Annotated in this window: 104 protein-coding genes and 4 pseudogenes (2 of these 108 running past the window's edge); 34 read left to right on the top strand and 74 right to left on the bottom strand. The window is 67.6% G+C overall.

Annotated features, from left to right (window positions below; genetic code table 11):
• From ACXI0U_RS04735 to ACXI0U_RS04720, 4 genes are all read left to right on the top strand, one after another.
• A protein-coding gene (locus ACXI0U_RS04735; protein ID WP_479549836.1) for an alpha/beta fold hydrolase crosses the window boundary here: on the top strand, nucleotides 1–514 show its 3' portion. The gene continues 287 nt to the left of window position 1, outside the view; only the last 514 of its 801 coding nucleotides appear in the window; the start codon falls outside the window, past its left edge; it ends in the stop codon at nucleotides 512–514.
• Between the two features lie 2 nt (nucleotides 515–516).
• On the top strand, nucleotides 517–1,071 hold the full coding sequence (locus tag ACXI0U_RS04730; RefSeq protein ID WP_043244407.1) for a peptidylprolyl isomerase: 555 nt from the start codon (nucleotides 517–519) through the stop codon (nucleotides 1,069–1,071).
• A 54-nt stretch (nucleotides 1,072–1,125) separates the two neighbouring features.
• The gene (locus ACXI0U_RS04725) at nucleotides 1,126–2,955 is read left to right on the top strand and encodes an ABC transporter ATP-binding protein (protein ID WP_479549835.1); all 1,830 of its coding nucleotides are present in this window, start codon (nucleotides 1,126–1,128) and stop codon (nucleotides 2,953–2,955) included.
• A 308-nt stretch (nucleotides 2,956–3,263) separates the two neighbouring features.
• Entirely contained in the window at nucleotides 3,264–3,527 is a 264-nt protein-coding gene (locus ACXI0U_RS04720; protein WP_271660351.1) for a DUF2790 domain-containing protein, read from the top strand.
• A gap of 21 nt (nucleotides 3,528–3,548) precedes the next feature.
• Here the strand turns inward: ACXI0U_RS04720 and ACXI0U_RS04715 are convergent, their stop codons facing one another.
• The 6 genes from ACXI0U_RS04715 to ACXI0U_RS04690 form a co-directional block, all read right to left on the bottom strand.
• Nucleotides 3,549–4,682, bottom strand: coding sequence for a GNAT family N-acetyltransferase (locus tag ACXI0U_RS04715; RefSeq protein ID WP_479549834.1), 1,134 nt, complete (start codon nucleotides 4,680–4,682; stop codon nucleotides 3,549–3,551).
• A gap of 329 nt (nucleotides 4,683–5,011) precedes the next feature.
• Entirely contained in the window at nucleotides 5,012–6,322 is a 1,311-nt protein-coding gene (locus ACXI0U_RS04710) for an OprO/OprP family phosphate-selective porin (RefSeq protein ID WP_184490768.1), read from the bottom strand.
• A gap of 270 nt (nucleotides 6,323–6,592) precedes the next feature.
• Nucleotides 6,593–6,826 carry an anti-sigma factor family protein gene (locus ACXI0U_RS04705; RefSeq protein WP_479549833.1) on the bottom strand — a complete coding sequence of 78 codons (234 nt, stop codon included), beginning with the start codon at nucleotides 6,824–6,826 and terminating at the stop codon, nucleotides 6,593–6,595.
• Nucleotides 6,820–7,431: an RNA polymerase sigma factor gene (locus tag ACXI0U_RS04700; RefSeq protein ID WP_043244411.1), complete on the bottom strand. Its 612-nt coding sequence runs from the start codon at nucleotides 7,429–7,431 to the stop codon at nucleotides 6,820–6,822. The genes ACXI0U_RS04705 and ACXI0U_RS04700 overlap by 7 nt, the downstream gene beginning before the upstream one ends.
• Nucleotides 7,431–8,552, bottom strand: coding sequence for a beta-ketoacyl-ACP synthase III (locus ACXI0U_RS04695; protein WP_021219273.1), 1,122 nt, complete (start codon nucleotides 8,550–8,552; stop codon nucleotides 7,431–7,433). Before ACXI0U_RS04695 ends, ACXI0U_RS04700 begins: the two co-directional genes overlap by 1 nt.
• 516 nt (nucleotides 8,553–9,068) lie before the next feature.
• Nucleotides 9,069–9,500: an HIT family protein gene (locus ACXI0U_RS04690; protein ID WP_184490771.1), complete on the bottom strand. Its 432-nt coding sequence runs from the start codon at nucleotides 9,498–9,500 to the stop codon at nucleotides 9,069–9,071.
• Between the two features lie 147 nt (nucleotides 9,501–9,647).
• Between ACXI0U_RS04690 and ACXI0U_RS04685 the strand changes: the two genes are divergently transcribed.
• Nucleotides 9,648–10,448 (top strand): class I SAM-dependent methyltransferase, encoded by an 801-nt coding sequence (locus tag ACXI0U_RS04685; protein ID WP_479549832.1) that lies wholly within the window; start codon nucleotides 9,648–9,650, stop codon nucleotides 10,446–10,448.
• A gap of 70 nt (nucleotides 10,449–10,518) precedes the next feature.
• Here the strand turns inward: ACXI0U_RS04685 and ACXI0U_RS04680 are convergent, their stop codons facing one another.
• The 13 genes from ACXI0U_RS04680 to fadD2 all read right to left on the bottom strand — a co-directional run bounded on the left by ACXI0U_RS04680 (nucleotide 10,519) and on the right by fadD2 (nucleotide 27,817).
• On the bottom strand, nucleotides 10,519–10,818 hold the full coding sequence (locus ACXI0U_RS04680; RefSeq protein ID WP_043244413.1) for a HigA family addiction module antitoxin: 300 nt from the start codon (nucleotides 10,816–10,818) through the stop codon (nucleotides 10,519–10,521).
• 9 nt (nucleotides 10,819–10,827) lie between these two features.
• Entirely contained in the window at nucleotides 10,828–11,106 is a 279-nt protein-coding gene (locus tag ACXI0U_RS04675) for a type II toxin-antitoxin system RelE/ParE family toxin (protein ID WP_043244414.1), read from the bottom strand.
• A gap of 266 nt (nucleotides 11,107–11,372) precedes the next feature.
• Nucleotides 11,373–12,413 carry an AAA family ATPase gene (locus tag ACXI0U_RS04670; RefSeq protein WP_265167887.1) on the bottom strand — a complete coding sequence of 347 codons (1,041 nt, stop codon included), beginning with the start codon at nucleotides 12,411–12,413 and terminating at the stop codon, nucleotides 11,373–11,375.
• A 1-nt stretch (nucleotide 12,414) separates the two neighbouring features.
• Complete coding sequence (pnuC, locus tag ACXI0U_RS04665; protein WP_479549831.1) at nucleotides 12,415–13,005, bottom strand: nicotinamide riboside transporter PnuC; 591 nt, start codon at nucleotides 13,003–13,005, stop codon at nucleotides 12,415–12,417.
• A gap of 30 nt (nucleotides 13,006–13,035) precedes the next feature.
• On the bottom strand, nucleotides 13,036–13,572 hold the full coding sequence (locus ACXI0U_RS04660) for a DUF3087 domain-containing protein (RefSeq protein ID WP_021219268.1): 537 nt from the start codon (nucleotides 13,570–13,572) through the stop codon (nucleotides 13,036–13,038).
• A 3-nt stretch (nucleotides 13,573–13,575) separates the two neighbouring features.
• Nucleotides 13,576–17,475: an ATP-dependent RNA helicase HrpA gene (hrpA, locus tag ACXI0U_RS04655; protein WP_479549830.1), complete on the bottom strand. Its 3,900-nt coding sequence runs from the start codon at nucleotides 17,473–17,475 to the stop codon at nucleotides 13,576–13,578.
• 109 nt (nucleotides 17,476–17,584) lie between these two features.
• Complete coding sequence (locus ACXI0U_RS04650) at nucleotides 17,585–18,415, bottom strand: SGNH/GDSL hydrolase family protein (RefSeq protein WP_350448045.1); 831 nt, start codon at nucleotides 18,413–18,415, stop codon at nucleotides 17,585–17,587.
• Nucleotides 18,416–18,774: 359 nt separating this feature from the next.
• Entirely contained in the window at nucleotides 18,775–20,223 is a 1,449-nt protein-coding gene (locus ACXI0U_RS04645) for an efflux transporter outer membrane subunit (RefSeq protein WP_374980182.1), read from the bottom strand.
• Nucleotide 20,224: 1 nt separating this feature from the next.
• Nucleotides 20,225–21,259 carry an HlyD family secretion protein gene (locus tag ACXI0U_RS04640; RefSeq protein WP_479550028.1) on the bottom strand — a complete coding sequence of 345 codons (1,035 nt, stop codon included), beginning with the start codon at nucleotides 21,257–21,259 and terminating at the stop codon, nucleotides 20,225–20,227.
• A 39-nt stretch (nucleotides 21,260–21,298) separates the two neighbouring features.
• Nucleotides 21,299–22,831, bottom strand: a complete 1,533-nt coding sequence (locus ACXI0U_RS04635) for an MFS transporter (RefSeq protein ID WP_021219263.1) — start codon at nucleotides 22,829–22,831, stop codon at nucleotides 21,299–21,301.
• Between the two features lie 186 nt (nucleotides 22,832–23,017).
• Nucleotides 23,018–23,923, bottom strand: a complete 906-nt coding sequence (locus ACXI0U_RS04630) for a LysR family transcriptional regulator (protein WP_479549829.1) — start codon at nucleotides 23,921–23,923, stop codon at nucleotides 23,018–23,020.
• Nucleotides 23,924–24,157: 234 nt separating this feature from the next.
• Entirely contained in the window at nucleotides 24,158–25,843 is a 1,686-nt protein-coding gene (fadD1, locus tag ACXI0U_RS04625) for a long-chain-fatty-acid--CoA ligase FadD1 (RefSeq protein WP_021219261.1), read from the bottom strand.
• A 285-nt stretch (nucleotides 25,844–26,128) separates the two neighbouring features.
• Nucleotides 26,129–27,817: a long-chain-fatty-acid--CoA ligase FadD2 gene (gene fadD2, locus ACXI0U_RS04620; RefSeq protein WP_021219260.1), complete on the bottom strand. Its 1,689-nt coding sequence runs from the start codon at nucleotides 27,815–27,817 to the stop codon at nucleotides 26,129–26,131.
• Between the two features lie 274 nt (nucleotides 27,818–28,091).
• Between fadD2 and ACXI0U_RS04615 the strand changes: the two genes are divergently transcribed.
• Nucleotides 28,092–29,048, top strand: a complete 957-nt coding sequence (locus ACXI0U_RS04615) for an alpha/beta hydrolase (protein ID WP_021219259.1) — start codon at nucleotides 28,092–28,094, stop codon at nucleotides 29,046–29,048.
• The gene (locus tag ACXI0U_RS04610) at nucleotides 29,045–29,515 is read left to right on the top strand and encodes a MaoC family dehydratase (protein WP_265167882.1); all 471 of its coding nucleotides are present in this window, start codon (nucleotides 29,045–29,047) and stop codon (nucleotides 29,513–29,515) included. The genes ACXI0U_RS04615 and ACXI0U_RS04610 overlap by 4 nt, the downstream gene beginning before the upstream one ends.
• A 62-nt stretch (nucleotides 29,516–29,577) precedes the next feature.
• Here ACXI0U_RS04610 and ACXI0U_RS04605 read toward each other — a convergent pair whose 3' ends face one another.
• The 3 genes and pseudogenes from ACXI0U_RS04605 to ACXI0U_RS04595 all read right to left on the bottom strand — a co-directional run bounded on the left by ACXI0U_RS04605 (nucleotide 29,578) and on the right by ACXI0U_RS04595 (nucleotide 32,642).
• Nucleotides 29,578–30,450: an efflux RND transporter periplasmic adaptor subunit gene (locus ACXI0U_RS04605; RefSeq protein WP_021219257.1), complete on the bottom strand. Its 873-nt coding sequence runs from the start codon at nucleotides 30,448–30,450 to the stop codon at nucleotides 29,578–29,580.
• Between the two features lie 11 nt (nucleotides 30,451–30,461).
• Nucleotides 30,462–30,668, bottom strand: a complete 207-nt coding sequence (locus tag ACXI0U_RS04600; RefSeq protein WP_043242766.1) for a DUF1656 domain-containing protein — start codon at nucleotides 30,666–30,668, stop codon at nucleotides 30,462–30,464.
• Nucleotides 30,655–32,642, bottom strand: a pseudogene (locus ACXI0U_RS04595) (FUSC family protein). Before ACXI0U_RS04595 ends, ACXI0U_RS04600 begins: the two are co-directional and overlap by 14 nt.
• Before the next feature lie 176 nt (nucleotides 32,643–32,818).
• On the opposite strand from ACXI0U_RS04595, the gene ACXI0U_RS04590 reads away from it, so the two are divergent.
• The 4 genes from ACXI0U_RS04590 to ACXI0U_RS04575 are packed head-to-tail and all read left to right on the top strand — an operon-like array spanning nucleotide 32,819 to nucleotide 36,435.
• A complete protein-coding gene (locus ACXI0U_RS04590) occupies nucleotides 32,819–33,454 on the top strand; it encodes a TetR/AcrR family transcriptional regulator (RefSeq protein ID WP_479549828.1) in 636 nt (211 codons plus the stop codon).
• Nucleotides 33,451–34,413, top strand: a complete 963-nt coding sequence (locus tag ACXI0U_RS04585) for an HlyD family secretion protein (protein ID WP_479549827.1) — start codon at nucleotides 33,451–33,453, stop codon at nucleotides 34,411–34,413. The genes ACXI0U_RS04590 and ACXI0U_RS04585 overlap by 4 nt, the downstream gene beginning before the upstream one ends.
• On the top strand, nucleotides 34,406–35,350 hold the full coding sequence (locus ACXI0U_RS04580; RefSeq protein WP_431483783.1) for an ABC transporter ATP-binding protein: 945 nt from the start codon (nucleotides 34,406–34,408) through the stop codon (nucleotides 35,348–35,350). Before ACXI0U_RS04585 ends, ACXI0U_RS04580 begins: the two co-directional genes overlap by 8 nt.
• A complete protein-coding gene (locus ACXI0U_RS04575) occupies nucleotides 35,350–36,435 on the top strand; it encodes an ABC transporter permease (RefSeq protein ID WP_265167878.1) in 1,086 nt (361 codons plus the stop codon). Before ACXI0U_RS04580 ends, ACXI0U_RS04575 begins: the two co-directional genes overlap by 1 nt.
• 241 nt (nucleotides 36,436–36,676) lie before the next feature.
• Here the strand turns inward: ACXI0U_RS04575 and ccoM are convergent, their stop codons facing one another.
• The 4 genes from ccoM to ACXI0U_RS04555 form a co-directional block, all read right to left on the bottom strand.
• Entirely contained in the window at nucleotides 36,677–36,796 is a 120-nt protein-coding gene (gene ccoM / locus ACXI0U_RS04570; RefSeq protein WP_021219250.1) for a cytochrome c oxidase subunit CcoM, read from the bottom strand.
• A gap of 164 nt (nucleotides 36,797–36,960) precedes the next feature.
• Nucleotides 36,961–37,116: a hypothetical protein gene (locus tag ACXI0U_RS04565; RefSeq protein WP_021219249.1), complete on the bottom strand. Its 156-nt coding sequence runs from the start codon at nucleotides 37,114–37,116 to the stop codon at nucleotides 36,961–36,963.
• Nucleotides 37,113–37,709 carry an alpha-ketoglutarate-dependent dioxygenase AlkB family protein gene (locus tag ACXI0U_RS04560; protein WP_043242776.1) on the bottom strand — a complete coding sequence of 199 codons (597 nt, stop codon included), beginning with the start codon at nucleotides 37,707–37,709 and terminating at the stop codon, nucleotides 37,113–37,115. The genes ACXI0U_RS04565 and ACXI0U_RS04560 overlap by 4 nt, the downstream gene beginning before the upstream one ends.
• Before the next feature lie 41 nt (nucleotides 37,710–37,750).
• On the bottom strand, nucleotides 37,751–38,047 hold the full coding sequence (locus tag ACXI0U_RS04555) for a hypothetical protein (protein ID WP_021219247.1): 297 nt from the start codon (nucleotides 38,045–38,047) through the stop codon (nucleotides 37,751–37,753).
• A 156-nt stretch (nucleotides 38,048–38,203) separates the two neighbouring features.
• On the opposite strand from ACXI0U_RS04555, the gene rapA reads away from it, so the two are divergent.
• Entirely contained in the window at nucleotides 38,204–41,053 is a 2,850-nt protein-coding gene (gene rapA / locus ACXI0U_RS04550; RefSeq protein WP_479549826.1) for an RNA polymerase-associated protein RapA, read from the top strand.
• A 232-nt stretch (nucleotides 41,054–41,285) separates the two neighbouring features.
• Here rapA and ACXI0U_RS04545 read toward each other — a convergent pair whose 3' ends face one another.
• The 4 genes from ACXI0U_RS04545 to ACXI0U_RS04530 form a co-directional block, all read right to left on the bottom strand.
• The gene (locus tag ACXI0U_RS04545; RefSeq protein ID WP_479550027.1) at nucleotides 41,286–42,626 is read right to left on the bottom strand and encodes a spinster family MFS transporter; all 1,341 of its coding nucleotides are present in this window, start codon (nucleotides 42,624–42,626) and stop codon (nucleotides 41,286–41,288) included.
• 210 nt (nucleotides 42,627–42,836) lie between these two features.
• Nucleotides 42,837–43,616, bottom strand: a complete 780-nt coding sequence (locus tag ACXI0U_RS04540) for a hydroxypyruvate isomerase family protein (RefSeq protein ID WP_479549825.1) — start codon at nucleotides 43,614–43,616, stop codon at nucleotides 42,837–42,839.
• Entirely contained in the window at nucleotides 43,613–44,497 is an 885-nt protein-coding gene (locus ACXI0U_RS04535) for an NAD(P)-dependent oxidoreductase (protein WP_043242781.1), read from the bottom strand. The genes ACXI0U_RS04540 and ACXI0U_RS04535 overlap by 4 nt, the downstream gene beginning before the upstream one ends.
• 330 nt (nucleotides 44,498–44,827) lie before the next feature.
• Nucleotides 44,828–45,145 carry a DUF2288 domain-containing protein gene (locus ACXI0U_RS04530; protein WP_479549824.1) on the bottom strand — a complete coding sequence of 106 codons (318 nt, stop codon included), beginning with the start codon at nucleotides 45,143–45,145 and terminating at the stop codon, nucleotides 44,828–44,830.
• Between the two features lie 299 nt (nucleotides 45,146–45,444).
• On the opposite strand from ACXI0U_RS04530, the gene ACXI0U_RS04525 reads away from it, so the two are divergent.
• From ACXI0U_RS04525 to ACXI0U_RS04505, 5 genes are all read left to right on the top strand, one after another.
• A complete protein-coding gene (locus ACXI0U_RS04525; protein ID WP_021219241.1) occupies nucleotides 45,445–46,566 on the top strand; it encodes a branched-chain amino acid ABC transporter substrate-binding protein in 1,122 nt (373 codons plus the stop codon).
• Between the two features lie 116 nt (nucleotides 46,567–46,682).
• Nucleotides 46,683–47,606, top strand: coding sequence for a high-affinity branched-chain amino acid ABC transporter permease LivH (gene livH, locus ACXI0U_RS04520; RefSeq protein WP_021219240.1), 924 nt, complete (start codon nucleotides 46,683–46,685; stop codon nucleotides 47,604–47,606).
• Entirely contained in the window at nucleotides 47,603–48,862 is a 1,260-nt protein-coding gene (locus ACXI0U_RS04515) for a high-affinity branched-chain amino acid ABC transporter permease LivM (RefSeq protein ID WP_021219239.1), read from the top strand. The genes livH and ACXI0U_RS04515 overlap by 4 nt, the downstream gene beginning before the upstream one ends.
• Nucleotides 48,862–49,629 (top strand): high-affinity branched-chain amino acid ABC transporter ATP-binding protein LivG, encoded by a 768-nt coding sequence (livG, locus tag ACXI0U_RS04510; protein ID WP_021219238.1) that lies wholly within the window; start codon nucleotides 48,862–48,864, stop codon nucleotides 49,627–49,629. Before ACXI0U_RS04515 ends, livG begins: the two co-directional genes overlap by 1 nt.
• A 3-nt stretch (nucleotides 49,630–49,632) precedes the next feature.
• Nucleotides 49,633–50,334, top strand: coding sequence for an ABC transporter ATP-binding protein (locus ACXI0U_RS04505; RefSeq protein ID WP_021219237.1), 702 nt, complete (start codon nucleotides 49,633–49,635; stop codon nucleotides 50,332–50,334).
• Nucleotides 50,335–50,542: 208 nt separating this feature from the next.
• Here ACXI0U_RS04505 and ACXI0U_RS04500 read toward each other — a convergent pair whose 3' ends face one another.
• Complete coding sequence (locus ACXI0U_RS04500) at nucleotides 50,543–51,457, bottom strand: LysR family transcriptional regulator (protein WP_479549823.1); 915 nt, start codon at nucleotides 51,455–51,457, stop codon at nucleotides 50,543–50,545.
• Nucleotides 51,458–51,572: 115 nt separating this feature from the next.
• Between ACXI0U_RS04500 and ACXI0U_RS04495 the strand changes: the two genes are divergently transcribed.
• Nucleotides 51,573–52,172 carry a short chain dehydrogenase gene (locus tag ACXI0U_RS04495; protein WP_043242784.1) on the top strand — a complete coding sequence of 200 codons (600 nt, stop codon included), beginning with the start codon at nucleotides 51,573–51,575 and terminating at the stop codon, nucleotides 52,170–52,172.
• A 3-nt stretch (nucleotides 52,173–52,175) separates the two neighbouring features.
• On the opposite strand, the gene ACXI0U_RS04490 is transcribed toward ACXI0U_RS04495, so the two are convergent.
• Nucleotides 52,176–52,571, bottom strand: a complete 396-nt coding sequence (locus tag ACXI0U_RS04490; protein WP_031287611.1) for a DUF488 domain-containing protein — start codon at nucleotides 52,569–52,571, stop codon at nucleotides 52,176–52,178.
• Nucleotides 52,572–52,641: 70 nt separating this feature from the next.
• Here ACXI0U_RS04490 and ACXI0U_RS04485 point away from each other — a divergent pair, with 70 nt between their 5' ends.
• Together ACXI0U_RS04485 and gap are read left to right on the top strand one after the other, a co-directional pair.
• Nucleotides 52,642–53,304: a COG3650 family protein gene (locus tag ACXI0U_RS04485; protein ID WP_021219233.1), complete on the top strand. Its 663-nt coding sequence runs from the start codon at nucleotides 52,642–52,644 to the stop codon at nucleotides 53,302–53,304.
• A gap of 130 nt (nucleotides 53,305–53,434) precedes the next feature.
• Nucleotides 53,435–54,433 carry a type I glyceraldehyde-3-phosphate dehydrogenase gene (gene gap / locus ACXI0U_RS04480; protein WP_423728857.1) on the top strand — a complete coding sequence of 333 codons (999 nt, stop codon included), beginning with the start codon at nucleotides 53,435–53,437 and terminating at the stop codon, nucleotides 54,431–54,433.
• Between the two features lie 3 nt (nucleotides 54,434–54,436).
• Here gap and ACXI0U_RS04475 read toward each other — a convergent pair whose 3' ends face one another.
• The 10 genes from ACXI0U_RS04475 to ACXI0U_RS04430 all read right to left on the bottom strand — a co-directional run bounded on the left by ACXI0U_RS04475 (nucleotide 54,437) and on the right by ACXI0U_RS04430 (nucleotide 63,461).
• Entirely contained in the window at nucleotides 54,437–54,949 is a 513-nt protein-coding gene (locus ACXI0U_RS04475) for a GNAT family N-acetyltransferase (RefSeq protein ID WP_374982001.1), read from the bottom strand.
• 2 nt (nucleotides 54,950–54,951) lie between these two features.
• Entirely contained in the window at nucleotides 54,952–56,046 is a 1,095-nt protein-coding gene (locus tag ACXI0U_RS04470) for a PLP-dependent cysteine synthase family protein (RefSeq protein ID WP_271660327.1), read from the bottom strand.
• 12 nt (nucleotides 56,047–56,058) lie between these two features.
• Entirely contained in the window at nucleotides 56,059–56,964 is a 906-nt protein-coding gene (locus ACXI0U_RS04465; RefSeq protein ID WP_479549822.1) for a DMT family transporter, read from the bottom strand.
• Nucleotides 56,965–57,039: 75 nt separating this feature from the next.
• Nucleotides 57,040–57,387: a Na+/H+ antiporter subunit G gene (locus ACXI0U_RS04460; protein WP_184491429.1), complete on the bottom strand. Its 348-nt coding sequence runs from the start codon at nucleotides 57,385–57,387 to the stop codon at nucleotides 57,040–57,042.
• Entirely contained in the window at nucleotides 57,384–57,653 is a 270-nt protein-coding gene (locus ACXI0U_RS04455) for a K+/H+ antiporter subunit F (RefSeq protein ID WP_021219227.1), read from the bottom strand. The genes ACXI0U_RS04460 and ACXI0U_RS04455 overlap by 4 nt, the downstream gene beginning before the upstream one ends.
• A complete protein-coding gene (locus ACXI0U_RS04450; protein ID WP_263401074.1) occupies nucleotides 57,638–58,138 on the bottom strand; it encodes a Na+/H+ antiporter subunit E in 501 nt (166 codons plus the stop codon). The genes ACXI0U_RS04455 and ACXI0U_RS04450 overlap by 16 nt, the downstream gene beginning before the upstream one ends.
• Nucleotides 58,135–59,637 carry a monovalent cation/H+ antiporter subunit D gene (locus ACXI0U_RS04445; RefSeq protein ID WP_479549821.1) on the bottom strand — a complete coding sequence of 501 codons (1,503 nt, stop codon included), beginning with the start codon at nucleotides 59,635–59,637 and terminating at the stop codon, nucleotides 58,135–58,137. The genes ACXI0U_RS04450 and ACXI0U_RS04445 overlap by 4 nt, the downstream gene beginning before the upstream one ends.
• Nucleotides 59,634–59,966: a Na+/H+ antiporter subunit C gene (locus ACXI0U_RS04440; protein ID WP_021219224.1), complete on the bottom strand. Its 333-nt coding sequence runs from the start codon at nucleotides 59,964–59,966 to the stop codon at nucleotides 59,634–59,636. The genes ACXI0U_RS04445 and ACXI0U_RS04440 overlap by 4 nt, the downstream gene beginning before the upstream one ends.
• A complete protein-coding gene (locus tag ACXI0U_RS04435) occupies nucleotides 59,966–62,761 on the bottom strand; it encodes a monovalent cation/H+ antiporter subunit A (RefSeq protein ID WP_479549820.1) in 2,796 nt (931 codons plus the stop codon). Before ACXI0U_RS04435 ends, ACXI0U_RS04440 begins: the two co-directional genes overlap by 1 nt.
• Nucleotides 62,762–62,996: 235 nt before the next feature.
• A complete protein-coding gene (locus ACXI0U_RS04430) occupies nucleotides 62,997–63,461 on the bottom strand; it encodes an outer membrane lipoprotein (protein ID WP_031287607.1) in 465 nt (154 codons plus the stop codon).
• A gap of 158 nt (nucleotides 63,462–63,619) precedes the next feature.
• Between ACXI0U_RS04430 and ACXI0U_RS04425 the strand changes: the two genes are divergently transcribed.
• The gene (locus ACXI0U_RS04425; protein WP_021219221.1) at nucleotides 63,620–63,856 is read left to right on the top strand and encodes a hypothetical protein; all 237 of its coding nucleotides are present in this window, start codon (nucleotides 63,620–63,622) and stop codon (nucleotides 63,854–63,856) included.
• Here ACXI0U_RS04425 and ACXI0U_RS04420 read toward each other — a convergent pair.
• The 8 genes and pseudogenes from ACXI0U_RS04420 to dinG all read right to left on the bottom strand — a co-directional run bounded on the left by ACXI0U_RS04420 (nucleotide 63,841) and on the right by dinG (nucleotide 75,246).
• Nucleotides 63,841–64,989 carry a glycerate kinase gene (locus ACXI0U_RS04420; protein WP_350448034.1) on the bottom strand — a complete coding sequence of 383 codons (1,149 nt, stop codon included), beginning with the start codon at nucleotides 64,987–64,989 and terminating at the stop codon, nucleotides 63,841–63,843. The genes ACXI0U_RS04425 and ACXI0U_RS04420 overlap by 16 nt on opposite strands.
• Before the next feature lie 51 nt (nucleotides 64,990–65,040).
• A pseudogene (locus ACXI0U_RS04415) lies at nucleotides 65,041–66,398 on the bottom strand (GntP family permease).
• Between the two features lie 86 nt (nucleotides 66,399–66,484).
• Nucleotides 66,485–67,639, bottom strand: a complete 1,155-nt coding sequence (locus tag ACXI0U_RS04410) for a sugar diacid recognition domain-containing protein (protein WP_350448033.1) — start codon at nucleotides 67,637–67,639, stop codon at nucleotides 66,485–66,487.
• 58 nt (nucleotides 67,640–67,697) lie between these two features.
• Nucleotides 67,698–68,345, bottom strand: coding sequence for a pyridoxamine 5'-phosphate oxidase (gene pdxH / locus ACXI0U_RS04405; protein ID WP_184491446.1), 648 nt, complete (start codon nucleotides 68,343–68,345; stop codon nucleotides 67,698–67,700).
• Between the two features lie 48 nt (nucleotides 68,346–68,393).
• Nucleotides 68,394–69,095, bottom strand: a pseudogene (locus ACXI0U_RS04400) (OmpA family protein); the annotation flags it as partial.
• 141 nt (nucleotides 69,096–69,236) lie between these two features.
• A complete protein-coding gene (locus tag ACXI0U_RS04395) occupies nucleotides 69,237–70,382 on the bottom strand; it encodes an EstA family serine hydrolase (RefSeq protein ID WP_021219215.1) in 1,146 nt (381 codons plus the stop codon).
• 310 nt (nucleotides 70,383–70,692) lie between these two features.
• Nucleotides 70,693–72,963 (bottom strand): annotated as a pseudogene (locus ACXI0U_RS04390) (beta-agarase); the annotation flags it as partial.
• Between the two features lie 138 nt (nucleotides 72,964–73,101).
• Nucleotides 73,102–75,246, bottom strand: coding sequence for an ATP-dependent DNA helicase DinG (gene dinG / locus ACXI0U_RS04385; protein WP_271660321.1), 2,145 nt, complete (start codon nucleotides 75,244–75,246; stop codon nucleotides 73,102–73,104).
• 93 nt (nucleotides 75,247–75,339) lie between these two features.
• Between dinG and ACXI0U_RS04380 the strand changes: the two genes are divergently transcribed.
• Nucleotides 75,340–75,804 carry a CopD family protein gene (locus ACXI0U_RS04380; RefSeq protein WP_021219212.1) on the top strand — a complete coding sequence of 155 codons (465 nt, stop codon included), beginning with the start codon at nucleotides 75,340–75,342 and terminating at the stop codon, nucleotides 75,802–75,804.
• A gap of 67 nt (nucleotides 75,805–75,871) precedes the next feature.
• Here the strand turns inward: ACXI0U_RS04380 and ACXI0U_RS04375 are convergent, their stop codons facing one another.
• The 4 genes from ACXI0U_RS04375 to ACXI0U_RS04360 all read right to left on the bottom strand — a co-directional run bounded on the left by ACXI0U_RS04375 (nucleotide 75,872) and on the right by ACXI0U_RS04360 (nucleotide 78,554).
• Nucleotides 75,872–76,636: a hypothetical protein gene (locus ACXI0U_RS04375; protein WP_043242797.1), complete on the bottom strand. Its 765-nt coding sequence runs from the start codon at nucleotides 76,634–76,636 to the stop codon at nucleotides 75,872–75,874.
• Complete coding sequence (locus ACXI0U_RS04370; RefSeq protein WP_043242798.1) at nucleotides 76,629–76,904, bottom strand: DUF1145 domain-containing protein; 276 nt, start codon at nucleotides 76,902–76,904, stop codon at nucleotides 76,629–76,631. The genes ACXI0U_RS04375 and ACXI0U_RS04370 overlap by 8 nt, the downstream gene beginning before the upstream one ends.
• A gap of 113 nt (nucleotides 76,905–77,017) precedes the next feature.
• Entirely contained in the window at nucleotides 77,018–77,755 is a 738-nt protein-coding gene (locus ACXI0U_RS04365) for a PA1041 family peptidoglycan-binding anchor lipoprotein (RefSeq protein ID WP_021219209.1), read from the bottom strand.
• A gap of 100 nt (nucleotides 77,756–77,855) precedes the next feature.
• On the bottom strand, nucleotides 77,856–78,554 hold the full coding sequence (locus tag ACXI0U_RS04360) for a PA1041 family peptidoglycan-binding anchor lipoprotein (RefSeq protein WP_031287601.1): 699 nt from the start codon (nucleotides 78,552–78,554) through the stop codon (nucleotides 77,856–77,858).
• Between the two features lie 134 nt (nucleotides 78,555–78,688).
• On the opposite strand from ACXI0U_RS04360, the gene ACXI0U_RS04355 reads away from it, so the two are divergent.
• From ACXI0U_RS04355 to ACXI0U_RS04345, 3 genes are read left to right on the top strand one after another with little or no spacing between them, the layout of a single operon-like run.
• Entirely contained in the window at nucleotides 78,689–79,186 is a 498-nt protein-coding gene (locus ACXI0U_RS04355) for a DUF6231 family protein (protein ID WP_265167870.1), read from the top strand.
• Between the two features lie 4 nt (nucleotides 79,187–79,190).
• Complete coding sequence (locus tag ACXI0U_RS04350; protein ID WP_043242799.1) at nucleotides 79,191–79,661, top strand: YchJ family protein; 471 nt, start codon at nucleotides 79,191–79,193, stop codon at nucleotides 79,659–79,661.
• Between the two features lie 51 nt (nucleotides 79,662–79,712).
• The gene (locus tag ACXI0U_RS04345; protein ID WP_479549819.1) at nucleotides 79,713–80,807 is read left to right on the top strand and encodes a hypothetical protein; all 1,095 of its coding nucleotides are present in this window, start codon (nucleotides 79,713–79,715) and stop codon (nucleotides 80,805–80,807) included.
• A gap of 64 nt (nucleotides 80,808–80,871) precedes the next feature.
• Here the strand turns inward: ACXI0U_RS04345 and ACXI0U_RS04340 are convergent, their stop codons facing one another.
• Nucleotides 80,872–81,444, bottom strand: coding sequence for a hypothetical protein (locus ACXI0U_RS04340; protein WP_184491469.1), 573 nt, complete (start codon nucleotides 81,442–81,444; stop codon nucleotides 80,872–80,874).
• 112 nt (nucleotides 81,445–81,556) lie between these two features.
• On the opposite strand from ACXI0U_RS04340, the gene ACXI0U_RS04335 reads away from it, so the two are divergent.
• From ACXI0U_RS04335 to ACXI0U_RS04320, 4 genes are all read left to right on the top strand, one after another.
• The gene (locus ACXI0U_RS04335; RefSeq protein ID WP_479550026.1) at nucleotides 81,557–82,057 is read left to right on the top strand and encodes an LEA/WHy family protein; all 501 of its coding nucleotides are present in this window, start codon (nucleotides 81,557–81,559) and stop codon (nucleotides 82,055–82,057) included.
• Nucleotides 82,058–82,063: 6 nt separating this feature from the next.
• Nucleotides 82,064–82,264 carry an SEC-C metal-binding domain-containing protein gene (locus ACXI0U_RS04330; protein ID WP_021219202.1) on the top strand — a complete coding sequence of 67 codons (201 nt, stop codon included), beginning with the start codon at nucleotides 82,064–82,066 and terminating at the stop codon, nucleotides 82,262–82,264.
• Nucleotides 82,265–82,360: 96 nt separating this feature from the next.
• On the top strand, nucleotides 82,361–83,011 hold the full coding sequence (locus ACXI0U_RS04325; protein WP_043242801.1) for a glutathione binding-like protein: 651 nt from the start codon (nucleotides 82,361–82,363) through the stop codon (nucleotides 83,009–83,011).
• A gap of 83 nt (nucleotides 83,012–83,094) precedes the next feature.
• Nucleotides 83,095–85,635: a penicillin acylase family protein gene (locus ACXI0U_RS04320; protein WP_479549818.1), complete on the top strand. Its 2,541-nt coding sequence runs from the start codon at nucleotides 83,095–83,097 to the stop codon at nucleotides 85,633–85,635.
• A 393-nt stretch (nucleotides 85,636–86,028) separates the two neighbouring features.
• On the opposite strand, the gene ACXI0U_RS04315 is transcribed toward ACXI0U_RS04320, so the two are convergent.
• Entirely contained in the window at nucleotides 86,029–87,186 is a 1,158-nt protein-coding gene (locus ACXI0U_RS04315) for a sterol desaturase family protein (protein WP_479549817.1), read from the bottom strand.
• Between the two features lie 191 nt (nucleotides 87,187–87,377).
• Between ACXI0U_RS04315 and ACXI0U_RS04310 the strand changes: the two genes are divergently transcribed.
• Genes ACXI0U_RS04310 through pdeM form a run of 4 tightly spaced genes read left to right on the top strand, consistent with a single transcriptional unit; the run spans nucleotide 87,378 to nucleotide 93,206 of the window.
• On the top strand, nucleotides 87,378–88,394 hold the full coding sequence (locus ACXI0U_RS04310; protein ID WP_479549816.1) for a ligase-associated DNA damage response exonuclease: 1,017 nt from the start codon (nucleotides 87,378–87,380) through the stop codon (nucleotides 88,392–88,394).
• On the top strand, nucleotides 88,391–90,055 hold the full coding sequence (locus ACXI0U_RS04305; protein WP_479549815.1) for an ATP-dependent DNA ligase: 1,665 nt from the start codon (nucleotides 88,391–88,393) through the stop codon (nucleotides 90,053–90,055). The genes ACXI0U_RS04310 and ACXI0U_RS04305 overlap by 4 nt, the downstream gene beginning before the upstream one ends.
• Nucleotides 90,052–92,547, top strand: coding sequence for a ligase-associated DNA damage response DEXH box helicase (locus ACXI0U_RS04300; RefSeq protein ID WP_479549814.1), 2,496 nt, complete (start codon nucleotides 90,052–90,054; stop codon nucleotides 92,545–92,547). The genes ACXI0U_RS04305 and ACXI0U_RS04300 overlap by 4 nt, the downstream gene beginning before the upstream one ends.
• Nucleotides 92,544–93,206 carry a ligase-associated DNA damage response endonuclease PdeM gene (gene pdeM / locus ACXI0U_RS04295; RefSeq protein WP_374980148.1) on the top strand — a complete coding sequence of 221 codons (663 nt, stop codon included), beginning with the start codon at nucleotides 92,544–92,546 and terminating at the stop codon, nucleotides 93,204–93,206. The genes ACXI0U_RS04300 and pdeM overlap by 4 nt, the downstream gene beginning before the upstream one ends.
• A 219-nt stretch (nucleotides 93,207–93,425) precedes the next feature.
• Here pdeM and ACXI0U_RS04290 read toward each other — a convergent pair whose 3' ends face one another.
• The 18 genes from ACXI0U_RS04290 to ACXI0U_RS04205 form a co-directional block, all read right to left on the bottom strand.
• Nucleotides 93,426–94,646, bottom strand: a complete 1,221-nt coding sequence (locus tag ACXI0U_RS04290; protein WP_236232963.1) for a hypothetical protein — start codon at nucleotides 94,644–94,646, stop codon at nucleotides 93,426–93,428.
• Between the two features lie 572 nt (nucleotides 94,647–95,218).
• Nucleotides 95,219–96,178 carry a PDR/VanB family oxidoreductase gene (locus tag ACXI0U_RS04285; protein ID WP_236232964.1) on the bottom strand — a complete coding sequence of 320 codons (960 nt, stop codon included), beginning with the start codon at nucleotides 96,176–96,178 and terminating at the stop codon, nucleotides 95,219–95,221.
• Between the two features lie 79 nt (nucleotides 96,179–96,257).
• Nucleotides 96,258–97,277 carry an aromatic ring-hydroxylating oxygenase subunit alpha gene (locus ACXI0U_RS04280; RefSeq protein WP_236232965.1) on the bottom strand — a complete coding sequence of 340 codons (1,020 nt, stop codon included), beginning with the start codon at nucleotides 97,275–97,277 and terminating at the stop codon, nucleotides 96,258–96,260.
• A 23-nt stretch (nucleotides 97,278–97,300) separates the two neighbouring features.
• A complete protein-coding gene (locus ACXI0U_RS04275) occupies nucleotides 97,301–97,519 on the bottom strand; it encodes a recombinase-like helix-turn-helix domain-containing protein (RefSeq protein ID WP_184491500.1) in 219 nt (72 codons plus the stop codon).
• A 74-nt stretch (nucleotides 97,520–97,593) separates the two neighbouring features.
• On the bottom strand, nucleotides 97,594–98,565 hold the full coding sequence (locus tag ACXI0U_RS04270) for a VOC family protein (protein ID WP_374980146.1): 972 nt from the start codon (nucleotides 98,563–98,565) through the stop codon (nucleotides 97,594–97,596).
• 10 nt (nucleotides 98,566–98,575) lie between these two features.
• A complete protein-coding gene (locus tag ACXI0U_RS04265) occupies nucleotides 98,576–100,063 on the bottom strand; it encodes an aldehyde dehydrogenase (protein ID WP_479549813.1) in 1,488 nt (495 codons plus the stop codon).
• A 10-nt stretch (nucleotides 100,064–100,073) separates the two neighbouring features.
• A complete protein-coding gene (locus tag ACXI0U_RS04260) occupies nucleotides 100,074–100,877 on the bottom strand; it encodes an aspartate dehydrogenase (RefSeq protein WP_431483761.1) in 804 nt (267 codons plus the stop codon).
• A gap of 10 nt (nucleotides 100,878–100,887) precedes the next feature.
• On the bottom strand, nucleotides 100,888–102,570 hold the full coding sequence (locus ACXI0U_RS04255; protein WP_479549812.1) for a thiamine pyrophosphate-binding protein: 1,683 nt from the start codon (nucleotides 102,568–102,570) through the stop codon (nucleotides 100,888–100,890).
• Entirely contained in the window at nucleotides 102,563–103,360 is a 798-nt protein-coding gene (locus tag ACXI0U_RS04250; protein WP_479549811.1) for an SDR family oxidoreductase, read from the bottom strand. Before ACXI0U_RS04250 ends, ACXI0U_RS04255 begins: the two co-directional genes overlap by 8 nt.
• The gene (locus ACXI0U_RS04245; RefSeq protein ID WP_069563433.1) at nucleotides 103,347–104,180 is read right to left on the bottom strand and encodes an IclR family transcriptional regulator; all 834 of its coding nucleotides are present in this window, start codon (nucleotides 104,178–104,180) and stop codon (nucleotides 103,347–103,349) included. Before ACXI0U_RS04245 ends, ACXI0U_RS04250 begins: the two co-directional genes overlap by 14 nt.
• Nucleotides 104,167–105,042, bottom strand: a complete 876-nt coding sequence (locus ACXI0U_RS04240) for an alpha/beta fold hydrolase (RefSeq protein WP_479549810.1) — start codon at nucleotides 105,040–105,042, stop codon at nucleotides 104,167–104,169. Before ACXI0U_RS04240 ends, ACXI0U_RS04245 begins: the two co-directional genes overlap by 14 nt.
• A 7-nt stretch (nucleotides 105,043–105,049) precedes the next feature.
• Entirely contained in the window at nucleotides 105,050–105,580 is a 531-nt protein-coding gene (locus ACXI0U_RS04235) for a cupin domain-containing protein (protein ID WP_069563431.1), read from the bottom strand.
• Nucleotides 105,581–105,593: 13 nt separating this feature from the next.
• Nucleotides 105,594–106,355 (bottom strand): SDR family oxidoreductase, encoded by a 762-nt coding sequence (locus ACXI0U_RS04230; protein WP_374980140.1) that lies wholly within the window; start codon nucleotides 106,353–106,355, stop codon nucleotides 105,594–105,596.
• A 5-nt stretch (nucleotides 106,356–106,360) separates the two neighbouring features.
• On the bottom strand, nucleotides 106,361–107,137 hold the full coding sequence (locus ACXI0U_RS04225; protein ID WP_374980139.1) for an ABC transporter permease: 777 nt from the start codon (nucleotides 107,135–107,137) through the stop codon (nucleotides 106,361–106,363).
• A 9-nt stretch (nucleotides 107,138–107,146) separates the two neighbouring features.
• Nucleotides 107,147–108,142, bottom strand: coding sequence for an ABC transporter substrate-binding protein (locus ACXI0U_RS04220; protein WP_374980138.1), 996 nt, complete (start codon nucleotides 108,140–108,142; stop codon nucleotides 107,147–107,149).
• Between the two features lie 31 nt (nucleotides 108,143–108,173).
• Nucleotides 108,174–109,025 carry an ABC transporter ATP-binding protein gene (locus ACXI0U_RS04215; protein WP_479549809.1) on the bottom strand — a complete coding sequence of 284 codons (852 nt, stop codon included), beginning with the start codon at nucleotides 109,023–109,025 and terminating at the stop codon, nucleotides 108,174–108,176.
• A gap of 540 nt (nucleotides 109,026–109,565) precedes the next feature.
• Nucleotides 109,566–110,246 (bottom strand): NUDIX domain-containing protein, encoded by a 681-nt coding sequence (locus tag ACXI0U_RS04210; protein ID WP_479549808.1) that lies wholly within the window; start codon nucleotides 110,244–110,246, stop codon nucleotides 109,566–109,568.
• Nucleotides 110,243–110,848, bottom strand: a complete 606-nt coding sequence (locus ACXI0U_RS04205) for an adenylyltransferase/cytidyltransferase family protein (RefSeq protein WP_479549807.1) — start codon at nucleotides 110,846–110,848, stop codon at nucleotides 110,243–110,245. The genes ACXI0U_RS04210 and ACXI0U_RS04205 overlap by 4 nt, the downstream gene beginning before the upstream one ends.
• A 47-nt stretch (nucleotides 110,849–110,895) precedes the next feature.
• Here ACXI0U_RS04205 and ACXI0U_RS04200 point away from each other — a divergent pair, with 47 nt between their 5' ends.
• A protein-coding gene (locus tag ACXI0U_RS04200) for a nicotinamidase (protein ID WP_411860980.1) crosses the window boundary here: on the top strand, nucleotides 110,896–111,057 show its beginning. 528 nt of this gene lie beyond the right edge of the window; the window shows 162 of its 690 coding nt (coding positions 1–162); it begins with the start codon at nucleotides 110,896–110,898; the stop codon falls past the right edge of the window.

Genomic DNA, 111,057 nt, shown 5'->3' with positions numbered 1-111,057 from the left:
GATGATCGGCTTCCAGCTCGGCGTCGACCGCCCCGACCTGCTGCGTAGCCTGACCATCGTCAACAGCGGGCCCGAGGTGAAGCCCCGCAGCCCGCGCGAATACTGGGAAGTGGCGCGGCGCTGGACGCTTTCGCGACTGATGAGCCTGGACACCATCGCCAAGGCCCTGGCGCGGCTGCTGTTCCCCCGCCCGGAACAGGCCGAGCTGCGGCGCAAGGTGGAGGAGCGCTGGCCACAGAACGACAAGCGCGCCTACCTCGCCTCCCTCGACGCCATCATCGGCTGGGGCGTGCGGGAACGCCTCGGCCGCATCACCTGTCCTACGCTGGTGATCACGGCCGATCGCGACTACACGCCGGTCGCGCAGAAGGAAGCCTACGTAAGGGAAATGCCCAACGCGCGCCTGGTGGTCATCGAAGACTCCCGCCACGCCACGCCCCTGGATCAACCACAACGCTTCAACGCCACCCTCCTCGGCTTCCTCGAAGAAGTCGCGGTCCACAAGGAACAATGACAATGCTGAAGAAAATCGCCCTCGCGGCCTGCGCCCTGATGTTCACTGCCAACCTCATGGCGGCCGACAAGCCCCATGTGCTGATCAACACCACGGCCGGCGAGATCGAGCTGGAGCTGGACGACGCCAAGGCGCCGATCACCGTGAAGAACTTCCTCGACTACGTGGACGCCGGCTTCTACGACGGCACTGTGTTCCACCGGGTGATCCCCGGCTTCATGATCCAGGGCGGCGGCATGGACGCCGCCATGGATGAGAAGAGCACCCGTCCCGCGATCAAGAACGAAGCCGACAACGGCCTGCACAACGTGCGCGGCACCATCGCCATGGCGCGCACCCAGGCCACCGACTCGGCCACCAGCCAGTTCTTCATCAACCACCGCGACAACCCGGCCCTGGACCACGGTGCCCGTGGCTTCGGCTACGCCGTGTTCGGCAAGGTGGTACGCGGCCTCGACGTGGTCGACCAGATCGCCAACGTGCCCACCGGCAACCGTGGCATGCACCAGAACGTACCGCTGAAACCGGTGGTGATCGTCTCCGCCAAGCGGCTCTGAACCAAGGCGGCCCACCACCCCGGCGGGCCGCTCCCCCCGACAAGGACCCGAAGGATGTTTCGCCGTTTCGAACACCTGATCGACACCTTCAAACCCGCTCCCGACACCACGCCACCACGCACCGTGGTGAAGTTCTACCTCCACTACCTGCGCCAGGTCTGGGGGGTGTTCGCGATCCTCCTGCTGGTGGGCCTGGTGGTCGCCCTGATCGACGTCGCCCTCTACAGCTTCCTCGGTCGCATCATCGACCTGGCCCAGCACAGCGCGGCCGACACCTTCTTCGCCGACCACGCCAACGAGCTGATCTGGATGCTGGTGGTGGCACTGATCCTGCGGCCGATCTTCAACGGCCTGCACGACCTGCTGGTGCACCAGAGCATCAACCCCAGCCTGACCAACCTGATCCGCTGGCAGAACCACCGCTACGTGCTCAAGCAGAGCCTGTCGTTCTACCAGAACGACTTCGCCGGGCGCATCGCCCAGCGCATCATGCAGACCAGCAACTCCCTGCGTGATTCGGCGGTGCAGGCGGTGGACGCCATCTGGCACGTGCTGATCTACGCCGTCAGCGCCCTGGTGCTGTTCGCCGAGGCCGACTGGCGCCTGATGATCCCGCTGCTGCTGTGGATCGCCGGCTACATCGCTGCACTCTGGTACTTCGTGCCCCGGGTCAAGCTGCGCTCGGTGGCCGCCTCGGACTCCCGCTCGCGGCTGATGGGGCGCATCGTCGACGGCTACACCAACATCACCACCCTCAAGCTGTTCGCCCACACCAGCCTGGAGGAACAGTACGCCCGCGAAGCCCTGAGCGAGCAGGTGCACCGCGTGCAGCAGACCAACCGCATGGTCACCGGCATGGACGTGGTCATCACCGCCCTCTCCAGCGTGCTGATCGTCGGCACCACCGGCTTCGCCCTGTGGCTGTGGACCCAGGACATCATCACCGTCGGCGCCATCGCCCTGGCCACCAGCCTGGTCATCCGCATCAACAACATGTCCGGCTGGATCATGTGGGTGGTCAGCGGCATCTTCGAGAACATCGGCCAGGTGCAGGACGGCATGCAGACCATCGCCCAGCCCCGCGACGTGCAGGACCACGACGACGCCAAGCCCCTGCAGGTGCCCCGTGGCGAGGTGCGTTTCGAGCACATCGGTTTCCACTACGGCAAGGGCCGCACGGTGTTCGAGGGGCTCGACCTGGAGGTACGCCCCGGCGAAAAGATCGGCCTGGTGGGCCCCTCCGGCGCCGGCAAATCCACCCTGGTCAACCTGCTGCTGCGCCTCTACGACCTGGACAGCGGGCGCATCCTGGTGGACGGCCAGGACATCGCCCGGATCACCCAGGAAAGCCTGCGCGAGCAGGTCGGCATGGTCACCCAGGACACCTCGCTGCTGCACCGCTCGATCCGCGACAACCTGCTCTACGGCAAGCCGGGCGCCAGCGACGAGGAGCTCTGGGAAGCGGTGCGCAAGGCCCGCGCGGCGGAGTTCATCCCCTACCTCTCCGACGCCCAGGGCCGCACCGGTTTCGACGCCCATGTCGGCGAGCGCGGCGTGAAGCTCTCCGGTGGCCAGCGCCAGCGCATCGCCATCGCCCGCGTGCTGCTCAAGGACGCGCCGATCCTGATCCTCGACGAAGCCACCTCGGCCCTCGACTCGGAAGTGGAAGCGGCGATCCAGGAAAGCCTGGAAACCCTCATGCAGGGCAAGACGGTGATCGCCATCGCCCACCGCCTCTCCACCATCGCCCGCATGGACCGCCTGGTGGTGCTCGACCAGGGCCGCGTGGTGGAAAGCGGCAGCCACACCGAGCTCCTCGCCCAGCGCGGCCTCTACGCCCGCCTCTGGCACCACCAGACCGGCGGCTTCGTTGGGGTCGACTGAACACGCTCTGGAGAGTCCGAGCGATGGACCTGATGGGTTTCGCACGGCTCTACCCATCCTACGAAAGCCGACCTCGTCACTTCGTAGGATGGGTAGAGCACAGCGAAACCCATGCGGTGCGATGCGGCCCGCCCCGCATCACTATCGATACCGATGATCTCGACTACAACAACCATCAATTTCCGCGATGAAACCGGCGGTGGTCATATAGGCCCCGTACAAAGCAGCAACCCAAACCCGTAGCAGGAAGCCATCGCGCACCGGGTTTCAGTTGAAGCTTTCCAACCGCCCATCGAGGAAAGATCAGCATGAAAATCGCAGCCGCCGTTACCGCCGTCCTCTCCAGCCTGGCCCCCGCCGTCTTCGCCGCCGAAAGCCGCGAGCCGGGCGCCGAACTGACCGCCGTCGACTACCACTACGGCATGAACGTGGACGTGCAGAAAGTCATCTACCGCACCGATAACACCAGCAAATCCGGCGTCGTGCCGGTGGTGCTGGTCTACGAAGACAGCAAGGGTGAAGTGCACAAGATGAAGTTCCTCGAGTGGGGCGGCAGCGTCAGCAACAGCTGATCCCCATCGACGACCGGGGGCTCACTCCCCCGACTTGCGATACGGCAGCATGCCCCGCGCCTCTTCGACATAACCGAGGATCGCGGGGCGCTCCTGCTCCAGGAAGCCCGCCACCGCCTCGCGCAGGCCGGGGTGCAGAAGGTAATGCCAGGAGCGGGTGATCACCGGCTCGAAGCCACGGATCAGCTTGTGCTCGCCCTGGGCGCCGGCGTCGAAGCGCGGCAACCCGGCGGCGATGGCCATGTCGATGCCCTGGTAGAAACAGGTCTCGAAATGCAGGCGGTCGAACTCCGCCAGGCAGCCCCAGTAACGCCCGTACAGCGACCCCGAATCCATCAATGAGAAGGCCATGGCCACCGGCCGCGCACCCTGTTTCGCCAGCACCACGCGAATGGCCTGGGGCATGCGTTCGGCCAGCAGGCTGAAGAACGCCCGCGTCAGGTACGGCGCCTGGCCGCGCACCTCATAGGTGTTGGCGTAGCAGGCGTAGACGAAATCCCATTCCGCCTCGCTCAGCTCGTTGCCTTCGCGCCACTCGAATTCGATCCCCTGCCCCGCCACCTGCTCGCGCTCCTTGCGCACCTGCTTGCGCTTGCGCGAAGAGAAGGCGTCGAGGAAATCCTGGAAGTCGCGATAACCGCGGTTGTGCCAGTGGTACTGGCAGCCCAGGCGCTCCAGCCACTGCTCACGCCCTTGCAGGCGGGCATCGGCGAAGGCGTCGGTGAAGTTGACGTGCAGCCCGGACAGCCCCGCCACCTCCAGCTCGGGCACCAGCGCGTCGATCAGCTGCGCCGCAGCCGCCTCGTCATGGGCCAGCAGGCGTGCACCCCGCACTGGCGAGAAGGGCACGGCGGCGAGCAGCTTGGGGTAGTACTTGATGCCGGCGCGCTGGCAGGCATCGGCCCAGCCCCAGTCGAACACATACTCGCCATAGGAATGCGCCTTCACATAGGCCGGCATGGCCGCGAGCAGTTCGCCGCCCGCACCGCGCAACAGGCGATGGGCCGGCCACCAGCCGCTGCGCCCACCGATGCTGCCGCTGTCCTCCAGGGTGGCGAGGAAGGCATGGCGCAGGAAGGGTTGGTCGTCCTTCAGCAGGGCATCCCAGCTGGCGGCATCGACTTCGGAAAGGCGGGAAAGGGTCTGGATCGGCATGGCGACAAGTCTGGCCTGCGGCGCCGGCGAAAAAAAGCCTGTCGCAGAGAATTCATCGACGATGTTCTTTCGCGGTTGCAACCGCTCCCACAAGAACATGCGCACCCACCGTGGGAGCGGATTCATCCGCGATGAGCCCAGAGGGTTCCGCCGTAGGTTGGCGCCGAGCGCAGCGAGGCCCAACGGAGCAGGGCTGGACCTCGCATCGTTGGGTTTCGTGCCTCTACCCAACCTACGACCCCTTACCCCTCCCGGACATCGCGAAAAACACGCCCATAAAAAAGCCCCGCCGAAGCGGGGCTCAAGAAGGAGCGGATGAACGGTATTGCTTAGAACGCGTACTGCGCACGGATGACGAAGCCGTCGCCGTCGTCGTCGCCCACGTTGTTGGTCACCTTGTCGGTGGCGGCACGAACATAGGTACCGCTGATCTTCACGGCTTCGTTGGCGTACCAGTTCACGCCCAGGTTGTGCACCTTGGCCTCGGCGTCGCCGACTTCGCGGGTAGCGGAAGCGGTGGTCACGTTACCGTCATCCACGCTGATGCTGTCGTAGCGGTAGAAGAGTTCCCAAGCGCCGATCTGCTTGTTGTTCGGCTTGATCTTGTCGAACTTGCCGAGCTTGTAGTCACGTGCCTCGCCGGTCAGGGTGTAGGCCGCCTGTACGTAGAAGCCGTCGGCCTTGATGTCCTGGAAGGCGGCGGAGTCGGCCTTCATCTTGCGCTTCATGTATTCGCCCTGCAGGGAGAACGGGCCGGTGGCCCAAGCCGCTTCCAGACCCCAGGCGGTGTCGTCGTCATAGGAACCGGCAGGCCGGGTGTTTGCACCACCGAAGACCACGCGGTTGCCGTTGGTGCCGGCATCGTTGCCACCCAGGGTCTCAACGCCACGCATGCCCAGGCGGCTGCGGAAGCGGGAGTCGATGGTGGAGTCGGAAACGTCGCGACGAGCGAAGTTGGCACCGAAGTGGAGGACGTTGCCGGCTTCAGCCATCGGAGCGAACACGCCACGCAGGTTCACTTGCTTATTGGCTTTGCCATCGGTGTCGTTGTTGTCCTTGGAGAACACACCACCGGACAGGTACGCGTAGTTGCTGATGGTGGTGGAGACCTGGGCGCCCATGCCGTTCTGGTGGCCGTTGGCCCAGTCGATGACGTCGTAGAAGGCGTTACGCTCAGGAGCGGTCACCCACTTGGAGCTGGTGGCTTTTTCCAGGCCGAATTCCGGGTCGAAACGACCAACCTTGATCACCACCGGGTTGAAGCCGGTGTAGGCGATGGAGGCCTCGTCGAAGTAACCGTCGTCGGAGCTGCCAGCGTTGTGGGAGAAGTCGTAGTTGATCTGGTAAGCCCAGTCGGTGTACGCCACGCCACCGATTTCCAGGAAGGCACGACGGAAGTAAGCCGCGTCGGCGGAATCGCCGTTCTTGGTGTAGATGCCGTCGAAGCTGCTGTAGTCAGCCTGCAGGCGGCCACCGATCTTGAAGCTGTACGCCTTGTCGGTGGTAGCGACTTCAAGGCCGCCCTTGGTCTTGATAACGATGTCGGTGCCGTCGGTGGTGACGGTACCAGCGAAAGCCTGGGCGGAAATGGCCAGAGCCATGGCGCTGGCGGCAAAACCGGCGAAGTGCTTACGGATCATCGAAGATTCCCCTGTTGGTCTTTAGTGCTGGAAAACACCCGAGCGTTGGGCTCGTTTGTGCTGGGGGGGAATGTTGGCGGGGGGTTATTTCAGCTCAGTTTCTTTTAGATAAATGTTTTATGACAAAGGAACTTTTTCATCGCCATCGGGAATATAGGAAAAACCGCTCTAGGACGGGCTTTGCGGGCAAGCGAAGCGGCAAGTTGTCGCAGAGGGGTGCGCCGCCGAATATGACAACACGACTGAAATGTTACGGCGCGATGACCTGGCTCAGGGGGCTTCCTGGCGTGCCCGGGCGAGCCGTTCGGCCAGTTTTTCATCACCTTCCGGGGTCGCTTCGGGCAGTTGCCTGAGCACTTCACGGGTGAGGTTCAACTGGGCGAGGAAGCGCCGGCAATGGGGGCAGATCAGCAGGTGCTGGCGCACGCCCAGGCGCTGCACGAAACCCAGTTGGCCATCGATGTAGTCGCTGGAACGGGCGACCAGTTCCCGGCAGTTCAGCATTGGCCCGTCTCCTCGAAATGCTCCAGGGTGGCGAACAGCTTGAGGCGCCCACGGTGCAACAGCACCCGGACATTGGAGAGGGAAACCTCCAGCAGGTTACAGATCTCCTGCAATTCCAGGCCCTGGCGCTCGCGCAGCAGCAACACGCTGCGCTGCAGGTCGGACAGGCTCAGCAGGGTCTTCTCCAGGCACTCGCGCAGCTCCTCCTCGGCCAGCAGGGCCTCGGGGGAATCCTCGTGCCAGGTGGCGGGGCCGGCCAACCAGTGGCCGTTGGCGGCGAAGCGCGTGTCATCCACGGTGCCGTGAGGCGCGGGCAGGTCGTCGAGCAGGACTTCGCGGCGGCTCTGCTTGAGGCGGGTGCGGGCGGTGTTGGCGACTATGGTCAGCAGCCAGGTCTTGAGGCTGGAGCGCTGCTGGAAACCGTCCAGGCTGCGCACCACGGCGAGCCAGGCGTCCTGCACCACTTCGTCGGCATGGGGGCTGCCGACGATGGCGAAGGCCACGGCGCGCATGGCGCCCTGGTAGGTGTCGATGAGTTCGCGGAAGGCCCGCTGCTCCCCCGCCCGCAGGCGGGGCAGCAGCTCGCTGTCCGCAGGGGCGGCCATCAGTGCTTGCGCAGGATCACGCTGCCGATGGAGTAGCCGGCGCCGAAGGAGCTGAGCACGCCCAGGGAGCCGCTGGGCAGGTCGTCCTGGTACGTGTGGAAGGCGATCACCGAACCGGCGGAGCTGGTGTTGGCGTAGGTGTCGAGGATCACCGGCGCCTCTTCGGCCTCGGCGTCACGGCCCAGCAGTTTGCGGGCGATCAGCAGGTTCATGTTGAGGTTGGCCTGGTGCAGCCAGAAGCGCTTCACGTCGGCGACGTCCAGCTCGTTCTCCTGCAGGTGCGCGGCGATCAGCTCGGCGACCATCGGGCAGACGTCGCGGAACACCTTGCGGCCTTCCTGCACGAACAGCTTGTCGCGGGCGCCGATGCCCTCTTCCGCGGCGCGGTTGAGGAAGCCGAAGTTGTTGCGGATGTTGTTGGAGAACTGGGTCAGCAGCTTGGTGCCGACGATGTCGAACTGGTACTTCGAGGTGGCCTGGTCGGCACGCTCGATGATCACTGCGGTGGCCGCGTCGCCGAAGATGAAGTGGCTGTCGCGGTCACGGAAGTTCAAATGGCCGGTGCAGATTTCCGGGTTGACCATGAGGATGGCGCGGGCCTGGCCGGTCTGCACGGCGGTGGTCGCCGCCTGGATGCCGAAGGTGGCCGAGGAGCAGGCGACGTTCATGTCGTAGCCGAAGCCCTGGATGCCCAGAGCGGCCTGGACTTCGATGGCCACGGCCGGGTAGGCGCGTTGCAGGTTGGAGCAAGCGACGATCACGCCATCGATGTCGGCGGCGGTGCGGCCGGCGCGCTCCAGGGCCTGCTTGGCGGCACCAACGGCCATTTCACAGAGCACGCCCCATTCTTCGTTGGAACGCTCGGGAAGGCGCGGAACCATGCGCTGCGGGTCGAGGATGCCGTCCTTATCCATCACGAAGCGGCTCTTGATCCCCGACGCCTTCTCGATGAAGGCAACGCTGGATTCGCTCAGCGCCTCGACTTCGCCACGCTCGATGGCAGCGGCGTTCTCGGCGTTGAACGCCTGGACGTAGGCGTTGAACGAGGCCACCAGTTCTTCGTTGGAGATGCTCTGGGACGGGGTGTAAAGGCCGGTGCCACTGATCACGACTTTGTGCACGGTCGATCCTCTCGTTACTGGGCTGTGAGCAGGCACAGCCGGTTGGGCAGTTGGGCGCTGGGCGAAGGCTCGACCAGCATTGGAAAAAGGCTCACCCCGCCTGGCGGGATGGAACAGCGAATCCTTGTTGTAGCGGGCACGCCGGAGGCTTCACGGCGGCGGGGCACTGGGGCCCGCTCGCGGGTCGCCGAAGGATAGCAACGGCCTCTCACGCAAGCCGCGAATTCTGCCACAGAGCGGGTCTTTCCGGGGCATCGGCGCCGCTGCGTCAGACCATCGGCCGGCGCATGGAGCGAGTTGGGAAAAGCCCGCTGAAGGTGGCGAAAACGCCTCGATATGTAGGATTAAGCCTACAAACGAGTCCTTCAATGTTGTTATAGATGCTCGGCGCCGCAGCCAGGACACAGGCGGACGACCGGGAAAATCGGCTTATGTGCGGCTAAAAAGGCCGAATCATCGGCTGATAACGCGCAAACGACCGGTTTCGAGGCCGGTCGTCGCGGCACACCCCGGACTTCAGAGGCGCTTGAGCAAGCGCGCCTGCAGCGCTTCCAGCTCGGCCGGATCGGCCTTCTTGCTGGCATGGATGCCCAGGGACTCGCCCTCGAAACGGGGAACGATGTGCATGTGGATGTGGAACACCGTCTGCCCCGCCGGGGCGCCGTTGAACTGCGCCACCTGCACGCCGGCCGGCTCCAGCTCCTCCACCAGCACGCGGGCCAGGCGCTGCACCACGGCCATGACCTTGGCCAGGGCGTCGCCGTCGATATCGAGGATATTGCGCGCCGCCGAACGCTTGGGGATCACCAGGGTGTGGCCGTAGGACTGCGGAAAGATATCGAGGAAGGCGAGCACGTCGTCGTCTTCATAGAGCGTGTAGCAAGGGGCCTCGCCACGAATGATCTGGGCGAAGACGTTCTGCGGATCGTAGGTGCCGTGAAGGCTCATCGTGGCGCTCCATTTGCCGTTTGCTGACCGCGCACCTTAACGCCCGGCGCCGCCGGGTTGAACCCCCGCTGCGCGTTTCCGGTTTTCAAACCGGCCACGACGCTTCACCCTTGTGCCCTCGGCCCCCCCCCCCGCAAGGAACGCCCCATGACCCGCCACATGCCCGCACTGGACATCCTCGAACACAACCGCTTCGCCTGGGACCGCCAGGCCCGGCAGCACTGCGAATGGTCGCGCCCCGTGGACGCTGCCACCATCGCCGCCGCCCGCGCGGGCGACTGGCAGGTGCGCCTCACCCCCGGCCCATTGCCCACCGGCTGGCTCCCCGAGGTGCGCGGGCTGCGCATCCTCTGCCTGGCGTCGGGCGGTGGCCAGCAGGCCCCGGTGCTGGCCGCCGCCGGTGCCGAGGTGCTGGTGCTGGACGCCTCCGCCGAGCAGCTCGCCCGCGACCGCGAGGTGGCCGAGCGCGACGGCCTGCAGTTGGAGACCTTGCAGGGCGACATGCGCGACCTCTCGGCCCTGGCCGACGCGCGCTTCGACTGCGTGTTCCACCCCATCTCCAACCTCTACGTGCCGGATATCCGCCCGGTCTGGCGCGAGTGCTTCCGTGTGCTGCGCCCCGGTGGCCGGCTGCTGTCGAGCTTCTACAACCCGGTGGTGTTCGTCGCCGACCGCGACCCGCGCCATGCCGAGCAGGGTCTGATCAAGCCGCGCTTCACCCTGCCCTATTCCGACCTCGATGACCTGAGCCCGGAGGAACTGGCGGCCAAGCGCGAACGCGGCGAAGCACTGGTGTTCGGCCACAGCCTGGCGGAGCAGATCGGCGGCCAGCTGGAAGCCGGCTTCGTGCTGCGCGGCTTCCACGAAGACGCCCAGCCCAACCCGCGTTTCGTGATCGATAGATACCTGCCGACCTTTCTCGCCACCTGGGCAGAGAAGCTCGGTTAGGGAAGGCGCATCCGCTCCGACGCCCCACCTCCTCACCGTCGGGCCACACTGCGCTCGGCGCCAACCTACATCAGGCGACTCTGGGCGTGATGCCAGCCTCGATCTCCGCGCCGTGATCCAGTTCAGCCACACGCAGATCAAAGGCAGCCTGCAGGTTGAGCCACGACTGCGCCTCGCCACCGAAATAGCGAGCCAAGCGCAATGCGGTGTCAGCGGAAACGGCGCGGCGCTCCTTGACGATTTCATGTAGCCGGGTGGCCGGAACGCGCAAGGCATTGGCCAGCGCGTTGACGCTCATACCCAGCGGCTCGAGGAATTCCTCGCGGAGGATTTCACCGGGGTGGATGGGACGCATGCCGTTCTTGGCCATTTCAGAACCTCAGTGGTAATCGACTATCTCGACGTCATGGCAATGACCCTGCTCGAAGCGGAAGCACAGCCGCCACTGGTCGTTGATGCGGATGCTGTACTGCCCGGCACGCCCGCCCCTCAGGGCCTCCAGGCGGTTTCCCGGCGGCGAGCGCAGGAACTCAATGGACAGCGCTGATTCAAGCATCTGCAACTTGCGCTCGGCCTGCTGGCGGATCGCCGCAAAGCGTGGCGGGCAGTAGCCTTGGTAGAGCAGATGCGTGTGCTTGCATGCGAAGGACTTGATCATGCCGACCAAAATATTACGCGACGCGTAATACGCAAGACGGAATAGTCTTCGATCTCTACGAGAAAGGGAAGCACTGCATGTCGGCAGCAACTCGGCAGGGCATGGCTCACCGTAGGTTGGGTAGAGGAACGAAACCCAACATCGCGATGCCCGGCTCCGCTGCGTTGGGCCTCGCTGCGCTCGGCGCCAACCTACGGGCCGTGCATCGTCGTCGCATCGATCGCGGATGAATCCGCTCCCACAGGAGCCGCCCCGTAGCCCGGGCTTCAGCCCGGGGAGGCGTCGCGCAGATGGGCCAGCACCTGCTGCACCCGCGCGTCCAGCGGGCCGGTGAGCACCTGGTAGGGCCAGCCGCGGCGCTGCAGCTCGGCCTGGTACCAGGCCTGCTGCCGGCGGCGGAAGGTTTCGTCCTGGCGGGTGCCGTCCTGCACGAAGGGGAAGTCGTCGGCGCAGAGGAAGCTGTGGGTGTAGGGGCGGTCGGCCAGGGTGGCGAGTTCGGCTTCGGCGCGGCCGAACATCGCGTGGCTGTAGAACAGGGTGGTCAGCGCCGAGGTGTCGCAGACCAGGTAGCGCGCGGCCTCAAACGCCGCCCGGTCTTCCCGCGCCATCTGCGTACGGCCGATGTGCAGCAGGTCGTCGTACTCCAGGGCGCCGTCCTTCGCCACCCAGTGCTCGCGGCCGAACTCGGCCACGCAGGGGGCGTCGAGTGCTTCGGCCAGGGCGATGGCGAGGCTGCTCTTGCCGGTGGATTCACCACCGAGGAAGACGATGCGCTCGACGAAGTCGGCGTGCACCTCGGGGGCGAGGAAGCCGCGCAGCCCATGGGGATCGGCGCGCAGCCGGGTGCCGGAGACGGGCACGGCAAGGCGCTGCTGGTCGACACAGACGTGCCGCACCGGGTGGCCGAAGACGTCTGCCAGGTGCTCGGCGAACCCGTCGCCGTAGCTTTCGCTGGTGAACACCGCATCCACCGTGGTGCCGAACACCGCCTGGCAGAACTCGGCGACGAACTGGCGCGGCTCGAACTCGGGGGCGTCGTTGTGGGGCAGGTCGGGCAGGCTCTTGCCCTGCTCGCGCCAGGCCTGGATGCGTGCCGGGGTGACGACTTCCGCCTGCACCCCGGGAAAGCGCAGGCGCAACCAGCGTTCGCGGCGCTCGGCATCGCAACCCGGCAGTTCCGGCAGGGACCAGCACAGCAGCAGCAGGCGCTGGCATTGCCCCAGGGCGGTGCGGATCACCTGCTCGTGGCCCAGGTGCAGCGGTGAGAACTTGCCCACCACCAGGCCGGTGCGGAAGGTCGCGCTCACCTCAGGCGGGCTCCTGCCCGGCCAGGGGCGTGGCGGCTTCGCGCAACTCGCGGCGCCAGCAGTACAGGCCGTACCAGGCATTGCACCAGAACAGGGTGTAGAGCCCGGCGGTGAGGTACAGCTCGCGGGAGGCGTAGAGCGGCACCGCCAGGGTGTTCACCAGCAGCCAGGCGTACCAGTTCTCCAGGCGCCGGCGCATCAGCAGCAGCTGCGCCAGCACGCTGAAGGTCAGCACCAGGGAGTCCACCAGCGGTGCGTAGGCGTCGGTGAAGTGGTGCAGCAGCGCCCCGTAGGCCAACGCCACCACCACCGCCAGGGCCGCCATCCACGCCAGCGTGCCTGGCGCGGTGCGGCTCACCGGCAGCTGGGTGCCGGCGTTGCCGTGCAGCCAGGCCCACCAGCCCATGGCGCTGGTGATGATGAAGAAGCCTTGCAGAGTGACGTCGGCATAGAGCTGCGCGCCAAAGAACAGCCAGCCGAACAGCAGGCAGCCGAGGATGCCGGTGGACCAGGTGTGCACGCTGTTGCGCGCGGCCAGCAGCACGGCGATCAGGTTGACCAGGTCGGCGACGAGTTCGAGGGTGGAGGGCATGGGGGCGTCCTTGTCCGGTACTGCCTGGGCTCAGCCGAAGCGCTTGACCGCGTCCAGCCAGGCCGGGTCGAGGTGGGTCTGTTCGGTATCCAGCCCCTGGGCCGTCATCGCTTCGCGGTGCGCATCGATCTCGTGGACCATCTGGCTGAGGTCGGAGGTGTTGCCGTCCAGCTGGTGCATCTGGGTCACGCCCAGGTGGTAGAAGCGCAGCAGCTTCATCGCCGCCGGGTCGTTCACGGCGACCCCCGCCTTGACCCGGTGCATCAGGTTGGTGACGCGCATCAGGCTGCGCTTGAGCCGCCAGCCATACACCGCCGGCGCCATGAAGGGGCGCGGCCACAGTTGCAGGCGCACCAGCGCCAGGGTGATCGCCACCCCGGCCAGCACACCGATCAGGTTCCAGCGGAAGTTATCGCCACCCGGCGTGCCGAACAGCTGCACGCTGAGGGTGGCCATGAGCATGGCCAGGGCGATGAACAGCACGGCGATGCCGATGGCGATGCGCCGGGTCTTCTCGCGGTATTGCTCGGGGTTCATGGGGCGGATGTCGAACAGCGCATCACTCATCGATCAAGCCTCTACCTGGGTCCACTGCTTATTCAGTCGTTTATCGGAAACCGCCATCTTGGTGCCCAACTGCTGGGCGAAGAGGGACACGCGGTACTCCTCCAGCATCCAGCGGAAGGTTTGCAGCTCGGGGTCGCGCTTACCCTCCTGGGCGTGCTTGGCCAGGCGTGCCTGGTACTGCTCCCAGTAGCCGGCCAGCTCGCCGGACCAGACGCGGTCGCGCTGCAGCTGGGCGCCGATCTTGTCGAAGCGCTGCTCGATGGCCTTGAGGTAGCGCGGCAGCTCCTTCAGCCATTCGCCCGGGGTTTCGCGGACGAAACCGGGGTACACCAGGTTGCCCAGCTGCGCCTTGATGTCGTTCAGCGCCACCGCCTGGGCCAGGTCGATGCGCCCCTTGAAGCGCTTCTGCAGGCCGTGCCACAGCTTGAGGATGTCCAGCACCAGGCGCGCCAGGCGCTCGGCATGTTCGGCCCAGGCGCCGCGCTTCTTCTCCGCCAGCGAGGCCAGTGCCGCGCCATCGCGGGGCAGGTTGGTTTCGCCTTCGAGGATGCAGCTGTCGAGGCTGGCCAGGAGGATGTCCTCCACCAGCGCGTCGACCCGCCCCATATCGCGGTAAAGCAGGCCCAGCTCGGTGAGGCCCGGCAGCTTGCCACGGAGGAACTTGGCCGGCTCGGCCAGCTGTTGCAGGAGCAGACGCTGCAGGGCGCGGCGGTGCTGGTACTCGGCTTCGGCCTGGGTTGGGAAGCGGTGTTCCTTGACCACCCCGCCCTCCTCCACCAGCGCCGGGTAGACGGTCATGGAGAGCCCGGCGATCTTCTGCTGGGTCTTCTCGGCGACCTCGGCGAACACCTTGGCTTCCACCGCCTTCTGCGCCTTGTCGCCCTGAGGGATGGCCAGGGCGGCCTGGCTGGCTTCGGCGAAGCGCGCGGTCAGCTCGGCGAGGTCGCGGCCCTCGCCAAGGAACTTGCCGCGGGCGTCGACCACCTCGATGTTCATCTTCAGGTGCCCTTCCAGCAGCGCGGCGGCTTCCGTCCAGGCCTCCTCGGGCACCCGTGAGCCGGTCATGCGTTGCAGCTCGCGGCCCAGCGCCTCGGGCAGCGAACCCTCGGCGAAGCTGAGCTTGGCCAGCGCCGCCTTGACGAAGTCCGGCACCGGCACGAAGTTCTTGCGGATGGCCTTGGGCAGGTTGCGCACCAGGGCCACGCACTTGGCTTCCAGCAACCCGGGCACCAGCCAGTCCAGGCGCTCGGCCTGGAGTTGTGGCAGCAGCGGCGCCGGCACCCGCAGGGTCACGCCGTCACGGGCATGGCCGGGCTCGAAGTGGTAGTCCAGCGACAGCTGCAGGTCGCCGATGCGCAGGGTGTCGGGATACTGCGCGGCGGTGACTTCGTTGGCCTCGCGGGCCAGCACGTCCTCCTCGCGCATGATCAGCAGCTCGGGGCTCTTCGCCCGCTCGCGCTCGTACCATTTCTCGAAGCTGGCGGTCTGGTAGATGTCCTCCGGCAGGCGCGCGGCGTAGTAGTCGAAGAGGGTTTCCTCGTCGGCCAGGATGTCGCGACGCCGGGCCTTGGCCTCCAGCTCGTCGAGGCGTTCCAGCAACTGGCGGTTGGCGGCCAGGCACTTGGCGCGGCTGTGGATTTCGCCACGCACCAGGCCCTCGCGGATGAACAGCTCGCGGGCCACCGGTGGGTCGATGGGCCCGTAGTGCACCGGGCGCCGACCGACCACGATCAGCCCGTAGAGGCTGACCTGCTCGTAGGCCACGACCTGGCCACGCTTCTTCTCCCAGTGCGGCTCCAGGTGGTTCTTCTTCACCAAGTGGCCGGCCAGGGGCTCCAGCCAGTCGGGGTCGATCTTGGCGACCATGCGCGCGAACAGCTTGGTGGTCTCCACCAGTTCGGCGGCCATGATCCATTGCGGCCGCTTCTTGGCGATCACGGTCGAGGGGTGGATCCAGAAACGCCGCTGGCGGGCGCCGAGGTAGTCGCCGTCCTCGCTCTTCTGGCCGATCTGGCTGAGCAGGCCGGAGAGCAGCGCCTTGTGCACGCGCGGGTAGTCCGCCGGCTCCTTGTTGAGGGTCAGCTTGAGCTCGCGGCAGATCAGCGTCAGCTGGCGGTGGGCGTCACGCCACTCGCGCAGGCGCATGTAGTTGAGGAAGTTCTTGCGGCACCAGGTGCGCAGCGCGTTGGAGCCCAGCGCCTGGCGCTGTTCCTCGAAGCCGCGCCAGAGATTGACCAGCGCGGCGAAGTCGGAATCCACGTCCTTCCATTGCGCGTGGGCCTGGTCAGCGGCCTGCTGGCGCTCCATCGGCCGTTCGCGCGGGTCCTGCACCGAGAGCGCGCTGGTGATCAGCAGCACCTCGTCGAGGCTGCCCTGGTGGGCACCTTCCAGCACCATGCGGCCCAGGCGCGGGTCCACCGGCAGGCGCGCCAGCTGGCGGCCAAGGGGCGTGAGCTGGCCCTCGCGGTTCACCGCCGAGAGCTCCTGCAGCAGGGTGAAGCCGTCGCTCACCGCCTTGCCGTCCGGCGGCTCGATGAAGGGGAAGTCGCTGATCTCGCCGAGGCGCAGATGGAGCATCTGCAGGATCACCGCCGCCAGGTTGGTGCGCAGGATCTCCGGGTCGGTGAACTCAGGGCGGCCGAGGAAATCCTCCTCGCTGTAGAGGCGCACGCAGATGCCCGGCTCGACCCGGCCGCAACGGCCCTTGCGCTGGTTGGCGCTGGCCTGGGACACGGCCTCGATGGGCAGGCGCTGCACCTTGGCGCGGTAGCTATAGCGGCTGATGCGCGCGGTGCCGCTGTCGATCACGTAGCGGATACCGGGCACCGTCAGCGAGGTTTCGGCAACGTTGGTGGCGAGCACGATCTTGCGGCCGGCCATGGGCGCGAAGATCTTCTGCTGCTCGGCCGGGGTCAGCCGTGCGTAGAGCGGCAGCACCTCGGTCAGGCGCAGGTTGGCCTTGCGCAGCACCTCGGCGGCATCACGGATCTCGCGCTCGCCGGGGAGGAACACCAGCACGTCCCCCGGGCGCTTGCCCTCGGCGCGCTCGAAGTCGCCGATCTCTTCCAGGGCGCGGAGGATGCCCTGGTCCACCGACAGGTCGTCGAACAGCGCTTCGCCGTTCTCGTCCACTTCGGCGGCCAGGGGCCGGTACCAGGTGTCCACCGGGTAGGTGCGGCCGGAGACTTCGACTATGGGTGCGTCACCGAAATGTTTGGAGAAGCGCTCCAGGTCGATGGTCGCCGAGGTGATGATCAGCTTCAGGTCCGGGCGCCGTGGCAGCAGCGTCTTCAGGTAGCCCAGGAGAAAGTCGATGTTCAGGCTCCGCTCGTGGGCCTCGTCGACGATGATGGTGTCGTAGCGTTCGAGCAGGCGGTCATGCTGGGTTTCGGCCAGGAGGATGCCGTCGGTCATCAGCTTGACCAGGCTGCGCTCGTTGGACTGGTCCTCGAAGCGCACCTGGTAGCCCACCAGCTCGCCCAGGGGCGTGCCGATCTCCTCGGCCACGCGGGTCGCCACGCTGCGCGCGGCCAGCCGGCGCGGCTGGGTGTGGCCGATCAGGCCGTGGGTGCCACGGCCCATTTCCAGGCAGATCTTCGGCAACTGGGTGGTCTTGCCCGAACCGGTTTCGCCGGCGATCACCAGCACCTGGTGTTTCTCCAGCGCGGCCTTGATCTCGTCGCGCTTGGCGGCGATGGGCAGGGCGTCGTCGTAGCGCATGCGCGGCACGCTGCTGCGGCGCGCCTCGACCTTGGCGCAGGACGCCTGAAAGCGCTCCAGCCACTGGGCGAACTTGGCCTCGTCCGGCTTCTTGTGCAGCTCGTGGAGCTGGCGACGCAGGCGATGGCGGTCGGCGATCAGGGCGTGATCGAGGTTCTTGTGCAGGGAGGCGATGTCGGTCATCAGGCGCTGGGCAATCGTGGCAAAGGCGCGATTGTCGCAGATTCCGCCCCCACACCGCATCGGCAAGCGCCCCGCGCGCCGACGGCTCGGCAACGCGGGATGAAACGGCTCAGCGGGTGGCGGTGATCGGCAGGCTGCGCAGCTCCTGCGGCACGGTGCGCAGGGCCAGGTCCTGGGCCTGCAGGGAGTTCCAGGCGAAGCCTTGCAGGGCGCTGCCGCTGCTGTCGCGATCCAGGCGCGCGGCCTGTTCGGACGACGGCGCCGGCGGCTGCACGCCGTAGATCAGCGAATAGAACACCGAGGCGGTGAGGTAGCTGCCGCTGTAGCTCGGGTGGCTGCCGTCCTCGATGAACAGGTGCGGTTGCGGCGTGGCCGCCAGGGCCTGCTTCCAGGCCTGGCCGACCGGGGCCAGCAGGGAATGGGTTTCGTTGGCCAGGCCGGTGTAGACGCTGTCGAGCTGCGCCTGCATGGCCGGGATCGCCTGGCGTGCCCAGGTCAGGTAGAGGATCGGCTGGGCACCGGCCTTGCGCGCCTCGGCGGCCATCAGGCGCACGTACTTGCGGGTCTTCTCGGGGTTGTCCACCGGCATGGTGCTGAAGTCCTGGATCACCACATAGTCCCAGTGCTGGCTGGCCAGCACCTTCTGCACCACGCCACGGTTCCAGTGGGCTTCGAGGCTGGCGCCGCCGAAGGTGACGTCGCGCACGTCCAGCGGGCGCGGCTGGGCAGCGTCGAGGGACATCTGCCGGACCATGCGCGGCAGGTCGTTGTAGAAGGTGTAGCTGTTGCCCACGAACAGCACGCTGAGCGGGCGGCCCGTCACGGCCTGTTGCGAGGCGGAACCGATCACCGGTTTCGCAGACGGGTTTTCAGCGGCCACGGTCGGGCCGACGACGACAACTCCCAGCATCCAGGCCAGGAGGATTCGACGCACATTCATACGCATGGAGGTCCCCCAGGAAAGCGTAACGGCGCGGGTCAGGGGCCCGCGGACCGGCGCAGATTATGCGAATCGACAGCTGTCGCAATGCTGGCACCGGCCAGGGGCGACGGGAGGTCATACCGTTCGGTAGAGCTAGCGAAGCGGCTGGCCCGGGGGCATGGCAGGTCGCGCCCAGGCTGACTCCGCCCGGTGGAGGTAAAGAGCGACCTCCACCCTACGCATCGATCGGCTCCGCACGGTGCCCGGGATGTAGGGGCGACTTCAGTCGCCAAGCGGCGCGCAGCGCCGCCCCCGTGGGAGCGAATTCATTCGCGATCGGCCTTCACCCGGAAACCGGATACCAACGCCCGCCGGTATCAGGCCCCCGACGCACCCTCCCCTTCCAACGCCTGCCAGCCGCCACCAAGGGCGCGGTAGAGGTCCACCAGCGCCAGGGCGGCGGCGGTGGCGCTGTCCACCTGTTCGGCCTGGTTGGCCAGCAGCGCGTTCTGCACGCTGAGCACGTTGAGGAAGTCCACCGTGCCCTGGCCGTATTGGCGTTCGGCGTTGTCGAGGGCCACGCGGGCGTGTTCCACCGCCTGGTCCAGGCTGGCCTGGCGGCGTTGCTGTGCCTGGTAGGCGCCGAGGGTGTCGTCCACTTCGTGCCAGGCGGCGAGCACGGTGCTGCGGTAGGCGATGGCCGCTTCCTGCTGGCGGGCCCTGCTCAGTTCCAGGGTGCCGCGCCGGCGGCCGCCGTCGAACAGCGGCAGGCTCAGGGCCGGGCCGAAGGCGAAGCGTCGGGCGTCCCAGCCCAGGTCGTCCAGCTGCCGGGCCTGGAAGCCGAGGTCGCCGGAGAGGGTGATGCGCGGGTAGAAGTCGCCCTCGGCCACGCCTATTTCGGCGGTGGCGGCGTGCAGGGCGGCTTCGGCGCGGCGGATGTCCGGGCGGCGCTCGGCCAGTTCGCTGGGCAGGCCCAGGAGCACCCGTGCCGGGCCGGTGGGAATGGCCGGTGCCTCCTGGGCCGCCAGCGCCTCGCGCAATGCGCCGGGCGGCAGCGCCAGCAACAGGGCCAGGGCATTGGCCAGGCTTGCCTCGCGCTGACGCAGGGGCGGCAGGCGCGATTCGAGGCTGGCCACCTGTGCCGCCGCTTCGGCCACCTCCAGCTGGGTGGCGACGCCATCGGCCAGGCGGGTGCGGTTGAGGGCCAGGCTGCGCCGGGCGATCTCCAGGTTCTGCAGCGTGATGGCCAGGGCGTTCTGCACACCACGCAGCTCGATGTAGCCGCGCGCGGTCTCCGCCGTTACCGCCAGCAGCACGCCCCGGCGGGTCTCCTCGGAGACCTGCACGCCGGCGTCCGCCGCTTCCACCTCGCGCCTTACCCGGCCCCAGAGGTCCAGCTCCCAGGCCATGTCCAGGCCGCCCTGCCAGAGGCTGTAGGCAGCGCGGCCCGACTCGCCGGAGGGGTCGGAGAGGCCGCGCTGGCTGTTGCGTGCGCGGCTGTAGCCCGCGCCGACACCGAGATCCGGCGCCTGCCCGGCGGCCACGCTGCGACGTGCGGCGCGGCTCTGCTCCACGCGGCTGGCGGCGGCGAGCAGGTCGAGGTTCTCGTGGGTGGCGCGGTGGATAAGCGAAGCCAGCAGCGGGTCGCCGAAACCCTCCCACCAGCGTTCTTCCAGCTCGGCCTGGAGCGCGCGGCTCGGCAGGTCGGCGTCGTCGGCCAGGGTCCAGTGGGTGTCCAGTTCGGCGTCGGGCCGGGTGAAGTCCGGGCCGACGCTGCAGGCGCCGAGGCCCATCGCCAGGACCAGCAGGGTCGCGTGTCGACGCATCTCAGTTCACCCCCGCCAGGGCTTCGGGCTCGCCACGGGTGTCCACGTCGGCTTCCACCGACATGCCCACCCGCAAGCGCGCAGCCAGGGGCTGGCCCTCGTCAAGGCGGACCTTCACCGGGATGCGCTGCACCACCTTGGTGAAGTTGCCGGTGGCGTTGTCCGGGGCGATGGCGGCGAAGGTCACACCGGTGGCCGGGGCGATGCTCTCGATGCGACCGCGCAGCACCTCGCCGGGGAAGCTGTCCACGGTCACCTGCACTACTTGGCCGGGGCGCATGTGGGTGAGCTGGGTTTCCTGGAAGTTGGCGACCACGTAGGCACGCGCCAGGGGCACCACCGCCAGCAGGGCCTGGCCGGGGCTGACGAAGGCGCCGACCCGCACCGCTCGACGGCCGATCGTGCCGTCCATGGGCGCACGCAGCTCGGTGTGGGAAAGGTCCAGCTCGGCCCGTTCGAGGCCGGCACGGGCTTGCTCCAGGGCGGCCTGGGCGGCGTCGCGCTGGGCGGCGAGCACGTCGGTCTGCTTGCGCGTGGCCAGCAATGCGGCGGCGTGTTCGGCCTGCCGCGCACGGCTGGTGTCGAAGCGGCTGCGCGCCTGCTGGGCGCTCTGCAGGGTGCCGGCGCCCTGCCTGGCCAGGTGCTGGTAGCGCTCCAGCTCGTGACGGGCGAACTCCATCTCGGCGCGGTCCGCCTCCACCGTGGCCTCGGCCTGGCGGATCAGCGCGTCCTGCCGTTCCAGGGTGGCCCGGGCGTTGGTCAGGCGGGCCTCGGCACTGGCCACTTCGGCGCGGGCGCCGGAGAGCGCGGCGCGGTAGTCGCGGTCGTCGATGCGCGCCAGCAGCTGGCCGGCCGTCACCGGCTGGTTGTCCTCCACCAGCACCTCGCCGATGAAGCCGGAGACCTTGGGTGCCACCAGGGTGAAATCGGCCTGGACGAAGGCGTCGTTGGTGCCTTCGCCACGGCCGCCGGCGGTGAAGTGCCAGGCGCTCCAGGCGATGAGGCCGGCGCCGGCCAGCAAGGCGCCGGCGATCAGGGGGTACGGGGTCGTGTGTCGGTCATGATGATTCTTCCGTTAGCTCGGGGCACGCGGCGGGTAGATGCGCGTGGGCACGAAGGGGATGGCGATGATCAATGCGGCCGCCAGAACGGCCAGGCACAGGTAGAGGTCGGCGGAGGCCAGCACCGAGGCCTGCTGGTGGACGCGGCGGGCCAGTTGCGCGCCCTCCTCCAGCAGCGGGCTGTTGCCCAGACGATCCACCAGCTGGGTGGAATGCAGGTGCAGACGCAGGGTGCCGAGGGCTTCCAGCACGCCCCCGGCGAGCACTGCGGCGAAGCCCTTGATGGTGTTGAACCAGGCCGAGGCGAAGGGGCCGTCCGGCGGTGTGATGCTGCCGGTGGAGAGCATCAGCAGCGGCAGCACCGCCATGGGCTGGCCGAAGATCTGCAGCGCCTGCACCAGGTAGAAGTCTTCGCGCACCCAGGCCGAGGTCAGCCCGGCACCCAGCCAGCAGGCGACGGCGAGCATGGCCAGGCCACAGGCCAGCACCCAGCGGCAGTCCACCCAGCGCAGGTTGCACAGGGCCGCCACCAGGGGCAGTGCCAGCAGTTGCGGCAGGGCCACCACGAGGAACACCGGGGCGCTCTGCAGCGGCCGGTAGCCTTGCACCTGGGCCAGGTAGGCGGAGGGCACGCTGATGACCCCGAGCAGCACGAAGAGCACGCCACCGAGCACGAACAGGGCGAAGCTGAGGTTGCGCAGCTTGAGCAGCTGCAGCTTGAAGAACGGCAGCGGGTGCTTCCATTCGTTGAGCAGGAACAGCACCAGCAGCACCGAGCCCCCGCCCAGCAGCAGGCAGATCAGCGGCGACTCGAACCAGTCCAGGCGGTCACCCTGCACCAGGCCGACCACCAGCATAGACAGCGCCGGGAAGCCCAATAGCAGGCCCAGCCAATCGAACTGGCGGAAGCGTTCCAGGCGCAGCGGGTCCTGGGGCAGCCCCCAGGACACGGCAGCCAGGGCCAACAGGCTCAGGGGCATGATCTGCCAGAAGGCCCAGCGCCAGCCGACGACCTCCACCCAGAAGGCCGCCAGCGGCGTGCCCAGGCCAGGGCCGAAGGTGGCGGTCAGGGCGTAGCCGGCCAGGCCGTAGAGCTTGATGTTGGCGGGCAGGAAGCGCAGCGCCACGGTCATCAGCATCGGCGGCAGCGCCCCGCCGGCCAGGCCCTGCAAGGCGCGCAGGGCCATCAGGCACTGCAGGTTGGGCGCCAGGGGGCTGAGCAGGCCCAGCACCATGAAGGCACCGATGGCCGCGAGGGTGAAGCGGCGCAGGGAGAAGGTCACCGAGAACCAGGGGGCGAAGGCCATGGCGCAGACCGAAGGCGCAGCGTAGAGCGCCAGCAGCCAGGTGCCTTCGTCACGGCCGATGCCCATGGCGCCGCGGATATCGGCCAGGGCGACCTTGGTGACGTTTTCATTGAAGCCGGCCACCAGCACCGCCAGCAACACGCCCACCAGGCCGACGACGATGCGCAGCCCGAAGGGCGTCGGCACCGGTGCGGCGGCGGGTTTGGCGGCGGCCTGGGGCAGGGACAGGGGCGCGTTCATCGGAGCGGTGCTCCGCTGGCGCGCGAGTGCATGCAAGACATGGGGACTTCCGGGTTTCAGGGATACGCGGAAAGTCTATGGGCGGCCATGGCATGCCGAAAATTGCAATATTTCTAATTTACGAGTGCGCTGAACGCACGAATAAGCGAGCCCCCTCCCTGCGGGACAGGCGCCTCACAGGAGCGATCAGCCGGGCAGGCCTTCCTCGCAGCAGCGCTTGATCAGGCCGCGCAGCCAGCGGTGGGCCGGGTCGCTGTCGAAGCGCGGGTGCCAGGACTGGCGCACCCGCACCGTCTCCAGCGCCAGGGGGATGTCAAAGGCGCGTAGGGGCAAGCCGAGGCGCCGGCAGGTGGCGACCACGGGGTCGGGCATCGGCAGGATCAGGTCCGAGTCGAGCATGGCCAGCACGGCGGAGAAGATGCTGGGGGCGATCATCACCACCTTGCGCGACAGGCCCAGCTCGGCCAGCGCCTGGTCGATGGGGCCCCGGGCCAGGCCACGGCGGGAAACGCTGATCTGCTCGAAGGTGGCGAAGCGCTTCGCGTCGAGGGGGCCTTCCAGCACCGGGTGGCCCTCGCGCACCAGGCCGGTGAAGCGGCATTCGAACAGGCCCTGGGACTTGATCTCCGGGGACAGGGTGAGCGAGGCGCCGATCATCAGGTCGATGCGCCCGGCGCGCATGGCGTCGTCGTCGCCGTCGATCTCCGGGACGAAGCGCAGCACGGCCTCGGGCGCCTCGCGGTGGGCCAGTTCGAACAGGCGGCCGCCGTAGCAGACCATGAAGATGTCGTTGGTGCGGATGTTGAAGGTGCGCTCCAGGCCGGAGAGGTCCACCTGGTCGGCATGGAACAGGCCGCTGGCGCGCTCCACCAGGTCGCGCACCTGCTCGCGCAGCTCCAGGGCCCGGGGCGTGGGCACCAGGCCGCGACCGGCGCGCACCAGGATCGGGTCGCCCACCGCCTCGCGGATGCGCGCCAGGGTGCGGCTCATGGCCGGCGCGCTCAGGTGCATGCGCCGCGCGGCCCCGGCGACGCTGCCTTCGTCGAGCAGCACGTCCAGGGCTACCAGCAGGTTGAGATCGGGCAAGGGCATGGGCCGGCTCCAGGGCGGTCGCGAGAGTCGGCACTCTAGCGGGCGGGAAATGGGGCGTCGAGGCATCACAGGCGGGATCGGGCCCATCGCCCGGCACCCAGCTGCGGAGCAGGCCGGCTACTTCGCAGTGATGGGTTTCGCAGAGCTCTACCCATCCTACGGAGGCGCACCTGGATGCGACTGCCAGAAAAGAAAAAGCCCCGCAGAGGCGGGGCTTGTTCAGGGCGGAACGGATCAGCCCTTGAGCTTCTTCAGTTCCTGGTCACGCAGTTCACGGCGCAGGATCTTGCCGACGTTGGTGGTCGGCAGGCTGTCACGGAACTCGACGGCCTTGGGCATCTTGTAACCGGTGACGTTGGCGCGCATGTGCTGCATCACCTCGTCCTTGGTCAGGTTGGCGCCCGGCTTGACCACCACGAAGACCTTGATCGCCTCGCCGGATTTCTCGTCCGGGATGCCGATGGCGGCGCATTGCAGCACGCCCGGCAGGGTGGCGAGCACGTCTTCGAGCTCGTTCGGGTACACGTTGAAACCGGAGACCAGGATCATGTCCTTCTTGCGGTCGACGATGCGCATGTAGCCGTCTTCCTGGATCAGGCCGATGTCGCCGGTCTTCAGCCAGCCGTCCGCCGAGAGAATCTCGTCGGTGGCGTCCTGGCGCTGCCAGTAGCCCTTCATCACCTGCGGGCCCTTGACGCAGAGCTCACCAATGGCGCCGATGGCGAGGTCGTTGCCCTCGTCGTCGACCACCTTGCACTCGGTCGAGGGGACCGGGATGCCGATGGTGCCGATCTGGATGCTTTGGAACGGGTTCACCGACACCACCGGGCTGGTTTCGGTCATGCCGAAGCCTTCGCAGATGGCGCAACCGGTGACGTCTTTCCAGCGCTCGGCCGCGGCCAGTTGCAGGGCCATGCCGCCGGACAGGGTCAGCTTCAGGGCGGAGAAATCGAGCTTGCGGAAGTCCTCGTTGTTGCACAGGGCGACGAACAGGGTGTTGAGGCCGACGAAGCCGGTGAACTTCCAGTTGCCCAGTTCCTTGACCATGGTCGGCAGGTCACGCGGGTTGCTGATCAGCACGTTGTGGTTGCCGGTCAGCATCATGGACATGCAATGGAAGGTGAAGGCGTAGATGTGGTACAGCGGCAGCGGCGTGATCAGCACTTCGCAACCTTCATTGAGGTTGGCGCCCATCAGTGCCTTGCACTGCAGCATGTTGGCGATCAGGTTGCGGTGGGTGAGCATCGCACCCTTGGCCACGCCCGTGGTGCCGCCGGTGTACTGCAGCACGGCGATGTCGCCCGCTGCCGGGGAGGCATCCTTGACCGGCTTGCCACGGCCCTTGGCCAGGGCATCGTTGAGCTTCACCGCCTGGGGCAGGTGGAAGGCCGGGACCATCTTCTTCACGTACTTGACGACGCTGTTGACCAGCAGGCGCTTGAGCGCCGGCAGCATGTCGCCGACTTCGGTGACCACGACGTGCTTGATGCCGGTGCGCGGCAGTACGTCCTGGGCCAGGTGGGCCATGTTGGCCAGGCAGACCAGGGCCTTGGCGCCGGAGTCGTTGAACTGGTGCTCCATCTCCCGCGCGGTGTACAGCGGGTTGGTGTTGACCACGGTGAGGCCGGCGCGCAGGGCACCGAAGACCACCACGGGGTACTGCAGCACGTTCGGCAGCTGCACGGCGATGCGATCGCCCGGTTGCAGGTCGGTGTTCTGTTGCAGGTAGGCCGCGAAGGCGCCGGACAGCTCGTAGAGCTCACCGTAGGTGATGGTCTTGCCCAGGTTGCTGAAAGCGGGCTTGTCGGCAAAGCGTTGGCAGGACTCTTTCAATACCGCCTGGATATTGGGATACGCGTCGGCATTGATTTCCGCAGGAATGCCTGCTGGATACTTGTCCTTCCAGAAATTTTCGGTCATGGAAGCCCACTCCTAAGCAACAGCTGATCTTCACTGCCGGAGGCAGTTGTTTGTTGTGTTCTGTGCAGTCGTTCAAGCCCTTTCCAGGGCAAAAAAACGCGCCGAGAGTAGCAGCTTTGCAAATGGGCGACCAGAGCCAAAGAAGGCCTTATCAGTCATTAAAATGACCGGATGCAATGACCCTGGTCATCTTTAGAGTAGTTTCTCTAAACAGCGTGCAGAAGGCGTCGCAGAGGGATCGCAGCGCATCCGCCGGCCCTCGCGGGCCGGGGATGGGGGGAAGGGTCAGGCGATGTCGCGCAGTTCGCGACGGAGGATCTTGCCGACCGGCGTCATCGGCAGGGCGTCCTTGAGGACGATGTGCTTGGGCACCTTGTAGCCGGTGAAGTTGGCTTTGCAGTAGGCCTTCAGCTCGTCGACGCTGAGGCCGCCCTCGCGGGCCACGACGAACAGCTTCACCGCCTCGCCGGACTTGTCGTCCGGCACGCCGATGGCGGCGCAGCTGGCCACCTTCGGGTGGGCCATGACCACGTCCTCGATCTCGTTGGGATAGACGTTGAAGCCGGAGACGATGATCAGGTCCTTCTTGCGGTCGACGATGCGCACGTAGCCGTCCGGGTCGATCACCGCGATGTCGCCGGTCTTCAGCCAGCCTTCGGCGTCGAGCACCTCGGCGGTGGCTTCCTCGCGCTGCCAGTAGCCCTTCATCACCTGCGGGCCCTTGATGCACAGCTCGCCGCGCTCGCCCAGGGGCAGCTCGGCGCCGTCGTCATCGATCACCTTGAAGGCGGTGCCCGGTACCGGGATGCCCACGGTGCCCAGGCGCGCCAGGGTGCCATAGGGGTTGGTGCTGGCCACCGGGGAGGTTTCGGTGAGGCCGTAGCCCTCCACCACCGAGCAGCCGGTCATGGCCTGCCAGCGTTCGGCGGTGGCCTTCACCAGGGCGGTGCCGCCGGAGTTGGTGACCTTGAGGTTGGAGAAGTCCAGGTCCTTGAACTCGGGGTGGTCCATCAGCGCGACGAACAGGGTGTTGAGGCCCAGCAGCGCGGAGAAGCGCCACTTCTTCAGCTCCTTGACGAAGCCGGGGATGTCGCGCGGGTTGGTGATCAGCACGTTGTGGTTGCCGTTGACCATCATGCACATGCAGTTCGCGGTGAAGGCATAGATGTGATAGAGCGGCAGCGGCGCGATCATGATCTCCTGGCCCTGCTTCATCAGCGGCTGGCCGTCCGGGCCGAGCTGCGACAGGCAGGCATCCACCTGCTGCATGTTGGCCACCAGGTTGCCGTGGGTGAGCATCGCGCCCTTGGCCACGCCCGTGGTGCCGCCGGTGTACTGCAGCACGGCGATGTCGTCCAGGCTCACCTTCACCGGTTTCAGCGCGTGGCCCTGGCCCTGCTTCAGCGCGGCCTTGAAGGACACCGCCTGGGGCAGGTGGAAGTCGGGGACCATCTTCTTGACCTTCTTCACCACGGTGTTGACCAGCCAGCCCTTGAGGCTCGGCAGCATGTCACCCATGCGCGCTTCAATCAGGTAGTCGATTTCGGTGTCCGGCAGCACTTCCTGCACCAGCTTGCCGAACAGGTTGACGTAGACCAGTGCGCGCACGCCGGCGTCCTTGAACTGGTGGCGCATCTCGCGGGCGGTGTACAGCGGGTTGGTGTTGACCACGATGAGCCCGGCGCGCAGGGCGCCGAACACGGCGATCGGGTACTGCAGCACGTTGGGCATCTGCACCGCGATGCGGTCGCCGGGCTTGAGGTCGGTGTGCTTCTGCAGGTAGGCGGCGAAGGCGCCGGAGAGGCGGTCCAGCTCGGCGTAGGTCAGGGTGACGCCGAGGTTGCTGAAGGCCGGTCGGTCGGCGAATTTCTTGCAGGAACGTTCGAAGACCTCGATCACCGAGCGATAGGCGGTCAGGTCGATCTGGTCGGGTACGCCAGCAGGGCGTTTGTCGCTCCAGAAATCAGGTTGCATTGTTCTTATCCTCTTTGCCCTGAATGTGTCTGGCCCGCGAGCGGGACTGCCCGGAAATTAGCAGGTCCGCACCCGTACGCAAATACTCGCGAACGCGTCATAGACAGTGTGAATCTTGCCGCCATCGCCCGTGCCTGAGCGGCCCGCTGCACCTTGACCGGCCATTGCCCGGTCGGTCCCGCAGGGAACCGATCAGTCAGCCACGTGCCGAGCTTTGCGCCGCCAGGCCGCCCGTGCACAATGCGTCGACACCCCAACGCCACAAGGATTGGCCATGCACCACGATGCTTTCTGGCTCACCGCCAGCGACGGCGCCTCCCTGCACGTCAACCGCTGGAGCGGCGACGCCCAGCCCCGGGCCGTGGTGATGGTCGCCCACGGCATGGCCGAGCACGGCGGCCGCTATGCACGCCTGGGCCAGGCCCTGGTGGCAGCGGGCCTGGAACTCTACGTGCACGACCAGCGCGGCCACGGCCGCACCGCCCAGCACGGCATCCTCGGGCTGTACGCCGAGCACGACGGCTGGAACAAGGTGATCGGCGACCTGGCCAGCCTCAACCACCACATCCGCCAGCAGCACCCGCAAGCGCCGATCTTCCTCCTCGGCCACAGCATGGGCAGCTACATCGGCCAGGCCTACCTGATGCAGCACAGCTGCAGCCTGCAGGGCGCGATCCTCTCCGGCTCCAACTACCAGCCGGTGTCGCTGTACCGCAGCGGCGCCCTGGTGGCTCGCCTGGAGCGCTGGCGCCAGGGCGCCAATGGCCGCAGCGCGCTGATCGAGTTCCTCTCCTTCGGCTCGTTCAACAAGGCCTTCAAGCCCAACCGCACTGCCTTCGACTGGCTCAGCCGCGACCCGGACGAAGTGGACAAGTACGTCAACGACCCGCTGTGCGGCTTCCGCTGCACCAACCAGTTGTGGCTCGACCTGCTCGGCGGGCTTCAGAACATCACCCCGGTCAAGCACCTGGCGCAGATCGACCCCGACCTGCCGCTGCTGGTGGTGGGCGGCGCACGCGACCCGGTCAGCGACGGCCGTCGTCTGGACGACCTCGCCCGCGCCCTGCGCGAGGCCGGGATCAAGGACGTGCAACTGAAAATCTACCCGGACGCCCGCCACGAGCTGCTCAACGAGACCAACCGTGACGAGGTGACGGCCCACCTGCTCGACTGGCTGGAGCATGCCCTTGCCCACAGTCGCTACTGCCAACCGAACAAGGACACCCCATGACCCAGGTAACCAACTTCACCTACGACGCCCTCGAAGTCGGCCAGAAGGCCAGCTACGCCAAGACCGTGGAAGAGCGTGACATCCAGCTGTTCGCCGCCCTCTCCGGCGACCGCAACCCGGTGCACCTGGACGCCGAGTACGCGGCCGGCACCCTCTTCAAGGAGCGCATCGCCCACGGCATGTTCAGCGGCGCCCTGATCAGCGCGGCCATCGCCTGCGAGCTGCCCGGCCCGGGCACCATCTACCTCGGCCAGCAACTGAAGTTCACCCGCCCGGTGAAGCTCGGCGACGCCCTGACCGTGGAACTGGAAATCCTCGAGAAGCTGCCGAAGAACCGCGTGCGCATCGCCACCCGCGTGTTCAACCAGAACGCCGAGCAGGTGGTGGACGGCGAAGCCGAAGTCCTCGCGCCCAAGCAGTCCCTCGCCATCGAACTGCCGGAGCTGCCGCCGATCACCATCGGCTGAGCCCTGCAGGCAGGATGAAAGAAGCCCGGCAATCGCCGGGCTTTTTCGTTGCGGGGGGCCGGCTATCGCTGCGCCTGCGGCTGCTCCCCGACCGTGACGCTGGCGGTCATCCCGGCGCTGAGCTGGATGTCGTCCGGCACCGGGTCAAGCTTGATCCGCACTGGAATACGCTGGGCCAGGCGCACCCAGTTGAAGGTGGGCTCGACGTTGGCCAGCAACTGGCCGTCGGGGCTGGCGTTGCGGTCGGTGATGCCGCGGCTGATGCTCTCCACCGTACCGGTCAGGGCACGGCCAGCGCTCATCAGCCAGATCTTCACCGGTGCGCCGACCTTGATCCCCGGCAGCTTGGTCTCCTCGAAATAGGCCTGCACATAGAAGGAGGCGTCATCCACCAGCGCCATCACCGGCTGCCCGGCGTTGGCGTAGTTGCCCTGGGCCAGGCGCAGGTTGGTGACCTGCCCGCTGCGCGGCGCGCGCACTTCGCTGCGGGCCAGGTTGAGCTCGGCGACCTTCACGTCCGCCTGGGCCTGGCGATATTCGCCCCGGGCGATGTCGGCGGTGATCTGCGCGTTCTCCTTCAGCTCGGCGCTGATCGCCTGGGGCCCCAGGTGGGCACGGCGCGAGGCTTCGTGTTCACGCAGGCGCAGCTGCTGCTGGCGGGTGTCGGCCACGGCATGGGCCTTTTCCAGCGCCGCCTGGTAGCGCTCGCGGTCGACGCTGAGCAGCAGGTCGCCGGCCTTCACCTGCTGGTTGTCGTGGACCTTGAGGTCGACGACCCAGCCGGAAACGTCCGGCGAGATCACCACCACGTCGGCGCGGATGCGCGCATCGCGCGTCCAGGGCGAGAGCATGTAGTGCTGCCAGAGGCTCCAGCCGCCGACGAGGGCCGCGGCGACCAGGGCCAGGGTGATGACGATACGCAGGGTGGAACGCATGGGTTTCTCCTTCACCAGTGCCCGAACCAGGCGACCAGCAACGACAGGACACAGACATACAGGGCACAGTCGAACAACGCTTCGTGCCAGATCCAGCGCGCCATGCCGACACGCTGCAGGGCCAGGCGCAACACGCCCGTCACCAGCAACGCCGCCAGCGCATACATCAGAATGGGGCTCAGCAACACGCCGCCCAGGGACCACTCACGCAAGCCCATGGCTCGCCTCCTGTTGTTCACACCATTGGCGCCAGCTCTGCCGCAGCTGCAGCAGGGCCGCCTGGGCCAGGCGCCGGTCGATGCTGCTGCCGGCCTGGCGCAGCGCCTGGATCAGTTGTTCCGAGGGCTCGTCCATCGCCCCCGCCAGGGAGGCGGCGGGGCCGCGCTCCAGCAGGGGCTCGATGCTGCGCAGGAAGCGCGCCTCGGAGGCTTCGATGGAGCGCTCGCCGGCGGCCAGGCAACGGCGCAGGTGCAGCAGTTCGTCACCGATATCGAGGCTGGTGATGCCGTCGTCCCAGCGGTTGCGCGATTGGCTGGGCAACGCCGGGTAGTGCCGCGCCAGTTGCAGCAGGCGATCGGCCATGCGCCCACCGAACCAGTTCTCGGCACCCACCAGCGCACGCTGGGTGAGGCGGCCCAGGTCATGGAAGGTGGCCTTGAGCAGGCGCCGCCCGTGCCAGCCCGGGTTGGTCAGCACGATGACGCGGAACACCAGCACCGCGAAGCCGACGCCCAGGAGGATGGCGATGGCCTCGTTGAGGAACAGCGCCACGTCGAAATGCATGGTGTTCTGCGGCGCGCAGAGCACGATGAAGTGCAGGCAGAAGGAGGTCGAGGTCGCCCCCAGTGCCGGCTTGGCCATGCCCAGGGTGCCGAAGAACAGCGGTACGCCGAGGGCCATGCAGAGCAACGGGAAGCCGCTCATCTGCGGCAGCACCACCTGGCCGATGAAGAAGGCCACCGGCAGCGCGTAGAGGATGCCGCGCAGGAACATGAAGCCGATCTGCTCGGCGTTCTCGCGGCTGGCGAACAGGCTGCAGACCACGCAGGTGAGGGTCAGCGCGCCCACCGAGGAGGTCCAGGCGGTGGCCAGCCAGAACGATGCCAGGCCGACGAAGGCCACGCTGCTGCGCAGGCCGTAGAGCAGCGCGGTGGGCAGGTCGCGGTGCCAGGACAGCGGCGCCCCGGCATCGTCCGGTGCCTCGCCACGTTCCACCGCTCGCAGGGCCGCAGCGGCGGCACGCATCTGCCGCAGCATCACCGCCAGGCGGCCCAGGCAGTATTGCTGCACGGGCACCAGGTCTTCGGCTTCAGCGGCGTCCAGCAAGCGCTGGCCCAGGGCTTCGGAGGTCGCGTCATCGGGCTCGGCGAGCAGCCGCTGCACCTCCTCCATCCAAGGCGCCAGGCGTTCGGCCTCCCCTGCCGACAGCTGCCGCCACTGCCGCGCCACGCCCGGGCCAGGCGCAGCAGGCTGAGCAGGTCGCGGCTGAGCACACGCAGGGCGGCGGCACGCTGGCGACCACGGTTGCCTTCGAACCAGGCGTGCTCGCGCTGGGCGTCCACGGCGACGATGCGCCCCAGCACACCGAGCAGGCCCTGGCGTTCATGGGGTTCGCCGCGCAGGGCCGAGCGCGCGGCGGCGATGCCGGCGTTCCAGGCATCCCCGGCCTGGCGCGCCAGCTGGCGTTCCACCCGCTGCGGCCAGACCAGCGCACTGACGGCGGTGGCGCAGATGATGCCGAGGCAGATCTCGGTGCAGCGCGCCACGGCCTGGTCGAACACGGTGAGCGGGTGGGCGATGGCCGGCAGGCCGATGATCGCCACCGTGTAGCCCGCCAGCACGAATGAATAGGACCAGGCGCTGCGCAGCATGGTCGAGGCGGCGGTGCACAGCCCCAGCCAGGTGGCCAGGGCGAGGATGAACAGCCAGGGCGTCTGCGCGAACAGGGCCATCGCCACCACCGCCATGACGGTGCCGACCAGGGTGCCGAGCAACCGCGCCAGGCCCTTCTGCACCACCATGCCGGACAGCGGCTGGGCGACGATGAAGGCCGTCATCAGGGCCCACTGCGGTTGCTCCAGGCCGAAACGCAGCGCACACCAGAGCGCCAGCCCCCCGCCCAGGAGGGTCTTGATGGCGAACTGGAGAGCCGGGATGTCGGGGGCGACGAACGCCCGCAGGGAATCGCGCACGCGCAGGACCTTGAAGGAAATTGCCAGAAGGATAGGCCGCTTCGGCCGGTGATGAATTCAACGACGACAATTATTAGCAAGCTATCTAATTGCCGTCCAGCAGATCGTAGAACTGCCCATTGAAAATTAATTAAATGAGTATTTAAATAATTTCCATCGCCTCCCAGGACAGCCCTATGACCACTCCCCGCGCCCCCGGCCGCCCCAGCGGCGAAGCCCAGCAGCGTGAACGCCTGCTGGACACCGCCTGCGACGCCTTCGCCCACCAGGGCATCAATGCCAGCAGCCTGCGCGGCATCGCCCAGAGCACCGGGGTGACACCGGCGATGGTCAACTACTACTTCGGCAACAAGCAGCGCCTGGTGGATGCGGTGGTGGAGGAGCGTTTTCTGCCCTTGATCCGCGCCCTGGCCGCGCGCCTGCAGGAGGCTGGCGACGATCCCCTGGAGCTGGTGCGCCTGTTCGTGCGCGGCATCAGCGCCACGGTGGAAGAGCACCCCTGGATTCCACCGCTGTGGGTGCGCGAGATCCTCTGCGAAGGCGGTGTGCTGCGCGAGCAGTTGCCCCAGCGCATCGCCCCGCTGATCCCGATGCTGCTGGCCCAGCGCTTCGCCGCCGCCCAGGGGCGCGGCGCCCTCAACAAGGACCTCGACCCGCGCCTGCTGGTGGTCTCGCTGATCGGCCTGACCATGCTGCCCCACGCGGCGGCGCCGCTCTGGCGCGGCATCTTCGCCAACCCGGAAATCGGCAACGACGCCCTGGTCAACCACACCCTGGCCCTGCTCGAACGTGGCCTGGAGGTATCGCCATGACCGCCCGCACCTTCATTCCCGGCCTGCTGTGCCTGGCCCTGCTGGGCGGCTGCGACCGCCGCGACAGCGAACCGCTGCTCGGCACCCTGGAGTGGGACCGCATCGGCGTGCCCGCCGAGGCCTCGGAAACCATCCTCGACTGGAAGGTGGCCGAAGGCGATTCGGTGCAGGCCGGGCAACTGCTGCTGGAGCTGGACCCGCGTCGCCTCGACGCCCGCCTCGACCAGGCACGGGGCCAGGTGGCCCAGGCCCAGGCGCGCCTGGATGAACTGAGCAACGGCGCACGCCAGGAAAGCATCGACGCCGCCCGCGCCACCCTGGTGCGCAACCGCGCCGATGCCACCGAAGCCGGGCGCAACTACCAGCGGGTCGCCGCCCTCTATGCGCGGGGCCAGGTGGCCATCGCCGAACGTGACCGCGCCCGCGCCAGCCGCGACCAGGCCGATGCCGCGGTGAAGAACGCCGATGCGCAGCTGCGCGAACTCACCAACGGCACCCGCCCGGAACAACTGGCCCAGGCCGATGCCGAGCTGCAAACGGCCCGTGCCGAGCTGGCGCGCCTGCAGGTGGACCGCGAGCACCTGGACGTGCGCGCGCCCCGCGCCGGCCGGGTCGACGCCCTGCCCTTCCGCCCCGGCGACCAGCCACCGGCCAATGCCGAGGTGGCCAGCCTGCTGGTGGGCGAGACGCCCTACGCGCGGCTGTTCATCCCCGCGCCGCTGCGCCCGCACATCGCCATCGGCGACCGCCTGCAGGTGGGCATCGAAGGCGTCGACGGCCTGTTCAGCGGGCGGGTGCGCAGCATCGCCAGCGAGGCCAGCTTCACCCCCTATTACGCCCTGACCGGCAGCGACGCCAGCCGCCTGGTGTACCGCGCCGAGCTGGTACTGGAAGGCGAACTCGCCGCGCGCCTGCCCGCCGGCCTGCCGCTGCACGCGGAGCGCCCGGGCGATGACTGACAGCGAGACGGTGATCCGCGCGCGTGGCCTGACCAAGCGCTTCGGCCAGCAGGCGGCGGTGGACGGGCTCAACCTCCAGGTGAACCGCGCCGAGGTGTTCGGCTTCCTCGGCCCCAACGGCTGCGGCAAGTCCACCACCATCCGCATGCTCTGCGGCCTGCTGCTGCCCAGCGAAGGCGAGATCGAGGTGCTCGGCTGCCAGATCCCCCGCGACGCCGAGGCGCTGAAGCGACGCATCGGCTACATGACGCAGAAGTTCTCCCTCTACGAAGACCTGACCATCGGCGAGAACCTAGAATTCCTCGCCGCCGTACAGGGCCTGCCCCGCAACGAAGGGCGCCAGCGCATCGATGAACTGCTGGAGCGCTACTGGCTGGCGGACCGCCGCAAGCAGCTCGCCGGCACTCTCAGCGGCGGCCAGAAACAACGCCTGGCGCTGGCTGGCGCGGTGCTGCACAAGCCCGACCTGCTGCTGCTCGACGAACCCACCAGCGCGGTGGACCCGCAATCACGCCGGGAATTCTGGGATTCGCTGTTCGAGCTGGCCGAGGCCGGCACCACGCTGCTGGTGTCCACCCACTACATGGACGAAGCCGAGCGCTGCACGCGCCTGGGCATCCTCGACGCCGGGCGCCTGGTAGCCGATGGCAGCCCGGCCGAGCTGATGAGCGCCCTGCCCGGCCACCCGCTGCTGATCGAATGCGCGCAGCCACGCCAGGCGCAACGTGCGCTGCAGGGCGCCGAAGAGGTGATCGCCATGGCTCAGATCGGCGCCTCGCTGCGGGTGCTCAGCGCCGAGGCCGATGCCCATGAACGCATCGCCCGGCGCCTGGCCGAGCAGGGTGTGGAGGCCGAGGTGAAGGAGACCGAGCCGAACCTGGAGGACGTCTTCGTCACCGTCACCCACCAGCCGCTGCAGAAAGCGGAGGCCAAGTGATGAACCTGCACCGCCTGGGCGCCATCGTCCTCAAGGAGCTGCGCCAGTTGCGTCGCGACCGCCTGACCTTCGCCATGATCGTCGGCATCCCCATCATGCAGCTGGTGCTGTTCGGCTACGCCATCAACATGGACGTGCGCGGCCTCGACGCCGCGGTGCTGGACCAGGCGAACACCGCCCGCTCCCGCGAAGCGGTGGCGGAGATCGGCTCCAGCCAGGTGGTGAACTTCCGCTACCACCTGGGCAGCCCCCAGGAGATCGACCAGTTGCTGCGCGCCGGGCGCATCAGCGCCGCACTGGTGATTCCCCGGGATTTCGAGGCGCGCGTCCAGCGCCAGGACCCGGAGCGCCCGCCGCTGCAACTGGTGGTGGATGGCTCCGACCAGGTGGTGCAGGCCTCGGCCCGGCAACTGGCGGGCTTCCCCCTGGAGGGCTGGCGCAGCAACCAGGCGATGTCGGTGGTGAACTTCTACAACCCGGAGCGCCTGGCACCGCTGAACACGGTGCCGGGGCTGATCGGGGTGATCCTGACCATGACCATGGTGCTGTTCACCGCCATCGCCCTGGTGCGCGAACGGGAGCGCGGCAACATGGAGATGCTGATCACCACGCCGGTCTCGCCCTGGGAGCTGACCATCGGCAAGGTGCTGCCCTTCGTCGGCATCGGCCTGGTGCAGGTGACGGTGATCCTCATCGTCGGCCTGCTGCTGTTCGAGGTGCCGGTGCGCGGTTCGCTGCTGGCGCTCTACGCGGCGGCGCTGTTGTTCATCTTCGCCAGCCTGACCCTGGGCGTGTTCATCTCCACCCTGGCGCAGAGCCAGTTCCAGGCGATGCAGATGGCCTTCTTCACCTTCCTGCCGCAGATACTGCTGTCGGGCTTCATGTTCCCCTTCGCCGGCATGCCGCGCGTCGCCCAGTGGATCGCCGAGGTGCTGCCGCTCACCCACTTCCTGCGCCTGGCGCGGGGCATCATGCTGCGCAGCGCCACGCTGGCCGAGTTATGGATGGAGATGGCGGCGCTGGTGGCCTTCACCGCGGTGATGCTCGGCGTCGCCGTATCACGGGTGCACAAGCGGCTGGATTGAGAGGCGGGCCTGGGCCCTGTGGGGTGGGTGTCCCGGGCTGAAGCCCGGGCTACGGGAGAGCGCGCGTGGTTTCACACCTAGGCGTAGGTCGGGTGAAACCCGACATTGCGGAGCAAGAGCGCGCGCGGGTTTCACCCGCTCTACGTGAAGGCGTGGGCCATCACGGGGTAAAAATCGTGGACGAAAAAAAGGGCGACCGAAGTCGCCCGAGGTGCCTTGCGTGCCTGTGAACCTGGTGGACTCAAGCCTTCTTGTTGCGCTTGTGCGAGTCCTTCCAGATGAAATATCCGAACCCTCCAAGGAAGGCGACCATCAGACCTACGGTCCCGATACCGGCGAGAACCACTACATCGATGAACATTTGAGTGCCTCCTTCTCTTGTGGCGTTCCGTGTTTCGATGGGTCAAAGGTAAGCCCACACCGGGAAGGGGAAATTGATCTGGATCAATAGGCGCAGAGCCCCACCGGCAAGGCCGTTGGGGAACTGATCCAGGTCAATTTAAAGGGGGGGTACAGCGGAGGGTTTCAGCGTTTTTTCGGTTTGCGCGGCTTTTTCGACTTGCCCAGGGGCATGGCCTGCTCGAAGGCGTTGCGCACATCGTTCAGGCGTTTTTCATGCAGGTCATGGATGCGTTTGTCACGCTCGGCGCCGAAGTCGACCAGTTTCTCGTCATTGCTCATGAACGGATCCAGCGGAAGGTGAGATTCAGGCGAGGGTCGCAAGGGCTGCGGGTCTTCGCCACCTGATGCTGCCAATGATGCTGTGTCGGGCCGCTCATGACCAGCAGCGCGCCATGGCCGAGCTGCAATGAATGCTCGATGCGCCCACTGCCCTTACGACGCAGGTCGAAACGCCGAGTTCCGCCGAGGTTGAGCGAAGCGATAAGCGGGTCGCGGCCCAGCTCGGGCTCGTCGTCGCTGTGCCAGCCCATGGAATCCTGGCCGTCGCGGTAGTAGTTGAGCAGCGCGCCGTTGAGCGGCTGGCCGACGGTCTGCTGCAGGCGCTCGCGGATCTGCGCCAGCAGCGGCGTCCAGGGCAGCGGCCGGTGCACCAGGCCGGAGTAGCGGTAGCCGGCCTCGGGGTCGCCGTACCAGGCCAGCAGGCGGGGCACCGGGTAGTCGCGGCCATGCAGGTGGACGCTGGGTTGCTCCCAGGGTGTTTCCTCGCGTAGCCGGGCCAGCCATTCGTCGGCTTCTTCGGCGGCCAGCCAGTGGGGTTCGTAACGCAGGTGGGCGTCGGGCAGGTCCAGGGGGATGTCGTCGAACAGGTCCACGGGGTCAACCGAGCAGGTGCGGGCAGGGGATCATGCGCGCCTCAGACTTCCACATCCACCCACAGCCCCTGGCGCGGGAGCTGCTCGATCACTGCTTCGTCGGCCTGCTCGACATCGCCCTCGGCGATCTCTTCGGCGGTGTAGCCACGGCGCTGGCGGCGGCGCTGCTCCTCGCGAAGCAGCTCCTCGGCCTCCTGGGGGTGGCGCCGGTCCAGGCCGATGGCGCTTTCCTCGGAGCCTTCCTTCGCCGGGGTGACGGGCGGAATGTCGGGGCGTGGCTTGATCACGTCCTGCTGGGCGGTCACGGGCACCAGGCTATGGGGTATAGGCGGCAACATGGTTTTGGCCCTCCTCTCATCAGCCTGTCGGCAGGGCGAGTCACTACTTTAGCGCCGCTCGCTACACTGCAACAGACATATGGAGCGCAAGTCCCGTCGCTCTTGGCACGGCGTTCCGTTAAACTTGCCGGCTTTTTTGCATGGTGGGAGAGACGCATGGCGCAGCAGTACCAACCGGGGCAACGCTGGATCAGTGACAGCGAAGCGGAACTGGGGCTCGGGACCATCCTGGCATCGGATGGACGCCTGCTTACAGTGCTCTACCCGGCCACGGGCGAAACCCGCCAGTACGCCTTGCGCAATGCGCCCCTGACCCGCGTGCGCTTCGCGCCGGGCGACGAGATCACCCACTTCGACGGCTGGAAGCTGACCGTCCAGGAAGTCGACGACATCGACGGCCTGCTGGTCTATCACGGCCTCACCGCGCAGCACGAAGAACGCACCCTGCCGGAAACCCAGCTCTCCAACTTCATCCAGTTCCGCCTGGCCAGCGACCGCCTGTTCGCCGGGCAGATCGACCCGATGAACTGGTTCGGCCTGCGCTACCACACCCTGCAACACCAGAGCCGCCTGCTGCAGTCCTCCCTCTGGGGCCTGGGTGGCGCCCGCGCACAACCCATCGCCCACCAGCTGCACATCGCCCGTGAAGTGGCCGACCGCGTCGCCCCGCGCGTGCTGCTGGCGGACGAAGTGGGCCTGGGCAAGACCATCGAGGCCGGCCTGGTGATCCATCGCCAGCTGCTCTCGGGCCGCGCCAACCGCGTACTGATCCTGGTGCCGGAGAACCTCCAGCACCAGTGGCTGGTGGAGATGCGCCGCCGCTTCAACCTGCAGGTCGCCCTGTTCGACGCCGAGCGCTTCCTCGAGAGCGACGCCAGCAACCCCTTCGAGGACGCGCAACTGGCGCTGGTCTCCCTGGAGTGGCTGAAGGACAGCGAGAAGGCCCAGGACGCCGCCTTCGCCGCCGGCTGGGACCTGCTGGTGGTGGACGAAGCCCACCATCTGGTCTGGCACCCGGAACAGGCCAGCGATGAATACCGCCTGGTGGAGCAACTGGCCGAGGTCATCCCCGGCGTGCTGCTGCTCACCGCCACCCCGGAACAGCTGGGCCAGGACAGCCACTTCGCCCGTCTGCGCCTGCTCGACCCGGCGCGCTTCCATGACCTGGAAGCCTTCCGCGCCGAAAGCGCCAACTACAAGCCGATCGCCGAAGCGGTGCAGGAGCTGCTGGACCAGGGCCGCCTGTCCCCCGGCGCCCACGCCACCATCTCCGGCTTCCTCGGTGCCGAGGGCGAAGCCCTGCTGGCCGCCGTCACCGATGGCGACAGCGAAGCCGCTGCGCGCCTGGTGCGCGAGCTGCTGGACCGCCACGGCACCGGCCGCCTGCTGTTCCGTAATACCCGCGCCGCCGTGCAGGGCTTCCCCGAGCGCAACCTGCACCCCTACCCGCTGCCGAGCCCCGTGGAATACATGGAGCTGCCGGTGGGCGAGCACCCCGACCTGTACCCGGAAGTCAGCTTCCAGGCGCAGCAGGAAAGCGGTGATGAAGCCGAGCGCTGGTGGCGCTTCGACCCCCGCGTCGAGTGGCTGATCGACACCCTGAAGATGCTCAAGAAGTTCAAGGTGCTGGTGATCTGCGCCCACGCCGAGACCGCCCTGGACCTGGAAGACGCCCTGCGCGTGCGCTCCGGCATCCCTGCCACCGTGTTCCACGAAGGCATGAGCATTCTCGAGCGCGACCGTGCGGCGGCCTACTTCGCCGACGAGGAGTTCGGTGCCCAGGTGCTGATCTGCTCCGAGATCGGCAGCGAAGGCCGTAACTTCCAGTTCTCCCACCACCTGGTGCTGTTCGACCTGCCGGCCCACCCGGACCTGCTGGAACAGCGCATCGGTCGTCTCGACCGTATCGGCCAGAAGCACACCATCCAGCTGCACGTGCCCTATCTGGAAACCAGCCCGCAGGAGCGCCTGTTCCAGTGGTACAACCAGGCCCTCAACGCCTTCCTCGCCACCTGCCCCACCGGCAACGCCCTGCAACAGCAGTTCGGCCCGCGCCTGCTGCCGCTGCTGGACGGTGGTGACGACGAGCAATGGCAGGCCCTGGTGGACGAGGCCGAAGCCGAGCGCAAGCGCCTGGAAGGCGAACTGCACGCCGGTCGCGACCGCCTGCTGGAACTCAACTCCGGCGGCACCGGCGAAGGCCAGGCCCTGGTGGAAGCCATCCACGAGCAGGACGACGAGTTCGCCCTGCCCATCTATATGGAAGCGCTGTTCGACGCCTTCGGCATCGACAGCGAGGACCACTCCGAGAACGCCCTGGTGCTCAAGCCGGGCGAGAAGATGCTCGACGCCGGCTTCCCCCTGGGCGACGACGAAGGCGTGACCATCACCTACGACCGCAACCAGGCGCTGTCCCGCGAGGACATGCAGTTCCTCACCTGGGAACACCCCATGGTGCAGGGCGGCATGGACCTGGTGCTGTCCGGCTCCATGGGCAACACCTCGGTGGCGCTGATCAAGAACAAGGCGCTGAAACCCGGCACCGTGTTGCTGGAGCTGCTCTACGTCAGCGAAGTGGTGGCACCCCGCTCCCTGCAACTGGGCCGCTACCTGCCGCCGGCCGCCCTGCGCTGCCTGCTCGACGCCAACGGCAACGACCTGGCCAGCAAGGTGGCCTTCGACACCCTCAACGACCAGCTGGAAAGCGTGCCGCGTGGCAGCGCCAACAAGTTCGTCCAGGCCCAGCGCGATGTGCTCTCGACCCAGATCCACGCCGCCGAAGCGAAGATCCGCCCACGTCACGAAGCCCGCGTGGCCGATGCGGTGAAACGCCTGACCGCCGAGCTGGACGAGGAGCTGGCGCGCATGATCGCCCTCAAGGCCGTCAACCCCAGCGTCCGCGACAGCGAGATCGACGCCCTGCGCAAGCAGCGTGACGACGGCCTGGCGCTGATGGAAAAAGCCGCCCTGCGCCTGGAGGCGATCCGCGTGCTGGTAGCGGGTTGACCGAGGTTCGCGGGAAATGAAAAAGCGCGCTTCGGCGCGCTTTTTCTTTGCCCTACATAACCGCTTCGGCGCCTGTAGGCTGGTCATCTCGTAGGATGGGTAGAGCGAAGCGAAACCCATCGAGCGGAGTTACAGGAAGGGCCCTGCGCCAGGGTTCATCGCGAATGAATTCGCTCCCACGCCGGCTAGACGGCATTCAGGGAACGCCGCCCTTATCCACAAGACATAGGCCTCAGGCCGGCACCGCATTGACGCTGCCCGTCTCCAGCCCCGCGCGCATGCTGCGGGCATCGCGGCCGAAGCAGCGGGCGGCCTGGAACAGCGCCAGCATGGTCAGGCCCAGGGCCACGGGGATCAGGTACATGGCGTCGTGCAGGCCGATGGCCTTGAACTGCTCGGTCATCTCGCTGGCACCGGCGGCGTACATCGCAGCGTGGGCGAAGTGGTCGGAGAGCAGGCCTACGACCACCGGGCCGAGGCCGCCGCCGAGCAGGTAGAGGCCGGCGAAGAACAGCGCCATGGCGGTGGCCCGCAGGCGCGGTTCGATCACGTCCTGGATGGCGGTGTAGACGCAGGTATAGAAGGTGTAGGCGAACAGCCAGCCGATGCTGAACACCCCCACGAACAGGCCGATCTCGATGCGCCCGGAGAACAGCGCGAAGCCGGTGGCGAGTGTGGCGACCAGCATGCTGCCGGTGGCCAGCAGCAGGCGCCCGCGCTCGGATTTCTCGTGGGCCTTATCCGCCAGCCAGCCGCCGACGGTGAGGCCGATCAGCCCGGTGACGCCGCAGATAATCCCGGTGGCCACGGCCGCGCTCTGCAGCGGCAGCAGGAAGTAGCGTTGCAGCATCGGCACCATGAAGGAGTTGCAGGCGTAGGTGGCGAAGTTGAAGGTGAGGCCCGCCAGGGTCAGCCACCAGAAGGTGCGGATGGCCAGGACCCTGCGCAAGGGTTTATCCACAGGCGAGAGGTCGACCTTGACCGACTCCGCCGCGCCACGGGCCGGTTCCTTGATGAAGAACATGAACAGCGCCAGGATCAGCCCCGGGAGGGCGGCGATGACGAAGGGCGCGCGCCAGCTGCCGAAGGCCTGGACCATGGCGCCGATGGTGAAGAAGGCCAATACCAGGCCCAGTGGCAGGCCGAGCATGAAGATGCCCATGGCGCGGGCGCGCTTGTTGGCCGGGAACAGGTCGCCGATCAGCGAGTTGGCGGCCGGCGCGTAGCTGGCCTCACCGATGCCGACGCCCATGCGGATCAGCAGGAAGCTCCAGAAATTCCAGGCCAGGGCGTTGACCGCCGTGAGGCCGCTCCACACCGCCAGGCCCCAGCCCATGATCTTCTTGCGCGAGCCGGTGTCGGCCATGCGCCCCAGGGGCAGGCCGGCGATGGCATAGACGAGGGTGAAGGCGGTGCCGATCAGGCCGAGTTGGAAGTCGCTGAGGCTCCACTCATGGCGCACCGGCTCGATGATGATGGCCGGGATGGTGCGGTCGAAGAAGTTGAACAGGTTGGCAAGGAACAGCAGGAACAGAACGCGCCAGGCGTTCGCCGCCTGGGGGGAAGGCTGCAAAGGCTGCATGGGGTCGGTCTCGATTGTTGTTATTTGCCGGGCAAACCGCCTGCCGGGCTTGTAAGCCGCAATCTAGACCTTGCGGACCGTTCCTGTCTGCGAACATTCGCCAGCTTTATGTAGGACAATCCAACACTTCCGCCGAATCGTCCTGCTCACAGGCTTCCGCTCCGAACGGAGCGGTGAACCGGCCCGCTACCCCAGAGCCCCTCAGCGGGCCTTGAACGCGGGCAACCAGCCGAGCGACTCCCCGGTCGGCTTGCCCGGCCGGTATTCGGCGGCCAGCCAGCCGGCGTAGCCGCTCGCGTCCAGTGCATCGAGCAAGGGCGGGAAATCCGTCGCCCCCGAGCCCGGTTCGCCACGGCCGGGACTGTCGGCGAACTGCACATGGCCGATGCGCCCGGCCAGCAGGCGGATGCCGGCGGCCACGTCCAGCCCCTGGCGGGCCATGTGGTAGAGGTCGAACTGGGCGGCGAAGTTGGGCCGGTCGACGGCGCGCACCAGCTCATCCAGGTGCTCCGGCGTGTTGATCAGGAAGCCCGGCATGTCGATGGGGTTGATGGCCTCGGCCAGCACCTGGATACCCAGCGGGTGCAGGGTGTCGGCGGCCTTGCGCAGGTTGGCCACCAGGGTCGCCAGCGCGGTGTCGCGCTCCAGCCCCTCGGCCAGGCGGCCGGGCAGCACGTTGACGAACAGCGGGTTGACCACCGCCGCGTAGGCGTAGACCTGGCGCAGGGCGGCGTCGAACTCGTCCTGGCGCGACGGTACCGCCGCCAGGCCCGGGCCGCCCTGCAGCAGGTCGGCGGCGGGCAGGTTGATCAGCAACAGCGGCAGGCCGGCCTGCTCCAGCGCAGCCTTCAGCTCGCCGGCCGGCAGTTCGTAGGGGAACTGGATTTCCACGGCCTCGAAGCCCGCCTGCGCGGCGGCGCCGATGCGCTCGATCAGCGGCACCTCGGTGAACAGCATGGACAGGTTGGCGGCGATCTTCATGCCTGCTCCTCGCGGTACATCTCGACCAGGGTCGCCGGGTCACGCGCCAGGTTGCCCTGGCTGCCGTGCAAGCGCATCAGTTGCGCGGCCAGGCCGCTCATGGGCGTGGCGCTGCCCTCCTCGCGGGATAACCGGGTGGCGGTGTCCAGGTCCTTGAGCAGGGTGCGTACGTGCCACTTGATCGGCTCGAAGCGGCTCTCGGCCATCTGCGGCGCGAGGATCTGCAGGGGCTTGGAGTCGGCGAAGCCACCCGCCAGCGCCGGGGCCAGCAGGCTGGCATCGACACCGGACTTCTCCGCCAGGGCCACCACTTCGGCGATGACCAGGGCATTGCAGGCGACGATCATCTGGTTGCACACCTTGGTCACCTGGCCGGCACCCACATCGCCCATGCGCGTCAGGCGCTGGCCGAGGTGGGCGAGGACCGGGCGTACCCGCTCGACATCCTCCACCCGGCCGCCGGCCATGATCGCCAGGGTGCCGGCTTCGGCACCGGGGGTGCCACCGGAGACCGGCGCGTCCACCCAGCGCATGCCGCTGCGGCGCTCCAACTCGGCGGCCATCTCGCGGGTGGCGGCGGGCTCCAGGCTGGAGAAATCCACCAGCAACTGACCGGGCTTCGCGCGTTCGACGATGCCGCCAGGGCCGAAGACCACCTCGCGCACCACCGCCGTATCGGCCAGGCAGAGCATGACGATATCGGCGCTGCCGCAAAGTGCAGCGGGGCTGTCGACACGGCGAGCGCCGAGGGTTTCGAGCGGCGCGCATTTGTCGGGGCTGCGGTTCCACACCGACAACGGGTAGCCGGCAGCGAGCAGGCGGCGGGTCATGGGCAGGCCCATCAGGCCGATGCCGGCGAAGGCGATGCTGGGGAGGGTCATGGAGGGCTCCGGAAAAACGGGGAGCCCAATCTAAACCCAACGGTCAACGCGTGCACGCACCGGAAAAGGTAAAGGGGTGCCGCCCACCACTCGCCACGCACCACAAGGAGGCAACGGGTAACACTGCGCTCCATATAAGGGCATAAGAAACCCCCAAGGCCCGTCCTTGAGCGGGGGCTCGAACGCTGGCAGTGCGCCCGATCAGGCGCCGGAATGCGGGACATGCCCCCGAATATCGCATCGGGCGCGGCGGGTCAGGGGATTAGAAAGGCGGGATCGAGCAGGGAGGCATTCCCGAACGGAGTCGTCCGCGCGGGAATGCCAGGGGGATCAGTGCCGGGTCGGCGCCTCGTCGCGCTCCTGGACCAGCACCCAGGGCGCCACCACCACGGCCCACAGCTTCGGGTTTCGTGCCAGCAGGTCCTCGGCACGGCTCTCCTCGACCTTGGCTAGGCTGCCGGCGCCCAGCAGCTGGGCCACCTTGGGCTTGTCGTCCTCGGCCACCGCCAGGGCGACGCCGACCAGATCCTCCGCGCCCTCGACCCAGAGCAGCGCGCCCCGTGCGAAGAAGGGCTGCAGCTCCTCCCAGGCGATGGCGGCGGTCTCGCCGAGCAGCTTGGCATAGAGGGTGCTTGATGAATCGTTCATGGCTTGCTCTGAGTGGAAAGGTAACGGTTGCAGGGCGGGCAATGATAACGCCGGCCATCTTGTTCACAAGTCCAGCCTGACGCCTCCCGCTCACTCCAGGGCACGCCGTTTTTCTATACGTTTGTTGCGATTTAGCGACATAGGAACATTCCGCCCCCATGCGTCGGCTTTTCAAGCCGCAAATCGGCACTCTACACTGTACCGGTACAGTTGCCGCGGGATATGGCGGGGTGGTTCAAAGGACCCTGTCCTGTAGGCAATCAGGACAAAAACAACGAAAAACATAAGAGTGGAGCACTATGAACAAGGCTACCAAGCAGATTTCCAAACTGTTCGCCGCTATGGCCCTCGCCGGTGTTGCCAGCTACTCCGTAGCCGCCGACACCATCAAGATCGCCCTGGCCGGCCCGGTGACCGGTGCTGTTGCCCAGTACGGTGAGATGCAATTCATCGGCGCCAAGATGGCGATCGAGCAGATCAACAAGGCTGGCGGCGTGAACGGCGCTCAACTGGAAGGCGTGGTCTACGACGACGCCTGCGACCCGAAACAAGCGGTCGCCGTAGCCAACAAGATCGTCAACGACGGCGTCAAATACGTTGTTGGCCACCTCTGCTCCAGCTCCACTCAGCCCGCGTCCGACATCTACGAAGACGAAGGCATCCTGATGATCACCGCGGCGTCCACCAGCCCGGAAATCACCTCCCGTGGCTACCAGCTGGTGTTCCGCACCATCGGCCTGGACAGCCTGCAGGGCCCGACCGCCGGCAACTTCATCGCTGACCACATCAAGCCGAAGACTGTCGCCGTCATCCACGACAAGCAGCAGTACGGCGAAGGCATCGCCACTGCCGTGAAGCAGACCCTGGAAGCCAAAGGCGGCAAGGTCGCCCTGTTCGAAGGCATCAACGCCGGCGACAAGGACTTCTCCGCCCTGATCGCCAAGCTGAAGCAAGCCAACGTCGACTTCGTCTACTACGGCGGCTACCACCCGGAACTGGGCCTGCTGCTTCGCCAGTCGGCTGAGAAAGGCCTGAAAGCCCGCTTCATGGGTCCGGAAGGCGTAGGCAACAAGGAAATCTCGGCCATCGCCGGCCCGGCCTCCGAAGGCCTGCTGGTCACCCTGCCGAAATCCTTCGACCAGGATCCGAAGAACCAGGCCCTGGTAGATGCCTTCAAAGCCAAGAACGAAGACCCCACCGGCCCGTTCGTATTCCCGGCCTACGCCGCCGTGCAAGTCATTGCCGAAGGCATCAAGAAAGCCGGCGAAGACGACACCGCCAAAGTGGCCGCAGCCCTGCGCGCCAACAGCTTCGCCACCCCCACCGGCAACCTCTCCTTCGATGAGAAGGGCGATCTGAAGGACTTCAGCTTCGTGGTTTACGAATGGCACAAGGACGGCACCAAAACCGAAGCCAAATAAGCTTCCCGCCTTAAGCCCAGAGCCCACTGCACCCGCAGTGGGCTTTGTTTATCCGAGTTTTACGGGCTCCGCTGCGCCACAAGCGCCGCTTTACGTGATGCCCGAGGAGTTGGGGAATGCCTGATCTCTATCACTACCTGCAACAGCTGGTTAACGGCCTGACCGTTGGCAGTACCTATGCCTTGATCGCCATCGGCTACACCATGGTCTACGGCATCATCGGCATGATCAACTTCGCCCATGGCGAGGTTTACATGATTGGCTCGTACGTGGCCTTCATCGTAATCGCCGGACTCACCATGTTCGGCATCGACAGCCTGCCCATCGTCATGATCGCGGCCTTCTCCGCGAGCATCATCGTCGCCAGTGCCTACGGTTACAGCATCGAACGGGTGGCCTATCGCCCGCTGCGCGGCAGCAACCGGTTGATTCCGCTGATCTCCGCGATCGGCATGTCGATATTCCTGCAGAACGAGGTGTTACTCGCGCAGGACTCCAAGGACAAAGCCATCCCCAACCTGATTCCGGGGAACTTCGTGTTCGGTGAAAGCACCATGAACGGGGTGACCATCTCGTACATGCAGGTGCTGATCTTCGTCGTCACCTTCCTGGTGATGATGGGCCTGACCATGTTCATCTCCCGCTCGCGCCTCGGCCGTGCCTGCCGCGCCTGCGCGGAAGACATCCGCATGGCCAACCTGCTGGGGATCAACACCAACAACATCATCGCCCTCACCTTCGTCATCGGCGCCACCCTGGCCGCCGTCGCCGCGGTGCTGCTGGGCATGCAGTACGGCGTGATCAACCCGCACCTGGGCTTCCTCGCCGGCATCAAGGCCTTCACCGCTGCGGTACTCGGCGGCATCGGCAGCATCCCGGGCGCCATGCTCGGCGGCCTGGTCCTCGGCGTGGCCGAAGCCTTCGGCGCCGACATCTTCGGTGACCAGTACAAGGACGTGGTGGCCTTCAGCCTGCTGGTCCTGGTGTTGCTGTTCCGACCCACCGGCATCCTCGGTCGTCCGGAGGTCGAAAAAGTATGATCACCCAGAAATCCCTCAAGACCGCGTTCTTCAGCGCGCTGCTGGTGCTGGCCGTCGCCTACCCGGTGATGGGCCTCAAGCTCAGCACCGTGGGCATCAGCCTGCAGGTGCAGGGCGCCAGCCCCGCCGTGCTCTGGACCATCGCCGGTTGCGCCATCGCCATGTTCTTCTGGCAGTTGTTCCGCACCCGCCTGACGAGTGCCCTGGAAAACGCGCCGAAGCTGCCGAAGCTTTCCAGCAAGACCAGCAACTTCCTCACCCTCCCCTCCACCCAGCGCTGGATCATCCTCGGCCTGGTGGTGGTCGCCCTCGCCTGGCCGTTCTTCGGCTCCCGCGGCGCGGTGGACATCGCCACCCTGATCCTGATCTACGTGATGCTCGGCCTCGGCCTGAACATCGTGGTCGGCCTCGCCGGCCTGCTGGACCTGGGCTACGTGGGCTTCTACGCCGTGGGCGCCTACAGCTACGCGCTGCTGTCGCACTACTACGGCCTGGGCTTCTGGGTATGCCTGCCGATCGCCGGCCTGATGGCGGCCTTCTTCGGCTTCATCCTCGGCTTCCCGGTGCTGCGCCTGCGCGGTGACTACCTGGCCATCGTGACCCTTGGCTTCGGCGAGATCATCCGCATTCTCCTGCGCAACCTCACCGAGATCACCGGCGGCCCCAACGGCATCAGCAACATCGAGAAGCCGAGCCTGTTCGGCCTCTCCTTCGAGCGCCGCGCGGCCGAAGGCATGCAGACCTTCCACGAGTACTTCGGCATTGCCTACAACTCGGTGAACAAGGTGGTGTTCCTCTACCTGATCGCCCTGCTGCTGGTGCTGCTGACCCTGTTCGTGATCAACCGCCTCCTGCGCATGCCCATCGGCCGTGCCTGGGAAGCGCTGCGTGAAGACGAGATCGCCTGCCGCGCACTGGGCATGAACCCCACCATCATCAAGCTCTCCGCATTCACCCTGGGCGCCTGCTTCGCCGGTTTCGCCGGCAGCTTCTTCGCCGCGCGCCAAGGCCTGGTGACCCCGGAGTCCTTCACCTTCATCGAGTCGGCGATCATCCTCGCCATCGTCGTGCTGGGTGGCATGGGGTCGCAGCTGGGGATCATCCTCGCCGCGATCGTGATGATCCTGCTGCCGGAACTCGCCCGTGAATTCAACGAGTACCGCATGCTGATGTTCGGCGCCCTGATGGTGCTGATGATGATCTGGCGTCCGCAGGGCCTGCTGCCCATGCAACGTCCCCACCTGGAGCTGAAGTGATGAGCCGCCCGATCCTGGAAGTAAGCGGCCTTTCCATGCGTTTCGGCGGCCTCCTGGCCGTCAACGGCGTGGCACTGTCCGTCCAAGAAAAACAGGTGGTCTCGATGATCGGCCCGAACGGCGCCGGCAAGACCACCGTGTTCAACTGCCTGACCGGCTTCTACCAGCCCACCGGCGGCAGCATCCGCCTCGACGGTGAGCAGATCGAAGGCCTGCCGGGCCACAAGATCGCCCGCAAGGGCGTGGTGCGTACTTTCCAGAACGTCCGCCTGTTCAAGGAAATGACCGCTGTCGAGAACCTGCTGGTCGCCCAGCATCGTCACCTCAACACCAATTTCCTTGCCGGCCTGTTCAAGACCCCGGGCTTCCGCAAGAGCGAGCGCGAGGCCATGGACTACGCCGCGCACTGGCTCGAGCAGGTCAACCTGACCGACGTCGCCAACCGCCCGGCGGGTACCCTCGCCTACGGCCAGCAGCGTCGCCTGGAAATCGCCCGTTGCATGATGACGCGCCCGCGCATCCTCATGCTCGACGAGCCGGCCGCCGGCCTCAACCCGCGCGAGACCGAGGACCTCAAGGCCCTGATCGCCCTGCTGCGCAACGAGTACAACGTCACCGTGCTGCTGATCGAGCACGACATGCACCTGGTGATGAGCATTTCCGACCATATCTACGTGATCAACCAGGGCACCCCCCTGGCCGACGGTACGCCGGAGCAGATCCGCAGCAACCCGGATGTGATCAAAGCCTATCTGGGGGAGGCCTGAGCCATGCTGAGTTTCGACAAGGTTTCCACCTTCTACGGCAAGGTCCAGGCGCTGCACGACGTCAGCATGGAAGTGAGCAAGGGCGAGATCGTCACCCTGATCGGCGCCAACGGTGCCGGCAAGTCGACCCTGCTGATGACCCTCTGCGGCTCGCCGCGCGCCGCCAGCGGCAGCATCCGCTACCTGGGCGAGGAACTGGTCGGCCAGGAATCCAGCGACATCATGCGCAAGAGCATCGCGGTGGTGCCGGAAGGCCGCCGCGTGTTCGCCCGCCTGACCGTCGAGGAGAACCTGGCCATGGGCGGGTTCTTCACGCCCAAGGGTGATTACGACGAGCAGATGGACAAGATCCTCGGCCTCTTCCCGCGCCTCAAGGAACGCTTCGAGCAGCGCGCCGGCACCATGTCCGGTGGCGAACAGCAGATGCTCGCCATCGGCCGCGCGCTGATGAGCAAGCCGCAACTGCTGCTGCTCGACGAACCCTCCCTGGGCCTGGCGCCGATCATCATCCAGCAGATCTTCGACATCATCGAACAGCTGCGCCGTGATGGCGTGACCGTGTTCCTCGTCGAGCAGAACGCCAACCAGGCGCTCAAGCTCGCCGACCGCGGCTACGTGCTGGAGAACGGTCGCATCGTCATGCAAGGCACCGGCGAAGCACTGCTCACCGACCCCAAGGTGCGCGACGCCTACCTGGGCGGCTGATCCCCGCGGCAATACGACAACGGCCCCTTTCGGGGCCGTTTTCATTGGTGCCGGAAACAACGGCCGGGAGCCGCACCGCAGGTTGGCGCCGAGCGCAGCGAGGCCCGACATCGCACTGCCCGGCCCCTCTGCGCTGGGTTTCTCAGACGTAGGATGGGTCGGGCGGCGTTCCGCGAGCGCAGCGAAACCCATGCTGAGCAGGAGCCCTCTACAGCTCCAACCTGTCCAGCGCCCGACGGCTGCGCTCGAACCAGTCCAGCAGGTAGTCCATCAGCACCTGGGTGCGGCGGGGCAGGCCGCCCTGGTAGGGATGCACGAGGAACACCGGCGATTGCCGGGTCTGGTAGCCACGCAACAGCCACTGCAGGCGGCCGTCGGCCAGTTCGTCATGGAGCATGTAGGACGGCAGCCGGGCGATGCCGGCCCCGGACAACGCCGCCTTCTTCAGCAGGCTGTAGTGATTGCTCGCCAGGTTGCCGGCCACGCTGACCCGCTCCAGCTGGTGCTGGCGGTGGTAGAGCCATTCTTCAAAGCCGGCGTAATGGGTGTTGAGCAGGCACTGGTGCCCGGCCAGGTCCGCCGGTGCCTGGGGCTCGCCATGGCGGGCCAGGTACGCGGGCGCGGCGCAGGTGATCTCCTCCAGGGAGAACAGCGGCCGCGCCACCAGGCGCTCGTCCAGGTGCGGACCGGAGCGCACCCCCAGGTCATAGCCCTCCCCCACCAGGTCGCGGTAGCTGTTGCTCAGGTCCAGCTCCACCCGCACGTCGGGATGACGGCGGGTGAACTCCAGCAACAGCGCATCGAAGAAGGTCTCGCCCAGGGACACCGGCACCGTGATGCACACCCGCCCACTGATGTCTTCCTGCAGGCGCTGCACCGCCTGGCGCGCCCGAGTGGCCTGGGCCAGCAGCGCCTGGGCCTCGGGCAGCAGCGCGGCGCCGGCGGCGGTAAGGTCCAGCCGTCGCGTGGTGCGATGCAGCAGGGTGGCGCCGAGGCCCTGCTCCAGCTGGCGCATGCGCTTGGACAACTGCCCCTTGCTGCAGCCCAGGCGCTCGGCGGCGCGGGTGAAGCTGCCCGCCTCCAACAGCACGGCGAAGGCCGCCAGGTCATCCATCTCACTCATGGGAGCCCCTCACTGTTTCCATATGAGAACCACAGATTTCCGATTGCCTGGATTATCGACAACAAAAGCGACTCTACACTGGCTTCAGTCATCCACACACGCAGGAATCGAACCCATGAAGATCATCCTCATCGGCGCCAGCGGCACCATCGGCCAGGCCATCGACAACGAGCTCAAGGAACGCCACGAGATCATCCGCGTCGGCCACAGCAGCGGCGACTTCCAGGTGGACATCCGCGACGCCGCGTCGATCCGCCGCCTGTTCGAGCAGACCGGCCGCTTCGATGCGCTGATCAGCGCCACCGGCAAGGTGCACTTCGGCGCGCTGGCGGAAATGGGCGAGGCGCAGTTCGCCGTGGGCCTGGCGGACAAGCTGATGGGCCAGGTGAACCTGGTGCTGATCGGCCGCGAGTTCGCCAACGACGGCGCCTCCTTCACCCTCACCTCGGGCGTGCTCAGCGACGACCCGATCCGCGCCGGCTCCTCGGCGAGCATGGTCAACGGTGCCCTCGACAGCTTCGTGAAAAGCGCCGCCATCGAGCTGCCCCGCGGCCTGCGCATCAACAGCGTCAGCCCCACGGTGATCGAAGAGGCCCTGCCCTCCTACGGCCCCTTCTTCCGTGGCTACAAGGCCGTGCCGGCCGCCGTCGCCGCCCTGGCCTATGCGAAGAGCGCCGAGGGCGCGCAGACCGGCCAGGTGTACCGCGTCTGGTAAGGCTCAAGCCTCGCCGGCGTAACACACCGGCGAGCTGGACGGGCCTTCGCGGTCCAGTTCCTCCTCGAGGAACTCGGCCAGCACCCGGGCGTTGTTGGCCTGCTCCTCGCGGGCGGCGAACAGCAGCGTGAGGGTGCCCTGCCGGGCCATCTGCAGCAGCCCCTGCCAATGCTCGGGGTGGGCGGCCAGCTCACCGCGATAGCGCAGGCGGAACTCCTCGAACAGCGCCGGATCGTGGCAGAAGTCCCGGCGCAGCTCGGCCGAAGGCGCCACCTCGCGCAACCAGGCGTCGAGCCCCAGCGCCTCCTTGCGGCAGCCCCGGGGCCACAGCCGGTCCACCAGCACCCGCTGGCCGTCGTCGTCCCGCTTCTCCTCGTACACCCGCCTGCACTGGATCATCCTGCTTCCCCGCCCTTGAGATCACCGATGCGCCCCGGTAACGTGGCCGCTCCCTTCAGGAGGCCCACCGATGCGCGTTGTCCGTCCACTGCTTTTCAGTCTGCTCCCCCTCTTCGCCGGCTGCCAGATGCTCGCCACCGAAGACGCACCCGCGCCCCTGGCGCCACGCACCCAGGGTGAGCTGAGCGCCGACGCCGGCCACCTGCTGTTCCGCCCCTGCTCCGAGCAGCGCCGCTTCGTGGTCGCCGACAGCGGCGCCACCGGCATCCTCCAGGAAGCCGCCACCCTGCTGGACGATGGCCCCGGCCCGCTGTTCGTCGACCTGCGCGGCAACCTCGGCGCCAGCAAGGGCGCCGACGGCCAGATGGACGTCACCCAGCTCTACCGCCTGCAGCGCGAAGGCCATGGCTGCGAAGACCTCAACTTCAAGCGCCTGCTGCTGCGCGCCAGCGGCCACGAGCCGGAGTGGAACATCAACGTCAACGCCAAGGGCCTGGTGCTGGAGCAGCTCGGCCAGGAGCCCGTCGCCCTGCCCTACATGGAAGAACAGCTGCCCGACGGCCGCTTCAACCTCACCAGCGAAGCCAACGGCAAGCGCGTGGAGCTCTGGGTCGCCCCGCAGCGCTGCGTCGACGCCATGAGCGGCTCGGTGCAGCACCTGACCGCCGAATTGCGCCTGGACGGCAAGCCCCTGCGTGGCTGCGCCTACTTCGGCGGCTCGCGCAACGAGTGAGCCCCTGCCCGGCCGACCCCGGCCGGGCCGCTTTCCCGCTGTACACTCGGCCGCCATAACCGGGCGGTCGGGGCGCGCCACCGGCGGCGACCTCCTAAGCTTGTCCATGGACAAGCACAAGGAGAACGACATGCTGCGCATCGCATTGAACGGATATGGCCGCATCGGCCGCGCCCTGGTCCGCGCCCTCTTCGAAAGGGGCCTCGACGCCCGCGTACGGATCGAGGCGATCAACGACCTCGGCGACGCCGCCACCCTCGCCCACCTGACCCGCTTCGACTCCACCTTCGGCCGCTTCGCCTGCCCCGTGAAGCTCAACGGCGATTGCATGGACATCGGCCTGCAATCCATCCGCCTGCTCGCCCAGAGCGACCCGGTACGCCTGCCCTGGAGCGAGCTGGGCGTGGACCTGGTGGTGGAATGCTCCGGCCGCATGAAGAGCCGCGAACAGGTGGAACGCCACCTCGCCGCCGGCGCCCCCCGGGTGCTGCTCTCCCACCCGCTGGACAGCGCCGACCTGACCCTGGTCTACGGCGTCAACCATGGGCTGCTGGGCGAGCAGCGCATCGTTTCCAACGCCTCCTGCACCACCAACTGCTTGGCGCCCCTGGCCCAGGTGCTGCACCAGGCATTCGGCATCCGCAGCGGCCTGGTGACCACGGTGCACGCCTACACCAACGACCAGAACCTGCTGGACAAGACCCACGACGATCTCTACCGCGCCCGCGCCGCCGCCCTGTCGATGATCCCCACCGCCACCGGGGCGGCGCGGGCCATCGGCCTGGTCATCCCCGAGCTGGCCGGGCGGCTGGACGGCATGGCGGTGCGGGTGCCGACACCCAACGTATCGCTGGTAGACCTGAGCTTCATCGCCGAGCGCCCGGCCACCCGCGAGGCGGTCAACGCCGCCCTGCGCGAAGGAGCCGCGCGCATGCCTGCGGGGGTGATGGAGTGCAACGAAGAGGCCTTGGTGTCCGTGGACTTCAACGGCCACCCGGTGTCCTGCGTGGCGGACCTCGCCCACACCCGCGTGCAGGGCGACCTGGTCAAGGTGCTGGCCTGGTACGACAACGAATGGGCCTTCGCCAACCGCATGCTGGACGTGATGCTGGCCTGGCTGGAGCGCTAAGCCTCAGTCCAGCCGCAGGTGACAGAGCGTCGTGCGCCGCGAACCGGTGGCACGGCGCTGCGGGTCATCGAAGGTGCGCACCTCGCGGAAGCCCGCCTTGCGCATCATCCCTGCCGAGCCCGCGTTCTCTTCGTGACGCTCGATATAGACATCCCCCACGCCCTGCTCCGCCAGGCGCTCGACCACTGCCCGCAGCATGCGCGAGCCCAGGCCGCGCCCGGCCAACTCGCGGTGCACCACCGCCTCGCAGACATAGGCGCGGGGCGAGTCATCGCGGCCAGCCTCCTGGTGCTCGGCGAAGCCGGTGCTGAAGTAGAAGGTGATGAAGCCGGCCAGCAAACCTCGCTCCTCGGCCAGCAATGCCTGCACGCGGCCATCGGCGATACCGGCCAGGTGCTCGTGCACTTCGTCTTCCGGGAGGAAATTCCAGGGGTTGGGGCCGTGCTCGAAGATGAAGGCGGCCATCGCCTCGATATCCCCAGCCCGCGCGGTGCGCAGCTGCACGCCGTCATCCAGGCTCACAGGCCCGCCACCTGGATCGAATCGGGCAAGGCCGCGCCTTGCTCCGCGCAGGCGGCGATGGCCGCCACCAGGGGCTCCAGGGTGTAGCCCTGGGACTGCAGCCAGGCGTCGTCGTAATAGGTGGTGGCGTAGCGCTCGCCGCCATCGCAGAGGATCGCCACCACCGAGCCCTTCTCCCCCGCCGCGACCATGCGCAGCCCCACCAGCAATGCACCCACCAGGTTGGTGCCACTGGAGCCGCCCACGCGGCGGCCCAGGCGCTGGGCCAGGTAGTGCATGGCGGCCAGGGACAGGGCATCGGGCACCTTGGCCATGGCATCGATCACCTGGGGCAGGAAGGAGGCCTCCACCCGGGGACGGCCGATGCCCTCGATGCGCGACCCCAGCTCCAGGGTCAGGCTGCGGTCGCCACTGCGGTAGCTGTCGAAGAACACCGAGCGTTCGGCGTCGGCGCAGAACACCCGGGTGCAGTGCTGGCGATAGCGCACGTAACGGCCCAGGGTCGCCAGGGTGCCGCCGGTACCGGGGCTGGAGACCAGCCAGGCCGGCTCGGGGAAGTGCTCGTGGCGCATCTGCTGGAAGATCGACTCGGCGATGTTGTTGTTGGCCCGCCAGTCGGTGGCGCGCTCGGCGTAGGTGAACTGGTCCATGAAGTGGCCGCCGCTCTCGCGGGCCAGGCGCTCGGACTCGGCGTAGATCTGCGTCGGGTCGTTCACCAGGTGGCTCCTGCCGCCGTAGAAGGCGATCTGGGCGATCTTCTCCGGCGAGGTGGTGGCGGGCATCACGGCGATGAAGGGCAACCCCAGCAGGCGGGCGAAATAGGCTTCGGAGATCGCCGTCGAGCCGCTGGACGCCTCGATCACCGGCGCGCCGGCCCTGAGCCAGCCGTTGCACAGGGCATAGAGGAACAGCGAGCGCGCCAGCCGGTGCTTGAGGCTACCGGTGGGGTGGCTCGACTCGTCCTTGAAGTACAGCTCGATGCCCGGCAGGCCGGGAAGCGACAGGGGGATCAGGTGGGTGTCGGCACTGCGCTGGAAGTCCGCCTCGATGATGCGGATGGCTTCCTGGGTCCAGGTGCGGGGGTCGTTCATGTCAGCCTCTTCTCAATCCAGGATGCCGGCGGGGGCCGGCGGAGCGTTGCGCCATTGGCTCAGGGCCACCCCGGCGAACACCAGGGCGGCAGCGCCCAGCTGCATGGGGCTGAGGCGCTCATCCAGCAGGAGCATGGCGAAGATCAGGGTGAACACCGGAATCAGGTTGATGAACCCCGACGCCTGGCTGGCCGGCAGGCGGCCCACCCCGAAGTTGTACAGGCCATAGGCGCCGACGGTGACGACCACGCCCAGGTAGACCATGGCGCCGATAGCCAGCGCGCTGGGCGATTCGGGCAGGGGCGCCGAGAGCGCCGCCACCGGCAGGAAGAACAGCGCGCCGATGAAGGCCTGCATCGCCGTCAGCAGGAACACCGAATAGCGCGCCGACAGGTGCTTGAGCAGCAGGGTGTAGCCGGTGGCGCAGACCATGGCGAGGAATTCGTAGAAATTGCCCAGCAGGGGCGCCGAGGCGTGGGGGTCCGCCTCGCTGGCCAGGCTCAGCCACACCGCGCCGGCCACCGCCAGGAGGAAGCCCAGCAGGGTGGTGCGGGTGATGCATTCACGGAGGAAGACGTAGGCGCCGACGGCCACCAGCAGGGGCAGCAGCGCGGTGATCATGCCCGCCTGGGCGGCGCTGGTGTGCTGCAGGGCCAGGGCTTCGAAGATGAAGTACAGGCAGGGTTCGCAGGCGGCCAGGCCAAGGAAGTATTTCCAGTCGCCAGGCCGTGGATCGCAGTCACCGCGCCAGCGCCAGGCGAGCAGGAAGATCAGGCTGCCCAGGGCCATGCGCGCGAAGATCACCCACATGGGCGCGACCTCGCGGAAGGCGAGCTTGAGGGCGATGAAGGAACTGCCCCACAGGGCCATGGCCAACACCAGGCAGGCGACCGCCACCCAACGACCTTGCTGCGCCATCGACTGCCTCCGGGGAAAACCCAAGTCTAGGCGCCAGGACGGCGCCGCGACAGGCACAGCGGGGCGATGAAACTGTTACTGCTCCCAGGGTTTGCCGCGGGTCTTGCGGGTCAGCGGCAGCTGCTGCAGCACCGCCGCCTTGGCCAGCATGTAGGCGCTGACCGGGGCGCTGATGAAGAGGAACAGACTGATCAGCAGCTCATGCACGCTGAGCCCCTCGCGGGTCGCCGAGAAGTAGATCAGCGAGGCCACCACCAGGCTGCCGACACCCAGGGTGGTGGCCTTGGTCGGCCCGTGCAGGCGCATGAAGAAGTCCGGCAGGCGGAACAGGCCGATGGCGCCGATCAGCACGAAGGCGGCGCCGAGCAGGAGGAACAGCGAGATGAGGATCTCGACCCACAGGGCCAGGGGCTCGGCGTTCATTCGATGATGTCTCCTCGCAGCATGTACTTGGCCACCGCCACGGTGCCGACGAAGCCGAGCACGGCGATCAGCAGCGCCACTTCGAAGTAGAGGTTGGTGCCCTGCCAGATGCCCAGCAGCATGAGCAGGGCGATGGCGTTGACGTAGAGGGTGTCCAGGGCCAGCACCCGGTCGGGCAGGCAGGGGCCGCGCACCAGGCGTGCCAGGGTCAGCAGCAGGGCGATGACCAGCAGCACGAGGCACAGCGGGATCACGTAGGCGAGCATGGGAAGACCTCCTTCAGGGGCGCCTCGTAGCGCGACTTGATCTCGGCGATCAGCGCGGCGTCGTCCGGTACGTCCAGGGCGTGCACGAGCAAGGTCCGGCGATCGGCCGAAAGGTCGGCGGAGACCGAGCCCGGGGTCAGCGAGACCACGCACACCAGGATGCTGATTGCCATCTCGTTATCCAGGTCGATGGGCACCTCGACGAAGGCCGGGCGCAGCCGCTGCAGCGGACCCAAGGTCTGCCGCGCGACATGGAAGTTGGCCACCAGGATGTCCCACATCACCAGCAGCACGAAGCGCACCAGGCGCGTCGGGTGCCACTCCCGGGGGCGGTCGATCATCAGCGGGTTGCACAGCAGCGGAATGGCCACGCCGAGCAGGCCGCCGAGCAGCCAGTGGCCGAAGGCGATGGAGTCCGCCAGCAGCAGCCACACCAGCAACAGCAGCAGGCTCATGGTGGGGTGTGGCAATAGACGGCGGATCATCGGGCCGCTCCTGGCAGGCTCACCTGCCGGTAGAGGTCGACATCATGCAGCTGCAGGGCGGTGGCCTGGACGTAGTCCAGCAGCGGCGCGGCGAAGCCCACCAGCAGCACGGCGGTGGCCAGCAGCGCCAGGGTAGCCAGCAGGCGGCCACGGTCCAATTCGGCGCTGCCGAGCCTGTCGTTGCCGACCCGCCAGAACAGCGTGCTGCCGGCGCGGCTAAGGGCGATGAGGCCGAGCAGGCTGCCGCCCAGCAGCGCCGACCACAGCAGCGCCGCCTGCATGCCGGGCGCCACCGCCTTGAGCAGCAGCACCTTGCCGATGAAACCGGACAGGGGCGGCAGGCCGGCCACGGCGATGGCGGCGAAGAAGAAGGCACCGCCCAGCAGGTGCGGGTTCATCAGCGCTGGGCCCTGCACCAGCAGGCCGGCCTTGTCGCCGCGCTGGCGGGCGATCAGGTCGGCGAGCAGGAACATCCCGCCGGCCACCCAGGTGCTGTGCAGCAGGTAGAACAGCGCGGCGGCAAGGGACTCGGGTGTCCCCAGGGCCACGGCGGCCAGCAGGGTGCCGGCGGAGAGCAGCACCAGGTAGGCCACCAGCCCCTGCAGGCGGTCGGCGGCCAGGGCACCGATGGCGGCCAGCGCCATGGTGGCCAGGGCCAGGGGCCAGAGCCAGTCGAGGGCGAGATCGGCCAGCTGCCCGGCACCGGCGCCGAACACCAGCAGGTAGACGCGGACGATGGAGTAAACGCCGACCTTGGTCATGATCGCGAACAGCGCCGCCACCGGCGCACTGGCAGCCGAGTAGGCGCGTGGCAGCCAGAAGTGCAGCGGCAGCAGTGCCGCCTTGAGGGCGAACACAACCAGCAGGAGCAGCCCGGCGGCAGCCAGCAGCGGCGCGCTGTCGGCATCGGCCAGGGCCACCTTGTTGGCCAGGTCGCTCATGTTCAGGGTGCCGGTGATGCCGTAGAGCACGCCGACGGCGATCAGGAAGAACGCCGAGCCCACCAGGTTGAGCACCACGTAGTGCAATCCGGCACGCACCCGCTCCGCACCGCCGCCGTGGAACAGCAGCGCGTAGGAGGCGATCAGCATGACCTCGAAGAACACGAAAAGGTTGAACAGGTCACCCGTCAGGAAGGCGCCGTTGATGCCCAGCAGCTGGAACTGCAGCAACGCATGGAAGCGCAGGCCACGGCGGTCGTCGCCACGAATGGCATAGAGCACCACGGCGCTGCCGAGCACGGCGGTGGCCAGCAGCATCAGCGCGGCGAAGCGGTCCAGCAGCAGGACGATGCCGAACGGCGGCTGCCAGCCCCCCAGGGCATAGACCTGCAGCTGGCCGTCGTCGGCGCGGGCCATCAGCACCAGCGCCAGGGGCACCAGGGCCAGGGTGGCGAGCACCGAGATGGCGCGCTTGAGCCGCTCCAGGGAGGGCAACATCAGCAGCAATGCCCCGGCGAACATCGGAATCAGGATCGGCAGGATGGACAGGTGACTCATCGCCCCTCCCCGTCCGCGCGGCCATCCACGTGGTCATTGCCCAGCTCGCCCACGCCGCGCAGCGCCAGGGTCACCACGAAGGCGGTCATGGCGAAGCCGATGACGATGGCGGTGAGCACCAGCGCCTGGGGCAGCGGGTCGGCGTACTGGCCGCCGCTGCCGATCACCGCCGCGTCGCCGGCCAGGCGGCCCATGGCGAAGAGGAACAGGTTGACGGCGTAGGACAGCAGGGTCAGCCCCAGTACCACGGGGAAGGTGCGCGCCCGCAGCAGCAGGTAGATGCCGCTGGCGGTGAGCAGGCCAAGGGTGACGGCGAACAGGGCCTCCATCAGTGGATCTCCTCGGTGATTGGCGGGTGCAGGCTGAGCTTGCCGAGGCCGGCCAGCATCAGCATCACGGCTCCGACCACGGCCAGGTATACGCCCAGGTCGAAGAACAACGCGGTGGCCAGCTCGATCTCGCCCACCAGCGGTAGGTGGAAGTGATCGAAGGCCGAGGTCAGGAAGGGGGCGCCGAACACCAGGCTGCCCAACCCGGTGAGACCGGCGATCATCACCCCGGCACCGGCCAGGCGCTGGTAGCGCAGCGGCCGGCGCTGCTCGACCCAGGCCGAACCGGTGGCGATGTACTGCAGGATCAGCGCGGAGGCGGTGATCAGCCCAGCGATGAAGCCACCGCCAGGCAGGTTGTGCCCACGCAGGAAAATGAAGGCGGACACCAGCAGCGCCAGAGGCAGCAGCAGGCGCGACAGGGTCTCGAGGATCAGCGGCCGGCTGGAGCGCGCCCAATTGCGGCCCTGGGGATCGCAGGTGGGGTTGGTCAGGCGCAGGCCGGACAGCAACGCATGCACGCCCACTGCGGCGATGGCCAGTACGGTGATCTCGCCCAGGGTGTCGAAGCCGCGGAAGTCCACCAGTATCACGTTCACCGCGTTGTGGCCGCCGCCACCGCTCACCGCGTTCTCCAGGAAGAAGTCGGCGATGGTCTGGTAGGGCCGAGTCAGCACCCCGTAGGTCAGCAGCCCCACCACACCGCCGCCGCCTAGAGCCAGCAGCAGGTCGCGGGTACGCCGGCCCAGGGTGCTTTCGTTCTGCGTGCGCGAAGGCAGGTAATACATGGCCAGCATCAGCAGGACCATGGTCACCACTTCCACCGAGAGCTGGGTCAGCGCCAGGTCGGGGGCGGAGAAGCGAGCGAAAGCCAGGGCCACCAGCAGGCCGCCGACGCCGAGGATCAGCAGGGCCACCAGGCGCTGGCGATGGAACACGGCGGTGAGCACGCCCGCCACCGACAGCACCAGCATGCCCACCACGCTGGCGCCATCGAGCGGTATCGCCGGGCGCGAGCCGGTCAACTGCGCCAGGGGCCAGAGCGACACGGCCACCACCACCACTGCCGCGAGCAGCAGCAGAGCCAGGTAGCGCTGTTGCGAGCCGTTCTCCAGGCTGGCGGTCAGGCGGGTGGCGCCCCGCACCAGGCGCTGCATAACCCCCTCGAACACCAGCTTGGCATCGGCATCCGGCAAGCCGGCGTACCAGCGGAACAGCGGCTTGCGCGCGATATAGAGGAGCACACCGCCGACCAGGGCGATGCAGCTCATCGCCAGCGGCAGGTTGAAGCCGTGCCAGATCGCCAGGCTGTACTCGGGCAGCTCGCCACCCAGGCTGGCGCTGGCGGCCACCGCCAGCAGCGGCGCCACGGTGAAGTTGGGCGCCATGCCCACCAGCACGCAGAGCGCCACGAGGATTTCCACCGGCACCTTCATGTAGCGCGGCGGCTCGTGGGGCGGGAACTTCGGCAACGGCTTGGGCTCGCCATTGAAGAACACGTCATGCACGAAGCGCAGTGAATAGGCCACCGAGAACACGCCCGCCAGGGTCGCGCCCAGCGGCAGCAGCCAGTGCAGGCCGCCGGCCATGTCCTGACTGAGGGCCTCGCCGAAGAACATCTCCTTGCTGAGGAAGCCATTGAGCAGCGGCACCCCAGCCATCGCCAGGGACGCCACCATCGCCAGCACTGCGGTGTGCGGCAGGTAGCGCCACATGCCGTTGATCAGGCGCATGTCGCGGCTGCCGGTCTCGTGGTCGATGATCCCCGCCGCCATGAACAGCGAGGCTTTGAAAGTGGCGTGGTTGATGATGTGGAACACCGCCGCGACGTTGGACATCGGCGAGTCGAGGCCGAACAGCAGGGTGATCAGGCCCAGGTGGCTGATGGTCGAGTACGCCAGCAGGCCCTTGAGGTCATGCTGGAAGAGCGCCATCGTCGCGCCCAGCAGCAGGGTCGCCAGGCCGCTGATGCTCACCAGGTAGAACCACCAGTCGGTGCCGGCCAGCGCCGGGTAGAGCCGCGCAAGGAGGAAGACGCCGGCCTTGACCATGGTCGCCGAGTGCAGGTACGCGGACACCGGGGTCGGCGCCGCCATCGCGTGGGGCAGCCAGAAGTGGAAGGGGAACTGCGCGGACTTGGTCAGCGCGCCCAGCAGCACCAGGCACAGCAGCACCGGATAGAGCGCGTGGGCACGGATGCGGTCGCCCGCAGCCAGCACGTCGCTCAGCTCGAAGCTGCCGGCCACGTGGCCCAGCAGCAGGATGCCCGCCAGCAGCGCCAGGCCTCCGGCGCCGGTCACCGTCAGCGCCATGCGCGCCCCCTTGCGGGCATCCGAGCGATGGCCCCAGAAGCCGATCAGCAGGAAGGACGACAGGCTGGTGGCTTCCCAGAACACCAGCATCAGCAGCAGGTTCTCCGAGAGCACCACACCGAGCATCGCGCCCATGAACAGCTGCAGGAAGGCGAAGAAGCGCCCGATGGGTTCGCGCTCGGACAGGTAGTAGCGGGCGTAGAGGATGACCAGCAGGCCGATGCCGAGGATCAGCAACGCGAAGAGAAAACCCAGGCCATCCAGGCGCAGGCTGAAGTTCAGGCCCAGCCCCGGCAACCAGGGCAGCATCAGCTTCAGGGTTTCCCCACCCAGCACGGCGGGGGCCTGCATCAGCAGCAGGATCAACCCGGCCAGCGGCGCGAAGGCAGCCGCCAGCGACGCCTGGTTACGTCCCAGGCGTTCGGCGAGCAAAGGCAACAGAGCGCCCAGAAAAGGCAGCGCGACAATCAGCGCCAGAAACATCGATGACCCTCCCAAACTAGGCCCCGTCCAGCGCTGAAGTCCGGCAAGGCGAAAACTCGACGATTATCCATAACTATCGATTGCCGGACATGCATTGAATTATTTCAAAAAACTAGCGAAACCCGTCTCCCTGAAACGACGACGGCTACCCCATGAGGGGCAGCCGCGTTGGGAAGGCAGCGATGCAGACGGGAGACGAAACGGGGGCCGACTCGCTCCTGCAGGCGAACCGGGATCAGTGGGAAACGCGGCTGGTACCGTTGACGGTCATGATGCGAACGCGCTCGCCTACACGGAAAATCTCGTTTTCCTGCACTTCCTGCACATAGGCGCGCATGGAGCCGTCGTCTTCGCGAACGGTGATCTCGACGCCCTGGGTACGGGTCAGGCCTTCTTCGGTCGCAGCGCCCAGCAGGCCACCCGCAACCGCACCGATCACAGCCGCTACCACACTGCCACGCCCGCCACCGATGGCGCTGCCGCCGACACCGCCGACGACCGCACCGGCGCCTGCGCCGATCGGGGTCTTGGTGCCTTCGATCTTCACCGGACGCAGCGATTCGATGGTGCCCATGCGCACGGTCTGTACCTGGCGTGCTTCGTCGCGCGAATAGGTGTCTCCGGTCAGGCTCGACTGACAGCCGCCCAGAAGCATCGCTACCGCAGAGAACGAAGCGACTAGCAGAACGGATTTACGCATAGCATTTCCTCCAGATTGGATGCTCGTCCATTAGACTCCGCAGCGGCGGAAACTGTCACCCGGCGCCTGAACAAACTGCCGACCCGTTCAGTTTCCATACAGACTCACCACTCGGACAACGCCAAGGCGCCCGGGTGCCGCCAGAGCAAGGGTAGTTCATGGATTACTTCATCATCGTCACCACCACCGCAGCGGGGCTGTATTTCCACTGGTGGATTTACGTGCGTATCAAGCGCTGGATGGACCGTGACCTGGCGCTGTCCCTCGCCGGCGCGGACGCCGCTCGCCGCAACTACATGCTCGAACAGCTGCAGGCCGCCCGCCGCGAGAAGGTCAAGCGCAAGGACCTGCCCGCCTGGCTGGAGCGCGCCGCCCAGCGCTACCCCGGGGCCTGAGCCCGCCCCGCCAAGGCCCAGAGCCGGGCGATATCGGCGGCACGCGCCTCCAGTTCATCGCCAGCCACGGCCATCGCCCGCTCCAGCGTCATCGGCCCGGGCACCAGGCTGAAGGCCGCCTCGATACCCGCCTCGCGCAGGCGCTGGTAACCCGCCCCCAGGCTGCCCGCCAGGGCGATGACCGGCACGCCGGCGGCCCGTGCGACACGCGCCACGCCCACCGGCGTCTTGCCATGCAGGCTCTGGGAGTCGAGACGCCCTTCTCCGGTGATCACCAGGTCGGCGCCCTGCACCGCCTCGGCCAACCCGGCCAGTTCAGCGACCAGCTCGATCCCCGGACGAAAACACGCCCCGAGGAAGGCCCGGGCAGCGAAGCCCAACCCACCGGCCGCACCGACGCCGGGTTGCTGGCTGTGGTCCTGCCCCAGTTCCTGGGCGACCACCTGTGCATAACGTTGAAGCGCCGCATCCAGCTGCTCGACCTGTGCCGGGCTCGCACCCTTCTGCGGGCCGAAGACGTGGGAGGCGCCCCGGGAACCACAGAGCGGGTTATCCACATCCGCCGCGACTTCGAACCGCACATGGGCGAGGCGTGAGTCGAGGCCGCTGCGATCGATCCGTGCCAGGTCGGCCAGCGCGGCACCACCGGGTGGCAATTCGCGCCCGTCGGCATCCAGCAGGCGCAGCCCCAGGGCCTGCATGAGGCCGGCCCCGCCATCGTTGGTGGCACTGCCGCCCAGGCCGAGGATGATGCGCGTGGCGCCGGCGTCCAGGGCCTGGCGGATCAGCTCACCGGTGCCGAAGCTGCTGGTACGGGTAGCGTCCCGCTCGCTGGCGGGCACCAGATGCAGCCCGCTGGCGGCAGCCATTTCGATGATGGCGCTGCCCTCCCCCAGCCAGCCCCAGTGCGCCTCGACCTCATCCCCCAGCGGCCCGCGCACGGTCGCCGTACGGCGCTCGCCACCACTGGCCGCGAGCACGGCATCCACCGTGCCTTCGCCGCCATCGGCCATGGGCCGCAGCAGCACTTGGGCCGCCGGGAATACCGACGACCAGCCGCGCCCGATGGCGGCAGCCACTTCGGGCGCGCTCAGGCTTTCCTTGAAGGAATCGGGCGCAATCACAATCTTCATCGGGTTACCTCGGGATGTGCCCGGAGCACCAGGCTCCGGGCGGTACTGCGGTCAGAGCAGGATCAGGCTGAGCAGCCAGGTGACGAGCATGCCGACGATACCCTGTACCAGGGTCGCCAGGGTCTGCGCGCGGTAGGCCAGGGACACCGGCATACGGCTGAACTGGGTGACCACCCAGAAGAAGCTGTCGTTGGCATGGGACACGGTCATGGCGCCGGCGCCGATGGCCATCACGGTGAGCACACGGCCCATCTCGCTGTCCAGGCCAAGCTGGCCGAGCAGAGGCGCCACCAAGGCGGAAGTGGTGACCAGCGCCACGGTGGTCGAGCCTTGTGCGGTCTTCAATGCGGCGGCGACCACGAAAGGCATGAACAGGCCGATGCCCAGCGCCGAGAGGGTGCTGCCCAGGTAGTCGCCCAGGGGAGTGACCTTGAGCATGGCGCCGAACGCGCCGCCGGCACCGGTGATCAGCAGGATGGGCGCAGCGGAGACGATGCCCTCCACCACACGATCATGGAATTCCTTGCGCTTGTCGTCGCTCTTGAGCAGCGTGCAGGCCAGGGCGACACCCACGAGCAGGGCCACTACCGGCTGGCCGAGGAAGCTCAGCAGGCCGAAGAAAGTGCCGCTGCCGAAGGGCTTGGCGGGGAAGGCGGCGATGGAGCCCAGGCAGATCAACAGGATGGGCACGAAGATCGGCGCGAAGGCCTGGAAGGCACTGGGCAGCTTGCCGTAGCCGGCACGCAGGGCGGCGAAGTCCTGGTCCGCCGATTGCGACAGCGGGTCGTCCTCCAACTCCACCTCACGGCCGATGAAGCGGTTGGCCCACCACATGCCGGCCAGGGCGGTGGCCAGTGCCACTACCAGCCCGACGGCGATCACCAGCCCGAGGCTGGCATCCAGGCCCAGGTTGCCGGCGGCGGCGATGGGGCCGGGGTGGGCGGCACGAAGGTGTGGGTGGCGTAGAGGCCGGTGGCCAGGGCCACGCTCATGGCCACGGTGGAGACGCGCATGCGCGCCGCCAGGGCGTTCTTCAGCGAGTTGAGGATGACGAAACCGGAATCGCAGAACACCGGGATGGACACCAGGTAGCCGATGATCGACATGGTCAGGGTGGGGAAGCGTTCGCCCAGCAGGCGGATGACCGTCTCGGCCATGGTGATGGCCGCGCCGCTGCGCTCGAGGATCACGCCGATGACGGTCCCCAGGACGATGACGATGCCGATGTAGCCAAGGATGCTGCCGAAGCCGGTGGTGATGGTCTTGACGATCTCGCCGGTGGGCACCTGGTAGGCGAAGCCGGCGATGAAGGCCGCGGCGAGCAGCGCGAGGAAGGGGTGCAGTTTAAAGCGAGTGGTGGACAGCACGATGAAGGCGATCAACGCCGCCAGGATCAGGACCAGGCCCATGTGCGGACTCCTTAGTTGTTGTTATGGATGCCGGATAGCCGCCCGATTCTGCGCGATCCCGAGCGCAATAGCCTTATGCATACGACCTAACGGACAGCGTCTTCGATGCCACCCATCCGTGCATTCGCACAATCGACCTTGGGCCAGCCCAGCAGGTCCAGCCCCAGGCCGAGCAACAGCAACTGGTCGTGACGCGGGCGCTCCAGCCCCACCAGTTCGGCGATGCGCTCCAGCCGGTAGCGCAGGGTGTTGCGGTGAATGCCGAGGGCCTGGGCGCAGGCATTGCCGTGCCCATCGTGCTCGCGCCAACACTGCAGGGTGCGACGCAGCACGCCGTCGTCATCCGCATCGACCAGCGCCTGCAGCGGGCCGAGCCAGCGCCGTAGCAGCCAGTTGCTGCGCTGGCTGAACAGCAGCGTCGACAAGCGGTGCTCCTCCAGGTGGAAGATGCGCTGCTGCGCTCGGCAGGCACGGGCGAAGGCATGCAGCGACCGGGTCGCCAGGGCGGCTTCGCGCAGGTCACCGATGCCGGCCTGGGGGTCGCTGATGCACAGGCGGGCGATGCCCCAGCCACGTTCGTCGGCCTGGGCCAGCCAGGCATCGTCATCGCGCTCGGCACTGAAGAGGCGGCAGCAGATCAGCTCGCGGGCCGACAGCGCCGCACACAGCATCCCCTGTCGGGCCAGGCCATCCAGCACCCGTGCCCGACGCTCCTGCGGGTCCCCCTCCTCCACCAGTTCCAGCACGCAGACCTGCTGCCTCCAGGGCAGTTGCAGGCCAATGCGCTCGGCTTCGGCGGCCAGGTGCACCAGGTCGGTCTGCGGATCGGCGAGCTGGTTCAGCCAGGCGTCCAGCTGGTGGCGCTGCCAGTGCCGCTCGGCCTGCAGCTGACGCTGCTCCACCAGCATCTCGGCAGCCATGCGCACCAGTTCGGCATAGGGGCGCACCGCATCCGGCTCGCCGGTGATGCCGAGCACGCCGATCAGCCGCTCGGCATGGAACAGCGGCAGGTTCACCCCGGGACGCACGCCGCGCAGGCAGGCGGCAGCCTGCTCGTCGATCTCCACCACGCGGCGGTTGGCCAGCACCAGTTGGGCACCCTCGTGGCGGGTATGCACGCGCAGCGGGTCGCCACTGCCGATGATCATGCCCTGGGCATCCATGACATTGATGTTGTACGGAAGGATGGCCATGGCGCGGTCGACGATGTGCTGCGCCAGGGTGGAATCGAGTTCGAGCATGGGCGGCCTCCAGGGGAAGCCGCCAGTCTACAGGGCGCGCATGCCGCTCAGGAAAGCCTCAGGGGGCGAGGCGTTCGAACATCCACTGGCCATCGACCAAGCGGTAGTTGAGGCGGTCGTGCAGGCGGCTCGGGCGACCCTGCCAGAACTCGACGCGCTCCGGCAGCAGGCGGTAGCCGCCCCAGTGCGGCGGGCAGGTGGGCGCCAGGTTGAGGAAGCGTCGCTCGGTTTCGGCGAGTAGTTGTTCCAGCTCGGCGCGGTCGGCGATCACCCGGCTCTGGGGTGAAGCCCAGGCACCGATGCGGCTGCCCAAGGGGCGCACCTGGAAATAGGCATCGGACTCTTCCGGGGTGACCCGCTCCACCCGGCCTTCGATGCGCACCTGGCGCTCCAGGCTGGGCCAGAAGAAGGTCATGGCGGCGAACGGACGGGCCGCGAGCTGCTCGCCCTTGGCGCTGTCGTAGTTGCTGAAGAAGGTGAAGCCCCGCGCATCGAGCCCCTTGAGCAGGAGCACCCGGCAATGCGGGCGGCCGTCGGCGTCGACGGTCGCCAGGGTCATGGCGTTGGGTTCGACCGGCAGTTGCTCGGTCTTCACCGCGTCACCGAACCATTGCTGGAACAGGGCGAAAGGCTCCTGGGGAGCCTGGGCTTCGCTGAGGCCGTCGCGGGTGTAGTCGCGACGCATGTCGGCGAGGGTCTGGGTCATCTCGGCGTCCTGCAAAAGGAAAGGCCTAGCTTACCCAAGCAAGGCTCATTTGCCTTGATCTGCCGCAACCACTTGCTGGGCCACCTTCGGCGGCTGGTTGTAGCGGGCCAGCAGGGCGACCAGGGTGTCCTGCGGGGTGAGGAGGATTTCCACGCGGCGGTTCAGGGCACGGCCGTCCTTGCTGTCGTTGGCGGCACGGGGCATGTCGGAGCCGACACCCTTGAGCGACAGGCGGTCGCGCTGCAGGCCACTGAGGCGGAAGATCGCCGCCACCGCCTGGGCGCGCTCCTGGCTGAGCTTGCGGTTGAGGGCGTCTTCGCCGGAGGTGTCGGCATGGCCGAGAACCAGCACACCGGTCTTCGGATCGCCTTCCACCAGCTTGGCGACACGACTGAAGGGGCCGAGGGTGATGGGCAGCAGCATGCTGGGGCGATCAGGGTTGAAGGAACCTTCCACCGGCGCGGTGACCACCAGCAGGTTGTCGCGGCGCTCCACTTCCAGCTTGCTGTCCTTCACCGCCTCGCGCAGGCGCGGCTCGTACTGGTCCAGCCAGGCCTGGGTGAGCTTCTGGTCGACCTTGGGCACCTCGGCCTTGGCCACCTTGTCGTCGCTGCTACCGAACGGCCACCACCAATGGCTGGTGCCGCTGTTCTGCGCGTGGGCGTCCGCAGCCGGCTTGTCGTGGCTGAAGGTGCTGCAACCGGAAACGGTCATGCAGAGGATCAAGGTGGACGACTTGAGCAGCTTCATCGCGGGGCCCCCGTAACAGGTAAAAGGAGAAGGCGATACGCCATCGCATGATGGCGCATCAATCTCAGGTACAGGCTGAAATTCTGGACGCAACCCCTTCATCCGCAAAGGGATATTCCGTGCAACTGACGAGCGGTTCCGCTACAGGCAGCTCGCCAGGGTGCGGGCCAGATGCTGGGCGCGCGGGTCCATCAGCACATAGGGGCCGAGGGTGTTGGTGACGAAACCGAAAGCGACCTCGCGCTCGGGATCGGCGAAACCGATGGAGCCACCGGCGCCGGGGTGACCGAAGGCCAGGCGGCCCATGCCGTAGGTGGCGTTGGCCACGTCCGGCTGGTCGAGCATGCAGCCCAGGCCGAAGCGAGTGCGGGTCAGCAGGGTGCGGTCGTCGCCGATGGCGTGCTCGCGGGTGAGCTCGGCGAGCAGCGCGGAGTCGAGCAACTGGCCGTCCAGCAGGCCGGCATAGAAACCCGCCAGGCTGCGGGCGTTGCCGTGACCGTTGGCCGCCGGCTGCTGCATGCGCCGCCATTCCGGCTTGTTGGTGCTGGTCATGATCGACGGCGGGTTGGTGAAGGCGCGGGTACTGAGGGAGGTGGGCTCGGTCATCATGCACTTGAGCAGGCGCTGGGCCGAAGCGTCGCCCATATTGCCCTTGGCGCGGGCGATGTGGGCCACCCGGTGGAACTCGGCGTCATCCAAGCCGACGTGGAAATCCAGCCCCAGGGGGCGGGCGATACGCGCGGCGATGGATTCACCCGGGCCACGGCCATCGGCCAGGCGGATCGCCTCACCGGCCAGCCAGCCGTAGGTGATGGGGGCGTAGCCGTGTTCCTCGCCGGGCGTCCACCAGGGTTCCTCGGCGGCCAGGGCGGCGGTCATCGCCTGCCAGTCGTAGAGCGCTTCGGCCGGCAGCGGCTGACGGATCGCCGGCAGGCCGGCGCGGTGACTGAGCAACTGGCGCAGAGTGATGCGCTCCTTGCCGGCGGCGGCGAACTCGGGCCAGTAGCGGGCCACGGGGACGTCCAGCTCGAGCTTGCCCTCGCCCACCAGCTGTAACGCAGTGACGGCGGTGAAGGTCTTGGTGCAGGAGAACAGGTTGAGGATGGTGTCGGTCTGCCAGGCCTCCTGGCCGTCCTTGTCGGCCACCCCGGCCCAGAGGTCGAGCACGGTCTCGCCGCCCACCTGGACGCAGAGCGCGGCGCCGCGCTCCTGGGAGTCGTCGAACAGGGCGGCGAACGCGTCGCGCACCGCTTCGAAACGCAAATCGAAGTAACCCTGGGTCTGCACCGGCACTCTCCTCGGAAAAAAATGACGGCGGCATTGTTACCAATGCCGCCGTCTTTTGGGAACCTCGCCGAAGTTCGGCGCAGGGTCCATCGGTCAGTCGAATGACTCAGGATGCATCAGGCGCATCCTGCTTCTGCGCCGGGTCGGTCTCGACCTTGGGCGCCGGGTCCGGCTTGGGCGTGGCCTCGTCTGTGGGCTTGCCGACGGGCTTCTCCGATTGCTCGGGCTGCTCGGCAGGCGTGGGCGCAGCAGGCTCGGCTTGCGGTTTGGCCTCAGGCTTCGACTCGGGTTTCGGCTCAGGCTTGGCTTCGGGCTTGGCGGCAGGTGCCGCAGCGGGCTTCTGCTCGGGCTTGGCCGCAGCCTTCTCCGCCGGCTTGTCGGCCGGTTTGGCTTCTGCGGACTTGGCTTCGGCGGGTTTGGCCAGTTGGGCGGCGACATCCAGGTTGGCCTTGCGCACCGCCTTGATGAAGCCGTCGTAGGGACGGTCGGTGATGCCCACCAGGCCGAGGTGGCCGTTCTCGCCGTCGAGCAGGCGGCCGCTGGCCGGCTGGTCGAGGTACTGGAACCAGTGGGCGCCGACGATCAGCTTCTCCTCCAGGGCCTTCTTGAGGAAGTTGGCGTAGGCCGGGCCACGTTCCTCTTCCTTGTAGACCTCGGCGACGCCGCCCCAGAACGGGCCGCGATCGCGGGAGCCGAAGTGGAACTCGGTGACCATCAGCGGCTTGTCCAGCTGGCGCAGGTACTCGAAGTCGTAACCGTGCTGCGGCTCGCGGGTATAGAAGTTGAAGCTCAGCACATCGCAGTACTGGGCGCAGGACTCCACCGCCTCCGGCACGCTCGCGGCGAAACGGCCGCCCAGCAGCAGGTGGTTCGGCGCGTGCCACTTCATCGACTCGGCGATGGTCTTGAAGTAGGTGTCGGCGAAGAAGCGCTGGAAGCGCTTGAGGTCTTCCTCGATAGCCGGGTGCTCGGGGTTCGGCAGCGGCGCCTCGAAGCCCGGGTCCTCCATCAGCTCCCAGGCCGGCAGCTCGATACCCCAGGCCTGGGACAGGCCCTGCTGGTTGCGGTACTTGTCACGCAGCTGCTTGAGGAAGGCACGCTTGGCAGGCACGTCGGTGGTCAGGCGCAGGGTGCCGTAGGCCAGGGCGTAGCGGGACTTCGGATCGGCGCCGGGGCCGGCCCAGGCCAGCTCGTTGTCGGCGAAGTAGCCGATCAGCCAGGGGTCGTCGCGGTGGTCACGGGCGGCGATGGCGATGGCACGTTCGGCGGCCATGGCGAAGCGCGGGTCGAAGGGGTCGGGCATGCCGCCCCACCAGTCGAGCCCGGTGCTGATGGTGGCGTAGTCGCCATGGATCGACAGCGGGATGGTGTAGGGCATGCGCTGGCTGGTGTTGAACTCGCCCGCGCTCCAGTTGCCGACAGTGTTGAAGCCCCAGGCCTTCAGGCGCGCGATGCTGTGGTCGACCCAGCGGGCCTTGTCCTGCTTGCCGTAGGTGCGTTCGAGGTTGGCGCCGTAGAAGTCGTACCAGCGGCCGTGGTCGAAGTTGCGGCCCTTGGTGGAGCCGGTGTCGCGGCGGCTGTCGCCATTGCCGTACCAGGCGGCCAGGGGCTCGCCGTCCTTGGGCAGCGCGGTGAACATCGCCTCGCGGCCTTCGACGTAGGTCTGGCTGTGTTCGGGGGTGACGGCGTTGACGCCGAGGGAATAGAAGGGATGGCCGTCCGGGGTCACCAGGTACCAGCGCTCGTCGCGCTTCTCGGTGCGGAAGAAGCCCTTGGCCTCGAAGCTCGGGCCGGCCAACCAGCCGCCGTAGGGGTCCTGCTCGGGCAGCTTCTTCTGCCAGTCGTCGAGCTGCTTCTGCTCCTGCTGGGCAGCGTTCTTGAGCTGCTCGTCGTTCTTGATCTTCTCCGGCCAGTCGCCGCGGGTGTACTGGCCGTAGGTGTCGATCAGGCCCTTGTAGTAGTCGTCCTGCAAGCTTTGCTCGGCGGTGCCGAAACGGCCCAGGAGGACGCTCTGCACGGCGTTGGGGTGGTCGAGGGACAGGGTCACGGCGCTGACCTTGGTCAGGTCCAGTTCGCCTTCCACCTCGGTGGCCAGCAGGTAGCGCTTGCCGTCGCGGCTCCAGGGTTGCGGCGGCGCGGCACGCATGCCATGGGCGCGGGGCGAGGTGGCGGTGAGCGGCACCAGCAGCGTCTGCGCCGGGCCGGCCGGCAGGGCCAGGCGGGTGCGCACGGTCTTGCCGTCGGCGCTTTCGATGGTCACGTCCAGGGTCAGGGCCCAGTCCATGGCGCTCTGCAGGCGCAGGCTCATGGCGCCGGCCTTGCTCCAGTCCCAGGTGCCGTTCTGCGGCGCGAGGCGCAGGCTGGGCTTGTCGGCCTGGTTGAAATTGAGGCGGCGGAGGATTTCGCCCTCGGGCGTGTTCTCGGCGGTCACGCTGGGCAGGCCCGCGTCCTGGGTGGTGACGGTGACGGAGTCCAGCGGGCGTACGAAGTTGAACAGTGTCTCGGCCTGTGCCGCCGTGCTCAAGCCACCGATGGCGAGCAGGATGGGCAGCAGCAGCGCTGGTTTGGTTCTGGATGACATGAAACCGATTCCCCACATGAAGTCAGTGCATAGACAGCGGAATGGGCGAATGTTGCCCGCGATCTGCAAAACCGTGCCCGCGCAAGCCGGCAATGATCGCAGAGGCGGGCCCGGCGTCAAGCGCCGCGGTGGTCTGTTTCAGCCGATCTCGCGGCGGAAGGGCGGCAGCGCGTTGAGAATCGCCTTGCCATAACGCTGGGTGACGACCCGTCGGTCGAGCAGGGTGATGGTGCCGCGATCGGACTCCGTGCGCAGCAGGCGACCACAGGCCTGCACCAGGCGCAACGAGGCGTCGGGCACGGCGATCTCCATGAAGGGGTTGCCGCCGCGCGCCTCGATCCATTCCGACAGCGCGGCTTCCACCGGGTCGTCGGGCACGGCGAAGGGGATCTTGGCGATCACCACGTGCTCGCAGTAGGCGCCGGGCAGGTCGACGCCCTCGGCGAAGCTGGCCAGGCCGAACAGCACGCTGGTCTCGCCGTCGTCCACCCGCTGCTTGTGCTTGTTCAGGGTCTCCTGCTTGGACAGGTTGCCCTGGATCAGCACGCGCTTGCGCCAGTCGCGGTCGAGGCCATCGAAGACGTCCTGCATCTGCTTGCGCGAGGCGTAGAGCACCAGGGTGCCGCGCGAGCCTTCGACCAGCTGCGGCAGGTCGCGGATGATCGCCGCGGTATGGGCGGCGGCATCGCGCGGGTCGGCCTTGAGGTCCGGCACCTTGAGCACGCCGGCATCGGCGTGGTGGAAGGGGCTGGGCACCACGGCGGTGACGGCCTTCTTCGGCAGGCCGGCGCGCATGCGGTAGCGGTCGAAGGTGCCGAGCGCGGTGAGGGTCGCGGAGGTCACCAGGGCGCCGTAGGCGACGTTCCACAGGTTCCGCCGCAGGGTCTCGGCGGCGAGGATCGGGCTGGCGTTGACCTCGATGTCGTAGGCCGAGCCGAACTCGGCCAGGGTCAGCCAGCGCGCCATGGGTGGGCTTTCTTCCGGGTCTTCGGCGGTGAAGGCGGTCCACAGCTCCCAGTTGCCCTGGGCACGCGTTTGCAGGCTGCCGAACAGCGGGTACCACTCCTCGGCCTGGTGGCTGGCGATGCCGACGCCGGCCTCCCCGTCCATGGCTTCCTTGAGCAGTTCGGTGAGCCGGGTGAAGACGTCGTTGAGCTTGGCGAAGCCCTTCTTCAGCTCGATGCCCATTTCGATCAGGTGCTCGGGCACCACGCCGGCCTCGAAGCGGTGGCGCGGGCGCTCGCGGCCTTCCATGTCTTCGCCGGCACGGAAGTCGGCGACCTCCTCGCAGGCGGTGAACATGAACTGCTGCTGGGTGCGGATTTCCCGCGCCAGCTCCGGCACGTTCTCGATCAGGCGGCCGAGGTCGCCCGGCAACGGGTGCTGGGCGAGGAGCTTGGTGAGGTTCTTGGCCACCGTCTCCAGCCAGTCGGCGGTGGAGCGCAGGCGGGTGAAATGGGCGAAGTGGCCGATGGCCTTGTCCGGCAGGTGGTGGCCTTCGTCGAACACATAGAGGGTTTCGCGCGGGTCCGGCAGTACCGCGCCGCCGCCCAGGGCCAGGTCGGCGAGGACCATGTCGTGGTTGGTGACGATCACGTCCACCTTGGTCATGCCCTCGCGTGCCTTATAGAAGGCGCACTGCTGGAAATTGGGGCAATGGCGCTTGGTGCACTGGCTGTGGTCGGTGGTGACGCGGGCCCAGTCCTGGTCCTCGATGGCCTCGGGCCAGGAGTCGCGGTCGCCGTCCCAGCGGTTGCCGGCGAGTTTCTCGATCATCTGGTTGAGCAGCTTCTGGCCACTCTCGTCGACGTCGATGCGGAAGCCTTCATCGGCGAACAGCTGGGCGGTGGCGTTCTGCGCCTGGCCGTCCTGCAGCAGCATGTCGAGCTTGGACAGGCACAGGTAGCGGCCACGCCCCTTGGCCAGGGCGAAGCTGAAGTTGAGGCCGCTGTTGCGGATCAGGTCGGGCAGGTCCTTGTGGACGATCTGCTCCTGCAGCGCCACCGTGGCGGTGGCGATCACCAGGCGCTTGCCGGCGGCCTTGGCCGAGGGGATGGTCGCCAGGCTGTAAGCGACCGTCTTGCCGGTGCCGGTGCCCGCCTCCACCGCGACCACGGCGGGCTCGCCATCGCGATGGCCTTCGTCGTCGGTCTTGATGGCGCCCAGCACCTTGGCCACTTCGGCGATCATCAGGCGCTGGCCATAGCGGGCCTTGAGCCCCTTGGCTTCGAGAAAACGGGAGTAGGCGCCCTGGATCTGGGACTTGAGTTCGGTGCTGAGCATGGATTCTTGCGGGCGCGAAAGGCTGGATAAATTTTCAGTACTTTAACAGGGCGGCTATCATAGCGCGCCTTGTTTCCGACTGGAGAAAACCCGATGACGCCCTTCGCCGCCCTCTACGCCGTCCACGTCCTCGCCGCCCTGGTGTGGGTCGGCGGCATGTTCTTCGCGTGGATGGTGCTGCGCCCCGCCGCCGTCCAGGCGCTCGACGCGCCGGCACGGCTGAAGTTGTGGGTGGAAGTGTTCCGCCGCTTCTTCCTCTGGGTCTGGGTGGCGGTGGTGCTGCTGCCGGTGAGCGGCGTGGGGATGATGCACATGCGCTTCGCCGGCTTCGACGGCGCGCCGCGCTACGTGCACATCATGATGGGCCTGTACATCGCCATGCTGGCGCTGTTCCTGCGGGTCAACGCGCTGCAGCTGCCCGAGCTGCGCCGCGCCGTGGCCGCCGAGGATTGGCCGGCAGGCGGTGCGGTACTGGCCCGCATCCGCCGCCTGGTGGGCAGCAACCTGCTGCTGGGTTTGTTCCTGATAGCGATCGCTGCGGCGCGCCCGAATTTCTGAAGGGCGCCTCTAAAAACTACCTGTGTTGCCATTGCCTGAAGGCGCGGCACAGCGATTCTTCGAGCTTTTACTGGATACGCACCACATCGAGCTGGCCGGCAGCCCCCGCGCTGCCCGGCTGGCCAGGTTGCCCCGGGCGGCCCTTGGCGCCGGCAGCGGTGCGGTAGAACAGGCAACCCTTGGCGGAACCGCCACTGCCCGCCGCGCCGGCTTCACCCGCCGGACCACCGGCGCCGCCTTCCAGACGCACCTTCACCTGCTCGACAGGGAAGTCCGTGGGCACTTCCAGGCGGATATGGCCACCCGCGCCGCCAGCCTGGCCGTCACCGCCGTTCTGGCCGTCATAGCCACGGCTGGCGCTGCCCCAGAGGCAGCCGCCGGCATCGCCATCGGCACCGGCGAGCCCGCTGTAGCCGGGCGTTCCGATGCCACCGCGGACATCCAGTGTGATTTCGTCCACCCGCACCTGCTCCAGGCGCAGGCTCAGGTCGCGCCCTGCGCTGGCGCCTTTCTTCATGCTGCCGGCCGCGCCGGACGCGGTGATGTGGCCACCGGTGCCGATCTCACCCTGGCGCACCACCAGGCTGAAGGGCTGGTCGGACGGGGCGATGCCGATGCGCGCGTCGCGGCCCATCACCAGCTCGCCAATGCGCAGCTCGGTGACGCTGGCCGGGATCACCAGGGTGCCGTAATCGTTGACCACCACGCGGTCGAGGCTGAGGGAGCCGACCCGGGCCGGCAGTTTGAGCAGGCTGTTGGCATCGACGCTGACGCCGCTTTCGGCCAGGACGACAGGGCTGGCCAGCAGGGCCAGCAGGCAGTACTTACGCATGTTCGCGGCCTCCCTGGGAACGGGGCAGGCCGAGCAGGTGGAAGACGCCGAACAGCAGCAGTTGCAGGCGGTCGTTCCAGGGGCGCGGGCGAGCGCGCAGCTGGCTGTTGCACACCACCAGTTCCAGCAGGTGCAGGCCGAGCACCAGGGCGGCGACGGCGTTGAGCAGTGACGCGAATGGTCGGGCAAACGGTTCGATCAGATTGGCCAGCACCGCCAGCCAGAACACCAGGGCAACCAGCTTGCCCACCCCCAGGAAAAGTTTCATGCCACCCCCCTCTGTTTTTTTAGTCCGCCGACCTTACTCCTCGTCATCGTCGCTGCCAAATGGCGGGCAGAAAGAAGGGGCCACGAGGGCCCCTTCGGTGTTGCACCGGGTGTTCAGCGAGCGACGTGGATCTCCACGCGGCGGTTCTGCGCGCGCCCGGAATCCGTGCCGTTGTCCGCCACCGGCTGGCTTTCGCCCTGCCCTTCGGTGGTGACCTTGTCCGCCGGGACGCCCTGGCTGATGAGGTAATCCGCCGCACTCCTGGCACGCCGTTCCGAAAGCCCCTGGTTATAGGTATCGGAACCGACGCTGTCGGTGTGCCCCACGACCTTGACGCTGACCATGGCGGCCCCCGTCAGGCGTGTAGCGACATCATTCAGCTGTGTCTTCGCGTCACTGGTGAGCTCGGCGGAGTCGAAGGCGAACAGCACCTTGCCCTGGTCGCTGAGCACGATGACTTCGCTCTGCGGTGCGGGAGCCGGAGGAATGGGCTCCTCGGCCTTGACCACGGCCGGGTAGGTCTTCTGCGGACAGCCATTGTGGTTGACCTGGGTCCCGGCTGGAGTATTGGGGCACGTATCACGGCGGTCGAAGACCCCGTCACCGTCCTCGTCGCCATCCTGGGCGTAACAGATCAGACCGCCGACGATGGCACCTGCAACGGCGCCTCCACCAGCCCAAGCGGAACTCTCGATAGCGCCCAGCCCACCGCCGGCCAGACCGCCAATCGCACTGCAAAGAGGCCAGTTCCCCTGGTTGAGCGGCGCGTCGCCCGTACTGGACGTCGAGGCGCAACCCGAGAGAACACTGCCGACCAGAAGAAGTAGAGCAGCCCGTGAGAAGGTTCTCATGGTGAGGGATCTCCTGTGTCACCGGTCCCATACCGGTAACACAGGAGTAAAGACCCGCCCGTCACGGCGCACAAGCCGCGCGCCGCAACGGCTGCGGGATTCAGCGGTCGATAAGGATTTCCACCCTGCGGTTCAGCGCGCGGCCGTCGGCCGTGCCGTTGTCAGCGACCGGCTGGCTTTCGCCCGCACCACTGACGCCGGCGATGCTGCCCTTGGGTATGCCGGTCGAGACCAGGTAGTCCGTCACGGAATGGGCGCGCTTCTCGGAGAGTTTCTGGTTGTAGCTGTCGCTGCCGACGCTGTCGGTGTGACCGGTGATGGTCAGCTTGGCGGTCGGGGCCTCGTTGCGCAGGCGGCTGGCGATGGTGTCCAGCTTGGCCTTGTCGGCCGGGTCCAGCGCGGCGGAGTCGAAGGCGAACAGCAGGTCACGGACGACGATGGTCTCGTCCTCGACCACCACCACTTCCTCGACCTCTTCCACTACGGCAGGCTCGGGCGGGCAACCGTTCGCATCCACCTGCACGCCCGGCGGAGTGCCCGGGCACTTGTCGCGACTGTCCGGCACGCCATCGCCATCCTCGTCGCCATCGCCATGGACCCAGCAGTAGCCGGCGGCCATGCCGCCGCCGAGCAGCGCCCCCCAACCCGCCCAGGAACTGCTTTCAATCGCACCCAACGCTGCACCGCCTACACCGCCTACTGCTGCACACTTGGGCCAGTCGGTCTTCTGCAGGCCGGCGCAACCGGTCAGCAGGGTCGACACAAGTAGCAAGGGTATTGCTGTCCTTGTGATGCTCATATGCATGTCTCCTCGTGATATCGGCCTTTGGAAACCGATAACCTGGGAGTAAAGACGGGTGATTAAAAAACCGCCAGCACTAGGCCAGCAGCGGGCGGCAGGCTAGTCTTCGCAAACTTGTCCGAGGATTTTCGATGACTGCCAGCTTCTCCTCCCGCACCCCACAACAGGCCCTCGCCGCCCTGCTCGACCGCTATGCACCGGCCCGCCTGCTGCTGGTGGGCAACTCACCGCTCCCGGCCCTGGAGGCCTTCGCCCGCGCCCACCCCGACAGCCAGGTGGTGCAGGTGCCCGCCGGCCCGCTGCCGGCCGAACAGGCGGCGCAACGCTTCGACCTGGCGCTGGTCGCCGACTGCCTGGAACACCTGCCCAAGCGCACCGCCCTGGAGCTGCTGGGCGGCATCCGCAACCTCAACGCCAGCCGCATCGCCGTGCTGGTGGACCTCGGCGCCTGCGACTGGACCGACACCGACTTCTTCGCCCTGGCGTTGCAGGCCACCGAACGCTTCCAGCGTGATGACCAGGTGCTCAGCCTGTTCACCTACGACCTGCGCGAATACAAGCAGGTGCCCGATTGGCTGAACGCGAAGTTCTGGGCCAACCCCGAGAACTTCGGCAAGTACTGGTGGTGATGCCATGAGCGCAAGCACATGCCCCTGCGGCAGCGGCAACCTCCTCGACCTGTGCTGCGGCCGTCACCACGGCGGCCACCCCGCCCCCAGCGCCGAGGCGCTGATGCGTTCGCGCTACAGCGCCTATGTGCTGGGCCTGGTGGACTACCTGGTGGAGACTACCCTCCCCGCCCAGCGCGAGGGCCTGGACCGCGAGGCGATGAAGGCCTGGAGCCTGCAGAGCACCTGGCTGGGCCTGGAGGTGGAAGCCTTCGAGCTGCTGGGCGGCAAGCCCGAGCACGCACTGGTCACCTTCGTCGCCCGCTGGCACGACCAGGCCGGCGAGCACAGCCACCGCGAGCGTTCGTCCTTCGTGCAGAACGACGGGCGCTGGTACTTCATCGACCCGACCGTGGAAACCAAGGCGGGGCGCAACGACCCCTGCATCTGCGGCAGCGGGCAGAAATTCAAGAAATGCTGTGCGGGGTACCTCTGACCGAGCGCCCCGCTCCGGAAGGATTCGCCAACCGACAACAAGGAGATGTCCATGCGCATGCGCACCCTGCTCGTCCCGCTTCTCGCGGGCCTCGCCGGCCTCGCCCAGGCTGCTGAAGTCCAGGTCAGCCTGGGCAGCCAGGAACGGGTCACCCGCCTGTTCGCCTACCCCAACAACTGCAACGTCATCTGTTACCGCGACTGGACCCTGGAGCAAACCGTCGAGCACTACCTCGGGCAGAGCCTGAAGCGCGACGGCATCGCCGGCGGCCAGGTCAAGGTAGGCCGCGACGACAAGGGCCTCTATGCCCGCTTCAGCGGCGTGCCCGCCGACTACGGCGTGCCCCTGGTGCAACTGCTGGACAGCGGCGACCTCGCCTACAAGGGCGCCAGCCAGCTCAACAGCGACGGCAAGTGGCAGTACAGCTGGTACCTCTTCCTGCCCCTGGGCATGGCCCTGGAGAACCGCCGCAGCATCGAGCTGCTGCACTTCCCGCCGGACTACTCCCTGACCAAGGCCCAGGACTACCTGGAGTCGGCCACCACCGATCGCTGGGCCGACCTGCTGGTGCAGAACGGCGTCGCCGCCGACGACACACCCGGCTACCAGACCATCATCGACATCGCCCCCATCGCCGCCCCCGCCAGCGCCGGCAGCGACCTGGAAGGCGTCTACAGCTACTTCACCCCCTACCAGACGCGCATGGTCGAGCAGCTCACCAAGGGCAAGCCGGCACTGCCGATGGTGGCCTTCGGCGGCCCGGTGCGCAGCTGGATCAAGCAGCAGTACGGCACCACCATCGGCGTGCTCGGCCTCGGCACCATCAGCCCCACGCCCGAACAGAAGGTGCCGGTGCTGGGCAGCAACCACCCCAGCTACATCTGGTACGCCGCCGACCCGGAAAACTACGACGGCGACCAGGCCAAGGCCGACGCCACCGGGCTCAAGGTGATGGGGCAGGACCTCTCCGCCGCCTGCTGGCAAGCCGGCATGGGCAAGGACCATTCCGCCAACCCGAGCAGCACCCTGGATAGCTGCAAGCAGAAGTGGCAGGTGACCGACAAGGTGCAGACCTGCGAGCTGTTCTACACCTCCATCCGCAAGCTGGACGCGGACAAGGCCAAGGAGAAGTGCACGGCCTCCTGAAGCGCCGCCGCTCCTTCGCACCAATGAAAAGCCCGCCGATCGGCGGGCTTTTCACATCAGGCGCTCACTCCTGCAGGCGCAGGTGCGAGATGTCCGGCGGCGGGCCGGCCGGGGCGGCCTTGGCCTGGCCCATGTCGCTGCCCACCGGCGCCAGGCTGAACTGGCTCAGGTCGACCTTGGGCGGCGTCGCGTCGGCCTTGGCGTCCTGCAGGTCGGCACCCACCGGGGCGATGCCGAAGTCCGGCGCCTCCACATCGATGAAGGCCGCCATGTACTCGTCGCGCGGGGCCACCTTGAGGCGACCCACCGCTGCCGGCTCGCCGGCCGGCTGGGTGACGGCGGCACGCACCGGGGCGGCCACCGGCGACTCCGGCGGCGGTGGAGCCAGCTCCACCTCCTCGATCTCGACGTCCATCGACACCACGTCCACCACCGCACCGGCACGCTCAAGCGTTGCACGATATTTCTCGGCGGCAGCCTCATCGAGGTTGTTCTTGATCACGATGCGCCTGCCGGAGAACAGCATGGCGATACGTTGCGCGTCAGCCTGAAAGAGCTTGGCCATGTTGGCCTGCACCAGCTCCAGCCGGGCTCCCGGAACCAGTTGGCCGGAGAAAGCGATCTCGTAGCGGCTCATGGTCACACTCCTGTCCGAAACAGACAGCAGTATGGCGCAGGTTTTTTTCTGCAAACAACAAGTTGCAGCCAAGCAGTTGCTTGTTACACTTGAGCGTCGATGGAGTAATGCAATGTTTTCTCAGGCGCAAACGATAAGAATTCTCAGCCTACTAATGTTACTGGCCCTACCTTTTTCGGGCATGACCGGATGTTCCACCTGGATGACCGGCGACTTCCGCGATCCGGACGTACAGCTGGTGAAAGTCGATGTAATCAAGGCCAAGCTTCTCGAGCAGCAGTTCCTGCTGCGCTTCCGTGTGGACAACCCCAATGACGTCAGCCTGCCCGTGCGCGGCCTGGTCTATACCGTCCACCTCAACGACGTGAAGCTCGCCTCCGGCGAATCCAGCACCTGGTTCACCGTCCCGGCCAACGGCCACGAAACCTTCGATGTCCCGGTGCGTACCAACCTCTGGCGCCACATGAAGTACATCGTCAAGCTCCTGGAGAAACCCGACGAAGCCATTCGCTACCGCCTCGAAGGCGAAGTGAAGACCGGCCTGATGTTCGGCAAGAGCGTGCACCTCTCGCGCAATGGCGAGATAATCCCGGGCAACTACATCCCGGAGTGACGTTCCATGAGTCAAGAACCCCATGTCCATGGCCCCGACTGCAACCACGACCATGATCATGACCACCACGATCACGGCCATGTGCACGGCCCGCACTGCAACCACGGCCCCCAGGAGCCGGTGCGCAACCCGCTGAAGGAAGTGGGCCGCAACGACCCCTGCCCCTGCGGCAGCGCGAAGAAGTTCAAGAAGTGCCACGGCGCCTGATCCGCGCCAGCACGACCAAGGCCCGTCTAGCACGGGCCTTTTCGTGGGTGCCGGGAATACTTTAGGCTGGCCGCCCGCTTCCTGAGGAGTCCCACCATGATCGACTTGTATTACTGGACCACCCCCAACGGCCACAAGATCACGCTGTTCCTCGAGGAGACCGGCCTCCCCTACCGGATCCACCCCATCAACATCGGCAAGGACGAACAGTTCCAGCCACACTTCCTCAAGATCGCCCCGAACAACCGCATTCCCGCCATCGTCGACCACGCCCCGGCGGACGGCGGCGAGCCGCTGTCGCTGTTCGAGTCCGGCGCCATCCTGCTCTACCTCGCCGAAAAGACCGGCCGCTTCATCCCGCAGGACCTGCGCGGCCGCGAAGAAACCCTCCAGTGGCTGTTCTGGCAGATGGGCGGCCTGGGCCCGATGGCCGGGCAGAACCACCACTTCAACCGCTTCGCCCCGGAGAAGGTGCCCTACGCCATCCAGCGCTACGTGAAGGAAACCGCTCGCCTCTACGGCGTGCTCGACAAGCGCCTGGCCGATCGCCCCTTCGTCGCCGGCGCCGAGTACGGCATCGCCGACATGGCCATCTACCCCTGGATCGTGCCGCACACCTTCCAGGAACAGGACCTCGACGACTTCCCCAACCTCAAGCGCTGGTTCCAGAGCATCCAGGCCCGCCCGGCCACCGTTCGCGCCTATGACCTGGTGGAAAAGATCAACCCCGCTGCCGCTAAAAAGTAGGGCCTCCGCCGCTTGCGCAGTGCGAGGCCGCTCTCTAACGTAGCGCGTTTGAAAACCGCTGCCTCTTCGGGAGATACCGCTCCATGGCCTCGCCTGCGCCCCAGCGCTTCCTGCCCCGCTTCTGCCTGGCCGCCGCCCTCGGCGCCATGGTCGCGCTCACTGGCTGCCAGTCCTGGCTCGACAGCCGCTATTCCGACAGCCTGCCGCCCACCTCCGGCTTCAAGCCGGTCAAGGGCCTGGCCCAGAGCGTCTCGATCCGCCGCAACCCGCTGGGCATGCCGCTGATCGAAACCACCACCTTCCACGACGCCCTGTTCACCATGGGCTACGTGCACGCCACCGATCGCCTTAGCCAGATGATCGGCCTGCGCCTCATGGCCGAAGGCCGCCTGGCGGAAATGGCCGGCCCCGGCGTGCTGGACGTCGACCGCTTCATGCGCGCGGTGAACCTGCGCAAGAGCGCCGACATCCTCTACAAGAACGCCTCCCCGCGCCTGAAGTCCTTCTTCGAGGTCTACGCGCGTGGCGTCAACGCCTACCTCTTCCAGTACCGCGACAAGCTGCCGATGGACCTCGCCGAGTCCGGCTACAAGCCCGCGTACTGGAAGCCCGAGGACTCGGTGCTGGTGTTCACCCTGCTGAACTTCGGCCTGGCGGTGAACCTGCAGGAAGAGATCGCCTCGCTGGTCATGGCGCAGAAGGTCGGGGCGGACAAGGTCGCCTGGCTGCTGCCCACCTACCCGGACGAGAACCTGCCGTTCGACGAGGCCGACAAGCTCAAGGGCCTCAACCTCGGTGGGCAGATCCAGGGCCTCGCCGCCATCGACCAGGCCGCAGGCGCACTGGCGGGCCTGAACATGCTCGGCGTCGCCGCCTCGAACAACTGGGCCATCGCCCCGGAACGCACGCGCAACGGCAAGAGCATCCTCGCCAACGACACCCACCTGCCGCTGTCGATGCCCTCGTACTGGAACTTCATGCAGATCCGCTCGCCGAAGTTCCAGGCGGCGGGCGTCACCATCGCCGGCGTGCCCGCCGTGGTCGCCGGCTACAACGGCAAGCTGGCCTGGGGCATGACCATGGTCATGGCCGACAACCAGGACCTCTACCTGGAGAAGGTCAAGCGCGAAGGCAGCCGCCTCTACTACCTGGCCGACGGCAAATGGCAGCCGGCCATCGAGCGCAACGAGACCTTCTTCATCAAGGGCGAGCGGCCGATCCGCGAAACCCTCTACGAGACCCGCCACGGCCCGCTGCTCAACTCCGTGCTCGGCCAGCGCAAGCACCCGCTGCAACCGATCGAGATCAAGAGCGGCCTGGGCATCGCCCTGAAGACCGCCCAGTTCGAAAGCGACCAGACCCTGGACGCCTTCTTCGACCTGTCCCGCGCGCAATCCGTCGAGCAGGCCAGCGAGGCGACCCGCTCGATCCGCGCCATCGGCCTCAACCTGCTCACCGCCGATGCCCAGCACATCGCCTGGCAGGTCACCGGCCGCTACCCTAACCGCCGCGAAGGCCATGGCCTGATGCCCTCCCCCGGCTGGGACGGCCGCTACGAATGGGACGGCTACGCCGACCCCATGCTGCACCCCTACGACCAGGACCCGAGCCAGGGCTGGCTGGGCACCGCCAACCACCGCACCGTGCAGGGCGGCTATGGCGTGCAGCTGTCCAACTCCTGGTTCTACCCGGAGCGGGCCGAGCGCATCGCCCAGCTCGCCGGCAGCGGCAAGCACGACACCCGCAGCACCATCGCCATGCAGTACGACCAGACCACGCCCTTCGCCGCCAAGCTCAAGGCCATGTTCGAAGACCCGGCCATGGCCCAGCCGCTGAAGAAGGCCATCGACGCCCTGCCCACCGCCGAGCGCGACAAGGCCCGCGAAGCCCTGAGCCGCCTGCTGGCCTTCAACGGCGACCTACGCCCGACCTCCACCGACGCGGTGTTCTACGAAGCCTTCCTGCAAGAAAGCGCCAAGCAGATCTTCCAGGACGAGCTCGGCCCCGAAGGCAGCCCGGCCTGGCAGGCGCTGGTGGAAACCGCCAACCTCTCCTACTCGGCCCAGGCCGACCACCTGCTGGGCCGCGCCGACAGCCCTTTCTGGGACGATGTACGCACCCCGCAGAAGGAAGACAAGCCCGCCATCCTCGCCCGCAGCCTGGCCGCCGCCGTCAGCTTCGCCGAAGGCAAGCTCGGTGCCGACCGCAAGGCCTGGCAATGGGGCAAGCTGCACAGCTACACCTGGGCCACCGAAACCACCAAGCTCGCGCCCTTCATGAGCGCCAGCCAGCGCACCGGGATCAACACCATCCAGGGCTACCTGGACCGTGGCCCATACCAGGCCGGCGGCGACATGAACACGCTGAACGTCTCGGCCTACGAGTGGGGCAACAACTTCGACACCTGGCTGATCCCGGCCATGCGCATCATCGTCGACTTCGGCCAGCCGGAACCCATGATCGGGCTCAACAGCTCCGGCCAATCCGGCAACCCGGCCAGCCCCAACTACGCCGACGGGATCGACGCCTGGCTCAAGGCCCGCTACATGAGCTTCCCCTTCCAGTCGCAGAACCTCGACAAGGTCTACGGCACCAAGCGGCTGACGCTCACCCCGCAAAAATGATCGGCCGGGGCGGGAACTAACCGCCCCACGGCTGTCTATGTAAGCGGACTTACTCCATAGATCACATCATTTTCAGGGCGCCCTCACCGGCGCCCTTTCTTTTGCCCGCGAAAAGGCGGCACCAACCTACGGACGTAGCCCGGGCTTCAGCCCGGGAATTGGCGGGAGAGAAAACACCAAAGGCAGGAATTGCAGAGACGTAGGTTGGGCTGAGGCACGAAGCCCAACACACCGAAGCCGATCCCAGCCTCGATGTTGGGCCTCGCACGCTCGGCGCCAACCTACGAACGCAACCCGAACGTAGCCCGGGCTTCAGCCCGGGAATCGACGAAAAGGGAGAGGGGCAAATCAGAAGCAGCGGCCCATGCATTGCACATGGGCCGCCGTCGAAGGTCAGGACGCCTTCGGCTTCACCGGCGCCTTGGGCTCCGGCTTCTGGAAGGGGTACAGGTGCTGGCGCAGGATGCCGTCCGGCAGCGGCTTGCCGAAGACGCCGTAGCGGGTCGGCCACTCCTTGGGCGGCAGCTTGAAGGTGCCGAACACCATGTCGACGATCGGCAGGTGGATCGCGTAGTTCTTGTAGATGTAGTCCGGGTGCCGGGCGTGGTGCCAGTGGTGGTAGCGCGGCAGCACCAGCAGGTAGTTCAGCCAGCCGCCGTCGATGCGCACGTTGGCGTGGGCCAGCACCGCCTGCACGCCCACCAGGATCACGTAGGCATTCATCGCCTGGGGCGAGAAGCCCATCAGCATCAGCGGCACCAGCACCCCGGTGCGGGTCAGCAGGATCTCCACGAAGTGGATGCGCGAGCCGGCCAGCCAGTCCATCGCCGTGCTCGAGTGGTGCACCGCGTGGAAGCGCCATAGCCAGGGCACCACGTGGTACAGGCGGTGCAGCCAGTACTGGCCCAGGTCCGCCACCAGCACAGCGAGGATGAACTGCAGCCAGATCGGCAGCGACTGCACGCCCGCCTGGAAGGCCGGCGACACCGCCCAGCCACCCAGCAGCGTGGACGAGGCGGTGACGAAGATCAGGATGAACTGCACCAGCATGTGGCTGACGAAGAAGTACGCCAGGTCCGTGCGCCAGTGGGGACGCAGGATGTTCTGCTGCGGGTCCTTGGCGTAGAGCTTCTCCAGCGGGATGAAGACGATGGCCGACACCAGCAGCGCCAGCACGAACCAGTCCAGCCCCAGGGAATAGGGGGTCTGGCCGATGGTCTCGAACTGGATGTTGGTGCCACCGAGGAACACCGCCAGGCCCGAGGCGGCGATGCCGGTGAAGCCCAGCCGCTTGCGGCGGTTGAGCAGGATGTTGAGCGTGCCCAGGGAGAACGACGCCACCAGCCCCACCAGCAGCACGCTACGGGCGAACTGCTCGCTGTAGACCTTGCGGAACTCGGCGAAGGTCAGCCACTCGGGGAACAGGAAGCACAGCACCGCGCACAGGCTGAGCAGCCCCAGCGCTGCCGAAATGTAACCGCTGATACGCCCCTCACCGATCCGGAACGGATCGTGGCCGTGGCGCTGGAAATAGGCCTTGATCGCCTGCATTCGCACATCCTCCATGAAGTCGGCAGAAGAGCCGCTCCGAATCTTGACGTCACCACCTGGCCCCAGGCCACCTGTTCCGACGAACGCCCGGGACTTCCGTGACCTGTGTCGCGATCCCGAGGCGAACTTGCCAGCCGAACCAACCGACCCCGACCATGCTCATAACCATGAGCCCACAGCGAGGCGTGCCCATGGACCTGGTCGTCGCGAGGCCCGAAGGCCTCTACTGTCCGCCCGGTGACTTCTACATCGACCCCTGGAAACCGGTGGAACGTGCCGTCATCACCCACGGCCACGGCGACCACGCGCGCACCGGCAACGGCCACTACCTGGCGGCCGCCGCCGGCGAAGGCATCCTCCGGGCGCGCCTGGGCGACATCCGCCTGCAGACCCTCGACTACGGCGAGCGCCTGGAGCACGGCGGCGTCACCCTCAGCCTGCACCCGGCCGGCCACGTGCTCGGCTCCGCCCAGGTGCGCCTGGAATACCAGGGCGAAGTCTGGGTCGCCTCGGGCGACTACAAGACCGAGGCCGACGGCACCTGCGCGCCCTTCGAGCCGGTGCGCTGCCACTGCTTCATCACCGAATCCACCTTCGGCCTGCCCATCTACCGCTGGCAGCCGCAAGCCGCGCTGTTCGGCGAAATCGACGCCTGGTGGCGCACCAACCAGGCCGCCGGGCGCGCCAGCGTGCTGTTCTGCTACGCCTTCGGCAAGGCCCAGCGCATCCTCCACGGCATCGACGCCAGCATCGGCCCGATCCTCGCCCACGGCGCCATGGAGCCGCTCAACCGGGTCTACCGCGAAGCCGGCATCGCCCTGCCGGAAACCCGCTACGCCGGAGACATCCCCCGCAACGACCCGCTGCTGCGCCAGGCCCTGGTGCTGGCCCCGCCCTCGGCCGGCGGCAGCACCTGGATGCGCCGCTTCGGCGACTACAGCGACGCCTTCGCCAGCGGCTGGATGATGCTGCGCGGCACCCGCCGGCGACGCGGCGTGGACCGCGGCTTCGTGCTCTCCGACCACGCCGACTGGCCCGGCCTGCTCTGGGCCATCGAGCAGAGCGGCGCCGAACGGGTGTTCGTCACCCATGGCTCGGTCAACGTGCTGGTGCGCTACCTCTGCGAACAGGGCCTGGACGCCCAGGGCTTCAGCACCGAATACGGCGACGAGGACGAACCCGCCACGGCCGCGGAGGCGACTCCGTGAAGGACTTTGCCGAGCTCTACGGCCGTCTCGACGCCAGCACCTCGAACAACGCCAAGCTGGCCGCCCTGCAGGACTACTTCGCCAGCGCCGCGCCCGAGGATGCCGCCTGGGCGGTGTACTTCCTCAGTGGCGGCAAGCCGCGCCAGCTGGTGCCGGTGCGCCAGCTGCGGGACATCACCCTGGCCATCACCGGCCTGCCCGAGTGGCTGTTCGAGGAGAGCTACCAGGCAGTGGGCGACCTGGCCGAAACCATTTCCCTGCTGCTGCCGCCCAGCGTCCATCGCTCCGACGAGGGCCTCGCCACCTGGGTCGAGGAGCATCTGCTGCCCCTGCGCGGCTTGCCGCCGACGGAACTGGCCGCCCGCCTGCCGCCGCTCTGGGCACGCCTCGACCGCCTGAGCCTGCTGGTGTGCCTGAAGCTGGTCACCGGCGCCTTCCGCGTCGGCGTCTCGCGCCTGCTGGTGACCCGCGCCCTGGCCAACCTCGCCGGGCTCGACCCCAAGCGCGTCGCCCAGCGCATGGTCGGCTACACCGACGCCTCGCGCCCGCCCAGTGCCCAGGGCTATGCCCGGCTCATCGCCGCACAGAGCGAGGCCGAGCACCTGGAACGCGGCGGCCTGCCCTACCCCTTCTTCCTCGCCCACCCGCTGCAGGCGGAGGTGGCGTCCTTCGCCGACCTGCTCGGCTCCCCGGCGAACTGGCTGATCGAGTGGAAGTGGGACGGCATCCGCGCCCAGCTGGTGCGCCGCGACGGCCACCTGTGGATCTGGTCGCGGGGCGAGGAGCTGGTCAGCGAGCGCTTCCCCGAACTCCACGGCCTCGCCCACGCGCTGCCGGACGGCACCGTGATCGACGGCGAGATCCTGGTCTGGAAGGACGGCCGCGTGCAGCCCTTCGCCCTGTTGCAGCAACGCATCGCCCGCAAGCGCCTGACCCGCAAGGTGCTCGACGACGCCCCCGTGCGCCTGGTGGCCTACGACCTGCTGGAATGGCGCGGCGAGGATTGGCGCCAGCGCCCCCTGGCCGAACGCCGCGAACGCCTGGAGCAGTTGCTGGAGGAGCTGAGCGACCCGGTGCTGGAGCTGTCCCCCGAGGTGCACGGCGAAGACTGGCCCGACCTCGCCCGCCAGCGCGAAGGCGCCCGCGCCCTGGGCGTCGAAGGGATGATGCTCAAGGCCCGCGACGCGCTCTACGGCGTCGGCCGCACCAAGGACCAGGGCACCTGGTGGAAATGGAAGCTCGACCCCTACAGCGTCGACGCCGTGCTGATCTACGCCCAGCGTGGCCACGGGCGCCGCGCCAACCTCTACACCGACTTCACCTTCGCCGTCTGGGAGGGCGAGGACGCCAGCGCCGAGCGCGCCCTGGTGCCCTTCGCCAAGGCCTACTCGGGCCTCACGGACGAGGAGATGCGCAAGGTCGACGCCATCATCCGCCGCACTACGGTGGAAAAATTCGGCCCGGTGCGCAGCGTCACCCCCACCCTGGTGTTCGAACTGGGCTTCGAGGGCATCGCCCTGTCCAAGCGGCACAAGAGCGGTGTCGCCGTGCGCTTCCCGCGCATGCTGCGCTGGCGCCAGGACAAACCGGTGGCCGAGGCCGACACCCTCGCCAGCCTCCAGGCCCTGCTGGCCGATGCCACGACGGAGCCCGAGGCTTGAGCCGCGCCCCCCGCCCCTCCTCGCGCTGGTTCGACGACCGTGGCTGGCGCCCCTTCGCCTTCCAGAAGGCCCTCTGGCGCGCCGTCGCCCAGGGCCGCTCCGGCCTGCTCCACGCCACCACCGGCGCCGGCAAGACCTACGCCGCCTGGTTCGCCGCGCTCGATGTGCTGGCCGGCGCCACACCCACCCGCAAGGAGCGTGGCAAGGGCCAGGTGCTACCGCTCTCGGTGCTGTGGATAACCCCCATGCGCGCCCTGGCCGCCGACACCGCCCGCGCCCTGCAGGCGCCCATCGACGAACTCGGCCTGCCCTGGAGCCTGGGCCTGCGCACCGGCGACACCGGCAGCGCCGAGCGGGCCCGGCAATCGCGCAACCTGCCCAGCGTGCTGGTCACCACGCCGGAAAGCCTGACCCTGCTGCTGACCCGCGCCGACGCCGCCCAGGCCTTCGCCGGGCTGCGCATGGTGGTGGTCGACGAATGGCACGAGCTGCTCGGCAACAAGCGTGGCGTACAGCTGCAACTGGCCCTGGCACGGTTGCGCCTGTGGAACCCCGGGCTCGCCACCTGGGGCCTCTCCGCCACCCTGGGCAACCTGGACCACGCGCTGCAGGTGCTGGTGCCCGACGGCAACGGGCTTCTGCTGCAGGGCGAACAACGCAAGCGCCTGGAGGTGGACACCCTGCTGCCGGCCAACGTCGAGCGCTTTCCCTGGGCCGGGCACATGGGCCTGCGCATGCTGCCGCAGGTGGTCGCGGAGCTGGAGTCCAGCGCCAGCAGCCTGGTGTTCACCAACACCCGCGCGCAGTCCGAAGCCTGGTACCAGGCCCTGCTGGCGGCGCGGCCGGACTGGGCCGGGCTGATCGCCCTGCACCATGGCTCGCTGTCCCGCGAGGTGCGCGAGTGGGTCGAGAACGGCCTCAAGCAGGGCCGCCTCAAGGCGGTGGTGTGCACCTCCAGCCTCGACCTGGGGGTCGACTTCCTCCCCGTGGAGCGGGTGCTCCAGGTGGGCACCGCCAAGGGCGTGGCGCGGCTGATGCAACGGGCCGGCCGCTCCGGCCACGCACCGGGCCGCGCCTCGCGGGTGACCCTGGTGCCCACCCACAGCCTGGAACTGGTGGAGGCGGTGGCCGCGCGCCAGGCCATCGCCGAGCGCCGCATCGAAGCACGCCTGAGCCCGGAAAAGCCGCTGGACGTGCTGGTCCAGCACCTGGTCAGCATGGCCCTCGGCGGTGGCTTCCAGGCCGAGGCGATGCTCGCCGAGGTGCGCAGTTGCTGGGCCTACCGCGCCCTGGGCGACGACGAATGGGCCTGGGCCCTGGCCTTCATCCGCCACGGCGGCCACTCCCTCACCGCCTACCCCGAATACCGCCGCGCCGAGCCCGACGACAGCGGCCTGTGGCAGGTGCCCAGCGCACAGCTGGCGCGGCGGCACCGGCAGAGCATCGGCACCATCGTCAGTGACGCCAGCCTGCAGGTGCGCTTCTGGGGCAAGGGTGGCGCCGCCGGCTCCCTGGGCAGCATCGAGGAAGGCTTCATCTCGCGCCTGCGTCCGGGCGACGCCTTCCTCTTCGCCGGGCGCCCGCTGGAGCTGGTGCGGGTCGAGGACATGACCGCCTACGTGCGCCGCAGCGCCGCGCGCAAGGCCGCCATCCCGCGCTGGAATGGCGGGCGCATGCCGCTTTCCAGCGAACTGGCCGACGCCCTGGTGCACCAGTTGGGCGAGGCCGCGCGGGGCCGCTACGACAGCCCCGAGCTGAAACTGGCGCGCCCGCTGCTGGAACTGCAGCAGGCCTGGTCGGCGCTGCCCGACGAGCACAACCTGCTGGCAGAGTGCCTGAAGAGCCGCGAGGGCTGGCACCTGTTCCTCTACCCCTTCGCCGGCCGCCAGGTGCACCTGGGCCTCGCCAGCCTGCTGGCCTGGCGCCTGGCCCGGCAAAGCCCCGTGAGCTTCTCCATCGCCGTCAACGACTACGGCCTGGAGCTGCTGGCAGCCACCGAGGTGGATTGGGCCGCATGCCTGGGTCCCGAGCTGTTCAGCGAGCACGAACTGCTCGAGGACCTGCTCCACAGCCTCAATGCCAGCGAGCTGTCACGCCGGCGCTTCCGCGAGATCGCCCGCATCGCCGGGCTGGTGTTCGCCGGCCGCCCCGGCGCCAGCAAGAGCACCCGCCAGCTGCAGGCCTCCAGCGGGCTGTTCTTCGACGTGTTCCGCCAGTACGACCCGGACAACCTGCTGCTGCACCAGGCCCGCGAGGAGGTGCTGCGCCAGGAGCTGGACCTGCCGCGCCTGGAGGCCTGCCTGCAACGCATCGGCGAGCGCGAGCTGCGCCTGGTGGAGGTGCCGCGCCCCACGCCCCTGGCCTTCCCGCTGCTGGTGGAGCGCTTCCGCGAAGGGCTGAGCAGCGAGAAGCTGGCCGACCGTATCGCCCGCATGGTGGAGCAGCTGGAGCGCGCCGCCGACCAGCCGCCACGCCGGAGCCGGGCGCGATGAACGCCGCGCTGGAGGTGGAGCTGGCCGGCACCCGCGTCCTGCTGCTGGCCGACCGCGCGCTGTACTGGCCCGAGGAAGGCTGCCTGCTGGTGGCCGATATCCACTTCGGCAAGGCCGCCAGCTTCCGTCGCCTCGGTCAGCCGGTGCCCAGCGGCACCACGGCAGAGAACCTGCGCCGCCTGGACCGGCTGCTGCACGAGCACGGCTGCCGCCGCCTGGTCTTCCTCGGCGACTTCCTGCATGCCCGCCAGGACGCCGAGGCGCCGCTCTGGCCGGTGCTCACCGCCTGGCGCGCCGGGCATCCGCACCTGGCCATCGACCTGGTGCGCGGCAACCACGACCGCCACGCCGGCGACCCACCCGCCGCGCTCGGCTTCAGCCTGCACCACGAACCGCTGGCCCTGGGGCCCTTCGCCCTGCAGCACGAGCCCGAGCCGCACCCGACGCTGCACGTGCTGGCCGGCCACCTGCACCCGACCTTCCGCCTGCGCGGCCCCGGCCGCCAGAGCCTGCGCCTGCCCTGCTTCCGCCTCGGCGAACAGCTGAGCCTGCTGCCGGCCTTCGGCGAGTTCACCGGAGGCATGGACCAGGCCATGGACAACGCGACGCGGGTCTTCGTCTGCGGCGACGGCGGCGTCTGGCCCGCCTTCCCCAGCTGACGCCGCCTGGCTTGATGGCCTATGGATGGCCGCAGGATGTCGTCTTTTTTGCTGTTTTTCTGAACTTACGCGCCAGGGAGCACTCAGAACCTATGCATTGTTCATTGCTCCCTGGCGCCCACGTTGGCGCCTATTTTTTTGCCCGCAATTCGCCCACGGGCTGCCTTGGGTGGCCGAGAGGTTCGGGCATGGGCGCCCCCATGCCCTGGCCGCCCCCCTTCAGAAGTAGTAGCCCAGGTTCAGGTTGGTCCGGAACACCCATTCGTTGCTGCGGGGCGATGTGGCGCTGGTGAAGCCGGTTCCGCTCTCTGCGCCACCGAATGGGTTGGCATTGCGCCCCCAGGTGAAGTCCAGCCAGCCCAGGATCGGCATCGCGATGAACTGCACGCCGGCGGTGAACATCTGCGAGTCGTCCCAGTCGCGCCTGTCCTTGAACATGCGGCTGTAGTCGTTGTAGAAGCGCAGCGTCTTCAACAGGCCCAGACTCGGCGTCGGCACGTCGTAGCCGACGTTGAAGGACACCACCGATGCCCGCGCGGCGATCAGGTAGGCCGGGGTCAGCCCGTTGCCCCCCATCAGGATCACGTCATCGCGGACCCCGGCCGGGTTCTTCGGATCGAACAGGTAGCGGATGCCCTGGGTGGTGACGGTCCACTGGCCGGTGCTGAACACCGCATGCACACCGCCGGCCCGGTAACTGCCGTCATCGCGGGTGGTGGCGTTGTAAAGGCGAGCGGTGGCCAGCGACGCACCCATCTCGGCCTTCCAGTCTTCACCGGCCAGGCTGCGCGCCACCCGCAGGTTCAACTGGTCGTGCTTCTCGTTGTCCTGCCGCGCATGGATGGCGGCTATGGCGTTGTCGTCCAGGTCGACGTAGCGCCCCACCTCCGGCGAATAGCGGATCGAGCTGGGCAGCATGCGCGGGAAGTACCCCGCCTGGAGGGACCAGTCCTGGTCCTTGTATAGGTATTTGGCCCCCGCCCCGGCGCTCACGCCGTAGCCCAGGAAGAACGGGATGTGGAAGCTCCAGCCGAACTGCGGGTAGGGCTCCAGGCCGAAGGGCTTGAGGGGCGCCCCCAGGTGCAGGCTGGAGGTGTCGTCGATCCGGTAGCCGACGAAACCGCGATCGATGGAGCGCTTGCCATCGTCCTGGAACCAGTAGCCCAGGTCGGAGAAGAAGTCCTCATGGGTGGCCTGCACGTCGAGGCGGAAGGTATCGAAGAGGAACCGCCCGTTGTTCTCCGTCGTCTTCCATTGTTCATCGCGGTAGTTCAGGCGCAGGGCGCCGCCGATGTCCAGGCTGCTGCGGCCATCGTCGCTGCGCAGGCCGACATGCGGGAAAGGCTTGGCAGGGGTGGCCGAAGGCGCGTCGGCAGCCGACGCAGCCAGGGCGGGAGCGGTGAGGAGTACAAGACCGAGAGGGAGCACGTATCTGTTCATCAAAAACCTCTTCTGCACCTTCGCTAAGGCAGTTTTCTGCAGGCAAAGAAGTCCCCGGCCACGGTATTTCCAGGGTTCGAGCCAAGCGCCGAACCCTGGAATCGCAGCGTGATTCATTCACCCGTGAGTTGTTGTCTACCGCGCCTCCGGAGACTGATGCGAGCTTTCCGGAGAGGTGGCAATGGCGCCGCGCGCATCTACATGCGCGACATGGGGACAAGGAGCAGGAAGCGTGCCATTCGTCGAAACGGAAAGCCTATTAAAAACTCTTTTAAATCAATTATTTACATGTAAAACGAAGCACTTTGTACCCCCTGTGAAACCGAATTCTCCTGAGGTAACCAAAGTGCACAAACTGCGTGCGTGGAAGTCTTGAAGTGACACGTTCCGGGAAACCACCGGCTCGATCCGACAGACTCGTTCCTTTGCGGAAGTTCGCCGGGCAGGGAGCTTTTCGCCCAGCAATCCCAAGCCCTCAAACCTGGATTCACGGGTGAACAAAGTTGCCGTCAGCCAGGCAAAAAAAACGGCGCCAAAGGCGCCGTGAACCTGGAGCAATGGACGTTGAACAGCTAGAGGTCCAGCACCAGGCGCGCGCCCTTGCAGCCCGACACGCAGACCATCATGGTCCGGTTGGCAGCCTTCTCTGCCTGGGTCAGCACGCCGTCACGGTGGTCCGGCTGCCCGTCCAGCACCACCGTCTCGCAGGCCCCGCAGATACCCTCCCGGCAACTGCAATCCACGTCGACCCCCGACGCCAGCAGGGCGTCGAGCAGGGACATGCCGACCGCCACCTGGATGACCCTGGCCGAACGCGCCAGCTGCACCTCATAGGCGCCGGAAGGTGCCGCCGGCGCCTGGACCGGGGCGGCAAAGCGCTCCACATGGGCGTTGCCGTGGCCGAGGCGCTCGCAGTGCTGCTCGAATGCCTCGATCATCGGCGCCGGCCCGCAGCAGTAGTAATGCGCGCTGGAGGGACGCTCGGCGAGGAAGCCCTCCAGGTCGACCGGGCCACCCCGTTCGTCATCGAAATGCAGGTGCACCTGGGCATCCGCAACGCCGGCCAGCTCGTCGGCGAAGGCCGCCTCCCGGCGTGAACGCGCGCAGAAGAGCAACTCCACCGGGCGCCCGAGGGCGCGCATGCGCTGGAACATGCAGTACAGGGGCGTCACGCCGATGCCGCCGGCCACCAGCACCGTGTGCTCCGCATCCTCGTGCAACGGGAAGTGATTGCGCGGCTGCGACAGGGTCAGCGGCATGCCCACCCGCAGGTGCTGGTGCACGTAGGCCGAACCACCCCGGCTGTTGCGATCGAGCTGGATGGCGACCCGGTAGCGCCCCCGCTCCTCGGGGGCGTTGAGCAGCGAATAGCTGCGTACCAGGCCATTGCCCAGGTGCAGGTCGATGTGGGCGCCCGGGGTGAAGGGCTTGAATACCGCATCGCCCTGCGGGCGCAGCTCCACGCCGATGATGCCTTCGGCCTCGTGGCGCAGCGTGTGGACGAAGGCCGGGACGGTGTTGTGCTGGGTCATATCCTTCCTCATGCCAGGCGGCGTTTCATGGGCAGGAGCCAGCGGCGCTGGGCCTTCCGCCCTGCACCGCGTGGTGACGTCATGGCTGCCTGGCCTCGCTCAGCTCCAGTTGCGTCCTGGCCAGGCTCTTTAGGTGGCGGCGCAGGCGTACCAGGCCCAGGTCGTGCTGGTAGAGGTTCTCCCGCTGGTTGGCGTCGGCCTCCATGAATTCGAGCATTTCCCGGTCCTGCTCCAGCACTGCCCAGTGGCGAGCCTCCAGGCGGTTCTTGTAGAGGAAGCGCCAGGTGTCGCGCTGCCAGCCGGTGAGCGCCCGGCAGCGCCAATGGAACACGGCGGCGAGGTCGTGCGCGATGGGCGTGTAGCTGCCGACGATATGGAAGTTGCCGCCCGGGCCGCCGGTCTTGGGATAGGGAATTTCCAGCCGCATCCAGTGCACACCGGAGTCGGCCCACTCGGTCCAGTCGAAGTTCACCCCGCGCTGGCCCTCCTTCTCGAAGATGAAGCCTGTGTCGGTATCGCGGGTGACGAACTTCGCCTGGCCTGCGCCTTCGGACATCGAATGGGACTGCTTGTGCAGGTAGGTGCCGTGCATGGGGTCCATGACGTTGTCCAGCACGTAGCGGTAGTCGCCGCGCCATTCGGCGTAGCAGAGGAAGTGGGAGAAGGCCGGGTCGGTCAGTTGTTCCGGCAACACCAGCGGCGGTGCCTGCTCGACGTTCTGTGCCGAGTTGTAGAGCCAGACCGCACCCGCCGCCTCGGTGACATGGAACCAGCGTGTCGCCTGGCTGCCCTCCAGCTTGCAGCCGGGGCTGCCAGGCACGCGGATGGCGACGCCATCACAGCGCACCTCCACGCCGTGGTAAGGGCACTGCAGGCGGTCGCCCAGGTTGACCCCGCGCGACAGTGGCGCCCCGCGGTGCGGGCAGTGGTCTTCCAGGGCGTGCAGGGTGCCGTCGGTGTCGCGCCAGAGCGCCAGCTTGTGGCCCAGGCGACGCAGGGAGACAGGCCTGTCAGCGATGAAGCCGACCGGGCAAATGGGAAACCAGAGGTTCTTCAGGCCATTGGCCAGGAGGTTTTCAACAGGGTCCACGGTACTCATATCGTTTTCCTCTTGGAGGGAACTCACTCACCCAGACGGGCCATCAGGGCGGCATAGGTCGCTTCGGTCCAGGGGACGCCGCCCGGGCAGGTGGGGCCGGCCTGGTTGAGGTAGCCCAGCAGGCCAGGCAGGTCGTGCAGGCCGGCGGCGTAGGCACGCTCGATGGAATCACCGAGCAGGTCTTCGAAGGTGTTCGGCTCGCGGGTACGGGCCTGGTGCGGTTCGAGGTAGCGGTCTTGCATGTCATGGGCCTCCATGGATGACCGTTCACGAACGGCTGGGTGAACGGGGAAGTCGTGGGTTGGATGGCACTCGCTCAGGTTCCGGTGCCCGGCTTCTCGGTAAGGAAGCGGCCTTGCGGCGCCTCGGCGCTCTTCTGCCGCCGCGTGTGGCCGTCGAGGCCACCGGCGATGGCCCACTCGGCGAATACCGTGGGACCGGGCTCGAAGCTCCGCGCCTGCCACTGCCCGGTGAGCTGGTCCTCGTCGGCGTAGTACTCCACCAGGGCGCCTGCGGGGTTCTTGAAGTACCAGAAGTAGGCGGACGACACCGGGTGCCGGCCCGGGCCGATCTCGGTGTCCCAGCCGCAGCGGGCGATGTGCATGCCGCCACCGAAGACCTCGTGGATGTCGCGCACGGTGAAGGCCACATGGTTCAGGCCGGCGCGAGCCTGGGGCAGTTGCAGAAGGAAGAGGTCGTGGTGGCCACCCTCCTGCGCGCAGCGCAGGAAGGCGCCCCGGTCGGGGTAGCGGTCGGAGCAGACGAAGCCGAAGCGCTCGCTGTAGAAACGCTCACAGGCGTTCACGTCCCTGACGAAGAACACCACGTGGCCGACCTCGATGGGTTGGGCCCGCTCGTAGATCGGGCTGGCCTGGTTGATCCGGCCCTTGAACTGCCAGGTGTTGGACTGGCCGCACTGGACCTGGATAGCACGCTTGCGGGTGACCTGGAAGCGCACCGCCAGGCCGTTGGGGTCGGTGCAGCCGATGCGCCCCTCGCCTTCGGTGAAGCCCGGGTCACCCGCGATGCGCTCGGCGTAGCGCTTGAGGTCCGCTTCGCTTTCCACGCCCCAGACCACCTCGCGCAGGGTGGAGCCGGCCTCGATGGCGGGTGGCAGGCCGGGCTTGTCCAGATGGGCCAGGACCACCCGGCAGCCGTTGAGGGTCTCGAAGACGACTTCGTCCTCGCGGCTCGCCACTTCCTCCAGGCCCCAATCGGCGAAGAAGCCCGCGCTGGTGGCCAGGTCCTCCACGCCGTAGGTGATTTCGTCGATTCCCAATACGCTCATGATGCGTTCCTCATCGCTGCCCGCCGGCCCACGCCAGCGGCTGTTCATTCAGGCCCCAGTAGAGGCTCTTCTGCTCCATGTACTGGAGGATGCCCAGGCGGCCCTTTTCCCGGCCCAGGCCGCTGTCGCGCCAACCACCGAAGGGGGTGGCGATGGAGAACTGCTTGTAGGTGTTGATCCACACCGTGCCGGCCTGCAGTGCCCGACCGAGCCGCCAGGCCCGCTGGAAATCGCGGGTCCAGATGCCGGCGGCGAGGGCGTAGCAACTGGCGTTGGCCTCTTCGAGCAAGGCTTCCTCGCTGTCGAAGGGCATGGCCACCAGCACCGGGCCAAAGACCTCCTCCTGGCACAGGCGGGCGTCATTCGACAGGCCCTCGATGATCGTGGGGGTGTAGAAGTAGCCCCGGTCGAACACCTCGCCCTGGGGACGCCGGCCCCCCGTGCGCAGACGCCCGCCCTCTTGCAGGCCCAGCTCCACGTAGCGCTCCACCGACTCGCGGTGCTGCGCGGTGATCAAGGGGCCCATCTGGGTGCGCTCGTCTGCCGGGTCACCGACGCGCAGGGCAGCGGCCCCCGCCGCCAGGCGCTCCATGAAGGGCGCGTAGTGCTCGCGGGTGACGAACAGCCGCGAGCCGGCAATGCAGGATTCGCCGCTGGAACTGAAGATGCCGTAGAGCACCCCGGCCACGGCGTGGTCGAGGTCGGCATCGGCCAGCACCAGGGTGGGCGACTTGCCGCCCAGCTCCATGGACACCGGCATCATCTTGTCGGCGGCGATGCGGGCGATGTGCTTGCCGGTGCGGGTGCCGCCGGTGAAGGACACGCGCTTGACCAGCGGATGCCGGGTCAGCGCGTCGCCGATCACCGAGCCCTTGCCCGGCAGTACGCTGACCAGGCCGGGCGGCAGGCCGGCATCGATGCAGATGCGAGCCAGCGCCAGGGCCGCCAGCGGTGTGACCTCCGCCGGCTTGAGTACCACCGCGTTGCCGGCGGCCAGCGCCGGCGCCAGCTTCTGCGCCTCGGAGGCGATGGGCGAGTTCCAGGGGGTGATGGCGGCCACCACGCCCATGGGTTCGTAGACGCTCAGGGTGACGAAGTCGCCCCGGGAGGGGGTGATGGTTTCCTCCAGGGTTTCGCAAGCAGCGGCGAAGAACTGGAAGGTAGCCGCCGCGCTGGCCACCAGGTTGCGCGTCTCCCGAATCGGCTTGCCGTTGTCCAGGCGCTGGAGCTGGGCCAGGGCCTCGCTGCGCTCGCGGATCAGCGCCGCGATGCGGTAGAGCACCGCCGCGCGCTCATGGGGCTTGCGCTGGGCCCAGCCGCTTTCGCGAAAGGCCCGGTCGGCGCCGACGATGGCCGCCTCCACATCCTCCAGGCTGGCGGCATGGAGCCGGGCGATGACTTCGCCGGTGGCCGGGTAGAGGCTGTGGTAGAGGTCGCCACCGCCCTGGTGCCACTGGCCGGCAATGCAGATGGGTTGGATCGGGTCGAGGTCAATCACGGTCGTCGTCCTAGATCGAAATCACATGGGCGTGGTTGCCCAGCGCGCGTACCACGCTGAACACGGTGAGCGCCGAAGTCTTGGGGTTGGCCGCCAGGGGCTTGCCACGCAGGGTCAGCTCGAAGCCGCCGAACGCACCGCTGGCCTCTACGTGGTGCACGTTCTCGCTGCCGGTGGGATCGGCGATCAGGCGAACCTGGGTACGGTCCAGGCCAAGACCGGCCAGAGACAGGGTGGCGGCGACGTTGGCGTTCTTCGGGTACAGCCGCGCCGCCTCGCGGGCGCTGCCCTCGAAGATCACTCGCGCTGCCTCCAGGCGCTCCAGGTCGCAGACCGCCTCGCCCGCCGTACCGAGCCAGGCGCGAGCCGGCTTGCGCCCGGTGTAGCGCACCGACTCCAGGCCGCCGAGCTTGGCGGCCGACAAGGCGTCGATTCCGCCGATGGCACCCGGTAGCAGTTCGACTCGGGTGCGCCCGGCTTCGGCGGCAGCTTCCAGGCGCTCCACCAGGCCCGGCTCGGACAGCGCCCCCACCGACACCACCAGGCAGGGAATGCCCCGGGCCAGTGCCGGCAGCACGTGCTCTTCGATGGCCCGGTGCCCCGCGCACTCCACCAGCAGGTCGGGGCGAGCGCCGGCATCCAGTTCGGTGAGCACCCGGGGCGGTTTGCGCAAACCTGCCAGGCGCTGGCGAACCAGCCCCTGGGACGCCTGCGGGACTATCACCGCATCGACGCACAGCTGCGGGTCGCTCTCCAGCAGTTCCAGGACACCGACGCCGATGGCGCCGCAACCGATCATGGCGATATGCAACATGGCTTCTGCCTCAGACGGCGGCCTTGATGGCCTTGGTTTGGTTGACCGGCGGGCCGGCGAAGAGGGTCTTGAAGCGCCCCACCGCGAGCATGTCCACCTCCAGCAGGAAGGGGCCGGGCTCGGCCAGGGCGCCGTCCAGCACGCGGCTGAAGTCCTTCAGGTCGCTGACCCTGGCGTGGCGCAGGCCAAGGGCAGCCGACAGTTGGGCGTAGTCCGGCGTGTGCAGGTCGACGTAGCAGCGACGGCCACCGTAGGCGGCATCCTGGATATTGCGGATCACCCCGTAGCCCTGGTCGTTCATCAGCAAGACGACCATGTCGGCACGCTCCTGCACGGCGGTGGCCAGCTCACCCAGGTTGAGGATGAAACCGCCGTCGCCGGCCAGCACGAAGGTCTTGCGCCCCGGTGCCGTCGCCGCCGCGCCCACGGCGGCGCCGATGCCCATGGCCAGGCCCTGGCCGATGCCACCGCCGAGGGCATGGACGCCAGCGCGCGGGCTGAAGATCTTCAGGTGGCGGTTGCCCCAGGTGCTGTTGGACACGGTGACGTCGCGAACCCAGTTGAAATCGCGCCCCACCAGCGCTTGCAGTTGCTCCACCAGGGCGGCATAGGGGCCGAGGCCGTCCACCAGTTGGGCGCGGGCCTGGTTGCGCGCGGCCGCCAGGTCGGCGGCGAAGCTCGGGTCCACCGTCAGGCGCCCGTCCAGTCGGTCGGCCAGGCCCTTGAGGACCGGCTCGGCGTCGCCACAGACGAAGAAGTCGCTGGGGTAGCCGCGGCCTTCCGCCGTGGCATCGGCGTCGGCGCGGTAGAGCGGGCGGGGCAGCCCGAGTTCGTACTTGAGGGTTTCGTTGCCACGCAGGCGCGAACCGACCACCAACATGGCATCGCAGCCTTGGTAGAACTGCTCAACGGGTGGGTTCAGGTTGAAGGCACCGAGGGATCGCTCGTCATCCTCTGCGACGATGCCGCGCCCCTGGGTGCTGGTGACCACGCCCACGCCCAGGTCCAGCAGGCGCCTGACCTGCGCACCGGCATGGCGGGCGCCGCCCCCGAGCCAGAGCATCGGGCGCCTGGCCCTGGCAAAGCGCTTGGCCAGCTCGTCCAGCGCCTGCTCGGTTGGCTCGACCACCGGCACCGACAGCGGCGAGAGGTCCGCCGGCATGTCGATCAATGCCGACTGAATGTCGATGGGGATTTCTACGCTCACCGGGCCAGCGGGCGCGGCCAGGGCGGTTTGCACGGCCAGTTTGATGGTGCTGATGGCGGTGCCGGCGCTGCGCACGCGGAAGGCTTTCTTGGAGATGGCCCCGAGCATGGTCAACTGGTCCGGCGCCTCATGGATGTAGCCCAGGCCCTGGTCCAGATAGGGTGTTTCGATCTGCCCGGTGAGGTGCAGGAGCGGCGTGCCGGCGGTGAGGGCCTCGACCATCGCCCCGGCAGCGTTGCCGGCGGCGGTTCCGGTGCTGGTCAGGCACACCGCGAGCCCCCCGGTGGTACGGGCATAGGCGTCGGCCATGTTGGCGGCACCCGCCTCGCCCCGGGCCATGACGAAGCGGATGTTCCCGCGCTGGGCGAAGGCATCGAGGATCGGCATGTTGTGGATGGAGATCACCCCGAAGGCGGCCTTGACCTCGCACTGTTCAAGGAACGCGGCGATGGCCGCACCGACGGTGACTTGGGTTTCGTTACGCATGACGGGACAAACCTCCGGAAACATCGATGTGACTGCCCGTCGTGTAGGCCGACAGGGGCGATGCGAGGAAAACGATGACGCGGGCCGCCTCGACCGGCTGGCCCAGGCGCCCGAGGGGAATCTGCTTGCGTTGCGCCAGCTCGCCGCTCCAGCGGGCCCAGTCCTGGTCGCGGTCCTCACGGGCTTCGAAGCGCCGGCGCCACTGGCCGGACTCCACCAGGCCGATGAGGATGCCGTTGACCCGGATGCCCTGGGGGGCGAACTCGAAGGCCAGGGAACGCACCAGGTTCTTCACCCCGGCACGGGCGGCACTGGTGGCCACCATGTGCGGTTCCGGCTGGCTGGCCAGCAGCGAGTTGACGCAGACGATGGCGGCGTCCGGCTGCCCCTGGAGCTGGGGCAGGAAGGCGCGCACCGGGTGGATGATGGAGAAGAACTTCAGGTTCAGTTCCTCGGTCCAGGCGGCGTCGGTGGTGTCGGCGAAGGTGGAGACGCGGCCCTGACCGGCGTTGTTCACCAGGATGCTGGCGCGCCCCAGAGCCTGCTCCACCGCCTCGGCGAAGGCGGCGACCTGCCCGGCGTCCAGTACGTCGCAACAGCGGGCGAGCAGGCGGGCCTCGGGGAACGACCGGCGCAGGGCGCGTTCGGCACTCTGCAAGCGGTCGCGGTCACGACCACAGAAGGCCACGGCGGCGCCGGTCTGCAGCAGCAACTCGACCGTGGCCAGGCCGATGCCGGAGGAACCGCCGGTGACCACCGCCACGGCGTGGGACAGGTCACACAGGCTCATGCTGTCTGCTCCGGTAAAGGGGCGTCACCTTGTCGTGGCCGTCCGGGGTGTAGTTCAACAGGTGGGACAGCTCACCGGCGCGGTGGCGCACGCTGCTCACCAGGCCGTCGAGGCGGTTGGGCTCGATGGCGGACGCGGGGATGGTGGCGCCCAGGGCGGCCACCACGCCGCCGCTGTGGTCGCGCACCGGCGCGGCGACGGTGGAGATGGTGGATTCGAAGAACCCCTCGCCCCTGACGAAGCCGCGCTGGCGGTCGGCCTGCACCAGGTCGAAGAGCTCCAGCACCGTCCTCGGCGTGTAGGGCGAGAAAGGCTCCAGGCGCTCTTCCGGGTACAGCTCGCGCAGCTCGTCCAGGCCCAGGTCCTGCAGCAGGATGCGGCCCAGCACGGTGGCGTGGGCCGGCAGGCGGGTGCCGACACTGACCGTGCTGGAGAGCGGGGTGGAGGGTGAAACCTTGGCCACGTAGACGATGGAACGACCGTCGCGGACCACCAGGTTGCACGGGTAGCGGACCTCTTCGCAGAGCTGGTTGAGCAGTGGCTGGCCCAGTTCGGTGAGCTCCAGCGAGGCCAGGTACTCGAACCCCAGGCGCAGTACCGCCATGCCGAGGCGGTACTCGTGGCCGTTGCGCTTGACGAAGCCCATGGCCTCCAGCGTGGCCAGCAAGCGGAAGATGGTGGAACGCGGCAGTTTCAGCCGGCGCGCCAGCTCGGGCGCGGTCAGGGTGCGGTGCCTGCGGCTGAACTCGCACAGCAGCAGCAGGCCACGCTCCAGGCCGGGCACGATGTACCTGTCGTGCTGATCCTCAGGCTTTTCCATGTGCGGCTCCTTGAAAGGCGAGGCGTAGCGCGTGGCCGATGCGGCCGGCAACCACCTCGGGTTGTTCGATGGGGCTGGCATGGCCGGCTCCCGGAATCAGTGAAAACGGCGCCTCCAGGGCCCGGGCGATGGCCGCGCAGTCCTCCGGCGGGGTGATGGCATCGTCCTCACCGGCATGCACTTCGCAGGGCATCGCGGGCAGGCCGTTGCCCAGCAGGTCGTCCCCGCAGAGCAGCTCCACCGCCTGGCGGTAACCGGTCGGGTTCAGCCGGGCCATGTTCCAGCGCACCCAGGCCAGGGCCCCCTCGCTGGGAGTGAGGCCCAGCAACCGGCGGCTGCGCTCGCGGGCCAGGCCGTCGATACCGAACCGTTCGAGGCTGTCCAGGCGCTGCCGGCGCACCCGTTGCCCGGCCTCCCGCAGGGCCTCGGCGCCGTAGCCGCGTGCCGGGCTGAGCAGCACCAGGCGGGCAACACGCCGGGCGCCGCTTCCGCTGGCATAGGCGGTGGCCATCAGCGCCCCCAGGGAATGCCCCACCAGTACGCAACGATCGACACCCAGGGCCTCCAGCAGCGCCTCCAGCCGGGCGACGTAGTGCTGCGCCCTGGGCTGCCCCTCGGGCAGCGCCGTGGACAGGCCGTAGCCCGGTGCGTCCCAGGCGATCACGCGGTGGCCTTCGGCCAGGCGCTGGGCGCAATGCAGCCAGGACGCCGAACCGGAACCGATGCCATGCAGGAGCACCACCACCGGGCCCTGGCCACATTCGCGGACGGCCACCCGGGCACCGTCAGTGATGGTCACCAGGCGCTCCGGGAAGCACTGTCGCAAGCGAGTCGTGGGGATGGGGGGCTGCGCCATGTCCATCACGACCTCAGCGCTTGATGCTCGCCAGAGGGTGCTCCGGCGGGTAGGTGGGAGTGATGGGCTTCTTCGCGCCGAGCATCACGCACATCAGCGCGTCTTCATCGCCGATGTTGATCTCCTCGCGGTACACGCCCGGCGGCACGGAGATCACGTCACGGTCGGTGAGGACGGTTTCGAAGCGCTCGCCGTCTTTCTCCAGCACGACCTTGAGCGTGCCGCGCAGGACGAAGAAGACTTCCTCGACGTCGATGTGCAGGTGCGGCGGGCCCTCGTGGCCAGCCGGGATCACCATGGTGGAGAAGGTGAAGTGCTCGGAGGGGATGGTGTTCGCATCGCTGGCCACACCGGTGCCCCCCGTACCGATGTAGCGCATCTGCGCCCGGCGGAACTTGGGGTCGTAGTCGGCCTGGAACTTCAGCGCATCCCAGTCGTAGCGGCGGGTGGCGTAGCGCGCGATGCGGGAGTTGCACCACTGCTCGAAGCTGGCGCCTTGGGGGCGGTCCCAGGATCGGGGCGCATTCTGGTTGAGATCGGTCATGGAGTCCTCCTGGTCAGGGCATGACGAACCCGCCGTTGACCGGCAGGGTTTGTCCAGTGATGAAGCGGGAAAGATCGGACAGGGCGAACAGCACCGCGCCGCAGACGTCCTCGGGCAGTTGGCCCCGCTGGATGGCGCGGCGCTCGCGGTACAACTGGTGCCGTGCGGCGGGCACGTACTGGGTGGCTTCCACCTCCACCAGCCCGGGAGCGATGGCGTTGACGGTGATGCCATCGCCACCCAGCTCGCGGGCCAGGCTGCGGGTCATGGCGATCACCGCGCCCTTGCTGGCGGTGTAGGCCAGCAGGTTGGGCGCGCCCCAGAGCGGCGTGTCGGAGGCCAGGTTGACCACCGCGCCGCAACCGCTCCGGCGCAGGGCCGGCAGGCAGGCGCGGGTCATCAGCCAGGTGCCGCGCACGTTCACCTGCAGCACGCGGTCGAACGTTTCGATCTCCAGCGCCTCGCAGGACGTGCCGCCGGAGTCGGTGACGGAAGCGTTGTTGACCAGGCCGTCGAGGCCACCCAGGCGCGCCACGGTGGCGGCCACGCAGCGCTCGATGGCTAGCGGATCGGCCAGGTCCAGGGGCAGGCCGCTCACGGCCAGGCCCTGGCTGGCCAGCGCATGGGCGGCCTGCCGGACGCGGTCGTCGAGGATGTCGGCGATCACCACCCGGGCGCCGGCGCGGGCCGTCGCTTCGGCAAACGCCAGGCCGAGGCCGCGGGCGCCACCGGTGATCAGCACGCGGCGGCCTTGCAGCAGGGTCGTCAGGCTCATGGCGGTCACACCGTGCTCAGGTTGGCTTTGGGCAGGTAGTGCAGGACCCGCTTCTCGGCCCAGACCACCGCGCCGTAGGCCAGCACGCCGATCAGGGTGAGCATGACGATGGCGACGAAGACCCCGGCGGTGTTGCCCTGGCCCTCGGAATCCACCAGCAGGAAACCGAGGCCCTTGTTGCCCCCCACCAGCTCCCCGACGGTGACGCCGATGACCGCCAGGGTGGAGGCGATGCGCAGGCCGGAGAACAGCGCGGCCATGGCCGAGGGGAACTCCACGAGGCGGAAGATCTGCCAGCGGCTGGCGCTCATGGAGCGGACCAGGTTGATCATGTCCGGATCGACGGTGCGGATGGCCGAGAGCACGTTGATCATCACCGGGAAGAACACGATCAGCACGGCGATGAGGATCTTCGGGTACACGGTGTAGCCGAGCCACATCACGAACAGCGGGGCGAAGGCCACCTTCGGCGCGATCTGCAACGCCAGGATGTAGGGCGAGAGCATCGCCTCGGTGGTGGGCGACAGGCCCAGGGAGACGCCGATCGCCACCCCCAGCAAGGCACCCAGACCGAAGCCGACGATGATCTCCAGGGTGGTGATGGCGGTGTGTTCGAGGAGGCCGGCGTAGCGCCACATGGCCACGCCCTCCTCCATCACCCGGCTCAACGGGGGCAGGACGAACTCGGGCATGCCGAGCAGGCCGGGGCCCCATTGCCAGGCGGCGAGGAACAGGGCCAGCAGCACGACGCTGCCGAGCATGGGTTTGTTCAGGCTGTTCATCGGGGCACCTCAGGGCTGGGTGGCCGGGTCGTCGGGCTCGACGAAGCGGTTGGTGTAGAGCGCGTCCAACGGGGTTGCACGGCCGACGATGCCTTCGCTGACGTAGAAGGTGCGCACGCTGTCCATGCGTTGGGGGTCGATGCGCCCAAGGGGCTTCTGGTTGGCGTAGACATGCTCGATATAGAGGCGCAGGACCTTCTCCAGGCTGGCCTCTCTGCCCCGGTAGCTGGGCACCGCCTCGACGAAGGTGGCGGCGGCCCGCCTGGGGTCGTCGATGATGTCGCGCATGCCCATGAGGGTGGCCTTGACCACCCCGGCGACCACGTCCGGCTGTTTCTCGATGGCTTCGTCGGAAGCGAGGATGGCCTGGGCCATGCTCTCGAAGACTTCGCCGGCCGGCATAAGCCTGACCGCGAGGCCGGCCTCCTCGGCATTCACCACCCAATCCGGTACGCCGGCCATGGCCTGGGCCTTGCCGGCGGAGAACAACTGCCAGACACCGGACGGGCCGGCCGCCTGGATCTCGACATCGGACTTGGCCAGGCCCGCTTTGCGCATGGACGCCAGCAACGCGTAGTAGGTGGTGTCGGAGTAGGACATCACGGTCAGGGTCCGGCCCTTCAGGTCCTTGACGCTATCGATGCCCGCCTGGGCGTTGGTGGCGATGAGGGTCACACCACGGGCCCCCAGCATCGCGACCGCCTTTACCGGCACGCCATTGGCGCGGACGATGATCGGGGTATCACCAATGGCGCCGCCCACCAGGGCATTGCCGGCACCGATCTGCTTGGCCACATCCACACCGCCCTTGCCGGCGACGAAGCTGACCTTGAGGCCCTGCTGGAGGTAGTAGCCCTTGTGCTGGGCGATGATCCATGGCGCGAAGGCCGGTAAGTTCGGCGGCGCCGGCAGCAGGTAGGTGATCTCCCTGGGCGCGGCCTGCACGAGGAGGCTGGCGCCGAGGGCGGCGTAGAAGAACATGGCACGGGTCAGTTTCCTGAACATCTGCAACTCCACTCGAAGAGATGGAACGGGCTCAGTGCAACTCGGCGCTCTCGCCGACCTTCAACAGCGTCATCAGGCGCCCGACCAGGGGGCCGATCTCCGGGAGCTTGCGGCGTTCGAGGGGGTTTTCCCGCAGGGGCAGGCTCACCTCGATCTCCTCGATGATGGCGCCCGGACGGGCGCTCATGACCAGGATGCGGTCGGACAGCGCAATGGCTTCAACGAGGTCGTGGGTGATGAGCAGGGCCGTCTTGCGCTGCTCGTGGAGCATCTGCGCCAGGTCCTGCTGGAGGATCATCTTGGTCTGGGCGTCCAGGGCGGAAAAAGGCTCGTCGAGGAACAGCACCTGAGGGTCGGTGACCAGGGTGCGGGCCAGGGCGGCCCGCTGGCGCATGCCCCCTGACAGCTGGAACGGGTAGTGGTCACCGAACCCGTCCAGGTGGCACTTCTGCAGCATCTTTTCGGCAGCAGCGCGGCGCTCACGGGCCGGGCGCCCCTCGATCTCCAGCCCCAGCTCGATGTTGCGACGGATGCTGCGCCAGGGCATCAGCAGGTCCTTCTGCAACATGAAGGAGACACGCCGCACCGGGCCCGTCACCCGCTCGCCACCGACGAACACTTCGCCCTCGGTGGGCATGTACAGGCCGGAGCCCATGTTCAGCAGGGTGCTCTTGCCGCAGCCGGACGGCCCGATGATGGATACGACCTCGCCACGCTTGAGACTGAGATCCAGGCCACTCACGGCGACAGTGGGGTCCGCTTTGCCCTTGCCCGGAAAGTGCTTGGTAACACCTCGGAATTCGATCTCGGCACGGACTTCTGCGGTTTTGGGCGTTGCTGGCAAATATTCAACGCTGCGGACATTCAACGCGGTGGCTCTCATTTAATTCTGGCCTCACATCCGTTTCATATAAGAAACATCGTTTCTCCTATGAGACTCTGCAGAAGCCGTGCCACTAAATAATCGCAATAAAAACCGCGAACGTTTCGCTTATTAATCCTTAAAAATCAATTAATTATAAAAAATCAAACCAACCCATCAGAAACATTTCTGATTAACAAGCAGGATCAAACTTAAATTGCAAAATGAAACTTCCTACAAATATAAAAACCCAATAGAGCACGTTCGACTGCTACTGCTTCGTTCGGTAACAAGCGTTGCCACTCTACCCATTGAGTAAGTTTCATATATAAAACGGGTGCGCATATCACTGATAGTTCAACTGCGGATAGTTGCTCGTGCCGTTACGACAGCTCCTAACTTTCCCCTTATATAAAGAGGTCGCAGATCGAATCGGCACAGGGTCTTGAATGCCGGGATGGCGATGAGGCCTCGAGGAAGAGGGAAAGGGAAAGGGAAAAGACGCCGCAGTCCCCGGAGAGACAGCCGAGCGTCCCCCGGGGAGCCGGGCGAGGCCGGCCGTCAGGACAATACGCTGCGGTCGAAGGTGAACACGCCGCCTTCCGCCGGGCAGTGCTCCAGCACCTTCTGCGGGCGGCCCATCTTCGGGTGGTTCTGCTCGCCGGTATCCAGCACCCAGCCCTGGCCCTTCATCTTCTCCAGGCGCCCGCGCAGGGTGGTGTGCTGCACCGCCTGGCCGAGGCAGGCCTGGAAGGCGCCCAGGGCCTCGGTCACGGTGAAGCGCCGGGGCAGCAGGTGCAGCGGCAGGGAGGTGTAGACCGACTTGCCGGCCAGCCGCTCGCGGGCCTGGCGCACCAGTTGGTCATGGTCGAACGGCAGCCCGCTGGCTGCCTCCAGCGGCAGGAAGCGCAGGTCGGCGTCACTCAGTTGCGTGTCCGGCTCCAGCAGGGCGAGGTAGAAGGTCGACAGCGACCAGCCACGGGGGTCACGCCGGGCGTTGCCCACGGTGGCCACCTGCTCCAGGTGCTGCGGGCGCACCCGCGCCTTCTCCTCCAGGGCACGGGTGGCAGCGGCGTCCAGGTCGGGGTCGTCGCAGCGGCCGTTGACCAGCACGCCCGGCAACGCCCACTCCCCCTCGAAGGGCCCCTGGGCCCGGCGGATCAGCAGCAGCTCCAGCCCCTGGGCCTCGTTCAGGCGCAGCGCGACGATGTCGACGCTGGCCAGTACCTGTGCAGAACTCATTGCAGCTCCCTATAGATATCCAGTTCCCCCTGCACTTCCGGCAGGCACCAGGCCGGCGGCAGCGCCAGGCCCTCGCGCAGGTGCAGGCGAATGGCCGAACTGTGCAGCAGCAGCGTCTCGTCCGCCACCAGCAGGCCGAAGCGCTCGCGCAGTTCCGCGCCACGATGGAAGCCCGCCACCTGGGGCAGGTTGTCTTCGCCTATGACCAGGGCGATGTCCCCCGGCGCTACACCGTACTCACCCGCCAATGCCTGCAACAGGTCGTAGCTGTACACCGCCGCCGCGCCCGGGGCCAGCCGCGCCTCGATGGCGTCGCAACGCACCCGCGCCGGGTCGATGCGCGCCGCCAGACGCTCCAGCCAGGCGCAGCGCAGGGCGAAATCCACCATGCGCTTGCCATGGGCGTGGCGGTGGCTGGGCACCAGCAGCACCTGCTCGGCGCACTCCAGCACGCGACGCACCACGCTTTCATGGCCCGGATGGGGCGGGTCGAAGGCGCCGCCGTACACCGCCAGGCGGAAGCGTACCGGGGCCGGAGACGCGCTGCCCGCCGGGTACGCCCGCAGGCTGGGATCGGGAAAATCCTGCCGACTGTTTCTCATCGCTGTCCTCCTGCGATCAAAGAGTGCTTGACGACATATTACACGAGATGGAATATGTAGCCAGCCGCAACCGAACGAGGAACGCAGCCATGAAAATCGCCAGCTTCGATGTCGACGCCCAAAAAGGCTTCACCCCCCTCTGCCCCGCCGAACTCCCGGTGCCGGGTGGCGACGAGATCGCGGCGCACCTCAACCTGCTGGCCCGCCGC

The sequence above is a fragment of the Pseudomonas sp. C9D1 genome, assembly GCF_056491235.1.
Note: the sequence above shows the minus strand (reverse complement) of the source record. Positions and strands in the feature narration are given on the sequence as shown.

Coding starts and splice junctions, on each gene's coding strand:
- ACXI0U_RS04730 (WP_043244407.1), top strand. CDS start 517: ATGCTGAAGAAAATCGCCCTCGCGGCCTGCGCCCTGATGTTCACTGCC.
- ACXI0U_RS04725 (WP_479549835.1), top strand. CDS start 1,126: ATGTTTCGCCGTTTCGAACACCTGATCGACACCTTCAAACCCGCTCCC.
- ACXI0U_RS04720 (WP_271660351.1), top strand. CDS start 3,264: ATGAAAATCGCAGCCGCCGTTACCGCCGTCCTCTCCAGCCTGGCCCCC.
- ACXI0U_RS04715 (WP_479549834.1), bottom strand. CDS start 4,682: ATGCCGATCCAGACCCTTTCCCGCCTTTCCGAAGTCGATGCCGCCAGC.
- ACXI0U_RS04710 (WP_184490768.1), bottom strand. CDS start 6,322: ATGATCCGTAAGCACTTCGCCGGTTTTGCCGCCAGCGCCATGGCTCTG.
- ACXI0U_RS04705 (WP_479549833.1), bottom strand. CDS start 6,826: ATGCTGAACTGCCGGGAACTGGTCGCCCGTTCCAGCGACTACATCGAT.
- ACXI0U_RS04700 (WP_043244411.1), bottom strand. CDS start 7,431: ATGGCCGCCCCTGCGGACAGCGAGCTGCTGCCCCGCCTGCGGGCGGGG.
- ACXI0U_RS04690 (WP_184490771.1), bottom strand. CDS start 9,500: ATGAGCCTTCACGGCACCTACGATCCGCAGAACGTCTTCGCCCAGATC.
- ACXI0U_RS04685 (WP_479549832.1), top strand. CDS start 9,648: ATGACCCGCCACATGCCCGCACTGGACATCCTCGAACACAACCGCTTC.
- ACXI0U_RS04680 (WP_043244413.1), bottom strand. CDS start 10,818: ATGGCCAAGAACGGCATGCGTCCCATCCACCCCGGTGAAATCCTCCGC.
- ACXI0U_RS04675 (WP_043244414.1), bottom strand. CDS start 11,106: ATGATCAAGTCCTTCGCATGCAAGCACACGCATCTGCTCTACCAAGGC.
- pnuC (WP_479549831.1), bottom strand. CDS start 13,005: ATGCCCTCCACCCTCGAACTCGTCGCCGACCTGGTCAACCTGATCGCC.
- ACXI0U_RS04660 (WP_021219268.1), bottom strand. CDS start 13,572: ATGAGTGATGCGCTGTTCGACATCCGCCCCATGAACCCCGAGCAATAC.
- hrpA (WP_479549830.1), bottom strand. CDS start 17,475: ATGACCGACATCGCCTCCCTGCACAAGAACCTCGATCACGCCCTGATC.
- ACXI0U_RS04650 (WP_350448045.1), bottom strand. CDS start 18,415: ATGAATGTGCGTCGAATCCTCCTGGCCTGGATGCTGGGAGTTGTCGTC.
- ACXI0U_RS04645 (WP_374980182.1), bottom strand. CDS start 20,223: ATGCGTCGACACGCGACCCTGCTGGTCCTGGCGATGGGCCTCGGCGCC.
- ACXI0U_RS04635 (WP_021219263.1), bottom strand. CDS start 22,831: ATGAACGCGCCCCTGTCCCTGCCCCAGGCCGCCGCCAAACCCGCCGCC.
- ACXI0U_RS04630 (WP_479549829.1), bottom strand. CDS start 23,923: ATGCCCTTGCCCGATCTCAACCTGCTGGTAGCCCTGGACGTGCTGCTC.
- fadD1 (WP_021219261.1), bottom strand. CDS start 25,843: ATGACCGAAAATTTCTGGAAGGACAAGTATCCAGCAGGCATTCCTGCG.
- fadD2 (WP_021219260.1), bottom strand. CDS start 27,817: ATGCAACCTGATTTCTGGAGCGACAAACGCCCTGCTGGCGTACCCGAC.
- ACXI0U_RS04615 (WP_021219259.1), top strand. CDS start 28,092: ATGCACCACGATGCTTTCTGGCTCACCGCCAGCGACGGCGCCTCCCTG.
- ACXI0U_RS04610 (WP_265167882.1), top strand. CDS start 29,045: ATGACCCAGGTAACCAACTTCACCTACGACGCCCTCGAAGTCGGCCAG.
- ACXI0U_RS04605 (WP_021219257.1), bottom strand. CDS start 30,450: ATGCGTTCCACCCTGCGTATCGTCATCACCCTGGCCCTGGTCGCCGCG.
- ACXI0U_RS04600 (WP_043242766.1), bottom strand. CDS start 30,668: ATGGGCTTGCGTGAGTGGTCCCTGGGCGGCGTGTTGCTGAGCCCCATT.
- ACXI0U_RS04590 (WP_479549828.1), top strand. CDS start 32,819: ATGACCACTCCCCGCGCCCCCGGCCGCCCCAGCGGCGAAGCCCAGCAG.
- ACXI0U_RS04585 (WP_479549827.1), top strand. CDS start 33,451: ATGACCGCCCGCACCTTCATTCCCGGCCTGCTGTGCCTGGCCCTGCTG.
- ACXI0U_RS04580 (WP_431483783.1), top strand. CDS start 34,406: ATGACTGACAGCGAGACGGTGATCCGCGCGCGTGGCCTGACCAAGCGC.
- ACXI0U_RS04575 (WP_265167878.1), top strand. CDS start 35,350: ATGAACCTGCACCGCCTGGGCGCCATCGTCCTCAAGGAGCTGCGCCAG.
- ccoM (WP_021219250.1), bottom strand. CDS start 36,796: ATGTTCATCGATGTAGTGGTTCTCGCCGGTATCGGGACCGTAGGTCTG.
- ACXI0U_RS04565 (WP_021219249.1), bottom strand. CDS start 37,116: ATGAGCAATGACGAGAAACTGGTCGACTTCGGCGCCGAGCGTGACAAA.
- ACXI0U_RS04555 (WP_021219247.1), bottom strand. CDS start 38,047: ATGTTGCCGCCTATACCCCATAGCCTGGTGCCCGTGACCGCCCAGCAG.
- rapA (WP_479549826.1), top strand. CDS start 38,204: ATGGCGCAGCAGTACCAACCGGGGCAACGCTGGATCAGTGACAGCGAA.
- ACXI0U_RS04540 (WP_479549825.1), bottom strand. CDS start 43,616: ATGAAGATCGCCGCCAACCTGTCCATGCTGTTCACCGAGGTGCCGCTG.
- ACXI0U_RS04535 (WP_043242781.1), bottom strand. CDS start 44,497: ATGACCCTCCCCAGCATCGCCTTCGCCGGCATCGGCCTGATGGGCCTG.
- ACXI0U_RS04530 (WP_479549824.1), bottom strand. CDS start 45,145: ATGAACGATTCATCAAGCACCCTCTATGCCAAGCTGCTCGGCGAGACC.
- ACXI0U_RS04525 (WP_021219241.1), top strand. CDS start 45,445: ATGAACAAGGCTACCAAGCAGATTTCCAAACTGTTCGCCGCTATGGCC.
- livH (WP_021219240.1), top strand. CDS start 46,683: ATGCCTGATCTCTATCACTACCTGCAACAGCTGGTTAACGGCCTGACC.
- ACXI0U_RS04515 (WP_021219239.1), top strand. CDS start 47,603: ATGATCACCCAGAAATCCCTCAAGACCGCGTTCTTCAGCGCGCTGCTG.
- livG (WP_021219238.1), top strand. CDS start 48,862: ATGAGCCGCCCGATCCTGGAAGTAAGCGGCCTTTCCATGCGTTTCGGC.
- ACXI0U_RS04505 (WP_021219237.1), top strand. CDS start 49,633: ATGCTGAGTTTCGACAAGGTTTCCACCTTCTACGGCAAGGTCCAGGCG.
- ACXI0U_RS04500 (WP_479549823.1), bottom strand. CDS start 51,457: ATGAGTGAGATGGATGACCTGGCGGCCTTCGCCGTGCTGTTGGAGGCG.
- ACXI0U_RS04495 (WP_043242784.1), top strand. CDS start 51,573: ATGAAGATCATCCTCATCGGCGCCAGCGGCACCATCGGCCAGGCCATC.
- ACXI0U_RS04490 (WP_031287611.1), bottom strand. CDS start 52,571: ATGATCCAGTGCAGGCGGGTGTACGAGGAGAAGCGGGACGACGACGGC.
- ACXI0U_RS04485 (WP_021219233.1), top strand. CDS start 52,642: ATGCGCGTTGTCCGTCCACTGCTTTTCAGTCTGCTCCCCCTCTTCGCC.
- gap (WP_423728857.1), top strand. CDS start 53,435: ATGCTGCGCATCGCATTGAACGGATATGGCCGCATCGGCCGCGCCCTG.
- ACXI0U_RS04470 (WP_271660327.1), bottom strand. CDS start 56,046: ATGAACGACCCCCGCACCTGGACCCAGGAAGCCATCCGCATCATCGAG.
- ACXI0U_RS04465 (WP_479549822.1), bottom strand. CDS start 56,964: ATGGCGCAGCAAGGTCGTTGGGTGGCGGTCGCCTGCCTGGTGTTGGCC.
- ACXI0U_RS04460 (WP_184491429.1), bottom strand. CDS start 57,387: ATGAACGCCGAGCCCCTGGCCCTGTGGGTCGAGATCCTCATCTCGCTG.
- ACXI0U_RS04455 (WP_021219227.1), bottom strand. CDS start 57,653: ATGCTCGCCTACGTGATCCCGCTGTGCCTCGTGCTGCTGGTCATCGCC.
- ACXI0U_RS04450 (WP_263401074.1), bottom strand. CDS start 58,138: ATGATCCGCCGTCTATTGCCACACCCCACCATGAGCCTGCTGCTGTTG.
- ACXI0U_RS04445 (WP_479549821.1), bottom strand. CDS start 59,637: ATGAGTCACCTGTCCATCCTGCCGATCCTGATTCCGATGTTCGCCGGG.
- ACXI0U_RS04440 (WP_021219224.1), bottom strand. CDS start 59,966: ATGGAGGCCCTGTTCGCCGTCACCCTTGGCCTGCTCACCGCCAGCGGC.
- ACXI0U_RS04435 (WP_479549820.1), bottom strand. CDS start 62,761: ATGTTTCTGGCGCTGATTGTCGCGCTGCCTTTTCTGGGCGCTCTGTTG.
- ACXI0U_RS04430 (WP_031287607.1), bottom strand. CDS start 63,461: ATGCGTAAATCCGTTCTGCTAGTCGCTTCGTTCTCTGCGGTAGCGATG.
- ACXI0U_RS04425 (WP_021219221.1), top strand. CDS start 63,620: ATGGATTACTTCATCATCGTCACCACCACCGCAGCGGGGCTGTATTTC.
- ACXI0U_RS04420 (WP_350448034.1), bottom strand. CDS start 64,989: ATGAAGATTGTGATTGCGCCCGATTCCTTCAAGGAAAGCCTGAGCGCG.
- ACXI0U_RS04410 (WP_350448033.1), bottom strand. CDS start 67,639: ATGCTCGAACTCGATTCCACCCTGGCGCAGCACATCGTCGACCGCGCC.
- pdxH (WP_184491446.1), bottom strand. CDS start 68,345: ATGACCCAGACCCTCGCCGACATGCGTCGCGACTACACCCGCGACGGC.
- dinG (WP_271660321.1), bottom strand. CDS start 75,246: ATGCTCAGCACCGAACTCAAGTCCCAGATCCAGGGCGCCTACTCCCGT.
- ACXI0U_RS04380 (WP_021219212.1), top strand. CDS start 75,340: ATGACGCCCTTCGCCGCCCTCTACGCCGTCCACGTCCTCGCCGCCCTG.
- ACXI0U_RS04375 (WP_043242797.1), bottom strand. CDS start 76,636: ATGCGTAAGTACTGCCTGCTGGCCCTGCTGGCCAGCCCTGTCGTCCTG.
- ACXI0U_RS04370 (WP_043242798.1), bottom strand. CDS start 76,904: ATGAAACTTTTCCTGGGGGTGGGCAAGCTGGTTGCCCTGGTGTTCTGG.
- ACXI0U_RS04365 (WP_021219209.1), bottom strand. CDS start 77,755: ATGAGAACCTTCTCACGGGCTGCTCTACTTCTTCTGGTCGGCAGTGTT.
- ACXI0U_RS04360 (WP_031287601.1), bottom strand. CDS start 78,554: ATGAGCATCACAAGGACAGCAATACCCTTGCTACTTGTGTCGACCCTG.
- ACXI0U_RS04355 (WP_265167870.1), top strand. CDS start 78,689: ATGACTGCCAGCTTCTCCTCCCGCACCCCACAACAGGCCCTCGCCGCC.
- ACXI0U_RS04350 (WP_043242799.1), top strand. CDS start 79,191: ATGAGCGCAAGCACATGCCCCTGCGGCAGCGGCAACCTCCTCGACCTG.
- ACXI0U_RS04345 (WP_479549819.1), top strand. CDS start 79,713: ATGCGCATGCGCACCCTGCTCGTCCCGCTTCTCGCGGGCCTCGCCGGC.
- ACXI0U_RS04340 (WP_184491469.1), bottom strand. CDS start 81,444: ATGAGCCGCTACGAGATCGCTTTCTCCGGCCAACTGGTTCCGGGAGCC.
- ACXI0U_RS04335 (WP_479550026.1), top strand. CDS start 81,557: ATGTTTTCTCAGGCGCAAACGATAAGAATTCTCAGCCTACTAATGTTA.
- ACXI0U_RS04330 (WP_021219202.1), top strand. CDS start 82,064: ATGAGTCAAGAACCCCATGTCCATGGCCCCGACTGCAACCACGACCAT.
- ACXI0U_RS04325 (WP_043242801.1), top strand. CDS start 82,361: ATGATCGACTTGTATTACTGGACCACCCCCAACGGCCACAAGATCACG.
- ACXI0U_RS04320 (WP_479549818.1), top strand. CDS start 83,095: ATGGCCTCGCCTGCGCCCCAGCGCTTCCTGCCCCGCTTCTGCCTGGCC.
- ACXI0U_RS04315 (WP_479549817.1), bottom strand. CDS start 87,186: ATGCAGGCGATCAAGGCCTATTTCCAGCGCCACGGCCACGATCCGTTC.
- ACXI0U_RS04310 (WP_479549816.1), top strand. CDS start 87,378: ATGGACCTGGTCGTCGCGAGGCCCGAAGGCCTCTACTGTCCGCCCGGT.
- pdeM (WP_374980148.1), top strand. CDS start 92,544: ATGAACGCCGCGCTGGAGGTGGAGCTGGCCGGCACCCGCGTCCTGCTG.
- ACXI0U_RS04290 (WP_236232963.1), bottom strand. CDS start 94,646: ATGAACAGATACGTGCTCCCTCTCGGTCTTGTACTCCTCACCGCTCCC.
- ACXI0U_RS04285 (WP_236232964.1), bottom strand. CDS start 96,178: ATGACCCAGCACAACACCGTCCCGGCCTTCGTCCACACGCTGCGCCAC.
- ACXI0U_RS04280 (WP_236232965.1), bottom strand. CDS start 97,277: ATGAGTACCGTGGACCCTGTTGAAAACCTCCTGGCCAATGGCCTGAAG.
- ACXI0U_RS04275 (WP_184491500.1), bottom strand. CDS start 97,519: ATGCAAGACCGCTACCTCGAACCGCACCAGGCCCGTACCCGCGAGCCG.
- ACXI0U_RS04270 (WP_374980146.1), bottom strand. CDS start 98,565: ATGAGCGTATTGGGAATCGACGAAATCACCTACGGCGTGGAGGACCTG.
- ACXI0U_RS04260 (WP_431483761.1), bottom strand. CDS start 100,877: ATGTTGCATATCGCCATGATCGGTTGCGGCGCCATCGGCGTCGGTGTC.
- ACXI0U_RS04255 (WP_479549812.1), bottom strand. CDS start 102,570: ATGCGTAACGAAACCCAAGTCACCGTCGGTGCGGCCATCGCCGCGTTC.
- ACXI0U_RS04250 (WP_479549811.1), bottom strand. CDS start 103,360: ATGAGCCTGTGTGACCTGTCCCACGCCGTGGCGGTGGTCACCGGCGGT.
- ACXI0U_RS04245 (WP_069563433.1), bottom strand. CDS start 104,180: ATGGAAAAGCCTGAGGATCAGCACGACAGGTACATCGTGCCCGGCCTG.
- ACXI0U_RS04240 (WP_479549810.1), bottom strand. CDS start 105,042: ATGGACATGGCGCAGCCCCCCATCCCCACGACTCGCTTGCGACAGTGC.
- ACXI0U_RS04235 (WP_069563431.1), bottom strand. CDS start 105,580: ATGACCGATCTCAACCAGAATGCGCCCCGATCCTGGGACCGCCCCCAA.
- ACXI0U_RS04230 (WP_374980140.1), bottom strand. CDS start 106,355: ATGAGCCTGACGACCCTGCTGCAAGGCCGCCGCGTGCTGATCACCGGT.
- ACXI0U_RS04225 (WP_374980139.1), bottom strand. CDS start 107,137: ATGAACAGCCTGAACAAACCCATGCTCGGCAGCGTCGTGCTGCTGGCC.
- ACXI0U_RS04220 (WP_374980138.1), bottom strand. CDS start 108,142: ATGTTCAGGAAACTGACCCGTGCCATGTTCTTCTACGCCGCCCTCGGC.
- ACXI0U_RS04215 (WP_479549809.1), bottom strand. CDS start 109,025: ATGAGAGCCACCGCGTTGAATGTCCGCAGCGTTGAATATTTGCCAGCA.
- ACXI0U_RS04210 (WP_479549808.1), bottom strand. CDS start 110,246: ATGAGTTCTGCACAGGTACTGGCCAGCGTCGACATCGTCGCGCTGCGC.
- ACXI0U_RS04205 (WP_479549807.1), bottom strand. CDS start 110,848: ATGAGAAACAGTCGGCAGGATTTTCCCGATCCCAGCCTGCGGGCGTAC.